At 44.5% G+C, this 115,343-nt stretch carries 84 protein-coding genes and 1 pseudogene (2 of these 85 only partly in view); 51 read left to right on the top strand and 34 right to left on the bottom strand.

Going from position 1 to position 115,343, the window contains the following annotated elements; all coding sequences use genetic code 11:
- Positions 1-322, bottom strand: partial view of a hypothetical protein gene (locus U5K35_RS01535; protein ID WP_322569711.1) — the 5' portion only. The gene continues 47 nt to the left of window position 1, outside the view; 322 of the gene's 369 nt are visible here — the first part of the coding sequence; it begins with the start codon at positions 320-322; its stop codon lies off the left edge, out of view.
- A 216-nt stretch (positions 323-538) separates the two neighbouring features.
- On the opposite strand from U5K35_RS01535, the gene U5K35_RS01530 reads away from it, so the two are divergent.
- Positions 539-1,156: a hypothetical protein gene (locus tag U5K35_RS01530; protein ID WP_322569710.1), complete on the top strand. Its 618-nt coding sequence runs from the start codon at positions 539-541 to the stop codon at positions 1,154-1,156.
- A 263-nt stretch (positions 1,157-1,419) separates the two neighbouring features.
- Here the strand turns inward: U5K35_RS01530 and tnpA (U5K35_RS01525) are convergent, their stop codons facing one another.
- Complete coding sequence (gene tnpA / locus U5K35_RS01525) at positions 1,420-1,866, bottom strand: IS200/IS605 family transposase (RefSeq protein ID WP_322569709.1); 447 nt, start codon at positions 1,864-1,866, stop codon at positions 1,420-1,422.
- A 477-nt stretch (positions 1,867-2,343) separates the two neighbouring features.
- Between tnpA (U5K35_RS01525) and U5K35_RS01520 the strand changes: the two genes are divergently transcribed.
- Complete coding sequence (locus tag U5K35_RS01520) at positions 2,344-3,099, top strand: DPP IV N-terminal domain-containing protein (protein WP_322569708.1); 756 nt, start codon at positions 2,344-2,346, stop codon at positions 3,097-3,099.
- Positions 3,053-4,702, top strand: a complete 1,650-nt coding sequence (locus tag U5K35_RS01515) for a S9 family peptidase (RefSeq protein WP_322569707.1) — start codon at positions 3,053-3,055, stop codon at positions 4,700-4,702. Before U5K35_RS01520 ends, U5K35_RS01515 begins: the two co-directional genes overlap by 47 nt.
- Positions 4,703-4,782: 80 nt before the next feature.
- Here the strand turns inward: U5K35_RS01515 and U5K35_RS01510 are convergent, their stop codons facing one another.
- Entirely contained in the window at positions 4,783-5,241 is a 459-nt protein-coding gene (locus U5K35_RS01510) for a hypothetical protein (RefSeq protein ID WP_322569706.1), read from the bottom strand.
- Between the two features lie 308 nt (positions 5,242-5,549).
- Between U5K35_RS01510 and U5K35_RS01505 the strand changes: the two genes are divergently transcribed.
- From U5K35_RS01505 to U5K35_RS01435, 15 genes are all read left to right on the top strand, one after another.
- A complete protein-coding gene (locus U5K35_RS01505; RefSeq protein WP_322569705.1) occupies positions 5,550-6,512 on the top strand; it encodes an aldo/keto reductase in 963 nt (320 codons plus the stop codon).
- A 602-nt stretch (positions 6,513-7,114) separates the two neighbouring features.
- A complete protein-coding gene (locus U5K35_RS01500; protein ID WP_322569704.1) occupies positions 7,115-11,311 on the top strand; it encodes a two-component regulator propeller domain-containing protein in 4,197 nt (1,398 codons plus the stop codon).
- A gap of 186 nt (positions 11,312-11,497) precedes the next feature.
- On the top strand, positions 11,498-12,652 hold the full coding sequence (locus U5K35_RS01495; RefSeq protein WP_322569703.1) for a hypothetical protein: 1,155 nt from the start codon (positions 11,498-11,500) through the stop codon (positions 12,650-12,652).
- A complete protein-coding gene (locus U5K35_RS01490) occupies positions 12,609-13,091 on the top strand; it encodes a hypothetical protein (protein ID WP_322569702.1) in 483 nt (160 codons plus the stop codon). The genes U5K35_RS01495 and U5K35_RS01490 overlap by 44 nt, the downstream gene beginning before the upstream one ends.
- A 295-nt stretch (positions 13,092-13,386) precedes the next feature.
- On the top strand, positions 13,387-16,554 hold the full coding sequence (locus U5K35_RS01485; RefSeq protein WP_322569701.1) for a two-component regulator propeller domain-containing protein: 3,168 nt from the start codon (positions 13,387-13,389) through the stop codon (positions 16,552-16,554).
- 148 nt (positions 16,555-16,702) lie between these two features.
- Entirely contained in the window at positions 16,703-17,188 is a 486-nt protein-coding gene (locus U5K35_RS01480; protein ID WP_322569700.1) for a hypothetical protein, read from the top strand.
- A 151-nt stretch (positions 17,189-17,339) separates the two neighbouring features.
- Entirely contained in the window at positions 17,340-21,629 is a 4,290-nt protein-coding gene (locus U5K35_RS01475) for a two-component regulator propeller domain-containing protein (RefSeq protein WP_322569699.1), read from the top strand.
- A 181-nt stretch (positions 21,630-21,810) separates the two neighbouring features.
- A complete protein-coding gene (locus U5K35_RS01470) occupies positions 21,811-25,545 on the top strand; it encodes a GAF domain-containing protein (RefSeq protein ID WP_322569698.1) in 3,735 nt (1,244 codons plus the stop codon).
- 2 nt (positions 25,546-25,547) lie between these two features.
- Positions 25,548-28,580, top strand: coding sequence for a triple tyrosine motif-containing protein (locus U5K35_RS01465; protein ID WP_322569697.1), 3,033 nt, complete (start codon positions 25,548-25,550; stop codon positions 28,578-28,580).
- 34 nt (positions 28,581-28,614) lie between these two features.
- Complete coding sequence (locus tag U5K35_RS01460; protein ID WP_322569696.1) at positions 28,615-29,256, top strand: HAMP domain-containing sensor histidine kinase; 642 nt, start codon at positions 28,615-28,617, stop codon at positions 29,254-29,256.
- 101 nt (positions 29,257-29,357) lie between these two features.
- Positions 29,358-32,738 (top strand): ATP-binding protein, encoded by a 3,381-nt coding sequence (locus U5K35_RS01455; RefSeq protein WP_322569695.1) that lies wholly within the window; start codon positions 29,358-29,360, stop codon positions 32,736-32,738.
- 4 nt (positions 32,739-32,742) lie between these two features.
- The gene (locus U5K35_RS01450) at positions 32,743-32,961 is read left to right on the top strand and encodes a hypothetical protein (RefSeq protein ID WP_322569694.1); all 219 of its coding nucleotides are present in this window, start codon (positions 32,743-32,745) and stop codon (positions 32,959-32,961) included.
- Between the two features lie 79 nt (positions 32,962-33,040).
- The gene (locus U5K35_RS01445; RefSeq protein WP_322569693.1) at positions 33,041-39,253 is read left to right on the top strand and encodes a nuclear transport factor 2 family protein; all 6,213 of its coding nucleotides are present in this window, start codon (positions 33,041-33,043) and stop codon (positions 39,251-39,253) included.
- Entirely contained in the window at positions 39,250-40,206 is a 957-nt protein-coding gene (locus tag U5K35_RS01440) for a sensor histidine kinase (RefSeq protein ID WP_322569692.1), read from the top strand. Before U5K35_RS01445 ends, U5K35_RS01440 begins: the two co-directional genes overlap by 4 nt.
- Positions 40,207-40,210: 4 nt before the next feature.
- Positions 40,211-40,996, top strand: a complete 786-nt coding sequence (locus tag U5K35_RS01435; RefSeq protein WP_322569691.1) for a DUF6090 family protein — start codon at positions 40,211-40,213, stop codon at positions 40,994-40,996.
- Between the two features lie 60 nt (positions 40,997-41,056).
- Here U5K35_RS01435 and U5K35_RS01430 read toward each other — a convergent pair whose 3' ends face one another.
- Together U5K35_RS01430 and U5K35_RS01425 are read right to left on the bottom strand one after the other, a co-directional pair.
- Complete coding sequence (locus U5K35_RS01430; protein ID WP_322569690.1) at positions 41,057-41,785, bottom strand: hypothetical protein; 729 nt, start codon at positions 41,783-41,785, stop codon at positions 41,057-41,059.
- 10 nt (positions 41,786-41,795) lie between these two features.
- On the bottom strand, positions 41,796-43,403 hold the full coding sequence (locus U5K35_RS01425) for a hypothetical protein (RefSeq protein WP_322569689.1): 1,608 nt from the start codon (positions 43,401-43,403) through the stop codon (positions 41,796-41,798).
- A 468-nt stretch (positions 43,404-43,871) separates the two neighbouring features.
- On the opposite strand from U5K35_RS01425, the gene msrB reads away from it, so the two are divergent.
- The 3 genes from msrB (at position 43,872) to U5K35_RS01410 (ending at position 49,109) form a co-directional block, all read left to right on the top strand.
- Positions 43,872-44,330 carry a peptide-methionine (R)-S-oxide reductase MsrB gene (gene msrB / locus U5K35_RS01420; RefSeq protein WP_322569688.1) on the top strand — a complete coding sequence of 153 codons (459 nt, stop codon included), beginning with the start codon at positions 43,872-43,874 and terminating at the stop codon, positions 44,328-44,330.
- Between the two features lie 347 nt (positions 44,331-44,677).
- Complete coding sequence (locus tag U5K35_RS01415; RefSeq protein ID WP_322569687.1) at positions 44,678-47,986, top strand: two-component regulator propeller domain-containing protein; 3,309 nt, start codon at positions 44,678-44,680, stop codon at positions 47,984-47,986.
- Entirely contained in the window at positions 47,907-49,109 is a 1,203-nt protein-coding gene (locus U5K35_RS01410; RefSeq protein WP_322569852.1) for a response regulator, read from the top strand. The genes U5K35_RS01415 and U5K35_RS01410 overlap by 80 nt, the downstream gene beginning before the upstream one ends.
- A gap of 300 nt (positions 49,110-49,409) precedes the next feature.
- Here U5K35_RS01410 and tnpA (U5K35_RS01405) read toward each other — a convergent pair whose 3' ends face one another.
- On the bottom strand, positions 49,410-49,871 hold the full coding sequence (tnpA, locus tag U5K35_RS01405) for an IS200/IS605 family transposase (protein WP_322569686.1): 462 nt from the start codon (positions 49,869-49,871) through the stop codon (positions 49,410-49,412).
- A gap of 533 nt (positions 49,872-50,404) precedes the next feature.
- Between tnpA (U5K35_RS01405) and U5K35_RS01400 the strand changes: the two genes are divergently transcribed.
- From U5K35_RS01400 to U5K35_RS01385, 4 genes and pseudogenes are all read left to right on the top strand, one after another.
- Complete coding sequence (locus tag U5K35_RS01400) at positions 50,405-50,644, top strand: hypothetical protein (RefSeq protein ID WP_322569685.1); 240 nt, start codon at positions 50,405-50,407, stop codon at positions 50,642-50,644.
- Positions 50,637-50,925, top strand: a pseudogene (locus tag U5K35_RS01395) (type II toxin-antitoxin system RelE/ParE family toxin). The gene U5K35_RS01400 and the pseudogene U5K35_RS01395 overlap by 8 nt, the downstream one beginning before the upstream one ends.
- Positions 50,926-51,157: 232 nt before the next feature.
- Positions 51,158-51,571, top strand: a complete 414-nt coding sequence (locus tag U5K35_RS01390; protein ID WP_322569683.1) for a RidA family protein — start codon at positions 51,158-51,160, stop codon at positions 51,569-51,571.
- 172 nt (positions 51,572-51,743) lie between these two features.
- Positions 51,744-52,232: a nuclear transport factor 2 family protein gene (locus U5K35_RS01385; protein WP_322569682.1), complete on the top strand. Its 489-nt coding sequence runs from the start codon at positions 51,744-51,746 to the stop codon at positions 52,230-52,232.
- A 189-nt stretch (positions 52,233-52,421) separates the two neighbouring features.
- Here U5K35_RS01385 and ahr read toward each other — a convergent pair whose 3' ends face one another.
- Entirely contained in the window at positions 52,422-53,426 is a 1,005-nt protein-coding gene (ahr, locus tag U5K35_RS01380; protein ID WP_322569681.1) for an NADPH-dependent aldehyde reductase Ahr, read from the bottom strand.
- A 266-nt stretch (positions 53,427-53,692) separates the two neighbouring features.
- Between ahr and U5K35_RS01375 the strand changes: the two genes are divergently transcribed.
- The 5 genes from U5K35_RS01375 to U5K35_RS01355 all read left to right on the top strand — a co-directional run bounded on the left by U5K35_RS01375 (position 53,693) and on the right by U5K35_RS01355 (position 58,443).
- Positions 53,693-54,013, top strand: coding sequence for a hypothetical protein (locus U5K35_RS01375; RefSeq protein ID WP_322569680.1), 321 nt, complete (start codon positions 53,693-53,695; stop codon positions 54,011-54,013).
- Between the two features lie 143 nt (positions 54,014-54,156).
- The gene (locus U5K35_RS01370) at positions 54,157-55,107 is read left to right on the top strand and encodes an NAD-dependent epimerase/dehydratase family protein (protein WP_322569679.1); all 951 of its coding nucleotides are present in this window, start codon (positions 54,157-54,159) and stop codon (positions 55,105-55,107) included.
- A 421-nt stretch (positions 55,108-55,528) separates the two neighbouring features.
- The gene (locus U5K35_RS01365) at positions 55,529-56,860 is read left to right on the top strand and encodes an ATP-binding protein (RefSeq protein ID WP_322569678.1); all 1,332 of its coding nucleotides are present in this window, start codon (positions 55,529-55,531) and stop codon (positions 56,858-56,860) included.
- A gap of 12 nt (positions 56,861-56,872) precedes the next feature.
- Positions 56,873-57,259, top strand: a complete 387-nt coding sequence (locus tag U5K35_RS01360) for a response regulator (protein ID WP_322569677.1) — start codon at positions 56,873-56,875, stop codon at positions 57,257-57,259.
- Between the two features lie 8 nt (positions 57,260-57,267).
- Positions 57,268-58,443 (top strand): SpoIIE family protein phosphatase, encoded by a 1,176-nt coding sequence (locus U5K35_RS01355; RefSeq protein ID WP_322569676.1) that lies wholly within the window; start codon positions 57,268-57,270, stop codon positions 58,441-58,443.
- 453 nt (positions 58,444-58,896) lie between these two features.
- Here U5K35_RS01355 and U5K35_RS01350 read toward each other — a convergent pair whose 3' ends face one another.
- The 5 genes from U5K35_RS01350 to ggt all read right to left on the bottom strand — a co-directional run bounded on the left by U5K35_RS01350 (position 58,897) and on the right by ggt (position 67,952).
- Positions 58,897-60,132: a hypothetical protein gene (locus tag U5K35_RS01350; protein ID WP_322569675.1), complete on the bottom strand. Its 1,236-nt coding sequence runs from the start codon at positions 60,130-60,132 to the stop codon at positions 58,897-58,899.
- A 341-nt stretch (positions 60,133-60,473) separates the two neighbouring features.
- Positions 60,474-63,359, bottom strand: a complete 2,886-nt coding sequence (locus tag U5K35_RS01345; protein WP_322569674.1) for an FAD-binding and (Fe-S)-binding domain-containing protein — start codon at positions 63,357-63,359, stop codon at positions 60,474-60,476.
- Positions 63,360-63,536: 177 nt separating this feature from the next.
- Positions 63,537-65,192 carry an L-lactate permease gene (locus U5K35_RS01340; protein ID WP_322569673.1) on the bottom strand — a complete coding sequence of 552 codons (1,656 nt, stop codon included), beginning with the start codon at positions 65,190-65,192 and terminating at the stop codon, positions 63,537-63,539.
- A 534-nt stretch (positions 65,193-65,726) separates the two neighbouring features.
- Positions 65,727-66,068: an STAS domain-containing protein gene (locus tag U5K35_RS01335; protein WP_322569672.1), complete on the bottom strand. Its 342-nt coding sequence runs from the start codon at positions 66,066-66,068 to the stop codon at positions 65,727-65,729.
- A 138-nt stretch (positions 66,069-66,206) separates the two neighbouring features.
- Entirely contained in the window at positions 66,207-67,952 is a 1,746-nt protein-coding gene (gene ggt, locus U5K35_RS01330) for a gamma-glutamyltransferase (RefSeq protein WP_322569671.1), read from the bottom strand.
- A 169-nt stretch (positions 67,953-68,121) separates the two neighbouring features.
- Between ggt and U5K35_RS01325 the strand changes: the two genes are divergently transcribed.
- The 7 genes from U5K35_RS01325 (at position 68,122) to U5K35_RS01295 (ending at position 73,257) form a co-directional block, all read left to right on the top strand.
- Positions 68,122-68,499, top strand: coding sequence for a co-chaperone GroES family protein (locus U5K35_RS01325; protein WP_322569670.1), 378 nt, complete (start codon positions 68,122-68,124; stop codon positions 68,497-68,499).
- Positions 68,500-68,511: 12 nt separating this feature from the next.
- Complete coding sequence (locus tag U5K35_RS01320; RefSeq protein ID WP_322569669.1) at positions 68,512-69,405, top strand: MBL fold metallo-hydrolase; 894 nt, start codon at positions 68,512-68,514, stop codon at positions 69,403-69,405.
- Positions 69,406-69,739: 334 nt separating this feature from the next.
- Positions 69,740-70,945, top strand: a complete 1,206-nt coding sequence (locus tag U5K35_RS01315; RefSeq protein WP_322569668.1) for a P1 family peptidase — start codon at positions 69,740-69,742, stop codon at positions 70,943-70,945.
- A 142-nt stretch (positions 70,946-71,087) separates the two neighbouring features.
- Positions 71,088-71,978, top strand: coding sequence for a patatin-like phospholipase family protein (locus U5K35_RS01310; protein WP_322569667.1), 891 nt, complete (start codon positions 71,088-71,090; stop codon positions 71,976-71,978).
- A gap of 21 nt (positions 71,979-71,999) precedes the next feature.
- Positions 72,000-72,458, top strand: a complete 459-nt coding sequence (locus U5K35_RS01305) for a GNAT family N-acetyltransferase (RefSeq protein WP_322569666.1) — start codon at positions 72,000-72,002, stop codon at positions 72,456-72,458.
- A 171-nt stretch (positions 72,459-72,629) separates the two neighbouring features.
- Positions 72,630-72,935, top strand: coding sequence for a nucleotidyltransferase domain-containing protein (locus tag U5K35_RS01300; protein ID WP_322569665.1), 306 nt, complete (start codon positions 72,630-72,632; stop codon positions 72,933-72,935).
- Positions 72,925-73,257: a DUF86 domain-containing protein gene (locus U5K35_RS01295; RefSeq protein WP_322569664.1), complete on the top strand. Its 333-nt coding sequence runs from the start codon at positions 72,925-72,927 to the stop codon at positions 73,255-73,257. Before U5K35_RS01300 ends, U5K35_RS01295 begins: the two co-directional genes overlap by 11 nt.
- A 202-nt stretch (positions 73,258-73,459) precedes the next feature.
- On the opposite strand, the gene U5K35_RS01290 is transcribed toward U5K35_RS01295, so the two are convergent.
- Entirely contained in the window at positions 73,460-74,614 is a 1,155-nt protein-coding gene (locus U5K35_RS01290; RefSeq protein WP_322569663.1) for an RtcB family protein, read from the bottom strand.
- Between the two features lie 481 nt (positions 74,615-75,095).
- On the opposite strand from U5K35_RS01290, the gene U5K35_RS01285 reads away from it, so the two are divergent.
- The 6 genes from U5K35_RS01285 (at position 75,096) to U5K35_RS01260 (ending at position 79,732) form a co-directional block, all read left to right on the top strand.
- The gene (locus U5K35_RS01285; RefSeq protein ID WP_322569662.1) at positions 75,096-75,353 is read left to right on the top strand and encodes an AbrB/MazE/SpoVT family DNA-binding domain-containing protein; all 258 of its coding nucleotides are present in this window, start codon (positions 75,096-75,098) and stop codon (positions 75,351-75,353) included.
- Positions 75,347-75,682 carry a type II toxin-antitoxin system PemK/MazF family toxin gene (locus U5K35_RS01280; protein WP_322569661.1) on the top strand — a complete coding sequence of 112 codons (336 nt, stop codon included), beginning with the start codon at positions 75,347-75,349 and terminating at the stop codon, positions 75,680-75,682. The genes U5K35_RS01285 and U5K35_RS01280 overlap by 7 nt, the downstream gene beginning before the upstream one ends.
- A gap of 95 nt (positions 75,683-75,777) precedes the next feature.
- Entirely contained in the window at positions 75,778-76,464 is a 687-nt protein-coding gene (locus U5K35_RS01275; protein ID WP_322569660.1) for a hypothetical protein, read from the top strand.
- A gap of 103 nt (positions 76,465-76,567) precedes the next feature.
- A complete protein-coding gene (locus tag U5K35_RS01270; protein ID WP_322569659.1) occupies positions 76,568-76,852 on the top strand; it encodes a hypothetical protein in 285 nt (94 codons plus the stop codon).
- Between the two features lie 118 nt (positions 76,853-76,970).
- Positions 76,971-77,480 (top strand): hypothetical protein, encoded by a 510-nt coding sequence (locus U5K35_RS01265; RefSeq protein ID WP_322569658.1) that lies wholly within the window; start codon positions 76,971-76,973, stop codon positions 77,478-77,480.
- A 155-nt stretch (positions 77,481-77,635) separates the two neighbouring features.
- Complete coding sequence (locus U5K35_RS01260) at positions 77,636-79,732, top strand: serine hydrolase (RefSeq protein ID WP_322569657.1); 2,097 nt, start codon at positions 77,636-77,638, stop codon at positions 79,730-79,732.
- A gap of 93 nt (positions 79,733-79,825) precedes the next feature.
- Here the strand turns inward: U5K35_RS01260 and trxA are convergent, their stop codons facing one another.
- Positions 79,826-80,194, bottom strand: coding sequence for a thioredoxin (gene trxA / locus U5K35_RS01255; RefSeq protein WP_322569656.1), 369 nt, complete (start codon positions 80,192-80,194; stop codon positions 79,826-79,828).
- Between the two features lie 420 nt (positions 80,195-80,614).
- Positions 80,615-81,622 carry an alcohol dehydrogenase gene (locus U5K35_RS01250; protein WP_322569655.1) on the bottom strand — a complete coding sequence of 336 codons (1,008 nt, stop codon included), beginning with the start codon at positions 81,620-81,622 and terminating at the stop codon, positions 80,615-80,617.
- 298 nt (positions 81,623-81,920) lie between these two features.
- Here U5K35_RS01250 and U5K35_RS01245 point away from each other — a divergent pair, with 298 nt between their 5' ends.
- The 3 genes from U5K35_RS01245 to U5K35_RS01235 all read left to right on the top strand — a co-directional run bounded on the left by U5K35_RS01245 (position 81,921) and on the right by U5K35_RS01235 (position 84,903).
- Entirely contained in the window at positions 81,921-82,601 is a 681-nt protein-coding gene (locus U5K35_RS01245; RefSeq protein ID WP_322569654.1) for a hypothetical protein, read from the top strand.
- An 87-nt stretch (positions 82,602-82,688) separates the two neighbouring features.
- Positions 82,689-83,423: an ATP-binding cassette domain-containing protein gene (locus U5K35_RS01240; RefSeq protein ID WP_322569653.1), complete on the top strand. Its 735-nt coding sequence runs from the start codon at positions 82,689-82,691 to the stop codon at positions 83,421-83,423.
- Between the two features lies 1 nt (position 83,424).
- The gene (locus tag U5K35_RS01235) at positions 83,425-84,903 is read left to right on the top strand and encodes a glycine betaine ABC transporter substrate-binding protein (RefSeq protein WP_322569652.1); all 1,479 of its coding nucleotides are present in this window, start codon (positions 83,425-83,427) and stop codon (positions 84,901-84,903) included.
- A 256-nt stretch (positions 84,904-85,159) separates the two neighbouring features.
- On the opposite strand, the gene U5K35_RS01230 is transcribed toward U5K35_RS01235, so the two are convergent.
- The 3 genes from U5K35_RS01230 to U5K35_RS01220 form a co-directional block, all read right to left on the bottom strand.
- Positions 85,160-85,906 carry a carbonic anhydrase family protein gene (locus tag U5K35_RS01230; RefSeq protein WP_322569651.1) on the bottom strand — a complete coding sequence of 249 codons (747 nt, stop codon included), beginning with the start codon at positions 85,904-85,906 and terminating at the stop codon, positions 85,160-85,162.
- A 185-nt stretch (positions 85,907-86,091) separates the two neighbouring features.
- Positions 86,092-86,391 carry a hypothetical protein gene (locus U5K35_RS01225; RefSeq protein WP_322569650.1) on the bottom strand — a complete coding sequence of 100 codons (300 nt, stop codon included), beginning with the start codon at positions 86,389-86,391 and terminating at the stop codon, positions 86,092-86,094.
- A gap of 205 nt (positions 86,392-86,596) precedes the next feature.
- Positions 86,597-86,956 carry a MotA/TolQ/ExbB proton channel family protein gene (locus U5K35_RS01220; protein WP_322569649.1) on the bottom strand — a complete coding sequence of 120 codons (360 nt, stop codon included), beginning with the start codon at positions 86,954-86,956 and terminating at the stop codon, positions 86,597-86,599.
- A 177-nt stretch (positions 86,957-87,133) separates the two neighbouring features.
- On the opposite strand from U5K35_RS01220, the gene U5K35_RS01215 reads away from it, so the two are divergent.
- A complete protein-coding gene (locus U5K35_RS01215; RefSeq protein WP_322569648.1) occupies positions 87,134-87,850 on the top strand; it encodes a LytTR family DNA-binding domain-containing protein in 717 nt (238 codons plus the stop codon).
- Positions 87,851-87,985: 135 nt separating this feature from the next.
- Here the strand turns inward: U5K35_RS01215 and katG are convergent, their stop codons facing one another.
- The 6 genes from katG to U5K35_RS01185 all read right to left on the bottom strand — a co-directional run bounded on the left by katG (position 87,986) and on the right by U5K35_RS01185 (position 102,334).
- Positions 87,986-90,220, bottom strand: coding sequence for a catalase/peroxidase HPI (katG, locus tag U5K35_RS01210; RefSeq protein WP_322569647.1), 2,235 nt, complete (start codon positions 90,218-90,220; stop codon positions 87,986-87,988).
- A 577-nt stretch (positions 90,221-90,797) separates the two neighbouring features.
- On the bottom strand, positions 90,798-93,422 hold the full coding sequence (locus tag U5K35_RS01205) for a M14 family metallopeptidase (protein ID WP_322569646.1): 2,625 nt from the start codon (positions 93,420-93,422) through the stop codon (positions 90,798-90,800).
- Between the two features lie 805 nt (positions 93,423-94,227).
- Complete coding sequence (locus U5K35_RS01200; protein ID WP_322569645.1) at positions 94,228-94,710, bottom strand: DUF4199 domain-containing protein; 483 nt, start codon at positions 94,708-94,710, stop codon at positions 94,228-94,230.
- A 94-nt stretch (positions 94,711-94,804) separates the two neighbouring features.
- Entirely contained in the window at positions 94,805-95,743 is a 939-nt protein-coding gene (locus U5K35_RS01195; protein ID WP_322569644.1) for a matrixin family metalloprotease, read from the bottom strand.
- 181 nt (positions 95,744-95,924) lie between these two features.
- Positions 95,925-100,406 carry a translocation/assembly module TamB domain-containing protein gene (locus U5K35_RS01190; RefSeq protein WP_322569643.1) on the bottom strand — a complete coding sequence of 1,494 codons (4,482 nt, stop codon included), beginning with the start codon at positions 100,404-100,406 and terminating at the stop codon, positions 95,925-95,927.
- On the bottom strand, positions 100,406-102,334 hold the full coding sequence (locus tag U5K35_RS01185) for an autotransporter assembly complex protein TamA (protein WP_322569642.1): 1,929 nt from the start codon (positions 102,332-102,334) through the stop codon (positions 100,406-100,408). Before U5K35_RS01185 ends, U5K35_RS01190 begins: the two co-directional genes overlap by 1 nt.
- A 3-nt stretch (positions 102,335-102,337) precedes the next feature.
- Between U5K35_RS01185 and U5K35_RS01180 the strand changes: the two genes are divergently transcribed.
- Positions 102,338-103,717 carry a M14 family metallopeptidase gene (locus tag U5K35_RS01180; RefSeq protein ID WP_322569641.1) on the top strand — a complete coding sequence of 460 codons (1,380 nt, stop codon included), beginning with the start codon at positions 102,338-102,340 and terminating at the stop codon, positions 103,715-103,717.
- A gap of 293 nt (positions 103,718-104,010) precedes the next feature.
- Here U5K35_RS01180 and tnpA (U5K35_RS01175) read toward each other — a convergent pair whose 3' ends face one another.
- Positions 104,011-104,457 (bottom strand): IS200/IS605 family transposase, encoded by a 447-nt coding sequence (tnpA, locus tag U5K35_RS01175; RefSeq protein ID WP_322569640.1) that lies wholly within the window; start codon positions 104,455-104,457, stop codon positions 104,011-104,013.
- A 389-nt stretch (positions 104,458-104,846) separates the two neighbouring features.
- Between tnpA (U5K35_RS01175) and U5K35_RS01170 the strand changes: the two genes are divergently transcribed.
- Genes U5K35_RS01170 through U5K35_RS01160 form a run of 3 tightly spaced genes read left to right on the top strand, consistent with a single transcriptional unit; the run spans position 104,847 to position 106,556 of the window.
- On the top strand, positions 104,847-105,434 hold the full coding sequence (locus U5K35_RS01170) for an SCO family protein (protein WP_322569639.1): 588 nt from the start codon (positions 104,847-104,849) through the stop codon (positions 105,432-105,434).
- 10 nt (positions 105,435-105,444) lie between these two features.
- Positions 105,445-105,900, top strand: coding sequence for a copper chaperone PCu(A)C (locus U5K35_RS01165; protein ID WP_322569638.1), 456 nt, complete (start codon positions 105,445-105,447; stop codon positions 105,898-105,900).
- Positions 105,867-106,556, top strand: coding sequence for a class I SAM-dependent methyltransferase (locus tag U5K35_RS01160; RefSeq protein ID WP_322569851.1), 690 nt, complete (start codon positions 105,867-105,869; stop codon positions 106,554-106,556). The genes U5K35_RS01165 and U5K35_RS01160 overlap by 34 nt, the downstream gene beginning before the upstream one ends.
- 4 nt (positions 106,557-106,560) lie before the next feature.
- Here U5K35_RS01160 and U5K35_RS01155 read toward each other — a convergent pair whose 3' ends face one another.
- The 9 genes from U5K35_RS01155 to U5K35_RS01115 all read right to left on the bottom strand — a co-directional run.
- Positions 106,561-107,394 carry an energy transducer TonB gene (locus tag U5K35_RS01155; protein ID WP_322569637.1) on the bottom strand — a complete coding sequence of 278 codons (834 nt, stop codon included), beginning with the start codon at positions 107,392-107,394 and terminating at the stop codon, positions 106,561-106,563.
- Between the two features lie 5 nt (positions 107,395-107,399).
- Entirely contained in the window at positions 107,400-107,804 is a 405-nt protein-coding gene (locus U5K35_RS01150) for an ExbD/TolR family protein (protein ID WP_322569636.1), read from the bottom strand.
- Positions 107,805-107,807: 3 nt separating this feature from the next.
- Complete coding sequence (locus U5K35_RS01145; RefSeq protein WP_322569635.1) at positions 107,808-108,527, bottom strand: MotA/TolQ/ExbB proton channel family protein; 720 nt, start codon at positions 108,525-108,527, stop codon at positions 107,808-107,810.
- An 8-nt stretch (positions 108,528-108,535) separates the two neighbouring features.
- A complete protein-coding gene (locus U5K35_RS01140) occupies positions 108,536-109,978 on the bottom strand; it encodes an SPOR domain-containing protein (protein ID WP_322569634.1) in 1,443 nt (480 codons plus the stop codon).
- Complete coding sequence (locus U5K35_RS01135) at positions 109,968-110,177, bottom strand: HU family DNA-binding protein (RefSeq protein WP_322569633.1); 210 nt, start codon at positions 110,175-110,177, stop codon at positions 109,968-109,970. The genes U5K35_RS01140 and U5K35_RS01135 overlap by 11 nt, the downstream gene beginning before the upstream one ends.
- A gap of 1 nt (position 110,178) precedes the next feature.
- Positions 110,179-111,927, bottom strand: a complete 1,749-nt coding sequence (locus U5K35_RS01130; RefSeq protein WP_322569632.1) for a hypothetical protein — start codon at positions 111,925-111,927, stop codon at positions 110,179-110,181.
- Positions 111,928-112,013: 86 nt separating this feature from the next.
- Positions 112,014-113,024, bottom strand: a complete 1,011-nt coding sequence (locus U5K35_RS01125; protein WP_322569631.1) for a lysylphosphatidylglycerol synthase transmembrane domain-containing protein — start codon at positions 113,022-113,024, stop codon at positions 112,014-112,016.
- Positions 113,021-113,647, bottom strand: a complete 627-nt coding sequence (locus tag U5K35_RS01120; protein WP_322569630.1) for an outer membrane lipoprotein carrier protein LolA — start codon at positions 113,645-113,647, stop codon at positions 113,021-113,023. Before U5K35_RS01120 ends, U5K35_RS01125 begins: the two co-directional genes overlap by 4 nt.
- Before the next feature lie 112 nt (positions 113,648-113,759).
- Positions 113,760-115,343: the 3' portion of a DNA translocase FtsK gene (locus U5K35_RS01115; RefSeq protein ID WP_322569629.1), read on the bottom strand. It continues 906 nt past the right edge of the window; only the last 1,584 of its 2,490 coding nucleotides appear in the window; its start codon lies beyond the right edge, outside the window; it ends in the stop codon at positions 113,760-113,762.

The raw sequence follows: 115,343 nt of genomic DNA, 5'->3' as shown, positions 1-115,343 counted from the left end.
GTGATTGATTAACAAACTGCAGCTGGTTGCTGAGTGAGGTCTGAAGCTCTTCCACATCATCCTCGCTGAGTACTTCAGAGATCTGTTCCACTCCTACTTTTTTCAGAAGGTTGAATATCATTCTGTTGAACAGCATCTGATGAGCTGCTGAGGAGAGCTGCATCAGTTGTTCCTGAGGCACCTGCGCTCCCTGAAGCTTGATTTTGTTAAAAATCGGCTCGAGCAGTTTCTCAATATTTTTATTGAGCTGCTTTTCAAGTTCCTTCGCGTCTTTATTCTCTTTGCTGGTTACTTCCTTTCCTGAAGGATCTACAATTTTCATAAAATGATTTTTTTCGGTTTACATTCTGTTTCTTATTACAACACAAAGGATAAGCATATCAATCCAAAATGGCGATTTTGATTCTTTATATTATAAAACCTCCAAGGTTTCCAAAACCTTGGAGGTTTAGTGGTTTTTTTTGAACTCTTGGAGGGTTTTTCAGAAATCCCTACTATCAAAAACTATCATCTTCATACATAACGCCAAAATCATCGCATGGACAGCCGTTTTCAGCACTACTTTGATCGAGCCCTCCCATATATTAGCAAATGGTGGTTTTCGGTGGTATGCATTCCATTCTGCTGGGTTCTGGCTGAACAGCACTGGATGGCTCTCAATTGGGAGATCTCTTTTGCCTGGCGATATCCCTATCCTTTTTTCCTCTTTCCCTTCTTCTTTTTCATCGATTGGTTTCTGCTGATTGTCCACGAGGCCGGACATACATTCTTTGGATTTTTTGGCAGCCGATTTTTCACCATACTCGGAGGGACACTTTTACAGATACTGCTTCCCTTTGTCATTTTCCTCTACGGATGGTGGAACCGTCAGCACTTCGTAGCTCAGCTGGGATTGCTTCTGACTGCATTCTCATGGATTGAATCCTCAGCATACGCGGCCGACGCTGTTGCCCGGCGAATGCCGCTGATCGGGAACCTGCCCTCCTCCGCTCACGATTACTATAATATGTTCAGCATGAAAGGAGTACTCGCCAATCATATGACCTACGCCTGGGGGATGTACTGGATTGGAATCATCACCATCATTCTCTTTTTGATTTATCCCCTCTACAAAAGAGAAGAGGTTGAGTATGTGGATTTGGAGATAGAGCTTTGAGCCAAAAACCTCCAAGGTTTTGGAAACCTTGGATGGTTAGATATTAGCAGTCTAATCTGTATCTTGATTGATTAGCTTATCAGGAAAACTATGCTGTCCTAAAGAGATAGCTCATAAATAACCTGGATGATGCCTGCTACCACAAGGCGGTAGCGAAAGTAAGCTGACAACCCTGAAAGGGTTGCATATGAATAGCCACGGGTGCAACCCGTGGTAAGGCGCCAGTGAAAGAGTCAAACCCTGAAAGGGTTTAATAAAAGGTGTCAGAGCAAATATCGATCGTCATATTCAATCTTATGCTCATTTAAAAGGTTGATCAACTCTTCCCGATAACTCACTTTTTTATGATGTTCCTCCTGATTCTTCACATACTCAATTAAATTATCTACTGCATCTACTTTATAAGTAAATGCCGCATAGCCGGACTGCCAACCTTCAAATCCTGCAAATAGATTTTCCCTTTGAATAAAGTTACCGCTTGAAACCTTTACGTCCTTTACCAAACCTGCTACGGACTGCGTTGGGTGAATATGTGTTATGATATGAAGATGATCTTTAACTCCATTTATTCTGTATAGATGACAGTTTTTATTCTTCAAAACGCCCCAAATATATTTGAATAAATCATCTCTTTTTTCCTTTTCAAGCACCGGCCTCCGATTCTTTGTGCTGAAGACAATCTGATATGTTAATTGTGTATACGTACTCAAAACTCCTCCCCATTTATATTTATCATGTTTTGGTGCAACCCCTTCAGGGTTGTCGAGATCTTATGGTTCTTACATTTTCCATGGGTTCGCATGCTTCACCCAGGGCTATTCACGTTGCATCCATTCAGGATGCTGGATTTACTACATAGATATTCCAAACTAATAAATTACCCGTATCTGATCTGCGAGGATTAAAACCCATTGCCTATTTATTTAGAACCTTTTTCGAGTTTGTAAACACATTCGACCTTTTTCTCCCATTCAACCACTATCACAACCCTCCAAGGGCTTGGAAACCTTGGATGGTTTGAACGCTCCTTTTTCGTCCTCATTCAACCACTATCACAACCCTCCAAGGGCTTGGAAACCTTGGATGGTTTGTTTTAAACCACTCGGTAAAAAATGTAAAAAATATGCTTCCATCACGATTCTTTTGGATATTGTGGCTCGCAATCCAAAAATCAATACGTTGACTTTATGAAATACCCGATACTATTCATCACATCATTTCTCGTCTTGTTGCTGGCCGGATTCCCGGTTCAGGATGCACAAGCACAACAAGAAGCAAATTTTGAACTTGCCGAGCGCTTCACCGGCGATAACATGCGCAACATGACCGGCTCTACATTCCTCCGGGCAAATTGGCTCGAGGACAAAGACCAATTCTGGTATGAATGGGAAGACGGCGAAGGCAAACGCTGGATGTTTGTGGACGCTTCCCGTCAAAATATCCGGCCCCTCTTCGACCGCGAAAACATGTCAGCAAAGCTTTCAGAAGAGTTTAACCGTGGCTTTGATGCCAAAAATCTAGACCTGAAAGAGTTTGAGTACGACACCGACCGGGAGCTCTTCACATTTCACGTAGACAGCATTGAGTTTAAATACCACATCGACCGGAATTTCCTTGAAAAAGGTGACTCGCTTGAATCTGAAGAACGTGAGCAGTGGGCAACTTATTCACCCGACAGCACCTACATCGCTTTTGCCCGTGAGCACGATCTCTATATCATGAAAACCGACGATCCCGACAGCACGGAAATCCGTCTCACTGAAGATGGAGAACGATGGTACAGTTATCAATCAGAACACGGCGACACCACGTCAACTGAACGCCTGAGAGCTCGTGTTAACTGGTTTGAGGATTCTGAAAAGCTCTATGTGAAACGTCAGGACTGGCGCGATGTGGATGAACTTGTGGGTAATCAACAATGTGGAATCCCGTCCCGAGCTTGAGACATACAAATACAATATGCCGGGTGATGAAAATCACTATCAGGATGAAATTATGGTGTTCGACATTGAATCACAGGATCATGTTCGTCTCGATACGGATAAATGGCCCGACCAGTCGCTCGGTGGCGCCTACTTCAGTAATGGCGGAATTTATACCACCGAAACATCTTCTGATCACATGTATATCCTACGCCGGAACCGTACCTGGGATGAAGTGGATGTTGTAAAAGCCAACACGAATACCGGAGAGACAGAAGTTCTCTGGAGTGAAAAAAGCGAGCCCTACTTCAACGTGATGAACTCCTTTCTGGGCATCATCAACGATGGTGAGGAGTTTATCTGGCTGAGTGAGCGCACCGGCTGGGGACAGCTCTACCGTTACGACAGCGAAGGTAACCTGCAAAACCGGATTACTGAAGGTCACTTTATGGTTACAGATGTAGCCGCTATCGACACAACCGGACAAACCCTGTTCTTTGAGGGATTCGGTAAAGAGGACGGACGAAATCCCTATCACGCCCACTACTACAAAGTAAAATTTGACGGTTCAGGCCAGCAGCTGATCACCCCTGAAAATGCAAACCATAGCTTTAGAATCAGCGACAGCCGCTCTTACTTCGTGCACAACGCCTCGCGTCCCGATATGCCGACCCAGTCTGTCCTTAGAGATAACCGTGGCAGGGAAGTACTTCAGCTGGAAGAGGTGGACCTTACACGTATGAATGAAGCAGGTTACAATCTGCCTGAACAGTTTTCAGTAAAAGCGAAAGACGGTTACACCGATCTTTACGGCGTAATGTGGAAACCGTCTAATTTTGATCCGGAAAAGAAGTATCCAATTATTTCGTACGTCTATCCCGGTCCCCAGGTTGAACCCTATCCAAGGAGCTTTTCGGTTTCAGGAACAGCTGCACGGGCACACTCACTTTCACAAGTCGGTTTTGTGGTTATTGCCATGGGCAACCGTGGCGGAAGTCCATTGAGAGAAAAATGGTACCACAACTACGGATATGGAAATCTTCGGGACTATGCGCTTGAAGACAACCGCTATGGAATTGAGCAGTTAGCAGCTCGCCATTCCTACATTGATTTGGATAAAGTGGGAATTTACGGTCACTCCGGAGGTGGATTTATGAGTACGGCAGCACTTCTGAGCTATCCGGATTTTTATAAAGTAGCCGTATCCTCAGCGGGTAACCACGATAACAACATCTACAACATCTGGTGGAGTGAGTTTCATCACGGTGTAGAAGCTAAAACAGATTCCGTTACTGTCGAGAATGAAAATGGTGAAGAGATCAAAGAAGAGAAAACAACGTTCTCTTCCCGAATTCCGTCCAACGCTGAACTGGCCGATAACCTACAGGGACGACTTTTACTGGTTCACGGCGCCATCGACAACAACGTGCATCCGGCAAATACTTATCGAATGGCGGACGAATTAATCAAAGCGGGTAAGCGGTTTGATATGATGATCTTTCCGGAAGCTCGTCACGGTTTTGGACGATATTCCGATTACTTTGAACGTATGCTTTGGGACTATTTTGCCGAGCACCTGCTTGGGTACTATCCGGAAGATGTAGAATATAATCTGCCGGACTAATACAAAAAACTTTATTCTCCATAAAAAACGCCCCGGCCATTTGAAAAGTCGGGGCGTTCTTTTTTGAGGTCATATTTCCTTTAGTTCATATCGCCGTAAGTATATTCTGCAACATCGCCATTCGAAAACTCCTCTGAAGTATAAATTACATCATTTACAGTAAATTCCTGCCACCCGTCATCGTTATAGGAAACTCCATTCACAAGCTCAAATCTACCTTGTCCTGAAGTAACTTCAAATCCAACAAATGCGCCGATTGCTTGCCTTTCCGGCTCTGAGAAATGAAATACCATTTGATCATTTTCTGAGACCGTAGCGAAACTACCTCCTCCTGGAGTTTCACAACCATCGTCATAACAAAAAAAGATTGATTTCTCTCCATTTGATTCAACTTCAAACTCTCCTGAACCGGTATTCACCAGTCGCACTCCCAAACTTTCCAGTTCTTCTTCCTCTTCTATAGCTGTACTGTTGTCGCTGCAGCTAATACCAGTTAAGGCAGCAACTGTTATTATCAATAATATTTTAAATATTTTCATTTTCTCTTCTATATAATTGTTAAGGTTATTATTTACTATATATATGCGTATTACCATACATATGACTGTCATTCAATTTTGGATCCTTGTAATTTTTCCTTCCGGAAAACTGCATTTAATCTGCTGAAAATGAAGACACCTCTATTTAAACATGAAATGCCTCGAAAGAGCGCTTAAAACCAAAAAAACTCCCTCTTTTTCATTAAATCGGAGATAGAAAATTAATTCACAATGGAACAGAAAAGTCCTAAAATTCAATTGTACTAGTGAACGGAAGAGAAGTGAAAAACAAATAAAAAAATAGATCAATGAAAGTGAAAAAGAAGACATTCAAAAACGGTGACAATATAGACGCAATCGGGTTGGGTACATGGAAATCTGATCCCGGCAAAGTAGGAGATGCCGTAAAAACAGCCCTGAAAGTTGGTTATCGACATATAGATGGCGCGGCGGTGTATGGAAATGAGAAGGAAGTTGGCTCAGCGCTTCAGGAGAGTATTTCCGAGTTTGACATAAATCGTGAAGATGTATGGATTACCTCGAAATTGTGGAATACGGCACACAAGTCAGAAGATGTAGTGCCGGCACTGAAACAAACACTCTCTGATCTTCAGCTGGACTATCTCGATCTCTATCTGATGCACTGGCCAATCGCGTTTAAGCCCGGACTTAAAGGATTTCCACAGAGCGACGATGATTATCTCTCACTGGATGAGGTTCCCCTGATTGAGACCTGGGAAGCCATGCTTGAAGCAAAAAACGAGGGGCTGATTAAACACGCGGGTGTTTCGAATTTCAGTATCAAGAAGCTGAAAGATCTCAGTTCAAAAACCGATCATGCTCCGGAGATGAATCAGATAGAACTGCACCCTTATCTGCAGCAGAATGACATGCTCAGTTACTGCAATGACAACAACATTTTGGTAACGGCCTATTCCCCGCTGGGAAGCAGTGACCGTCCGGATGCCCTGAAAGCGGATAATGAACCTTCACTGCTCGAAAATGAGACCATTCATGAGATTGCAGAGAAACACGATGCAACTCCCGCGCAGGTTCTCATTAAGTGGGCTGTAGAAAGAGATACGATTGTGATTCCGAAATCAACCAATGCCGGCAGAATTGAGGAAAATCTGAAAAGTGCCGAGCTGAACCTGGATGATGAGGATATGGAGAAGATAAAATCCCTGGATATGCACTATCGATATCTGGACGGCAAAGTTTTCGAAACAGAAAGCGATATGTACCGAGACGTTTTTGACGAGCAGGGTTAAAAAACGCCTCTTGTAATACGAATGAAATATAAACCCGAATCCGGTAATCATCCGGGTTCGGGTTTTTATAATAGCAAATCAAAAGATTAAGCAGCCCTAACGCGGGCGCAATCAAAGCAATGTTTTGTCAGGTTTTCGCCCTGTCAGGGCTTTCTCATATAGCAGATGCATTTACCATAGCGCTTTGCACTATGTTATTGACGTTGCCCTTTCAGGGCAAGCAAGTTCTTAGATGTAAAAATCAACCTATTTGTTTTGTGATATATTATTTACGCAAACAACCTCGGAAGAGACAATTTTGTGCCTATTTGCATATCCACACTAAAATAAATCAATCCGATTTTTAAAAAGTAGCCGGGTTAAGATCATTTAATCATTACTTCTTTTGATTTTAACCCCTACAGAACTACATTGAGTTATTAGTTAAGTATTTCCATTACTTTAGAGACTATTCCTTATTCAAGAGAGACGAAGTTGTATCCTGCGATGAGCACGATTTAATTGATTTAAACATCAACCGGATTTCGGATTCAGAAAGAAGCTGATTGATTTTAATCAGCCTGAGTCGCGAATTTCTGTGCTATATTCGAGGTTTACAACGTATGTGTAAAAAAATCTTATCACTCTTAATCACTCTTTTTTTCGTCAGTACACCTCTATTTGGTCAGATTGATCAGAATAAAACTGCTATCATCCAATCCGAAAGCGATCATTCCTCTGAGTATATTTCAGAACAGTGGACAACCAAAAACGGCCTGCCGATCAATCATGTAAACCAGATTTATCAAACACCGGATGGATTTATCTGGCTGGCCACCTTCACCGGCCTTGTACGTTTTGATGGTGTAACATTCAAGGAGTACAACTCCGGGAATACCCCTTCTCTTCCATCCAATCGTATCATAGCTATCCAACCCGATGCCGGCAACACATTCTGGATCAACACCGAACAGGGTCATCTTATTCTTTATGAAAACGGGGAGTTCATCTCATTTAACGAGAGCTTGTCACCGAACTTAATGCCCGACACGATGAACAATAGGATTTTCACAAAATTTGACGGGCAGCAAACGTGGATTGGAACCAACAGTGGGGTATTTCTTTTTCGTGACCGCGAAATGAAACCATTCATGCCTGAAATTTTTAAAAACAAAGCTATTACGGCGATTCATGTTGGCAGGGATAAACTAATTCGCTTACATGATCTGGATGGATATTTATGGACCATTAACTCAAATCTTGAGATCGTTGAATCCATAAAAACGATTGGCATTTCCGGAGCAAGTCACATTATTGAAGATCAACAGGGTACAATTTGGATTACCCGAAATGAAATAGCCAAAATTGACAGAAATGGTTACCGAACCATCACTGCCCCCTCATATTTTAAAACGGATTGGGATAAAATACACCCCTACTTCCTCAGCTTAAAGGAAAGTCAGAGTGGAGAAATGATGGTTATGAGCCTCAACGGTTTGATGAAGATCGAAAACGATGAACTTATACCCATTGACTTCATAGACTACCAAAGTTATGGCTCCTTTCCTGAATTTCTGGGCAACTCTTTCACTACTTGTCGCGATTCATCAGTATGGTCGATTGTGGAAAACCGGGTATATAAAAACGGTGAGTTTATCTTCAGCGCCGGTGCCACCGGAAAGACAATCTATTGCGACCGGGAAGATAACCTGTGGATTTCAACCATGAGAAACGGACTGTTCCGTTATCGGAAATCAATTCTCCGGAATATTACATTCGAACACTCTCTGAACAGTTTTTATGGTGTTTTTTCAGATTCCTACAACACGTTATGGGCCGGCGGTTTCTTTTCTGACCTTACACAGGTTGATTCAAACGGAGAGGCAATTGATATCATCAACCGAAAAAATGAGGGGACAACAGCTACATTTTTTGAATCATCAGACGGAACTATCTGGAATGGATATCACTACTGCAGATCTGAAAACAGAACGATTACCGGTGCCTGTCTGGATTTTGAACGAGTGGATCAGCTCTTTGGAAAAAACGTTTTTACCCTTCTTGAGGACAGTAAAAAAAGAATGTGGTTTGGCACAAACGAAGGGCTGTACAGACTGGAAAACGGAGAAATTGAAGTCATTCCTGCCTTTTATCAAAATGTATACCGGCTTGTCCGGTATCTGATAGAAACAGATGACGGTACAATTTGGATGGCTACGAACGGCAATGGTGTACTTCGTTTCAAAAACGGCAACATCGAGGCTATCACTGTTGAGAACGGCTTATCCAGTAATAATATCAGAGCTTTGCATGCAGACCCTCAGGGTTACATCTGGATAGCATCGGAAGACCGCGGTTTGAACCGGCTCAACCCGGCAACCGGGGAAATTAAGACCATTCGCAAGGCCGACGGGCTTTTTGATGATGGCCTGCACAAAATGCTGACGGACGATCACGGACGAATGTGGATCAGTACAAACCGTGGAATATTCTGGGTTCCGGTTCAGCAGCTGCACGATTTTGCGGATGGGAAAAGAGTTCATGTCCAATCCGTTTCCTACAACGAACGGGACGGTATGCGAAACCGCGAAGCAAACGGAGGCTTTCAGAACACAGGTTTCAAATCAAAAGATGGCCGGCTCTATTTTACTACGCAGGAAGGCATTGTTTTGATAGACCCCGACAACATTGATTTAAACTACCCTATACCGAATGTAGTGATTGAAGAGATTATCAGTAACGGGGAAAACCGTTTTATCTCATCGCAAGAAACCCCCTTAAAAAATGATGAGCGCAGTTTTACTGTAAAATACAGTGCTCCTTTTTTTTCAGCACCTGAACGGCTGCGGTTTCGATATATGCTGGAAGGATTCGATGAAAACTGGATAGATGCAGAAGGCCGAAGAGAGGCGATCTATACAAATATTCCGGCAGGAGAATATCAGTTTTTAGTGACGGTTGATCTGGATGAAAATCAAAACAGTTCAGTTGCAGCTTCACACGCTGTTGTGATAGCTCCCTACTTCTTCGAAACATCCTGGTTTCCTGTTCTTCTTATCCTGGCTTTTGGTTTACTGATTGCGGGAGGATATCGCCTGCGACTCCGTCATTTAATTAAACGGGAGACTAATCTCGGAAAGTTGGTTGAGCGGCGCACTGAGGATCTCAGGTCGGAAAAAATGAAGACAGAACAACAGACTGAACAACTCAAGATTCTGGCAAATGAGAAGAACCGTTTTTTCGCAAACATAAGTCACGAATTCAGAACTCCTTTAACACTAACCATTGGCCCGCTTTCCGATTTGAAGTCAGGGAAATATGGAGTTTTAGGACCTGCAGCCAAACAGCAAATTGACTTGAGTTTGCGCAATGCGCGTCGATTGCTTCGCCTGGTGGGTCAGTTGATGGACTTGGCAAGGCTTGAAAACAAAAAATTTGAACTGAATCTTCAGACCGGCAATATCTGCCGATATTTAAAAACCCTCTCCGAGCCATTTGAAGCGGCTGCCATTCAAAAACAGATCAAATTCCAGGTGATCATTCCTGAAGAGCCGGTTTTTATAAAATTTGATCCCGGCCATTTCGACAAAATTGTAGCTAATCTGCTTTCCAATGCATTCAAATTTACACCCGAGCGAGGCGTGATTACACTGGATATTATTGCTCGGGATAATCATGCTATAATAACAGTTTCAGACACCGGGTCCGGTATAGAATCGCGTCATATTCCCCGTTTATTTGACAGATTTTACCAAATTCAAAAATCGGAACTGCAGCCCGGAAGCGGCATTGGCTTGTCACTTGCCAAGGAGCTTGCAGAGCTTCACGGTGGTCAAATTCTTGTAGAAAGTTCGGTTGGCAAGGGAAGTAAATTTTCGGTGCAGGTTCCGCTGGCAACTGCCATATCAGATTTCAGCCTCATCAAAAAATCCAAAAATAATCTCATATCCGATACTGAAACTCCAAGTGAGGAGGCTCTGCTGGATAGCGCAAAACAGGTGGTAGACGACGAGCTGGACGATCCGGAAGAGAGCAGGAATCTGTTAAAAACCATTTTGATTGTGGATGATCATTCCGATATCCGCGTCTACCTTACCCGCCATCTGCAGGAATCGTATAACATCATTGAAGCTTCATCCGGCAATGAGGCTATAAATGTTTTAAGCAATCACCTGCCGGATCTTATCATTTCTGATGTGATGATGCCCGACGGTGACGGATTTTCTCTGTTAAAACAGATCCGTTCCAATCCTGAAATAGATTTTCTTCCCGTCATTCTCTTAACCGCCCGTGCCGAGGCAGAAGATAAATTGTCGGGATTGGATATTGGGGCCAACGACTATATCACCAAACCGTTTGATATCCGGGAAGTTCTTGCAAGGTTGAAAAGTATCTTTGATCAACAAAAGCGTTTGGTTCATCAGTTTAAAATGAGCAGCCCGACAAATGGATCAAAAATTCATCACGATTCAGTAATCACTGAATCATCTGACCAGCAATTTCTCAACACTGTAAAAATGGTGATTCAGGAAAAACTGTCTGATGAAAACTTTTCGGTTGGTGAGCTCGCTGAAAAAGTCAATCAAAGCCGCTCAAACCTTCACAGGCGCCTTACAAAACTTACCGGCGAAACACCGAGCGCACTCATTCGCAGAATTCGCCTGGAATTGGGCGCACAACTATTGGCACAAAAAGCCGGAACGGTCAGTGAAATTGCTTACTCCGTAGGCTTTAAGAATGTTGCTCATTTTTCACGTGTATTTCGGGATCACTACAACCAGACACCTACCGAGTATATCTCATCAACAGAAAAGGTGTAGCCGTTCATACCGGATCTACTCTATAAGACTCATATTGGACATATATCCAACACTCTGCGACCTCTCAATAACAAGTTGGACAATCTAAATGATAATATATCCATGGGTAAAAAAATTATTCGGCACAAAAAATGGGCCTCTTGAGAGTTAATCCAAAAAAATCAAACTACGCAGGGAACAACCATCATGAAATCACACAGAATTTTAACCATTCCGGCTCTTTTTGCAGCTATTCTACTTTTTATGGCTGCATGTGAAAGCACGATTAATAATAGTTTCGAGGATTCAATTGCGCCTTATGTTGAATTAGAAGCAGTAGAGGGAGCTTCCAATACAACATTCACCATTCATAAAGGTGATGCCAAGGGTATGAACAGTTATTTTGCATTTGACGTGAGCGATGTAACCAACAACACCATTGTAAAAGAGGGTTTAACAGAAGGTTGGTGCCTGGAGTGGAATAAACCTATTACATCAAACGGAGATGTTCACCGGGGTATCGATAACTATTCAACGTATGGGAGTGAAACCTGGAGGCCTCTTAACTACCTGTTATCCATCAAAAATAGATTGATAGCGGAAGATCCTTCAATTACTTACAAAGAGATCCAGGTCTCCATCTGGTCGCTGATCGAAGAGCCCAGATTTGACCTCGATGAGGTTCTTGCTTCGGGTAATATGCCCTCCGATATGCTTACCGACGGCCAGCCTAATTTCAGCATCGAAAAAGTAAAAGCTATCGTTGAAAAAGTAAGACTGGAAAATTCAGTCTATACTTACTCACCAAACTCTCCCTATCTTATTTTTGCCCACACGGGCGATGATAGCCAAAACGGCGGTTTTCTTACCTGCGACAATCCGGACACTGAGTTTTGTGAAGGATTCTATACTATTTCGGGATCTGTTTATATCGACGCCAATGAAGATGAGATTAAAAACGACTTGGAGTCCGGCGCTCAAAATGTCACGGTTACCATTACTGATCCACATGGAAATACCATAGAACAGACTACATCCTCAACCGGGGAATTCTCCTTTGATGTTTATACCGGTGACGCTGAAACAGAATACACAATTGAAGTATTGGAAATGACAGATGATCCCGACGATTTCAATGAAGGGTTGTTTACCAATTACACACCAACCAGTTCGGGTCCATTTACCATAACTATAGTAAGCGATAACGTATCAGGCGTCAATTTTGGTTTTGCTCCGCAGATCGAGAAAATGATTGAGCAGTTTGAAGAGGGAACCATCACTCTGAAAACAGAAAACTTCAAGGTTCTGGAAAAAGCAGATGCTTCTTGCCAGAAATTCAGTTCAAGTCCCGGGCAGAGGTAATAAAGATGAAGACATACCCGCTCTTGACATCTCTACCGAACTGCTGATGGGCTACCTTATTGAAATCGAAGATCTTCTGCTTTCTGAACCATTCCGGTTTGGATCAAATAAATTTCAATCAGCTTATGACATTCTCAGGTCTAATAAAAAAACTCTTGCCAATCAGTTATTGATTGAACTGTTGACAGCAGAACTCAATGTTGTAAGCGGCAGAGGGTCCGGCAATCTCGATTTTGATCTTGCACTTCTTGCATATGCAGAGTCTGTTGCAGCTGAACTATTTTCAACGCCGGAAGCTGAAGCATTCAATTCGAACAGTACTATTGAGAAGATGCCGGCACCTACTGAATCTTCATTAACTACCACTGAAGATACAATTAGCCTGCTTTCAGCTTTTAACAGAACCGGAACCGGGGGTGGAGGAGTAGGGACAAATTAAACCTACTTCAACCGAAAGTGTGTATTCAATATGAAACATCTCCTGCTCTCCATTGCAGCTTTAATACTTATTTTTCCAAATGTGGCTGGAGGACAGGTCCTCCCGTTCACACACTATACACCTGAAAATGAATTGAATCCTCTCCCATCGGCAGAGGTAACACAGGTTTATCAGGACAGTCAAGGGATACATCTGGTTTACCATCTATTCGTCCGGCATTGCCCGTTACGACGGCGTAAACCTGGATACGTATGGGTTAGATGATGGCCTCGCCGATTTGTATACATGGGATATAATGGAAGATCCATCAGGAAGGCTTTGGGTAAGTTCCAATGCGGGCATTGTGGTATCAGAAAAACCCTTGAATAATTACGGGATCGGAGAAAAAGTACGTTTCACTAGAAAAATTGGCGATACAAATCTTGTGAATGTTGCTGTTAACCATAATCGAATGACTGCCGATAATGATGGGAATATTTGGGTGGGTACAGAAAGTTTAGGATTGATACGCTATCATTTCACCTCATCCGTAAGTATAGAATCGGATACCCTTTCGACAGCCGGCGACCATTCTAATCAAAATCTTGCCGTAAGATCGCTTATTTCCAGAAATAACGGAACCGTTTGGGCAGCTCTGCTGGGCGGTGAACTCCTTGAGATCCTTGACGGGGTGGTTACCGGCATATACACTACAGGTTCTCATTTAAATATTAATACACTGTTTGAAAGTCCGGATGGCATCCTTTGGGGAGGGGAACAATCGGGAAGCGTCTGGAAATTAAATGAAGAAAATAACGAACCGGAGTTCATTTTCGTAAACTCCATTTCTACAAGTAATATTCCCGATATCACTGCAGCTTCTGACGGTACTCTCTGGGTATCTTCTGAGGGCTCGGGATTGCAAAATATTGACCCTTTAACAGGACGGTTAATTGCTTCATATACCCGGACTAACGGTCTTCTCAGTGAAGTTATCTACAATGTGATTCAAGATCGTGAAAACAACATCTGGATTGCCCAATCGGGAGGTGTCTCAAAGCTCAGATATAATTACAAAGCTTTTCAAAACCTGACTGCCATTTCTTATGCAGGTGAACAACCGGTTCTCCCCTCAGCATCCATAAATAGTGTACTCCCCTCATCAAATCAATCCAATCCGTGCCGTATCTGGGCAGGGACATCTGAAGGAGGTGTTGCCTGTATCGATGAAAATTTTGATTCCCAGTATCTACAGCTGGAAGAGGGACTATCGGGTAGCTGGGTGAACGGCCTGGCTTATGATCCCACCGGCAGGGTATGGATTGGAACAAACAGAGGCTTGAACAGCCTTTCATTCTCAGGTGCACGCCCACTTTCCGAAGCTTCTTCAAGCAGTGAAATTTCAGTTTTTGGAACCTCCGCAATCATGTCGAGCTACCCGGCAAACAGTATCCTGGCAGTTGATAAACTATTTATACGTGAACGTCCCAAGCAGGAGGCAAATATTGAGAGTATCTGGTTCCCTGCTTATCAGGCTGTGTACTGCGTGATTGATGACAATCTCTACACTTTGGGCATGGAAACCGGTTTACCGGCCGCCATCTTTCATTCTGTAGCTTTTGACAGTGAGGGATTTTTGTGGGTGGGTACAAGAGATCGTGGAATTTATCGAAGTATAGATCCGATTACCCTGGAAACGTTGATTCAAAATGAAAGTTCAGATCAGCCAATTACACTGTTTGAACCTTGGTGGTCAGCCGAGACGGGTGCTCCATCCAATCAGATTGAAAAGATGTTATGGCATTCAGGTTCCATGTGGGTTGGCACACCGGTTGGATTGGCCGTGGTTGACGCCAATACCAAAAACTTAAAGCATCTTGTAACCACAGCTAATGGGCTCAGCGCCAATAATGTAACCAGTTTTGCGGTATCCCCTGTTACGGGTAACATTTGGGCAGGCACTAATCAAGGACTTGCAGAAATTGAGAGTGAGTCCGCCAAAGTCTTAGACACCGTTACCCGCCTTGACGGGCTGGTAGATAACGAAGTTTGGTATTACGGATCCGTCCAGTTCGATGCAGAAGGAACTCTCTATTTTGGAACTGCAAAAGGGATCACACTGTACAACCCCACTGTTGACAAAAAAAATGAGTTACCCCCCAAGCTTAAGCTGACAAATTTCACATCTGAACATATTAGGGGAGAAAACAATGAGTTTCTATTTGAATATGCTGCGCTCAGTTTCAGTAATGAACGGCAAATAAGGTATCAAACCCGGCTGCTTGGCTTTAATGATGAATGGTCTCCCGTAAAATCGGATACAAGAATCAATTACACGAATCTTACCGCATATTTTTTCCCAAAAACCTATACGTTCGAAGTAATTGCCATAAATGAGAACGATATCCGTTCAACCGAACCGCTTTCCTTTTCTTTTATGGTGAACCCGCCCGTGCTATTAAGCTGGTGGGTATTTCTCTTCTATTTTATCATTATTGGCCTGGGAATATTTACCGTTGATCGAATACAACGTGCACGCCTTTTCAAAAAGGAAAGAGAGACCGCATATTTACGCGAAACAGAGCTGAAGGCCGAAGCAGCTGAGGCTCAGGCCAAAGCTTTACAGGCAGAAAATGAGCTGAAAGCCGCAGAGTTGGAAAAGGCAAAAGAGCTGGAGATAGCCTACCATGAGTTAAAGTCGACGCAGAAACGGCTGATACAGGCCGAGAAAATGGCATCGCTTGGAAGGCTCTCAACCGGCATCGCTCATGAAATTAAAAACCCTCTTAATTTCATCAATAACTTTTCTGAAGTTTCCAGGGAGCTTGTTGACGAACTAAAAACAGCTATAAAAGACGGCAACCAGACGGAGATCGATTACATCCTTAAAAACCTCTCCTTCAACACTCAAAAAATTGACGAGCACGGCAAGCGGGCCGACTCCATTGTTCGCTCCATGATGCAGCATTCCCGGGGCGGTCATGGTAAATTTGAAACGGTTCAACTGAATCAATTAATCAAAGATTACGCAGAACTGGCCCATCAGGGAAAGAAATCCCGGATCAACAACCTGGATATACTCATACATACCAGTCTCGACTCAACCATTACTGATGTAAGGATTATCCCGCAAAAAGTCGGGCAGGTTTTGCAAAACATCATAGAAAACGCGATTGACTCAGTTTGGGACTATAAGAAAAACTCTTCATCAGAGTTCAAGCCCGAAATTAAAATTTCCACTTTTCGTACAAATGGTCATGTAGCTGTAAAAATTTCTGACAACGGGCCCGGTATTCCCGAAAATATCAAAGAGAAAATTTTTGAGCCCTTTTTCACCACAAAGCCTACAGGTGAGGGAACCGGACTTGGATTGAGCCTCAGCTATGATTTTATAACCCAGATCCACAACGGTAAGCTTGAACTTGCTGAGTCTGAACTGGGTGGCGCTGCTTTTGTAATAAGCCTTCCACACTCATCTGAATAGAGATCACTGTGTATAGTTTCTGCCTATTTCAACTACCGATAAATCAACTAGATTCGGGTTGAGACCTCTCATCAACACATTGCGACACTGATATAACATATCCGGTTTGCCATGGCTTAGATTGAGCAGTAATAAAACATTGATACCTATGCCTGACCAATCCAATCCAAAGAATTTACCGGATGATAATACTTCACCTTCCGAATATGTTCGACTGGAAGCTGACCTGATTGCAGGCTCAACCGCAGAGAATCTTCAGGCTCAGAAGAAAACTATTCTGATTTACTGCTGGTCTCATGATTTACTACTTGATATTTCAAATGAGTTGAAATCCGTTCTCGAACCTGAAGTTGAAGTACTTATTACTACCGATCGAACTGTTGCTCAAAAACTCATTAAAAGCGGTGAGATTGACCTGTTGCTTCACGGACCGTTTACCTCCAATCTCTCGTATCCTTCTGCAATAGAGCAGGATGAATTCCTTCCGGCACTGGGTTCAGCTCTTATAATGCTGCAATCATCAAATGAAGATATCGTGTCGTGGATCAAAGATCCGGATCACTCGAGACACCTGACTACAGCTATGAGCCGATTAAACGGAAATCGTAATGCAAAAGGTCATCAATCTTATTAATCCAGAAAGGCTATTTAGATCCACAGACGTTCGGAAGCTCATGACTGCGAAATCTTTCCATTGCATATCACTAAAGGAAATAAAAAGGGCGTTAAATCGCCTAAAAATGAGCCTCAATTTTCCATTCACCCTTCAGCCAAAGAATCCTCTTATGAATAATAGCAGGACACATTTTCAATTCAACATACGTATATCCTTGAAGTTGCTGCGAGTCGCGGGGGGTTTCTTTAGTGCACTCCTGCTGTTCCTCTGTGTTTCAATACCGGCCTACTCTCAAACAGACGAAATTGCTCCAACCACTCTCATTGGCCCCGATGCCCCCTCACTGAGGTTTGAAAACATCGGCCTTGAAAATGGCATGGCACAGTCTTCAGCAAATACCATCATTCAGGACAGTAAAGGCTTTCTGTGGATTGCCACGCAAGGAGGGCTCCACCGCTACGATGGACACGAGTTTAAAATTTATTCCGCCACTCCGTTTGATACAACCTCTCTTTCCGATAACTGGGTGTGGGGAATGGCCGAATCAAAAAATGGTGATATCTGGGCTACCACAGAAGCCACAGGTTTGAATCGACTCGATCAGGCTACCGGTGAATTTACCAAGTACAAACATGATCCTGATGATTCCACCTCCATGTCGAGCAACCAAGCCTTTCTGCCATTTGAAGATAGCCGAGGAGATTTATGGGTAAGTACCTTTGATGAAGGCCTGAATAGAATGCGGGCAGGTGACGACGGCACGTTTATGCGCTTTACTCACGATCCTGAAAATCCGTCCACAATATCTTCCCGCACGATTTTCTGGGTAAATGAAGATCAGAATGGATTTATCTGGGCGGGTTCAACTAATGGAGTAAACCGAATAGATCCGGAAACGGATGAAATTACGCGTTTCTTACATGATCCCGACTTTGACCCTCCCTACTACGGAGCTGCTCAAAATATTCTGGATCAGTTTCATCCACCCGCTTCCCCTAATATACACTGGTTAGCTACCGGTAATGGTTTGGTACGGCTGAATAGCGAGACCGACGAAAATGAAAGGTTCATTATTGCTCCAAATACGGGGTCAGAAACAAATCCGCTAAACTTTTTGCACCAGGTCGTTCCGGATCCGGATAGCCCTGATATATTGTGGGTAGGTGGTCCGGGTACCGGAATATCCCGTTTCGATATGCTAACCGAAACGTTTACCTCCTACCGAAATAACCCCCGTGATGCGAACAGCCTGAGCGACAACCTGGTTCAATCCATGTATACCGATCGTTCAGGGACAATTTGGGTGGGTACAGCCACCGAAGGACTTGCTGCATTCAACCCCGGAGCTGTTAATTTCACTCATCTCAGACATAATCCTAATAATGACCAAAGCATTGCGCCGGGTATTGTATGGGGCGTTTATGAAGATCGCGAAGGTACACTTTGGGTTGGCAGTGACCGTGGATCGGTTGGTGATGTATTGACACAATTCGACGCAGTGTCAGGAAAAACAGTTCGCCATTCGCACTCCCCTGATGATTCGACCTCTATCATTTTCGGTACAATCCGGGTATTTGCAGAAGATGGAGATAATAATTTTTGGGTGGGAACCAGCGGGGGACTTAACTTATTTGATCGTAATACCGGAAACTTTACCCGCTATCGGCATGAAAACTCAGAAGAGACTCTTGGTCGGAACAATCTATTTTCCCTGTTACCCACGGCATCAGATAGAACAAAACTGTGGATAGGGAGTGTTGGCGGGCTTGATCTGTTCGATACCCGAACCGGATCCCATAAACACATCCCTCTGCCAAAAGAAGAAATCGGCGTTGAATTTGGCCCGGCCGTTCTGTCAATGTATCAGGATTTGAACGGCATTCTTTGGTTAGGGTCAAATAACGGTCTGCTTCGGTACAATCCGAACGATAACGAAGTTACTATTGCGTCAAGATACGACTCAAGAGATACCACAACCATCAACAATAATCAGATTTCAAGCTTACTCGAACGCCCTGAAGAACCCGGTATTCTTTGGCTGGCTACCCAAAATGGCGGATTGAACCGGTTTGATACGAACAGTCGTACAGCCAGGCACTATATCACAGATGATGGATTGCCGAATAATACGCTCTATTCCGTGTTGGAGGATGAAAATGGCACGCTTTGGATGAGCACCAACAAGGGGATTTCAAACTTTGATCCGGTCACAGAAACCTTTAGAAATTACGGGCTGGACGATGGGCTTATGGCGCTTGAATACAGCCAAAACGCATTTTTTAAAAGTGCTGATGGGATTATGTATTTCGGAAGCGGGAATGGTGTAACAGCTTTTGATCCGGAACAGCTTCATATAAACGAAATACCGCCGCAGGTTGTCCTTTCAGATTTTAAAATCTTCAATCAATCAGTGGCGGTCGGTCCGGATTCCCCTCTCAAAAAAACCCTGGATCAAACCGAGAAAATCACGCTCAGTTACAGTCAAAATGAGGTTACGTTTGATTATGTAGCTCTTCATTTTGCCAATTCCGAAAGCAACGTCTACGCGTATCAGTTAGTAAATTTTGATCCCGACTGGATAGATGCCGGCAATAAACGATCCGCAACTTACACCAATCTTCCTGAAGGAGATTATACCTTTAAAGTGAAGGCAGCCAATGCCGACGGCATTTGGAATGATGAGGGCACTTCCATCAACCTGACCATCTTACCCCCCTGGTACAGAACCTGGTGGGCCTATGTTGCCGGCATAGGAATGATAGGATTTTTGGCATTTGGAGTTGACCGTGTTCAGCGTAAGCGTATATCTAAAAAAGAACATGAGCGTCAAACCTTAAGAGATGCAGAACTACGCGCTGAAGCCGAAAACAACCGCCGGGCGGATACCGAAAAGCTTAGCCAGATAGGCCGAACCATCACATCCACGCTTTCGGTAGACAAAATCATTGAAACTGTCTACGAAAACGTAAATGGCCTTATGGATGCAGCTATCTTTGGGGTTGGCATTTATAACAAAGAGAAAAACTGTCTGGAATTTCCAGCCACGAAGGAAAAGGGAAAGATGCTGTCTCCTTTCGTAAATCATCTGGATGATGAAGACCGGCTGGCCGTTTACTGTTTCAAGAATAAAGAGGAAATCATTGTTGGTGATTATGCAAAAGAGCACAAACAATATGTAAAATCATATCAGGCTCCAATTGAAGGCGAAGAGTCACAATCTATACTCTATCTGCCGCTGATTCATCAGGACAAGGTAATCGGAGTGATTACCACTCAGAGTTTTAACAAAAATGCCTACTCCGCCTATCACGTGAACCTGTTGCGAAACCTGGCAACCTATGCCGCCATCGCAATTGATAACGCTTCGGCCTACAGGCAGCTCAATGCCACACTTAGTGAACTCCAGAACATGCAGCAGCAACTTGTGCAACAGGAAAAGCTCGCCTCCCTGGGTCAGCTCACCGCCGGCATCGCCCACGAGATCAAGAATCCGCTCAATTTTGTGAATAATTTTTCGGAGTTGAGTGTGGAATTGATTGAGGAGGCGCGGGAAGAAGTGAGACGGGTAACGGAGGACCGGGGACCGGCAAGGCAAAAGGCATTCCCCTACGCTAAAGCTTCGGAGAACAAGGAAGTGAAAAGTGAAAAGGAGAAATCTCCCCTCGAGGGGAGTGCCGAAGCGGAGCGCAGGCGAGGGGTGTCCTCCCCCTTTGAAGGGGGTGCCGGAGTCCCGAATACTTTCGGGACGGAGGTGGGGGATGTAGCGGATCTCGAAAAAGGGAAAGGTTCAGAGTCTGGTCAAAATCCTTCTAACACACCCCTCAATCCCCTCTCCAGAGGGGACTTTTTACTCGAGATCCTCAACGACATCGAAGCCAACCTTAAAACCATCCACAAACACGGATCCCGGGCCGATTCTATTGTAAAATCCATGCTGCAGCACTCGCGTGGCGGGGATGGCAAGCTGGAACCGACTCCACTCAACCCGCTCATCAAAGAGTATGTGAACCTGGCGTTCCACGGCATGCGCGCCGGAAAAGAGCCCATCAATGTGGATATTGATCTGCAGCTGGATGAGTCTGTCGGTGAGGTGCCCCTGATTGCCGAGGATTTTAGCCGTGTGATTTTGAACCTGACGAATAATGCGTTTGATGCCATGCGTACGTTTGGCGCTGAGCGCTCTGCGCAAAGCGTACGCTACCACCCCAAACTTACAGTGATAACTCAAAAAACTGGCAACACCATCACCATCGAAATCGAGGACAACGGGCCGGGTATTCCGGAGGAGATGAAGGATAAAATTTTGCAGCCGTTTTTTACCACAAAGAAAGGGACAGCGGGTACAGGGCTTGGTTTGAGTATTACCAACGATATTGTAAAGGCGCACGGTGGAGAATTAGACATTAAAACCGAGGAAGGAAATGGTAGTGTGTTTGTTATTTCGCTGCCAATGGTTTGAATCACGCCTGCATTACGAAGCCTTGGCGTGGTACTGAATTAAACAGATTATATAATTACATGGATGAATAGAGTAGTAATCAAAAACAAAACCGGTCCAGTTAGGGACAAACATCTTCCATGAAATTCTAAAAACCATGGCTATCCCTGAAATTTATTAACCGTTCATAAATAAAAACGATATGAGCAATGAAAATGCGTCCGATACTTTAGCCAAACTTGAACAACGAGAAGCTGAATTAGCGGTAATCAATAATGTTCAAAAAGCACTGCTTGAGCAAAAAGATCTTGCACATATTTATCAGCTTGTGGGCGATCATATCAGAAATTTATTCGATGCCCAGGTTACCGGAATCTACTCCTTTGACCATGACGCAGGGCTCGAGCATTTTCAATATTTGTTTGAAGACGGAGAACAGATCTTTCCGGAATCACGCCCTCTGAATAACATTCGGAAATGGATTATAGACAACAAATCCATTTTACACATTAAAGAAAATGCGGATGATGCCATTTACGAGATCACCGGCGAAAAACATGTAGCCGTTCCTGGTACCCGGCTTCCCAAAACACTGCTTTTTGTTCCTCTTATGGTCGGTGACGCCGTAATGGGTTGTGTGAGCCTTCAAAACCTGGATCGGGAAAATGCCTTTTCAGATTCGGATGTACAGTTACTCAGTACTCTTTCAAACAGTATGAGTGTTGCTCTTGAGAACGCACGGCTGTTTAATGAAACCGAACAGCGAAATGCGGAACTGGCTGTGATTAACAGTGTGCAGCAGGGTTTGGTTGCCGAGATGGACATGCAGGGTATCTATGATCTGGTGGGTGATAAAATCAGAGACCTTTTTGATTCGCAGGTTACCGCAATTGCCACATTTAATCACGAATCCAGTATCGAAGATTTTCAATATTTATTTGAAGAAGGCAAGCGAATGAATCCTTCACCCCGTCCTTACGATAAGATTCGTCAACGTCTTATCAACACTCAGCATCTTATCAGTATTGAAGAAAACGCCAAAGAGGCTTATTCCACAATTACGGGTCAACCCCCCAAAGCAATCCCCGGAACCGTCTTTCCAAAATCCATGGTATTTGTTCCTCTTATAGTCGGAGAAACAGTTCGCGGATACGTAAGTCTTCAAAATCTGGATCGGGAATACGCTTTCAGCGAATCCGATATCCGGTTATTAAGTACGCTCGCCAACAGTATGAGCGTGGCTCTTGAAAATGCGCGGCTATTTAACGAAGCAGAACAGCGAAATGCGGAACTGGCCGTTATCAACAGTGTGCAGCAAGGGCTGGTTGCCGAGATGGATATGCAGGGTATCTATAATCTGGTTGGAAATAGAATACATCAATTATTTGATGCACAGGTGACCGGTATTGTGACTTTCGACCACAAAGCCAAGACAGAAGATTGGAAATATCTGTTTGAGGATGGCACCAGAATGTATCCTAACGTGAGGCCTTATGATAAGATCAGAGAGAAGATTATCCATGAAAAATCCATCCTTAACATACAGGAAAATGCAGCTGAGATACTTTCTGAGATTAAAGGGGAAAGAATAAAGCCCGTACCCGGTACCCGATTGGCGAAATCAGCTTTATATGTTCCTATGATTGTGGGTGAGGAAGTAAGAGGGTACCTGACCCTCCAAAATAATGACCGTGAACATGCTTTCAGTAATTCTGATGTAAGGTTACTGAGTACCCTTGCCAACAGTATGACGGTAGCTCTCGAAAATGCACGGCTATTCAATGAGACCAACCGATTGTTAGTGGAAACCGAACAGCGAAATGCAGAACTGGCTGTTATCAACAGCGTTCAGGAAGGCTTGGTACGAGAGATGGATATGAACGCTATTTACAAACTTGTGGGGAACCGTATTTGTGAAGTTCTAAACACCCAAACCATGCTCATTCGTACATTTGATCATGAAAATAAAATAGAAAACTGGGAATATGCCATTGAAAACGGCGAACAGCTTCATGTAGATCCGCGTCCATTCATTTGGGCAAATAAACATCTTATCAAAACAAAAGAATCCCTCCTCATTAACGAAGATTATGTAGAAACCGCAAGAAAATATGGGGATACCGAACATGGAGTAAGCAAAGGGCTGCCCCCAAAATCTGCCATATTTGTACCGATGATTGTAGGTGATAAAGTTATTGGCTCTATCAGTCTGCAAAATGTTGAAGAAGAAAATGCTTTTACGGAATCGGATGTGCGGCTGCTTACAACCCTTACCAACAGTATGAGTGTTGCTCTCGAAAATGCCCGTCTGTTTAATGAAACCACACGCCTGCTTTCAGAAACTGAACAACGTGCCGCTGAACTTCAGACTGTAAATAACATCAGTAAGGCGATGGTTTCTCAGCTTGAATTTGACAGGCTAATTGAATTTGTAGGTGAACAAATGAGAGAAACCTTTAAAGCTGATATTGTTTATCTGGCTATTCATGATCTTAAAACCGATATGCTCCATTTCCCATATTACTTTGGGGACGTTGCAGAATCCCGGCCTTTTGGTAATGGTATCACCGAAAAGATCATTCTAAAAAAAGAGCCACTGTTGGTCAATCATGATCTGGAAGAAGCCTATGAAAAAATTGAGGCGGAAAAGAAGGGGGAAATGGTCGAATCGTATCTTGGTGTTCCCATTTTAGCCGGTAAAAAATCTATTGGGGTGATCAGTGTTCAAAGTAAGGAGCAGGAAAACCGCTTTACTGAAAGTGATCAACGGCTACTTACAACCATTGCCGCCAATGTGGGTATTGCCATGCAAAACGCCGAAGCCTACCAAAAACTACAGGCAGCACTAACCGATCTCAAATCAGTCCAAGAACAACTCATTCAACAGGAAAAACTCGCCTCCCTCGGCCAGCTTACGGCCGGCATTGCCCATGAGATTAAGAATCCTCTGAACTTTGTGAATAACTTTTCAGAGCTAAGTGTGGAATTGGTGGAGGAAGTGCGGAATGAAATTCAACGGGTGACGGAGGACCGGGGACTAGCAAGTCAAAAGGCAAAAGTGAAAAGTGAGAAGGTGAGCTCTCCCCTTGAGGGGAGTGCCGAAGCGGAGCACAGGCGAGGGGTGTCCTCCCCTTTTGAAGGGGGAAAGGACGGCGAAGCCGAAGCAAGAGATGTGTCCGGCTTATCGTCCGAAACTTCAGCGGAAGATGTTGAGGCAGAGTATGTTAATCGACCTCATAAATCTGAAGCAACTTCCAACTCTGCTAACACACCCCTCAATCCCCTCTCAAGAGGGGATGCTGGATTGAGCCCCGACACAGAACTCATCCTCGACATCCTAAACGATATCGAAGCCAACCTCAAAACCATCCATAAACACGGCACCCGCGCTGACTCCATCGTAAAATCCATGCTGCAGCACTCGCGCGGCGGGGATGGAAAAATTGAACTAACGCTTCTGAATCCGCTTATTAAGGAGTATGTAAACCTTGCTTTTCACGGAATGCGCGCCAGTAAGGAACCTATTAATGTAGACATCGACCTTCAGCTGGACGACTCAGTGGACGAAGTGCCGCTAATCGCCGAAGATTTTAGCCGGGTGATTTTGAATTTGGTTAACAATGCGTTTGATGCGATGCGTACGCTAAGCGCCGAGCGCTCTGCGCATGGCGAAAGCTACCGCCCCAAACTCACCGTTCGCACAAAATCCAACACCAATACCATTACACTCGAAATCCAAGACAACGGTCCCGGAATTCCCGACGAGATGAAGGATAAAATTCTGCAGCCGTTTTTTACCACCAAGAAAGGAACCGCCGGTACAGGGCTTGGGCTCAGTATCACCAATGATATTATTAAAGCGCATGGCGGAAAAATCGACATCGAGTCAGTCGAAGATGAGAAAACTTGTTTCATAATTAATATCCCAAGAGGCTAAATATGACGTTTGCTAAAAAAGAGTACCTGAAAGTTGTAATCTGTATGATGGCTCTGATCACTGTGTTTGCAACGGAGACGTACGCCCAAGAGCTCCCTATTGAGCATTACACAGCCCTCGACGATATCGACCCACTACCCGAATCCCCGGTGCTTACAGCCTATCAGGATAGTCTTGGTTACCTTTGGATTGCGAACTACGGGTTTGGCCTTCTGCGCTACGATAGCCAGACGATGGAAAAATATCCGGGTGTTGAGCAGCCACTTGGTTTAAATATCTTTGCTATGGCCGAGGGGCCCCATGGACGACTTTGGGTCCTTTCTTCTGATAAGGGGCTGTCTGTTTCGGAACAGCCTCTTTCGGAATACCCAATCGGAGACTCTGTTCAGTTTACAGATTCGCTGGTTAATGTACCACTCTACAAGGGTCGTGCTGATCTGTTCGGTTCTCCGCTAACAAAAGATCTGCAAGGTGCTGTGTGGCTGGGCACGTCGCAGGATGGTATTGTTCGCTACAAAGCAAATGGGCCAACATCATTTGTTGCGGATACGCTGGCCACGGTGCTTCGTAGCGATAGCACATATGCACCCGTCAGAGCGATGATCACCCGCCGGGATGGGTCAGTGTGGTCCAGTCTTATAAATGACTCGTTGCTTGTGTTTGAGGATGGAGAGCTCCCGGCGTTGAAACAGGCGTCGCCGTGCATTGATGTAATGGAACTGTTTGAAGATAGTGACGCATCGCTGTGGGCAGGATGCAAGGAGGGGAATCTCTGGCGGCTGGATGAAGAGACCCGCACGTGGAATGAAAAAATGCCGGCCGGTGCCGTGCAGGCATATATCACCGGGATTACCGAGGTGGCTCCCGGCATCATCTGGGCAACTACATTGGGCAAAGGTGTCTTTGAGCTGAATGTGGCGACAGGTGAAACGAACGAGTATACCCGTCGGAACGGGTTTCTGGACCGAAATGTCTGGGGCATTACCACCGACCGGGAAGGCAACACGTGGGTTTCACAAAATACCGGGCTCTCGAAGCTCCGGATGAACCAGGCTGCTTTCCGGACCTATACAAGCCGGTCGTATACCGGTGAGCGCCCGGCGCTGGTTGGAGCCGAAGCGCTCGCCACAGAACCTGACATTGCATGGCCTCTTTCATCAGGCGATACGCTGCAGGTGCTGGCGGTTGCTACATCGGGAGGCTTGTCGCTCATTGGGTCAGATGGCACTGTGGAGCATTTGACTGTTGAAAATGGCCTAACCAGCGATCTATTACTGGATGTTTGCCACGATGCTGTCGGGAGACTTTGGATTACGACCCGCGCCGGTATCGATATTCTTACCACCGATAAACCTGCCCCGGCCCTGCCAAATTTTGCACAGGAGCAGCGCCTAAAACTCTTCGGCGAAGAGGCTACACTAACAAGCTACCGCATTGGCATGGCCTCTGAGTGCGGATCACCGCCTCGGGATACGACCCCTGCCGAAGATTTATATGAGGATGAAGCCATTGTTTGTTTCGTAAAAGCTCAGCGTCCGGCTGTTGCCTGTTGGGCGGGTAATCGCTGGCTATTTTTTGATGCAGGTTCAGGAATTCCGGCCGAGCAGTTTATAACGCTGGCCTGGGATTCATACGGCCACCTCTATGCCGGCGCGTCTTATAGCGGGCTTTATCGGAGTACTGTGCCGCTTTCGTATGCCATTCCGGACACACTTGTGGGATCGGGTGAAACTGTAGCACCTTTTGTGACGCAGCCGGTTTTTGAGCAAGTCCTTAGTGCAGAGGGTGAGCCTTTTGCCGGCAGCCACATTACGAAAATACTAAGCGTCGGAGAATCGATCTGGGTTCAGCCGCCCGGAGCTGCGACCCAAATTCTCCGGGGTGCCGAACCTCGCGTAGCAGGAGAGGTTGATCTTAGTGACTTCAATGAAACGCCAAATACGATGATGTACTCCCCCGAGACCCAAACGGTATGGCTGTCCGCGGATGAAGGAATCACTGAGGTTGACACTACCGGTCTGCCAACAGGTCGTCACGCGGATCAGTTCGACGGGCTTCTATATCATACAGCGTCTGGTCCTGCCGCGCTTCGTTTAGGTACTAACGGGATGATTTATCATAGCAGCACGGCGGGTGTAACACAGTATCAGCCATCCCGTGATCGGCAAAACAGTATACCACCGAGGCTGGGTTTTCGAAGCATTAAATACAGTGAGGACAACGCAGGATCAAACGAACTGGAAATCACCTATGCAGCGCTCAGCTACACATCCGAACGCCAGGTGCGGTACCGCACACGCCTCCGTGGCTACGACGACACCTGGTCCGAACCAACAGACGAAACCCGTGCGCGCTACACCAACCTGTCGGCCTTTGCTATGCCAAGGACCTATACATTTGAAGTGCAGGCGGCAAATAATGATGGTGTGTGGACAGAGACTCCCCTGACGCACGAGGTGCGTGTACAACCGGCCTGGTGGGTGAAATGGTGGGCGTTAACCATGTACTCCGGAGGTTTCCTGGCCTTAGTCGCCGGAGTCGACCGCCTGCAGCGGAAGCGCCTTACTGAACAAGAACGCGAAAAGGCACGCGAGCGGGAGCTGGAGCAGGCACGCGAAACTGAACGTGCCTATGCACAACTGGCAGAATCCCATCAGGAACTCAAGCGAACACAGAATCAACTTATTCAGCAGGAAAAGCTCGCCAGCCTTGGGCAACTTACGGCCGGTATTGCTCATGAGATTAAGAATCCACTGAACTTTGTGAATAACTTTTCGGAAGTAAGTTTGGAGATGGTGGAGGAAGCAAGGGAAGAAATTCGACAGATGACGGGTGACCGAGGACCGGAGATATCTCCCCTTGAGGGGAGTGCCGAAGCGGAGCACAGGCGAGGGGTGTCCTCCCCCTTTGAAGGGGGAAAGGACGGAGAAGCCGAAGCAAGGGTGTGTCCAGCTTATCGTCGAAGCTTCAGGGAAGATGTTGAGGCGAGTATGTTAATCGACCTCATAAATCTGAAGCAACTTCAACTCTGCTAACACACCCTCAATCCCCTCAAGAGGGGATGCTGGATTGAGCCCCGACACAGAACTCATCCTCGACATCCTTAACGACATCGAAGCCAACCTCAAAACCATCCACAAACACGGCTCCCGCGCCGATTCCATCGTCAAATCGATGCTGCAACATTCACGCGGCGGAGACGGTGTGATGGAACCGACGCCACTCAACCCGCTCATCAAGGAATATGTGAACCTGGCATTTCACGGCATGCGCGCCGGAAAAGAGCCCATCAGCGTCGATATTGATCTGCAGCTGGATGAAAATGTTGGCGAAGTGCCGCTAATCGCCGAAGATTTTAGCCGGGTGATTTTGAATTTGGTTAACAATGCGTTTGATGCGATGCGTACGCTAAGCGCCGAGCGCTCTGCGCATGGCGAAAGCTACCGCCCCAAACTCACCGTTCGCACAAAATCCAACACCAATACCATCACACTCGAAATCGAAGACAACGGTCCCGGAATTCCCGACGAGATGAAAGACAAAATCCTGCAGCCGTTTTTTACGACGAAAAAAGGGACGGCAGGAACGGGGTTGGGATTATCAATCACCAATGACATTGTGAAAGCACATGGAGGAAACATTGAAGTAAACTCTGAACCTGGAAGAACAATGTTTTCGATAGAGCTTGTGCACAAGTCTTCTCTGCGTTAGGAAGATATTTCTTGGTTGTGTTACGCCTCAACCATTTTTTTACAAAATTAAGATTATGAAAAAGCAAAAACCTACTATCCCAAAATGTACATGGCCTCATAATGATGAATAAAAGGATTTTCAAAGAGACGATTTGGTCACAAGGGAAAAGTATATTTTGGGCCTACACGGTTGCCACACTTGCCTTAATTTTTTCAGGTGAAAAAAGCTTTTCACAGACGGCCGATCAGAGCGAAAAAGGGACCTATATCCACAGGCAATATATGACTTCAGAATATAATGGCCACACGCAAAGCTGGGCAGTGACTGAGGATGATAATGGGCTGATTTATATAGGAAATGGGAATGGATTACTGGAGTACGACGGTGTAGAGTGGAAAATGATCGAAGTGGCCGGCGGACAGGTAGCCCTTTCACTTGCTCTTGGCAAGAATAACAAACTTTACGTGGGGAGTGTGAATGATTTTGGGGTTATTGAAGCCGATTCGCTGGGAAGATCTGTATTTAGTTCGATGGTTCAGGAGGTTCCGGATGAATTAGCAGATTTTGAGGATGTCTGGGAAACAGTGGCATATTCAGAAGGCGTTTTATTCCGAACCCGGAGAGCTGCATTTCATTATAGCTACAACGATTCATTGACCGTGCTGTACCCGGACGAGCGCTTTGAACGCATACACGAAGTGGACGATGAAATTTACATAGTCGATCTTGGGGTGGGTTTGAACGTGCTGGAAAACATGGAATTGCAACTCGTTCCCGGGGGCTCCCGTTTTGCGGATATTTCCATTTGGTATATGGGGCGCAGGCCCGACGGATCCATTTTTATAGCTACAAGAGAGGGGACTTTTCTGTTTGATGGAATATCGATTGAACCGTATGAAACGCAAATAGCACCTATCTTAACCGATCAGAACGTCTATCAAGCCACCGAAATTGAAGGGTTGGGATATGCATTTGCCACAATCAGAGGTGGCGTATATCTAACGAATTATTCGGGAGAGATTCTCGACGTACTCGATAGCCGTGTGTTAACATCAACCCAAACTACTTTTGTATATGCAGATCGGTTTAACAATCTGTGGGTTACAACTACAAATGGCTTCAACAGAGTTGAGATTTCCAACCCGCTGTCGTATTTCGATGAGTCGAGGGGTTTATCAACCGGAATTGTTGATCTCACCAGACATGATGGCAACCTGTATGCGATCTCAGGTTCTGATATTCAATATTTAAAGAAGAGCCAGTCTCTTACTGAGCTTCCGGTATTTCAAACGATTCCATCATCTTCAGTCAGTCACCTTTCAATTTTAAGCACAGACTATGGACTTTTGGCAACCTCAAACACAGGCTTAATAGAGGTATTTGAAGATAGCACATCACAAATTCTGCCTGAATTTGAGGCATTAGTCGTTAGCCAGTCTCTGTTAAAGTCTGATCGGGTGTTGCTGGGACATATCGATGGAGTAGAAATATTTGAATACCTGAATGGAAATTGGAAGCATAGTATGTCTATTGATGGAGTGAGTGAGCAGGTCAATACAGTTATACAGGACAGAACCGGGGTGATTTGGGCCGGCACTGACTTTCAGGGTTTATTGCGAATAGATCCCGGTGATAATATGAGGGTTGATCGCATTGATAGCGAACAGTTTTTTGATTCTGGCAGTGCGGACGTCTACTCCGCAAAAGGTGAGGTAGTAATTAGCACTGAAACAGGAATCTATAAACCAAGTGATCCATGGGATTTGGATGCGCCTTTTATTCCAAAAATTTCAGATTTGAGGGATCAGAACAGGCAGCTATTTGGTACAAACCAGGTATATGGCGGGGTTGACGACGGATACTGGGTCGTGACAGATGCAACATTGGGATTTACACCGTCATTGGAGAATCCGCTTGATTCTCTGCACCAGGGAGCCCTTGCCCGAATTTCTGACGCTATTGTTAAGCAAATTTACCCTGATCGTGATGGAGTTGTATGGGTAGCTAATGAAAACGGCATTGTGCGCTATAACAGCCATTCCGACTATCTTGATGACATTTCCTTTAATGCTTTCGTAAGACGAGTTACACAGCAAGATGAACTATTTTTTGATGGAGCAATAAATGCATCTATTGATAAGGTACGGCTTCCCCACGAACAAAATGACATGCGCTTCAGGTTCGGAACAAATTTTATTGAAGACGAAGCTCGAACATGGTACCAGGTTAGAATGGCGGGTTTTGATGATGACTGGACAAATTGGACCCGTGAATCATTTAAAGACTACACCAACATACCTCATGGCGACTATGTTTTAGAAGTGAGAGCAATGAATACATACGGGAAAATCAGTTCTGTGGGAACCTATGCGTTTGCCGTACTGCCTCCTTGGTGGTTTTCGTGGTGGGCATATATAGGCTATCTGTTGATATTTGCAGGGGGCGTTTTTGCCATAGATCGATTCCAGCGCGGACGACTCATCAAGAAAGAAAGAGAACGTGCAAGAGAGAAAGAACTGGAACAAGCCAAGGAGATTGAAAAAGCTTACCAGGATCTCAAAGCCGCAAAAGATCAGCTCGTGCAGCAGGAAAAACTCGCCTCCCTCGGCCAGCTTACCGCCGGCATAGCCCATGAAATTAAGAATCCGCTTAATTTTGTGAATAATTTTTCGGAGTTGAGTTTGGAGCTGGTGGAAGAAGTCAGGGATGAAGTCAGACGGGTGACGGAGGACCGGGGACCGGGGGATCCTCCCCTCTTGAGAGGGGAAAGCGGAGGTGAAGCCGAAGCAAGGGGTGTGTCTGGTAAGACAGAAGATGGTGATCAACTTCAAAATTCTGAAGAAGCTTCCAACTCCAATAACACACCCCTCAATCCCCTCTCAAGAGGGGATTTTTTACTCGACATCCTAAACGACATCGAGTCTAACCTCAAAACTATCCACAAGCACGGCACCCGCGCCGACTCCATTGTCAAATCCATGCTACAGCATTCGCGGGGCGGAGACGGAAAAATGGAGCCCACGCCTCTAAATCCGATTATTAAGGAGTACGTGAACCTGGCATTTCACGGGATGCGCGCCGGAAAAGAGCCCATCAACGTAGATATTGATCTGCAGCTTGATGAGAAGGTTGGCGAAGTACCGCTGGTGGCAGAGGATTTTAGCCGGGTGATTTTGAATTTGGTTAATAATGCGTTTGATGCGATGCGTACGCTAAGCGCCGAGCGCTCTGCGCATGGCGAAAGCTACCACCCAAAACTTACGGTGAGAACTCAAAAAACTGAAACCACCGTAACCTTCGAAATCGAAGATAACGGTCCCGGAATTCCCGACGAGATGAAGGACAAAATTTTGCAGCCGTTTTTCACCACCAAGAAAGGGACTGCCGGTACAGGGCTTGGGCTCAGTATCACAAATGATATCATAAAAGCCCATGGCGGTAGTTTGGACGTGCATTCTCAACCCGGACTAACAACATTTTTGATCAAACTCACAGGTTGATATTATGTTAAAATTCTTCCGCACCATAAGTAACAGACTCACAAGGCAGGAAAATGATCTGATTCATCTGCATTATAAAGTTGGTGAATTTCTTCAAATCGTAATTGAGATTTCGGAATCGCGTCCCATTAGGGACGAAATATGGGTAGAAAGAACGAATCATCCCCTCTCCTACCGTGCCGTAGGCCGTATCCGCCCACCGGCTGATACAACATATAAATGAGCCAAGGCAAACAATTAATTGATAATTATGATACCCAAGCTAAAATTCATGATCAGATTACTAAATTAAAAGACAACCCATGAAAATCACAAAAGAACTTGAAGCAGAGATCAGTGCCATGATGGATGACTACTGGGGTTCCTATTTCAGAGGCGATCTGGAACATTGGCAAAGTTACCTGGTGGATGATTACCGAAATATTGGCGGCACGGAAGAAGAGATTTGGAATTCAAAACAGGAGATAGTTGAATACACCCACCGCGTTATTGATCAAATGGCGGGAATGATTGAAATCCGGAATAAGCAAGCGCAGATCATCCCTTATGATGGGTATCTAATGGTACATGAGTTCATGGATTTCTTTATCAGGATTGATGAGAAATGGACATTTTATGGCAAATTCAGATTATCGACGTTGATTCAGAAAATTGATGGAGCTTGGAAGGTGCTGCATCAACATGGTTCCTATCCGGATTCTCACACCGAACAGGGTGAGACATTTGCTTTCGATACACTTAGAAAGGAAAATACCCAACTTCGCGAAGCGGTTAAACGCCGAACGGTTGAGTTAGAGAATAAAAATTATGAGTTGAAGATTGAAGCTGCCTTGGAGCGTGTTCGTGCCCGAACCATGGCCATGCAGAAATCTGAAGAACTCGCGAACGTAGCCTTCGTTTTATTTGAACAACTCAGAGTATTGGGTGGAAACCTTTGGGGTACGGGATTCGGATTATGTGAGATGGACAGCGATAAAGATTCCTTCTGGTTCGCCAATGAAAATGGCGTTTTTCCTCCGGTAGCTATTCCGAATACTACGGATCCGGCTCATAGTAAGATGTACGAAGGATGGAAAGCCGGGAAAGACTTCCTGGCTCTTGAGGCTTCCGGAAAGAAGCTTAAAAGCCATTATGACTATATGCTCTCCCTGCAGGAGGTGAAGCCGTTTTTCCAAAAAATTCTCGATGAAGGACTTTCCTTGCCGGAGTGGCAGCAATGGAATGCCGCTTATTTCAAGCATGGTTATCTGTTGATCATAACCCTGGAGCCCTACCCTGATCCCGATATTCTTGTACGATTTGCCGGGGTATTTGATCAGACCTATACCCGATTCCTGGATCTTAAGAACGCCGAAGCCCAGGCAAAAGAAGCCAATATACAGCTGGCACTTGAAAGAGTGAGAGCAAAAACCATGGCGATGAAGACCCAGGGTGATCTTCTTGGCATCATTGAACTGTTTGGCGAACAACTGAATGCCGTTGATGTAAGGTTTGACGATGTTACTATCATTGATGGACCTATTACAAAAAACAGAGACTGGGAATTGTGGAGTTTTGTGCCAGAAGCAGAAAATCTGTCCCATAAAATTTTAATCCCCTATATAGATACACCGTATTTCACTAAAACAGCAGAAGCTGTGGAGGAATACGAAAAAACAGGGAATCCCATACAGGTTAAATCTTTTACAAAAAAAGAAAAGGATGAATTTATTGATCACTATCGGAAATATGCCCCTGAAGTGGTTGATGAGGTCTCGGATTTAGTGTATGCAAACCCAGGTTCGGTCATCGTAGATGCGTTTTTAGAAGAAGTCACCATATCGTTGGTAAGATGGGATCTGGAACTCTACACAGATGAAGAGCTTGAGATTTTTGAGCGCTTTGCCAAAGAGTTCAGGAGAACCTATATCCGTTTTCTTGACATCATAAAAGCGGAAGCACAGGCCCGGGAATCTGAAATACAGCTGGCGCTCGAAAGGGTAAGAGCCAGAAGCATGGCCATGCATAAAAGTGAAGAGCTCGCCGATCTTTCCATGGAGCTCGTCCAACAGGTACAGGCCCTGGGCATCAATACCTGGTTCTGTGCGTTCAATATTTACGATGATCATCCGGATGGATCGCTGGAATGGGGCAGCAACGGCCAGGGTACGTTTCCAAAATACAGAACCCCAAGAGAAGGAGTATTTCTGGACTACTACGAGGCGGGCCAAAGAGGAGAAACACTGCTGGTAAACGAGATTGGCGAAGAGGATTGTCCCGCTCACTACGACTATTTATGCAGCCTGCCGGGCGTGGGTGAGCAGCTTCTTCAAATGAAAGCTAAAGGAATTCCTTTCCCTGCTTCCCAAATCGATCATGCAGCCTTTTTCAAATACGGATACATTCTGTTCATCACCTTTGAGCCGGTTCCTGAAGCCCATAACGTTTTTAAACGTTTTGCCAGAGTTTTCCAACAGACGTATACCCGTTTTCTGGATCTGCAAAAATCGGAGGAGCAGGCGCGTGAAGCCAAGATCGAAGCGGCTCTGGAACGTGTAAGAGCACGATCAATGGGAATGCACAAAAGCGATGATCTGATCGATGTAGTCAGGGAAATCGGAAAGGGAATTCATGAACTGGGCATACAGCTCCACTATTCTCAAATTTATACTGACTATACATATGACCCGAAAACAGGATTAAATATCTGGGTGGATGTTGAGGGGCGAGATTACCTCGAAAAATTTCATCTTCCTTATATCGACCATTCCATCACCTTAAATTTTAACAACGCACTGAACGAAGGTCTGGATTATTTCAGTGAACGCTATTCAAAGGCCGAAAAAGACTCCTATTTCAAGCTGCTGTTCAAATATTCTGACCTCAAAAGAATACCCAAAAAAAGAAAAGAGCTGATTCTCAATGCTTCCGGATGGACACGATTTACAGTAATCTTGAATGAAGCCACCTTAAATTTTGGCCGATACAGCCTGGATGAATTCACAGATGAAGAACACGAGATTTTCAAACGATTTGCAAAGGTTTTTGGCCAGGCCTACACCCGATTTCTGGATCTTCAAAAAGCAGAGGAGCAGGCCAAAGAAGCACAGATTGAGGCTGCCCTGGAGCGCGTGCGGTCCCGCTCACTGGCGATGCATAAAACCGATGAACTGCAGGACGTGGTACGGGTTGTTGCCGAAGAGTTGAAAAACACCGGCGTTATTCTTGATACCGGCGGAGCCGTGATCTGTACCTATTTTCAGGATTCCAAAGACGTGATACACTGGACTGCAACCGAAGATCCTGCGCATCCTTCCGTTCCTTATTTTTTACCGTATTTCGAAGATGAACTGTTCGACGAAGCATGGGAATCTAAAAGCAGGGGGGACGACTATTTTGCGAAAATATTTTCCTATGATGTGAAAAACGCATTCTTCAGTCATGCCTTTGAGCATTCCGAATACCGGCAACTGCCTGACGAATACAAAAAAGTGATCTTAGAGAGCAAAAGCCATGGAATTGCATGGGCTTGGTCTGAAAACTCTGCCATAATGATCCCCTCTATCCAGGGAGATCTGCCTTCCGAAGAAGAAAAGAGAATTCTGATCCGTTTCGCAAAAGTTTTTGAGCAATCCTTTATCCGCTTTCTTGATCTCCAGAAGGCAGAGGAACAGGCGCGAGAAGCTCAGATTGAAACAGCTCTGGAACGGGTTCGTGCTCGTTCGATGGGAATGCAAAAAAGCGGGGAGTTGATAGATGTCGTTCGACAGATCGGTAAAGAAGTGAGTGAGATGGATATCGACGTTCAATACTCTCAAATATGGACAGACTTCTCGACCGACCCGGATGACGGTTTGAATATTTGGGTTGATGTTCATGGCCAATCCTATTTAGAAAAATTCCATATTCCATTTGTAGATCAACCCATCACATCGGTATTCTACGAGGCCCTTGAAAAGAATCTTGATTTTTTCAGTGAAAGATATTCTAAATCGGAAAAAGACCGGTTTTTTAGATTTTTATTTAAGAATTCTGATTTAAAAAGTATTTCACAGGAGAGAAAAGATCTGACTTTGAACGCCCCCGGCTGGATACGGTTCACGGTGATATTAAATAATTCCTGCCTGCATTTTGGGCGATACAATCTCAATGAATTTGCAGAGGAAGAAAAAGACATTTTCAAACGCTTTGGAAAGGTTTTTGACCAAGCCTACACCCGCTTCCTCGACCTGCAAAAAGCCGAAGCACAGGCCCGCGAAGCCAAAATAGAAGCCGCTCTTGAAAAAGTTCGCTCTCGCACCATGGGCATGCAGTCGAGTGACGAACTGCCGGAAGTGGCAAACCTGCTGTTCCTGGAGGTGCAGGATCTGGGCATCCCGGCCTGGAGCTGTGGATATAATATTATGGAGGAGGATAAAAAATCCGCTATAGGCTGGATGAGCAGCGAAGGTGTTCTTCAGGAACCGTTTAAACTCCGCTTATACGGTGAAGCTTCTTTTGATGAAATGAGGGAGTTCCTCCGAAGTGATGAAACCATGCTTGTGCAGGAACTCGGCGGTGAAGCGCTGGAAGGGCACTATGAGCACATGAAATCCTTCCCGGACCTTCGTCCGACGTTTGAAAATATTGAGGCACAAGGTCTTTCACTGCCAACCTTCCAGATTAACCACCTGTGCAAATTCAGCCGCGGGTTTCTCCTGTTTATCACCTATGAACCGGTTCCCGATGCCCATGGTATTTTTGAACGCTTTACCAACGTCTTCGATCAGACCTACACCCGTTTCCTGGATCTGAAAAAAGCAGAAGCGCAGGCACGGGAATCACAGATCGAAGCGGCTCTTGAGAGAGTACGAAGCCGTAGCATGGGAATGCAGAAAAGCTCCGACTTACAAAGTGTGGTTGATACCATGTACGGAGAATTAAAACGTCTGGGCCTGGTCTTTCATGCCGTGGTTATACAGCTTTTGTTAGACGATACCAAAGACATGTATATGTGGATCAATGTTGGAGACGGGTCACCGTATGACGATATCATCCATTGGCCCTACGTGGATATTCCTATGTTTAACGCGTTTTATGAGGCTCGAATAGGCAATAAAACATTTGATTATCGAACCGGTAGCGAGGCTGAGACAAGAGAGTTTTTTGAGGAATACTTCAAGCTGGACGTTGTACCCAAAGAGCGTAAAGAAGTTTTAAAGAATGTTCGTTTAATAGACAATATAGGAACCTACCAAAAGCATACCGGAGTATTCTTGATGCGGCATACGGAGGGAGAATATTCAGAGAAAGACAAAGAGATTGTCCGGCGGTTTTCAAAGGTTTTTGAGCAGACGTATACCCGCTTTCTGGATCTGGAAAAAGCGGAGAAACAGGCGCGAGAAGCTCAGATTGAAACAGCTCTGGAACGGGTTCGTGCTCGTTCGATGGGAATGCAAAAAAGTGATGAGTTAATAAAAGTCGTCAGGCAGATTGGTCAAGAGTTGAAAGAGATGGGCATCGACGTTCATAATTCCCAGATATGGACAGACTTCTCGACCGACCCAGCTGACGGTTTAAATCTTTGGATTGATGTCCAAGGCCAATCCTATTTAGAAAAATTCCATATTCCATATGTAGATCATCCCATCACATCGGAATTCTACGAGGCCCTTGATAAGAATCTTAATTTTTTCAGTGATAGATATTCTAAATCGGAAAAAGACCAGTTTTTTAGATTTTTATTTAAGAATTCTGATTTGAAAAGTATTCCACAGGAGAGAAAAGATCTGGTTTTGAACGCCCCCGGCTGGATACGGTTCACGGTGATATTAAATAATTCCTGCCTGCATTTTGCGCGTTACAATCTCAATGAATTTACAGAGGAAGAAAAAGACATTTTCAAACGAATTGGTAAGGTCTTTGGCCAGGCGTACACGCGCTTCCTCGATCTCCAAAAAGCCGAAGCCCAGGCAGCTGAGGCAATAAAACAGGCGTCATTAGACAGGGTGCGTGGAGAAATTGCCAGCATGAGATCTACCGATGATCTTCAAAACATCACTCCGCTGATATGGAATGAGCTCAAAACACTGGATGTCTCCTTTATCCGTTGTGGCGTTTTTATTATCCACGAAGATGAGCACCAAGTTGAAGTCTATCTCTCCAAACCGGACGGCACCTCCCTGGCAGTAATGCACCTTCCATTTGGTGCCAATGAGCTCGTCAACAAAACCGTGGACGCGTGGCAGCAAAGTAGCGTCTACACACAACATTGGACAAAGGAAGAATTTCTGAACTGGGGCCGTTCGATGATGGAGCAGAACCAGGTCGCGGATATGAAAACGTACCAGGGGGCCGAAGAAGCACCTAAATCCCTGAATCTGCATTTCATTCCATTTAATCAGGGCATGCTCTACGTGGGCTCAACCGAATCGCTGAATGATGAGGAAATCGGCCTGTCAGAATCCCTCGCAAAGGCCTTCTCCATCGCCTACGCGCGTTACGAGGATTTTGTAAAACTGGAAAAAGCCAAAGCAAGTATCGAAGATGCGCTTTGACTGAACTTAAAGCCACCCAGTCTCAACTCATCCAGCAGGAAAAACTCGCCTCTTTGGGACAACTCACCGCCGGCATCGCCCACGAAATTAAGAATCCGCTGAACTTTGTGAACAATTTTTCGGAGTTGAGTTTGGAGCTTGTTGAAGAAGTTAGGGATGAAATTCGACGAATGACGGAGGACCGGGGACCGGAAAGTCAAAAGGCAAAAGTGAAAAGTGAAAAGGAGAATTCTCCCCTTGAGGGGAGTGCCGAAGCGGAGCACAGGCGAGGGGTGTCCTCCCCCTTCGAAGGGGGAGAGGACGGAGAAGCCGGCCAGGGGGATGACCGTGGCGATGACCGCAGCTTCATCCTCGACATCCTTAACGACATCGAAGCAAACCTTAAAACCATCCACAAACACGGCTCCCGGGCGGACGGTATCGTCAAGTCAATGCTGCAGCATTCGCGGGGCGGCGACGGAAAGATGGAGTCCACGCCACTGAATCCGATCATTAAAGAATATGTCAACCTGGCGTTTCACGGGATGCGTGCGGGGAAAGATCCCATTTACGTAGATATGGATCTGCAGCTTGATGAGAACATTGGAGAAGTACCACTGATTGCCGAAGACTTTTCTAGGGTGATATTGAACTTGGTCAATAATGCGTTTGATGCGATGAGATCGCTAAGCGCAGAGCGCTCTGCGCTTAGCGAAAGCTATCACCCAAAACTTACGGTGAGAACTCAAAAAACTGAAACCACCATCACCATCGAAATCGAAGACAACGGTCCCGGAATTCCTGAGGAGATGAAGGATAAAATTCTGCAGCCGTTTTTCACCACCAAGAAAGGGACTGCCGGTACAGGGCTTGGGCTCAGTATCACCAATGATATCATAAAAGCCCATGGCGGTAGTTTGAATGTGCATTCCCAACCCGGACAAACGACATTTATGATCAAACTTACAGGTTGATATCATGCTAAAATTCTTCCGCACCATTCGAAAAAAACTCATCGAAGAAGATAATCTTAGAAAATATCTGCTTTATGCTATTGGCGAGATTCTGCTGGTTGTGATCGGGATATTGATTGCTTTGCAGATCAACAACTGGAATGAATACAATAAGGAGCGCGAATTTGAAAGAGAGCTATTGATTCAGCTTCAATCTGAATATCAAAATAATCTTGGGCAGTTGGATGAAAAGATCACAATACGCAATAATATGATAACGGCCTCCACCAAGCTGCTGGATTACATTGATCATCCGGATATACGGAATATTGACAGTACCTATGCCTTTATCGGTCAAACCAAGATCAACCCAACCTTTGATCCAATTCTAAACGACATCATCAGTTCAGGAAGGATACAACTTATTCAAAATGCTGAACTCAGGGAAAAATTAACCCGCTTTCCCAGTGATATTGTACAGGTTACAGAGGAAGAAGAACGATGGCAGAATTACAGCCATAACTTCTACACTCCTACTTTAATGAAATATGGCAGAACCATCGCTAACCGGCTTTGGCAGAATACGTTGTTTTCGTCTTTTCAACTTGACGGGGATATCGGTTCGGTTCCTGACATTGGAGACTCTAACAAAAACAGGGATATCAATTATCTGTTAGAAAGCACCAGATTTGAATCTAGTGTAACCACCTGTCTGTCGCTTGCCCTACTCGCAAACAGTCAGTCTATGAGTTTGAGAACACGGATTGTTGATATTTTAGAAATTATTGAATCCGAATTAGGCAACCATTAATCAACAATATGTTTTTTTCAACATAAACTATTTGAACCATGGATTAATTAAATTTTCGAATTAACGCTGCGTACGGTTAAGCCGGGGGACAAAAAACTGTGAAAAACCGATATATTCGGGAAGGCCACGGAAAGCAGAGCACTGACCGATGAAATCGGATCGCATCGTAAAAACGATATAAATGGGAAGATCCTCTTCAAGGGCAATTCTTGACGTTTCAAGCAACACGTTAAGTACCAGATTCGATTCTCTGGAAGGTGCCCCATGATTGTAGTTTTCCGGATTGGTAAAAAATTCCTCAAACTGGTCAACCAGAATCATCAGGTTAGCCGATTTCCGTTTAAGAACGGCTTTGCCGTTATCGTCGGCTTCCCTCCACTCGGCAGAATCAGTATCGAGGTGACGGGGAGAGTTTTTATAGAGGTCTATTAGAGCAGAAAAACCGTGCTTCAGCTCCGATTCAACCGTATCCGTATTTTCAATCTCAAGCTGTTCACTCAGGCTTTTACAGAGATTTTTAAAGGGGGTTCGCTCCGGGCGAAAATCAGCTACAACCCAATTCGTATATTTTGACCGCAGGAAGCCGGCCCTCGCATTGGGTATGATACCCGCATAAACCAATGAGGATTTACCATCTCCCGAAGCACCCGTGACCATTAAAAACTTGTTGCTCTGCAGCTGCTCAATAGCCTTTTCAATGTTCTCTTCACGCCCCTTGAAATAGATCGACTCCTCTTCGGTAAAAGAGCGTAATCCGGTATAAGGGCATATCTGAAAATTATCAAACATAAGGCGGAGCCTAACTCATTTCGCTAATAGTTATGTAAACTTTCTTTACCTCACCGGGCACCTCTTCACTGGGCACGATGGATGAGACCACTTTGGGAGCTTTGAAATTTCGAGCCCTGTTGCTGCTTGGATCATCCTCTCCAATCAGGAAAAGTGGTGTGGGTGAGGAAGCGCCGCCCACCGTTTTCCATACCTGCTTGGTAAATGGAAGCGCCCAGTCGGCAGCATACTTAAAGTAGACAACAGCAAGCTTACTTTTGGGTATTTGCTGGGTGCTAATCTCCCGATACTTATCCTCGCCATCAGGCAGAATGTTCATTATCTCAACCGGATATTCCATACTCAGATGGTCTGTAATAATCTTCGCTTCCGCCTCGTCCTGCTGGTTGTAGATGAAGAAAATCTCCGTGTCTTTTGAGTCATACACATCCTCTTCCTCTTTCTTCATCACCACGCGCATATCGTCGACAAGCTGCATCGGCCCCATGCTGTTGGAGAACATCATGTTTTGAGTGATGTTGTTGCGAATGTAGTTGATAAAATCGCGCTGATCGGGTTTGATATTAGCGGATGCTTCAGGCAGCATCCAGACAAAACAATTAAAGTCGTTGTCACCCGATTCAATCGTCTTCTTTGCTTCCAAAAACTGGTATTGCGGGAATGACACCTCACTTTCAAATTCAAATCGCCTCCCGAATTCACCGCCCATAATATGAAGAGAGCACGAACAGCGCATCATGTTCTCTTTTACTTTCTCTTTAAAGGATTCATCATCGGCCGGACAATCGGTGGATGGCAGAACATTAAATCCTGCTTTTTTCAGCGTAATGGCCATCTCTTCTCGTTGATCTTTCAAATCACTGGAGGTCCATGCCAGGTAAACGCTGGGGCCGGCCTCATCAATCACTTTCACTTTTGAAGCAGATGGATGAGATGATGAAAAGGCCCCCTTGGGAGGTTTTGTAGCGGAGAGTGTGGTTGGATTTACTGACGGCGAAAGATTCCGGTCAATTTCCTTGATTCCCTGCACAATCTCTTTAATGGCATAGGCAAGCTTATTGATCTGATTCCTGTATAACGTTTTAACCTGGGCTGATATCGCCGGAATTTCATCATCTACAGGTCGTAGCGGACGATTGACTCCAGCCTCCCGGTAAATAAAGTCGATGGAGCGCAACGTTCCCGCAAGTTCTGTTTCCAGAAGCCTAAGATCGTTTACGTCGATATCGTGAATTTTTATAGGAAGAATACGGGATGTAAAATTGCCGTTGGGTAATCGAATAGTGCGCGTGAAACGATCGGAATCCGCAAAGTCCTTGAATACCATAAATTCCTGGCTCCATGCAAACGATGAGGTGTCGCAGTAGGTTTGAGAAACGATCGGAATAAAAATCAGGGATTTGATCTTATTTTGGATCGATTGATCAACTACATGATTATCGCTTAACCCGCTTTCGGGATTTTTGTCAAAATAGATTGTCAGCTTGTCTTTGAGGGTTGCGTTCAATTCCTGCTGAAGTCTTTCAACAAACTCAGTAATCCATCCGTCATATTTGTTATCGTGATGCCGATAACTGACAAATATGTCATGTTTATAGCCAGGTAGTATTGAACCCATTTTAAGGAAAGATAAAAGGTTAGACGCATTGCGAGATTAATAAAAAAACTTATTAACTCAAAAAGTTTAATAAAATAAAAGGTGATTTTGTTCTTATTGAAACCTTTAATCCATTTGTTTGAAACGAGTTAAAATAATTATTATCGGTTAACCTGCTACGGCAGGTTCGCACCCTGAGAATAAAATAGAGAGAAAAGCTTAGTGAAAGGTTCCAATTCCTTGCTGAACGGTATGCTCTAAAAGCGTTTTCACCTGGTGAACATTGTGTTTGATGCCATGCGCTCGCTTGGCGCTGAGCGCTCTGTACATTGTCAGCCAGATTCATAACAAATCTGAGTTTAGGCTTACCTGCTTTAAATTTCAGCTTTTTAGGTGATTAATATCAATTATTAAAGAGATGAAAAACGAAACGTTGGTTAAAGAAACGCTTTACTTAACTCAACTGTTACATTTCAAAAACGGAGTTTTATGGATTGGAAAAAGGTTAAAGAATATGCAAGGGAAGGAAATCCTAAACCTCCCCGAAGAGTGGAAAAAACGGATAAAGAGTGGAGAGAAGAACTCACCGAGCAGGCGTACCGTATTGCCCGTCAGCACGGTACTGAACAGCCATTTTCAGGAGAATACTGCGAAGCACATGAACCGGGCCTTTACGCCTGCATTTGTTGCGGAACTAAACTTTTTGATTCAACCGGGAAATTTGAATCCAGATCCGGATGGCCCAGTTTTAACGAACCGGTGAAAGAGAATGTAGTGAAATACATAGAAGACCGATCGCACGGAATGAGTCGAGTCGAAATTCTTTGCAATGTATGTGATGCCCATCTCGGCCACGTTTTCCCGGACGGTCCCGAACCCACCGGTTTACGCTATTGTGTGAATTCGGCATCTTTAGAGTTGGTCAAGTCTGCCAATGAAGCAGAGTAAATGATTCTGATTGGTAAAACGCTCATCCTGTCCCTAACCTTAATATTATATAGAGATAATTGCATATGTTTATGTAATATGTGATTCATAGGTTCGAGTGGAAAAATGCTGTGCAGTTCTTTTACCCGGTAACTGACAATTGGCATGCCGGGATTTTATATGAAAAGGCTTCTAAAATCCATATCAAAAGTTGTATGTATACCAGTCTGTTTTCAGTCATACAACGGATATGCTCAGAACCTAAACTTCCGCCATCTTACCATCGACGATATCTTTACGCTTTGCGCTAAGCGCATAGCGCATGTCGAAAGCCCATTGTGGTACTGTCGTTATAAAAACCAAAGAACATGACGATACCACACTTACCATTGAATGGCCATTTTAGGCAATCAACTCTATCGTCATCTGCCCGTTTTTTAGGCATGCTGAAGGTATTCCTGCCATTGATTTTTTTGGCGGCCTGCACCGGCACGACCGGTGATGAGGACGCCTCGCTCCCACCGCCCCTTTACCCTCAACCTCAAACGGTTGAATTAAAAACAGGTGTGTCCATTCCTGCCACACCAAAAATCATCCACCCCGACAGCGTGGCCAAACCCCAATCATATACTGTTGACCGCGCAGCATTAACCACAATAAATGCGTATCCCAACCGACACCAAATACCCGAAGAACGAACCACCATACCCGTTGATAAAAGTAAACTCGAAATCATAAAAGTAGGCGAAGGAAACCAGGATTTTGTCTTGCTTAATTCCACAGGTGACACGATACCCACCGGTGTTCCTATCCCCGCTAAGGGTAAAGTGGTAAATGCTATTCGTTCTAAGCCCACCAAAGCCCTGCCACCTGCCAGCAAAGATGCCGCCATTGCTCACCTGCAATTCTTAAATGTGGAACAAGGTATGGCTTCATCTTACGTAAGGGCCGTCTTAGAAGATCAAAGCGGAAATATCTGGCTGGGGACCCGGGGAGGGGTGAGTGTATACAATGGAGAGAGCTTTACCCATTACAGCGTAAACGAAGGATTATCCAATAATCTCGTCAGGGCCATACTGGAGGATCAAAACGGGAATATCTGGCTGGGGACTGGTGGCGGTGGGGTGAGCGTGTTTAATGGAGAAAGCTTTACCCATTACACCGTAAACGAAGGGTTAGCCAATAATTTCGTCGCGTCCATCTTAGAGGATCAAAACGGAAATATATGGCTGGGGACTGAAGGCGGAGGGGTAAGCGTGTTTAATGGAGAAAGCTTTACCCATTACACCGTAAACGAAGGGTTAGCCAATAATATCATCTTCTCCATAGCAGAGGATCAAAACGGAAATATATGGCTTGGGACTGGTGGCGGAGGGGTGAGCGTATTTGATGGGGAAAGCTTTACCCATTACACCGTAAATGAAGGGGTATCCAATAATACCGTCTGGTCCATCTTAGAAGATAAACGCGGTAATATCTGGCTTGGGACTGATGGCGGGGTGAGTCTGTTTAATGGAGAGAGCTTTACCCATTACACCGTGAACGAAGGATTATCCAATAACATCGTCTTCTCCATCTTAGAGGATAAACGCGGAAATATCTGGCTGGGGACTGCTGGCGGAGTGAGCGTTTTTAATGGAGAGAGTTTTACCCAATACACCGAAACCGAAGGATTATCCCATAATAGCGTCTGGTCCATCACAGAGGATCAAGGCGGAAATATCTGGCTGGGGACTGAAGGCGGAGGGGTGAGCCTGTTTAATGGGGAAAGCTTTACCCATTACAGTGTAAACGAAGGATTATCTCATAATGACGTTTACTCCATCCTCGAGGATCAAAGCGGAAATATCTGGCTGGGGACTTGGGGCGGAGGGGTGAGCCTGTTTAATGGAGATAGTTTTACCCATTACACCGTAAACGAAGGCTTATCCAATAATCTTGTCATCTCCATCCTCGAGGATCAGAACGGAAATATCTGGCTGGGTACCGGTGGCGGAGGAGTGAGCGTATTTAATGGGGAAGGCTTTACCCATTACACTAAAAAGGAAGGATTATCCAATAATAGCGTCTGGTCCATTGCAGAGGATAAAAACGGAAATATCTGGCTAGGTACAGGTGGCGGTGGGGTGAGTGTGTTTAATGGAGAAAACTTTACTCATTACACCGAAAACGAAGGCTTATCAAATAATTTCGTCATCTCCATCCTGGAGGATCAAAGCGGAAATATATGGCTGGGGACTCAGGGTGGCGGGGTGAGCCTGTTTAATGGAGAGAGTTTTACCCATTATGGTGTAAATGAAGGGGTATCCAATAATACCGTCTGGTCCATCGCAGAGGACAAAAGCGGAAATATCTGGTTGGGGACTGAAGGCGGAGGTGTGAGCGTATTTAATGGAGAAAGCTTTACTCATTATACCGAAAAGGAAGGCTTAGCCAATAATAGTGTCTGGTCTATTCTGGAGGATCAAAGTGACACTTTAAATGAAATGGGTATTTATATGGGAACGGAAAATGGGCTGTCAAAGATCTCCTTAACTGAAGATGAAACGTCCGGCGACAAGGAATTTGCATTTAGTATTCAAAACTTTGGCAAACAAGATGGGTTGAAAAGCTTGAGATTTAACCCGGGTGCCATTATCGACAGTAAAAACCGCGCCTTGTGGGGCACTGGTAATGGCTTAATGATGCTGGATTTGAATACACTTACATTTTCTGATAAAATACCCCAACCCCGGTTATCCCAATTAGAAATTAACGAGCAGTATATAGACTATCGCACAATCTTGGATAGCCCAGATAGCTCTAGTGATCAAATCAAATTTAATGGCGTGCAAAAATTTGAGAACTATCCCCTCGGTTTAAAATCGCCTTACGAAAAAAACCACCTCACCTTTTATTTTGCTGCCATAGATTGGGCAGCACCGCATAAAATCCAATACAGCTACAGGATGGAGGGCTTACATACCATTTGGAGCCAACCCACCGCCGACCCGGTTGCAGATTATCGTAACCTGCCCTTTGGCGACTATACCTTCCAGGTCCGAGCCATAGGCGAGAGTGGAGTATGGAGCAAACCGTTTGATTACACATTTACCATTCTTCCGCCGTGGTGGCACACCTGGTGGGCATACGGATTGTATGGTTTTCTATTTCTTTCAGCTATCTATTCACTGCGGCGTTACGAGTTAAACCGTTTCAACCTAAAAAATCAGTTGAAGCTCGAAAGGGTTGAAATAGATTCTCTAAGGAAGCTTGACCAGCTAAAATCACATTTCTTTGCCAATATATCACATGAGTTCCGCACGCCACTTACCCTGATTATCGGTCAGATTGAAACGCTGTTGTCCACCGAAGACAGCCGGGCTAAAAAGGAGAAACTGCTGTCGGCAAATCAACAGGCTGAACGTCTCTTAACGCTCATCAATCAGCTCCTGGATCTCTCAAAACTGGAAGCCGGAAAGATGGATCTTCATCTTGAACAACAAAACATCGTTTCATTTTTAAAGAACATCTTTTATTCGTTTGAATCGCTTGCCGAGTCAAAACAAATTCAGCTCAATTTTCTTTCATCAAGAGCCAGCATACCGGTGCATTTTGATGCCGATAAAATGGAAAAAGTGTTCTTTCAACCTGATATCCAACGCGCTGAAATTCACGCCGGATGGCGGACGCGTTGATTTATCAATCAGCACACCGGAGCCGTCACGGATTGAGATACGAATCAAGGATACGGGAATTGGCATATCGGAAGACCGGCTGCCGTTTATTTTTGACCGTTTTTATCAGGCCGATCCATCCAATACCCGAAAATATGAAGGCACCGGTATTGGCCTCTCCCTGGCTCATGAACTGGTAAATCTCCATCAGGGATCTCTTAGCGTAAACAGTAAGATTGGTTCAGGTACAGAGTTTATTCTTGAATTACCGTGCGATGAAACCGCTATTCAGAATCAGAATGAAACTGTTGACATTGACAACGCCACTATTGATCGCGGCCATGAATCCCAGCCGATGCCAGATTTTGATTCTCTGCTATCCGAGCACGACGAAGTGATCCTCGTTGTGGAAGATAACAAGGATGTGCGTTCGTTTATCCGGGAACAGCTACAAGATGAATACAAAGTTCTTGAAGCCGTTAATGGCCGGGAAGGAATTACGGTATCTCAGGCGGCAATTCCCGATTTGATCATCACCGATCTGATGATGCCCGAAATGGACGGATACCGGTTTAGTGAACAGATTAGAAAAGATGAGAAAACCAGTCATATTCCCATCATCATGCTTACCGCAAAGGCGGGCCTGGATCCTAAAATAGAGGGCCTTGAAGCGGGGATTGATGCCTATCTGACCAAACCCTTCCATGTGCGGGAGCTGCATACGCGGGTTAAAACACTGATCCAGCAGCGAAAAAATCTGAAAACACAGTTTAGTTCAGCTACCTACTTTGCACCTTCGTCCATTGCGAAAAGCCCGGTGGATCAAACCTTTCTGAAAAATTCAATTGGGATCATCAACAAACATTTAACAGATGAAGAATTTAACACCGACATGTTTGCATCTTCACTCAACATGAGTATTTCCCAGCTCAACCGGAAACTGAATGCTTTGGTTGATCAACCTGCCGGTACATTTATCCGGTCTGTGCGGCTGCAGCGAGCTGTTGAACTTCTGAACCAGACCGATAAAACCATTGGTGAAATCTGCTATGAAGTAGGCTTTAATGACCAGGCTTACTTCTCCCGTGTCTTCAAAAAACAGTTCGGCAAAAGCCCATCGGCGTTTCGGAAGTTGTCGATTTGAGGTATCCGGATTGCCCCGCAGGGATCGCTAATCGAAAATCCGGGTTTACAAGATTTTTTATGACTGACGGTATTTTGCCCAATCACAAACAAATGATTTAGAATCCGAAAGATTCCGCATAGCGATTTTTGGAGCATCCCCGATGATAATAAGCTGCGCACTAAGGGAGTGCCGTTAGGCACTATCCATCTTGTAACACCGGAATTTATTCCGGTGGTTTCAGGCTTCTAAAAGCATCGAGTGCCATTAGGCACGACTCATCTGTAACGCTGTTCCAAAACATTGTGTCAGATAATCGTTCTACTTCGGCTCCTCAAAGATGAAACGTTTATCGTAATTAATCCTAAATTTTTCAAGCATGTTTATGTACTCTTCCCGGAAACTCATTCGCTTATGATGTTTTTCTTGGTTTCTAATGTAATGATATACTGCATCCACATGAGAGTGACTGTAAGAAAAACATCCATATCCCTTCTGCCACTCAAAATGATTAACCAAAAACCCACTTTCATTAATCCATTTCGAGGATTTTGCCTTTACCGATTTCATAACTTCAGAAATGTTTATTGACGGTTTTATACCAAAAAAACAGTGCATATGGTCTTCCATCCCGTTTACGATGAGTGTATTGCAGCCGGTTACGTTGATCAGTTTCCCCATGACAGCCTGAAGTTCTAATTTCCAGGATGGCTGAATGAGAGCCCTTCTGTATTTAACCGGAAAGACTGTTTGAATATATATTTGATGGTAGGTGTTTGCCATATTTTCAATCCTCAGTTGATTTTTGATTTGTATATATGAACCAAAAATCGGCCAATCCTTACAGAATTTTTTGCCCTTATTGAGATCCGGGGGAGATCGATCGTGCCTCACGGCACTTACCGTTATTAGGCCTTGCTTCCCGGGGATGAATCCCCGGGTTACAACATCAAATCGTGTCTAACGACACTTTCTGTTTTTAAAACCAATTAGATACCCCGGGATCACAAGACGGAAAGCCGGACTTAAAAAAATTGCTATGCCTTCCTTTGTTCATTAGAGCGTTTATGGTGATAAAGTGTCCGTAATTTGGCCAAGCCCTTGGTAAATAGCCACGAAGTCACAAGGGCACAAAGAATCACGAAGATCTCCTTCATTAAAACCTTCGTGCACCTTCGGGTCTTGGTGTCCTCGTGGTAAAAAAAAAGAGGCCGGAATTTTAGTCGGCATTGATAAACTGTTGCATTAACCCTCTATAAAACAAAAAAGTTGAGAGTGATGCGATTATGGTGTAATATTACATCAAAAATAGTTTTATGAATAGACAAAGTATATCGCTGACAAAACCAAATGATGAGTGGTTAAAAGCACAAGTTAAAAGCGAAGAATATTCCAGCAAAAGCGAACTTGTGAATGATTTGATAAGACAGGCCCGAAAACAACAAATTCAGGTTGATTGGATTAGAGCAAAATTAAGTAGATCAGAGGCCGGTGGATTCACTGATGAATCAAAAGAACAAATTTTAAAGCAATCAAAGTCTTTGCTTAATGGCTGAATACCGTTTAAGTAACGAAGCCAAAAATGATTTGATAAGAATTCATCAATACGGTGTAGAAAAGTTTGGGTTAGCCCAGGCTGATAAATACTTTCATGCGTTTTTTGAGTGTTTTGATACCATTGCTCAACGACCTTTCTCTTTTGAATCAGTCGATTACATAAAAAAAGGATACAGACGATCTGTTTGCGGGGTTGACAGTATCTATTTCCGAATTAGAAGCTGGTACAGTTGAGATAATGGCAATTATCGGAAGACAAGACCTCAATAATATTCTTTAGCTCTTCAGCAGGATTTTTAAAACCATTTATTTAACCAACTTCGACGTTGAAACCCTCTCTCCTTCGATTCTCTCTCAGAATAATAAACCACTCCAATACCCTCATCTGACCAAAAAATCCAAACTTTTGCGCGGATAGTCCAAGTATTGATCGTTTTTAGAAGCTAATATGAGTACAGCAAATCCGGGATCGGTCCTCATAATCCAGTAAAACTTCAATCAATACTTACACTATGGAAAATCAATCAGGTCACTCAAACAAACCAGACTATTTTCTTCTGCGCCCTGAGGTAGAAAAAGCATATGGCTACTCACACGCGGTAAAAGTTGGCAACAGTATAAAAATTTCCGGTGCTGTAAGTATGGATGACGAAGGGAATCCAACTGCTGTCAGAGATTTAGAGCAGCAAATGAAGAATTGTTATGCTGATTTGGGAAAAATATTAGCTCATTACGGTTGCACCTTCGATGATGTAATTGTGGAAAATATTTTTACTACGAATATGCCGATATTTCTCGAAAACGCTGCATACCGAAGCTCAATCTATACGAAACACTTTCCTACAGGTTCCTGGCTTGGGGTTAAAGAACTGGCTCTTCCGGAATTTATGATAGAGATAGAAATGGAAGCGCATAAATCTGAATAACAAGCACAAATTTATAGCAGTGTATAGGTGCAGGAATGATTGAACTCTTTATTCAGAAATGTAAAACCTCAACATTTAAGAAAGTTAGGTTAAAGCGCTCAGCTAAAAACCTGTCAGCTTTCAGTCCTCCGCTTTTTGATAATAATCACAAAACAACCAAACAGATAAAATCATGAATAATAAATTACAACGCACTCTCTCAGGTATAGCTGTGCTGTCACTCTCCATTTTTATGACTAATTGTAGTCAGGTTCAATCTGATAATCCGAATGTGGAAATCGTTCAGGGAATCTACGACGCCTTTGCAGTGGGCGATGGAGCTGCGGTGGTGGCAACATTTTCGCCGGATATTATATGGAATGAAGCCGAAAGCAATTCGCTCGCCGAAGGAAATCCTTATATAGGACCCCAGGCGGTTGCCGAAGGAGTATTTGGACGGATCGGGCAGGAATGGGAAACATTCACGCTTCATGATCAAACCCTGTATGCAGTTGGGGAAGACATGGTTCTTGTAACGGGAAGATATCGGGGAACACATGCAAGTACAGGAAAATCGATTGATGCACAGAAAGTCCATATTTGGTGGTTCGAGGATGGACTGGCAACGCGCTTCCAGCAGTATGTTGATACCAAACAGCTGGCTGATGCGGAAATGGAATAAATTCCGGAAAAGATCAAAAAGACCCCGGGTCCTACACACTGAAAAAGTGCAGGCCGGGATCCGGATCCGGTATAACCTTTAAATCTGCATCCGTTAAACCGTAAGTTCAAGACCTCCATCGAGTGTAACGACGGACCCCGTACAATAGCTTACCTCCTCAGAGCTAAGAAAAACGATGTTTTTTGCCCGCTAATTTTTTAACACGATTCGAAATCTGGCTTTACCCGATTCCAGGTGGGCAATGGCTTCGTTTACCTGCTTCATCGGAAATTCCTCAGTTATTGGATAGATATCGTGTCTTACACAAAATTCCAGCATGGTCCGAGTCAAAGCCGGGCTTCCCAGGGGACTTCCCGTAACCGATTTTTGTCCGGTAAGCAGTGTGAAAGCGGGAATGGCCATAGGTTCTAAAACCGCTCCTACATTGTGAAATTTACCTTTGGGTGCCAATGCCACCAGATAGGAGTTCCAGTCGAGAGTTACGTTAGTCGTATTCAGAATGAAATTCAGGCTTCCGGCGATTTTAGCCAGTTCCTCAGGATTTGTAGAATCCACAACCTTCGTTGCCCCCATTTTCAGAATGGCGTTCTTTTTATCAGGGTTGGAGCTAAAGGCAATGACTTCACAACCCCATTTGTTGAGAAACTTGAGTGCCATGTGTCCCAAGCCACCAATGCCTATAACGCCTACTTTGTCTGTTGCTTTTACACCTGCCAAAATGATTGGATTAAAGACCGTAATTCCACCGCAAAGCAGCGGTCCCGCTTTTTCCAAATTGATGCCTTCGGGTAACGGAATAGTCCATGCCCAATGACTTCGTATATAATCGGCAAAACCACCATGTCGGCCGCCAATAGTGAATTCTGCCGAAGAACAAAGGTGATGCGATCCGTCCATGCACTCATGGCAGGCCATGCAGGAACCGGAAAACCAGCCCACACCCACTTTATCTCCCACTTTTATGTTTTTAACGGCATTACCGGCAGCTACCACTTCGCCGATAACTTCATGACCGGGGACAATAGGATAGGTGGTCATGCCCCAGTCGTTGTTCATCATACTGAGGTCTGAATGACAAATGCCACAATTGAGGATTTTGACATCAACTTGTTCAGGGCCTAATTCTTCCATTTCATAAGAAAATGGCTCTAATTTTTCATGTGGGCCATTGGCCGCAAATGCTGATACTTTCATGTTTCATCCAAAGTTTAACGTGTAGGTTATTGTTTTTTCTAATGGGAATACTGAGTGCAAAACTTATTATGACTGGATTTAAGATAGCTCAGAAAGCCGGCCAACACGTGGACTATCCGCGCGAATGTTTGGACTTTTCGTGCTTTTTCATGGTTTTTGGAAAGAAATTTACCCGGTGCAGTATTTTTTGGTATTTCATCTGTGCCATGAAATCCTACGTCGCTCAATAATCGGGTTTCTTCCTGCCGCGATCGGAGGCGAGCAGTATGACAGGCGACCGAGGTGTATTGAAGCGGCCCCGATGGGTCGAGGGCAGGCTGGCAGGGAAGGACACTGCATATCCGGGTTCGCAGATTTGCACTAAGGAAGTGCCGTTAGGCACTATCCATCTTGTAACACCGGAATTTATTCCGGTGAATTCAGGCTTCCAAAAGCATCGAGTGCCATCCGGCACGACCGATCTCTTTTTTCTCTCAATTGGGTTTCACCTCTTTGGATCACTTTGGCACAAGACCACATATCAATCGTGCCTCACGGCACTTTCTGTTTTAGAAACTGTCCCCACCCTCAAAAAAACCGCCATTTGACGGAATAATCCAAACATTTGCGCGGATAGTCCAATACTGCATGATTCGATTCCTGTACATTTTAACTAACAACAGGAAGAAGTTCAGAGGTATGAACCCGTGAATGTTTAGTTCTTTCTGAAAAACCACTTATCCAAATAATCATGAAAACAGCAGGCATAATCGGCGGGTCGGGATACATCGGCAGTTACGTCACAAAAGCATTCCTTGAGAATGGGTTCAGCGTTAAAGTATCGGCGACAGACATTAAAAAGAAGAAGAAGTATCAGCATTTAAAAACGTTACCCGGTGCGGAGAATCTTAAGATTATTTCGCTGGATACCCGTGATATCGATTCTCTCAGGTCTTTTGTGGAAGGCTGCGATATTGTGATACATGGCGGTACGCCCTTTCAGCTCGATGTACAAGATCCGGCGAAAGAGCTGTTTGAACCGACCATTAAAGGTACAGAAAACTTTCTGACGGTAATTAATGAGACGCCATCCGTGAAGAAGGTGGTGATCATTGCATCCGTTGCCTCTTACAATACCGGCTACCCTATGCCGGTTGAAGGACGCTCACCTGATCATCTCTACACCGAGAGCGATGAGCCTCACCTCAATGAAGAAGGACATCCATACGCACAGGCCAAATATTATGCCGATCAGGTGGTACAGACGTTTATCAAAGATTATCCTGAATCTGATAAACAGATTGTGAGTGTCTATCCGGTTGGCGTGATGGGCCCTGCCCTCTCGGAACGCGATGATTCTACCTCAATGGGCCTGCAGTATCTATTCAAAAATAAGATTGCACCCAATCCTTTTGTACAAATGCTATATGATCATGATATGGAATTTGCCATCGTGGATGTACGCGATGTGGCCGAGGGAATTTACAGGGCCGCAACCACAGACGGCCTTCACGGAAAGCAGTACTACCTGAGCAACGAGAGCTGGAAAGTATCGGACATCTCACGAATGCTGAACAACGAGCCGGTCGTTGAAAAACCGAGGTTCGTATATAGCGGCAAAAAGGCGGAGCAGGATTTGGGGCTGTCATACAAAACCGCTCATGTTTCGTTCAGCGATTACGCTGCGGCGAGTGGGGGTTAAACCAAATCAGACATGCTAAAATTCTTCCGCACTATAGCATCGCTACTCCGTCCCGTTGGGGACGAAATATGGGTAGATAATAAAAACGCCGCCCCGTTCATCTGTGCCGTAGGTACAGCATATGAATGGATTAATTTTGAAACGCAACCTCAGTATAAATCCATATGGCGTACCTACGGCACGCGGTTCACGATGGTCGTTCATTTTTCTACCCATGTGTTGTCCCTAACGGGACAGAAACCATGTATCAGCAACTTAAATAGATTTCTAAATTTATGATATCAGCACATACCCGGACTTTGGACTTTTTATCAACACATTGCGACATAGATATAAAAAGCTCTCCATTAGATGAACTACATTGATATCTGTTAAAGCTTTCAGGTAATGTTTTTGGCGTTCCGAACTTTTAAAAACTCCTATGAATAAAAAAGAACTCATACTTACCAACCATGATATGCTGTTGGAAGCCATGCTCAAAAAGGATGAGCAGACGCTGCGTGAGCTGATACACCCGGATGCCTCAGTTTTCGGTTCTGCAATCAGTGAGTTCGAAAAAGGCATAGATCGTATCATACACTACTACACACAATCCATCGCCCTGTTGCCGGATGACAGAAGAATTGAGGTGAAGTGGCGAAATTTTTCTGATCTGGGCAATCAGGCTTTGGTAGAACAGGAATTTATCGTTCGTTTTACACTGGAGCATGAAGAAATCACACTGCTTACGCTCAGGCAATCGGCTATCTGGACTCTGGTAAAAGATGATAATAACCCGGAAGGAAAATGGCTGCTGCTCCACGACCATACATCCATGCCGGACCATTTGGGAGCCTTTGAAACCATCTCTTCCAATGAAATGCTCGAGAATAATCTGAACCTGGAACTGGAGACGGATCAACTGAAAAAACGTCTTAGAAAATCCGTTGATGAACTGAGAATTGCACAGAGTCAATTGGTCCAGAAAGAGAGGCTTGCATCGATCGGGCAGCTTACGGCGGGCATTGCACACGAAATCAAAAATCCGCTGAATTTTGTGAACAACTTTTCGGAAGTGATTTTTGAACTGATCAACGAAGCTCGTGAAGAGGTGAAGAGCAGCGGCGAAAAGGCAAAATCGGGAGCAGAAAGAATGTGTAACTCAGACCTTGTTTTAGGCATTCTGAATGATATAGAGTCAAATTTAGACAGAATTTATGAACACAGTAAACGAGCGGACAGCATTCTTAAATCCATGCTGCTGCTGAGTCGTGGAAAAAGCGGGAAATCCATTCCTACGGATGTAAATGCCATGATTGATGAATACCTGAAGCTGGCTTACCACGGCATGCGGGCTACCGATTTATCATTCAACATTGATATCAAAACCTCATATGATCCCGAAATGCCCAAACTCGATTTAATACCACAAGATATCAGCCGTGCATTTTTGAACATCATCAACAATGCAATGTATGCCGCTTATGAATATGCTAAAAATAACTCCACTCGAAGTCCGGTCATTCAGGTTTCTACCAGTGCATCAAACGGCCGGGCTGAAATAAAAATTAGAGACAACGGCGGGGGAATTCCTGATGAAATCCGTGAAAAAATATTCCAGCCATTTTTTACAACCAAACCCTCGGGCATTGGCACGGGACTTGGTCTATCTATGACGAACGATATCGTAAAAATGCATAAGGGTACATTGAACGTAGATTCGGATACAGGTCAGTTTACCGAGTTTACGATTTCACTGCCGGTTAACAATTAAACATAACAATTCATGAAATTATTAGTAGTTGACGATGAACGAGACGTGGAAATGCTTTTTCTGCAAAAGTTCAGAAAAGAGATAAGAGACGGTTCCGTAGAGCTGGTATTTGCTTTTTCGGGACAAGAAGCGCTGAATTTGCTGGACAGCACAGATCCACCTGATGTGGTCTATGTCTTTTCTGATATCAACATGCCGGGTATGTCCGGGCTGGAATTATTGTCAAAAATCAAAAAGAACTATCCCTTGATAAAGGTAAGTATGATTTCGGCTTACGGTGATAACGATAACTACCAAAAGGCAATAGAATCCGGGGCAAAGGAGTTTTTCACGAAACCAATCGATTTTAACTCCCTGAAAGAAGAGATCACAGGTATCATCAAATCATCACAAGAATAAAACAGTTTATGAGTACACTTCAGAAAATATTGGTAGTAGATGACGAACCGGACCTGCAGATGCTCATGCTTCAGAAGTTCAGGTCTAAGGTGAAAAACAAAGAGTATGAATTCCTTTTTGCCGAGAATGGTCAGGAAGCATTGGATACTATCTCCAGCCATACCGACCTGTCTCTCGTGCTCAGTGATATTAATATGCCCAAGATGGACGGACTGACGCTTCTGTCAGAAATTCAGCAACTGGAGCGGTCAGACATCCGCACCATCATGGTTTCAGCTTACGGTGATATGGAGAATATCCGAACGGCGATGAACCGGGGGGCATACGATTTTGTAACCAAGCCGATTGACTTCAAAGATCTCGAAACCACCCTCGAAAAAACGTTAAAGGAGATACGGCAATTAGTAAACGTTCGTATGATGGAACAGCAACTGGAATCTCTGAATTTCGACCTGGATATGGCGGCTCGAATTCAGCAAAGAATTCTGCATCAGGAGTTTCCGGTATTTCCTGAAGACAACCGTTTTGACATTTTTGCCAACATGATGGCCGCAAAACAGGTGGGTGGCGATTTCTATGATTTCTTTAAATATGATGATGATCACCTCGCTTTTTTTATCGGCGATGTTGCCGGAAAAGGAATGCCTGCCGCAATCTATATGGCTGTATGCAGGACCATGCTTAAGGCGATTGGGTCAGAGGTTTTTGATCCGGCTGAATGCCTGTTTAAAGTGAACAACATGCTTATCCCGGAAAGTGATATGTCAACATTTGTTACTGTTTTCTATGGTGTGCTGAATGTGAAAACCGGTGAATTGCAGTACTGCAACGGTGGCCATAACCTGCCTTATATCCAGAGAACAGACGGCACAGTTGTAGAGATTGAAGATGTGGGCGGCCTGCTGATGGGCAAGTTTGAAGACGCACCCTACGAAAAAAACAGTGTTCAACTAATGCCCGGTGACACGCTGGTAACGTTTACGGATGGCGTGACCGAAGCCGAAAATGACGAGGGCGGATTTTTTGATGAAGAAAGAGTTGTAACATATCTCAAAAAGGATCCGGCTAAAACTCTTACAAATCATGTAAAAGGCCTATTCCTGGAGGTGATGAAATTTGCCGGGGCTGCCATTCAATCGGACGATATAACCGTCTTATCGGTCAGGTATACGAATTCTCACTAAACCATGCTAATCCACTACCAATCATGGCCGGAGGGTTCTTTCTCTTTTTTAGCCTGAGTTCGATAACTCTTCTACATAGAAAAGACTTATACCGGTTTTTAAGTAGAAGACAGCCACGGCTCATCTTTTGACGCGAAGCGAAACACGGAAGGCACTGAATCTGGCTAAATGAGAAGTGAGGCTGTCTAAAAAGGTAAAATTCATTAATAACCGCTTAAATAATTTAGGTTTTCTTTTCAGACTCACCCTCCTTCCCTCTCTAACTAATAGAGAGGGATTTGTAGTCTAAATTATTTAAGCTCGATTACTTTTTCATTTATTTATTTGTACAGCCTCTGATACTTTTCCAAATTCTTATCTTGAGCTCACGTTTTTTTAAGAAAGAGTTACGAATGATCTCCGGTTATTGCCCATAACAAGAATAAACGTCTTAATCCGTTCGGCCCAAATCATTTAAAAGCTATACTTCAAATGGATATGCAACCTTATGGCTGATGCTTCTTCGGTGTCGGTTACCGTTCCATCACTCTGTATGTTTCCATAATCGGTAGCGTTATAGCTTACCTCTCCCATGATCAGAAAATCATCCACTTTAAACGTGAGTCTTGGCGCAATACGATACGTGGTATCAATATTATTGCCTCTTCCATAGCGGTTGACTGTTTCCTGCGGGGCCGGGGAGTTTTCCGTTCCGTAATTTTCTGAAAATCCCCCGAATACTGAATAGGTTAAACTGCCTTTGGTGTAGAGCAACTCAGTCCAGATCGATCCGGTTCGGTAATTGCTGTACGTAATCTCCCCGCTGTTTTGATCAATAAATTCGGCATAGCCGCCCATCATCAGGAAATTGTGCATGTTTTCGCCGTACAGACCCTGCAGTTTCGCTGTAAAGTCTCCGACATCTAATCTTGTATACACGTTACCCTGCAATGAACCCAGCGTCTCGTCCAGTTTAAAACCTTGCAAGTCCTGTGTACGCGGCATGATTTTCTTATATCCGGTAACAAAACCCAGCCTCCACCCTTTTGTGTGATACTCCATATTCAGATTCAGTTCGGGCAAAGCGGCATTTCGCAAATAGTCGGGAGTTGCACCCTGCGGACCTGTGCTGGAAAAATCGCGGTGAGTTAAGGCTGTGAGGCTTCCGCTAATGTTGTCACTGAGATTGAAACCAAAGCGAACCTGAGGATTCCTGGATAGAATTGCAAAGGGACTGCCACCGCCCCAACCCGCAACTTCCGGGTAGGCGCTAATCACAAAAAACGGGTGCCAGTACTGCCCAACCGTCAGCGAGGTCTTTTCCCAATCCAGTTTGATAAAGGCGTGGCGCATTCGCATCATGCTTATGAACTGATTGCCTGTTCCCACAAAGTCCGACTCCAGTAACGCGCTGCTTTGAGCTCCCAGCATTTCGGGACCATCCACACTGAGACGGAACCTGCTGTGTATATTAATCATGTTAAAGCTCGGGGTATCGTTGATATCATCCCCGTTGGCGTCGTTAAGTATCGGCGAAGTAAACAGAAGCACATCCCCTTCGCGGGCCGCTACGGGCTGGCGCGTGTCATAAATAATTTCTGAGCTGATAAAGCCACTGATTGATATATCGTATTTATTCTCTTCATCGTCCTGAGCTGTTAAAAGAGCAGGAACAGATAAAAATAAGAGCAGCAGTAATTTTAGTCTCATGGTTTTTTGATTTCGGGAATTGGATAAATTAAAAGAGGGAAGTGAGCTGCGATCATCACTATTTTTAAGGTTTATGCACACATATTTTTCAGAATCTGAGTTCGATTCATAATTTGTCTAATAGTATCGTTGAAAGTCCCCTCCTTTTCCAAGGAGGGAATAAAGGGGTGGTTCAATCAAGTCAAGTTCATTTCTCATATTTTTTTGAAAGAAAAACCGTTCCAACCATCCCCAGTCCCCTCCTTACACAGGAGAGGAACTCAATAATCAACATTTTACAATCGAATTCAGGTTCAGAATCTCCTTTTCATTTGCGTTCTATTTTGGGAACCAATTGCTGTCTAACTATTCGGGCTCTCCGTAACCTGAGCGGCTTCTTCTTTTTTCTTTGCCCCGTTCACCCTGGGAGTCGTTACCTCGTCCACCAGATAAAGAATGGATTTGTATGAAATTCCGCTATGGTTGGTAAGACCTATTTCGCAGGTTCGGCTGGTTGAAAAGCCACGCGTTACCTCTTCGGGATGCTGCTCCTTGAGTGTACGCAAACCGTGTGCCGTCAGCTCTGGATGAGAAAATCCACGATCGCCGGCAAATCCACAGCAGTTTGTTTCAGGTACCACCACCTCGGTGGCGCACATTTCCGCCAGTTTTATCAGATCTTCCTCCTGTCCCATCTTCTTTGCACTGCATACCGTGAAAACACTGATCGTTTCATCAGCCGGAGTAAAATCAAGATGCTGTGTCAGGAATTTGAGGGTAAACTCGATGGGATCATAGAGCTTCAACGGCTCGCCTATATTCTCTTTCATTGACTGCAGACACGGACTCATATCTGACAGTACCGGATATTTTCCCTGCGCACTGGCTTTAAGCAGGGCTTGCTCCAGCCGGTTTGATGTATCTTTAGATTGCTGCTTAAATCCCTTGCTGGAATATGGCATGCCGCAACATTGATTGGAGAGGTTTTCAGGATAGATGATTTCATATCCGGCCTTCGTAAGAAGCTGCTTCACCTTACTCGTGAGCGCCACTTTTTCGTCATAATCTTTGGATATACCCATCGCCCGGTTGATGCAGGAAGGGAAGTAGACCACTTTGCGCGGATTCCCATTTACGGGCATATTAGCGTTTATTTTGGGCGCTCCTTTTGGCAGATAGGGATTCCACTGCGGAAGGTTATTACCCGATGCTTTGCGAAAACCGGTTGCAATCGCACCCATAGCCTTAGTCCCAATAACCGTGTGGACACCGTTGACCACATTAAGCCCCACACGGGCTAAACCGGTAACTTTGTCCATATTTGAAGCTACCCGGGAAGCTGTTTTCTTCTCACCGGAAGTATTTTTTTCATGTCTGAGATACTTCACCAGGTCTCCGGTATTGATACCCACCGGGCAAGCTAAGGCACAAAGGCCATCGGTAGCGCAAGTTTGCACGCTTTCGTAGTCGTAATCCTGCTCCAGAGAAGCCAGAATCTCGGGCTGCTCGCCGGTCTCTTTTAGCCGCTGCATCTCCCGGTAAACCGTGATCCGCTGCCTGGGCGACATGGTCATGCCGTGTGATACGCAGGCCGATTCACAGAAACCGCATTCGGTACACTTGTCTATCGATTCGTGGGCGGCCGGCATGGGCTTCAGATTCTTCAGATGTACCTTGGGATCATTATTCAGAATTACACCCGGATTGAGCAGATCCTTGGGATCAAAGACCGCCTTTATCCGCTTCATGATCTCATAGGCTTCCTCGCCCCACTCTTTCTCAACATAGGGCGCCATATTTCTGCCCGTACCGTGCTCAGCTTTCAAGGCCCCGTCAAAGCGCTCTGTTACCAGCACGGCAAGTTCGTCCATAAACCGCTCATAGCGATCTATCTCGGCCTGATCATCGAAATTCTGGTTAAAAACAAAATGCAGGTTGCCCTCCAGAGCATGGCCAAAAATGACGGTCTCGTTATATCCATATTTGACAAACAGCTCCTGCAAAGCGCCTATGGCTTCTGCAATATCCTTCACGGCAAAAACAACATCCTCGATAATCACCGTAGTGCCTGTCTTGCGCATTGCACCGACGGATGGATAGAGGCCTTTCCGAATTTTCCAGTAATTATTGTACTCCTCCGGTTTATCAGTAAAGCTAACGGGAAATTCTGTCGGAACATCTTCCAGGGCTTTTTTGATAATGGCTATCTGCTCCTGCAGTTGTTCATGAGTATCTGCCCCTGTCTGCACCAAAAGCGAGCATGCCTCGGGCGAAAGATCTTTGAGATAACCCGGCACGCCATCAGCATTTTCCATTGACTTCAGACTGGCACGATCCATCAGCTCTACGGCGGAAACGGGTTCACTTTTCAGCCGATAGACAGCACGGCCGGCCGTTTCATTATCAGAGAAGATCATTAAAGAGCTGGCCTTAAACGGATCTTCATTGACGGTTTTATAGGTAATCTCACCAATAAAACCGAGCGTGCCTTCAGAACCAATCATAAGATGTTGCAGGATCTCAAACGGATCTTCAAAATCCACAAGGGCATTCAGACTGTATCCTGTGGTGTTTTTCATTTTAAACTTGTCGCGGATACGTTCTGCAAGCGGTTTATTGGATCTGATGTTATCTGCCAGCGTTGAGAGTTCATCCAGAAGGTGGCCGTGAGTGTTTCGAAAAGAGGCGCGGCTTCCCTCATCGGCCGTATCCAGCAGCGTACCATCGTTCATCAAAACCTTCATACTGTCTAAAGTCTGATAGGAATTTTCCTTGGTTCCACAGCACATGCCGCTGGCGTTATTTGCAGCTATACCGCCAATCATCGCCGAGTTGATGGATGCCGGATCGGGCCCTATTTTCCGTTTATAAGGTTTCAACAGGTTATTGGCATGGGCACCGATAATTCCCGGCTGCAGGCGTATTTTCTTCCCGTCTTCTAAAATGTGATGCTTTTTCCAGTTGTCTCCGGCAATAACCAATACCGAGTCTGTAACTGCCTGTCCGGACAGGCTTGTGCCGGCAGCCCGGAACGTTACAGGAATCTCCATCTGATTACAGATGGCAAGAATACGCGATACCTCTGCAATGTCATTGGCTTTAATCACCATTTTGGGAATAAGCCGGTAGAAACTCGCATCCGTACCGTGAGCCAACAGTTCAAGCGGACTCGTGAGCATCCGGCTTTCATCGATATAGTCAGAGAGCTGCCGGTATAGCTTTTTATATTGTTTTGGTAGATTATTCATCGGATTGTCCACTTGTTGATAGTATTGTTCTAAACGGCTTTGCTAACTGATTACTGCCTTTTTACAGTAAAAACTTACTCAGGCAGATCAAGATACACGGTACAAACTCCTTCAGTCCCTATGTGCTGTAAGGACAATAAAATTGCTGTGTAAAGCCTTTTTTAAGTGTGTTCAATATCATATCGGGAAAGGATTAAAACCCACAATGATCATACCGCCTACTATGAGCGTAATTAGCAGGTAGTAAAAGAATGCCGGGACAGCATTGGCACGTATTATATATCCTTCGGCGCCCAGGCAACCTACTGTGGCCGCAACGGCTACGATGTTATTTACACACACCATATTACCAATTCCTGCTCCAATTCCCTGCATCGAAAGTATCAGAATTTGCGGCAAGCCCAGGATCGTGGCTGTTTCGAACTGAAACGACATAAACAGAATATTTGATACGGTTGCCGATCCCGACATAAAAGAACCCAGCATACCAATAAGGGTGGCGAATAAAGGATAAGCCGCACCCGAAAGCCCCGCAGCCGACTCAGCCATTGTAGTAAGCATGCTAACCATTTCATGGGGATTGTTATTCGAGTTAAGCATGAGCTGTACCAAACCTACACCGGCAAAAAGTGCAATGGCGGCTCCTTTAATCTGGCTTAATGTGAGAGTCCATGACTGTTTAATTTCTTTCACAGGCATTTTATGGTACCACTGCGTTATGAGCGCCACCAAAATAAAGGGAATTGTTCCTGGGAGATATGCCCACAGTAAAACATAATCCAGACCTTCGATTCCTCCGACGTTAGTCAGAGTCAGCTGCTGGGCAGTCAGTAACTCTTTAAGCCCGAAAGCAGGGATTCGCGTAACAACAAGTATGATTGCAATGAGTACATAGGGCGACCAGGCTTTGAGAAGCGACATCTCCGCTTTTCCAACATTCCCCGTATCGCTGGTAGATTTCCAAATCGCCGGCCATTTACTTTCTTCGGGAAAATCCCATGGCGTTTTAGGTACGAGAAATCCCTTTTTGGCGGCAACGACCACAACACCCAGCCCAATCAAAGCTCCTACTAAAGAGGGAAGCTCCGGTCCAAATATGATGCCTATAATCACATATGGAATCATAAATGATACGCCGGCAAAAATAGCGAAGGGAAGTACTGCCAGGGCCGGCTTAAAAGATTTTTCTTTTCCAAAAATGCGTGTAAGTATGATAATACCCAGCAGAGGAATAAATATACCGGCTATGGCGTTGGGAATTGCAATCCATTGGGTTAGCGCCTGCATTAAAGCATCACCTTCAATGCCTGTATTCGCAATGTTAGATTCAAGCGTGCTCATCGCTCCAAATATTGGAGTTCCAACAGCACCAAAGGGAACCGGCACGCTATTGAATATCAGTGCCACCAAAGCTGCTGCCAGGGGAGGAAATCCCAGCCCTACCAGCAGTGGGCCGGCCAGGGCGGCAGGCGTTCCAAAACCGGCTGCTCCCTCAATAAAACCGCCAAACATAAAACCGATAATTATAGCCTGAACGCGCCGGTCGGAGCTAATCCCATTAAATCCATTATTTATGGTTGTCATTGCACCCGATAGCTTTAGCGTATTAAGAATGAGGATGGCCCCAAAAATAATAATCAGAATGTCGAAAGCTTTTAGAAAACCAAAAAGCGTATAACCAAACACATTCTGTGTACTCATATCCCATGCGAAAAAAGCAACCAGAATAGCATTTAGTAGTGCCAGGGGAAGCGCTTTCGTAGCCGGCCAATTAAAAACAACCATGAGCACGATTGTCAAAAGAATAGGTGAGAACGCCAATAATGCCATCATATGGTAGGAAGTTAGTTTTACTTATCAGGTAAAATTCTACAATAATCTATTAGTTGAGTTTGAGCCCCGCAAATGGATTTTATATTCTTTGAAATACGGATAAAAGACTACTAATATCACATATGTAGTTAAACAGTTGACATAAAACTATTTAACGTTATCCATTCAAATCTTTTTTTGTATGAAAAAATTTTGAAAATAAATAGTGACATGAGATTTGCACCTTTTGTCTACAAAAAATTAAGTTTTTTGAAAATAGAAAAGCTGGAAAATTTTGATACAAAACGAATAACTAAGGATGGGGAAGGCTTTTGAGAATTTGCTTAGCTGAATGTCATTTCTTTAGACGATTCAGCCGAAGCAAAAAATGTAAATAAGTGATTCAATAATCATGCACGGAAACTTCAATTCCCGAAAACATTCCAATAAGATATTCGATTCTTATATGAAAGGTCTACTCCTGAAGAGATGGAATTTGCTAAAACTGTCTCAATTAGAAGATGTAACTATATCATCGGTCAGATATACGAATTATCATTCCTGATATGCCGCAACGGCTTCGTCCAGAGTTCTGAAATGTTTGAATACGGTGATCAGTTTTGTAACCATAAGCAGACTTTCAATTCTATCTGAGGCTCCGCAAATCTTCAGGTCTCCACCGGCATTTCTGAGACTTGTCAAGGAAGTAATCAATATTCCCAGGCCGGAAGAGTTCATAAAATTCACTTTACTCAAATCCGCAACTACATTTGTTTTTCCCTGGTCAATCAGAGATTTGATCTCTTCCAGATATTCAGTTGCTGTGGGACCACCCATCACTTTCCCCTTAAGCGTTACAACTACGGTATTGTATTTTTCTGATATTGAATAATTCATGCTGTTCTACCTTTTCATTTCTTACATCCAACCTGTTCTGATCAGATCATCTTTAACATCAGTTAAATACAGATAATGATGTCAAAATCATTATAGATATGTCGCATAGTCTTACCTTTTAGTCGCAGGTTGAGTTACTCAATACCCCACAGCCTGACCATCAACCCGGGACTCCGACGCACCGAACCAGACTCCCTTCTCGTGATCTCTCATAATTCCCTGGTAGCGCCCAAAGAAACTGTTCCCCATCTGCACCCGATGGCCCCGATTTCTAAGTGCTTCAATGACTTCAAACCCTAGTGCTGACTCCAAACTCAGCTGACCGGGACTCGTTAATTTCTCATCTGCGCTATCGGTTGGCTGTGATGAGCCGGTATGAGACCATCTTGGTGCATCGCCTGCCTCCTGGATATTCATACCAAAGTCGATGATGTTGGTCAGAATGGAAACGTGCCCGATCGGCTGATATCCGCCGCCCATATTACCAAAACTGAATAGTGGCTTTCCGTCTTTCATTACAAAACCCGGAATGATGGTATGAAACGGCCGCTTGCCGGGCTCATACACGTTGGGGTGATTCGGATCGAGTGAGAAAAGCTCTCCCCGGTTCTGAAAACTGAATCCAGTTCCGGGAACAACAAAACCAGTTCCCATCCCGCGAAAATTACTTTGAATCAGCGATACCATATTTCCATCTTTGTCGGCCGTGGTGAGGTAGATGGTATCCCCGTCTTCCATCACGTCCACTCCGGAGCTAAGGTCCCGCGAGGCGCGGTCACCGATCAGCTCACGACGCTCCGCCGCATACTCCTTGGATAACAGTACGTCGTATGGCACGTCATGAAAATCCGGATCTGCATACTGCTTGGCGCGATCTTCGAATGCCAGTTTTTTAGCTTCAACCAAAAGATGCAGCGTCTCCGCAGTTCCAAATCCGCTAGACTCCAGATCAAATCCCTCCAGAATATTCAGCATCTGCAGCACAGCCGTGCCCTGGTTGTTCCCGCCGATCTGATAAACATCATATCCCCTGTAATTTGTGGAAACCGGATCAACCCACTGTGATGTGTGATTCGCAAAATCTTCGTAGCGCAGATAACCACCGTTCTCTTTCATCCAGGCGTCTACCTTCTCGGCAATTTCACCTTCGTAATACGCGTCTCGCCCCTGCTCTGCCAAAAGACGAAACGTGTTGCCCAGATCCGGATTTTTGAACACCTCTCCTTTCTCCGGTCCGCGGCCATCTATGGTGAATGTCTCCTCAAATGCGCCCGGCTGGCTTTTCAAAAAATTAGCACTGCGTCGCCAGGCAGAAGAGATCGCTTCACTGACAGGGAATCCCTCTTCGGCGTAGTAGATCGGATCAGATAAAATCTCACTCATCGGAACCGAGCCAAACCGCTCATGCAGAGTGAACCAGCCGTCCACGGCGCCCGGAACAGAAACAGACAGCAGATCATAAGACGGGATACTATCTTCACCCTTTTCATCCAGAATATCCATCAGCCGGTCATAAGACAATCCGCGTGGTGAACGTCCGCTGGCATTGAGCGCATAGAGCTGCCCGCTCTCCTCGTGCCAGATAATCGCAAAAAGATCACCACCAATTCCGTTGCCCGTAGGCTCCATGAGCCCCATGGCTGCATTGGTTGCGATCGCCGCATCAATAGCATTGCCACCATTTCTAAGAATGTTCAAGCCGACCTGTGCCGCGAGCGGCTGACTTGCCGCAACCATTCCATTTTTGGCAATTACCTCAGACCGGGTCGCAAACCGATCACCGGCTTCCCGGTCACCCTGTGCATAAGCCATATCGTTCACTCCAATTCCTATTGTTAACATTAAAATGATGAGTACAGAGAAACTTTTACCGATCGTTGTCATATCAATTTTATATTAATTTTCATTACGTTCCATTATAGCACCGGGCAGTCGTATTCACAAACAGGCATAATTGAACGCTAACATATTATATTTGATTCTTTCCCCGAATGGACTGAATTTTACCCTTATTTTAATTACTGCATAACGAAGTACTTTAGGTTAGAGATATATGATTCAGGACTATCTGAATACAGTAGACAAATTTATCATTATTGGTGACCGCGTTCTGGTAAAGCCCCGCGAAATGGAGACGCACACTAAAAGCGGACTCGTTCTTCCCGTAACCGTAAAGGAGAAAGAGGAGATTCAGAGTGGATATATCATCAAAACCGGTCCGGGTTATCCCATCCCATCTTCTGAAGCTGATGAGCCGTGGAAAGCAGAGAGCAATCCTACAAAATATATGGGGATGCAGGCAAAAGAGGGCGACCTCGCCATCTTTCTGAAAAGCCGGGCTCACGAAATTGAATTTGAAAACGAAAAGTACCTGATCATTCCACATGCAGCCATTCTGCTGTTGATTCGGGACGATCATGAACTGGAATAAATACCCCGAGTTATGAACAGAAAATCCTTCCTGAAACAAGCCGGACTTTTGACCGCCGGATCCATTTTGACACCTGCATTTTTAAAACTTCTGAAACAGAACGGACCGTTCTATCCACTCAGAAATGGAGTCGGTTACTTTACAGGACGAGGCGGAACCATCGGCTGGCATATCACATCCGAATCGATCGTCGTTATTGATTCACAGTTTGAAAATTCTGCTCAGAATTTCTTATCCGGAATTTTCGATTTCGGGAAAGGCGGCACAACACGCTATCTGTTCAACACGCATCACCATGGCGATCATGTATCGGGTAACCGGGTTTTTCAGTCGGATAACTTTGAAATCATCGCTCATGAAAATGTGCCGGAACTTCAACGTGCCGGTTCAAACGGCCAGAATGTTGTTGCCGCTACCCGCACATTCAGTGATGAGCTGACTGTAACTTCCGGTGACGAGACCGTGACTGCCAAACATTACGGACCCGGCCATACCGGCGGCGATTCCGTTATCTGGTTTGAAAATGCAAATATAGCCCACATGGGCGATCTGATTTTCAACCGTTGGTATCCCTTTATTGATATTGAAGGCGGCGCGTCGATTCAGAACTGGATCACTACACTGGAAACCGTTGCAGATGAATCCGCTTCAGACACGCGATTTATTTTTGGTCATGCCAACCGGGAGTACGGAGTTTCCGGTAACCGGGCGGATATTCTCTACATGCGCGACTATTTATCCAAGCTGTATGAATATACCGAGCAGGGCCTTCAGGACGGACACTCTCTCGAAGAGCTGACACAAATTGATCAGTTTGATGAATTCCCAAATCATCAAAGCGCCGGAGCACGACTTTCTCTTCAATCCAATATTGAAGCCGCATATGCAGAACTCACTTCAGAATAAATCAACGGATTCAAACCTGGCGCGGTGCCTCTACTGCGGACAGCCGGCTCAGATCGTGTGGGTGCACGGCCACGGACAATGCGCAAACTGCGGTATCAACGTCGATGAGTGCTGCCGCGGAGAAAGCTGTGATACTGACTTTAAAAACTAAGTTGCGGTAGTTGTCATTTCTGCCACGCTCATTTTCTGAACGCGAAGCGAAAACACGGAAGGCACAGAATTTCAGTATGGTTCCGTGCTTCCGTGGCTAATCAAGAGTTCACTATGCTTGTTAAAGTCGATTGATTATTTTAAATCATTCTTCCATTTCAACCCTCACAACCACCGCTGATTCATGAAACAGTTCAACCTTCTCCTCTCAGCCCTCACTATTCTATTTCTCCTATCAACCCCGGCCCACTCACAGGAGCGCGAACGTGTGCGTGATCTAGGTATCCATCCCGGAATTCTCCCTACCGGCCAATGGAACGCCATCACCGATGTAGAGGGTGTGAAGGTGGGTCATCAAACATTGATCGAAGGCGACAACATCCGAACCGGAGTGACGGCCATTCTTCCCCATGATGGAAACCTTTATCGCGACCGTGTACCCGCCGCTGTTTATGTAGGCAACGGATTCGGAAAAGCACTCGGGTTCACGCAGGTACGGGAGCTGGGAGAGCTGGAAACCCCTATCGCCCTTACCAATACTCTCAGCATTTTCAACGCGGCACACGGAGTGGCCGACTATATGCTGAATCAGCCCGGGAATGAAAATGTACGGTCGATTAATCCTGTGGTCGGGGAAACCAACGACGGCTGGCTGAACGACATCAGGGCGCGGGTTGTGGATACGGAAGATGTGTATGCGGCGATTGAATCTGCAGAATCGGGCCCGGTTGAAGAAGGAAATGTGGGCGCCGGTACCGGAACGCGCGCGCTCGGTTTCAAGGGAGGAATCGGCACCTCCTCACGTCAGCTTCCTGAGAATCGCGGCGGATATACGGTTGGTGTTCTGGTGCAGTCCAACTTCGGCGGAATTTTGACGGTGAACGGAGCTCCGGTCGGTGAAGAGCTGGAGAATCACTATCTCTCTACACGTCAGACCGCTCCAAGCGGTCAGACAGGTTTATTGGCAAAAGGTCTAACGGAAAATGATGGCTACGATTTTGATGTGGACGGATCGGTTATGATTATTGTCGCGACTGATGCGCCCATCACCTCAAGAAACCTGGAGCGATTGGCCAAACGTGCGATAATGGGCATCGCGCGGGTAGGCGGATTTGCATCCAACGGAAGCGGTGACTACGTGATCGCCTTCTCCACTCATCCTGATGTTCGAAACAATCTGGACGAACAGGGATCAACGAGGCAAATCACCGAACTGGATAATAACGCGATGAGTCCGCTTTTTCTGGCTGCCGTTGAAGCGACCGAAGAGGCGATCCTGAACTCCCTCTTCATGGCCGAAACGATGCAGGGAAATGAGGGAAGAACCCAGAAGGCCCTGCCGATTGATGAAGTGATGGAGATTCTGGAGAAGTATGGTGCAAATCAGTAATCAAATGAGCACATTATGTATTGTAACTACTTCAATCCCTGTTTTTTAGGGATATAGCCATTTTCCTTTTCTATTTTGGTTGAACGGTAATTCTTTAATATGATATTGAGATAATTGAAATTGAAAATAATCTTGCCAAGAAATGCCTGAAAAGAAAGTCCATTTGGTTTTGGGAAGCGGCGGTGCCCGGGGAATTGCTCACATAGCAGTCATTGAAGAGCTGCAAAAAGCCGGATACGAGATTATTGAAGTGATCGGATGCTCGATGGGTGCTGTGGTAGGTGGCATTTACGCAGCAGGGCATCTCCCGGAATATAAAAAATGGATCCTGGGTCTTTCTAAAAGAGATGTATTTGATCTGCTGGATTTTACCTTTGCAAAGCAGGGATTTGTAAAAGGTGAAAAACTTTTTGCCAAACATGTGGAGGTAACGGGCGAAGAAAAAATTGAGGACTTTCCTATTCCATTTACTGCTGTAGCCACCGATATGCGAAAACACAGTGAAGTGCATTTTAAAAAGGGGGATCTTTATAAAGCTTTAAGGGCTTCGGTTTCTATGCCCGGTTTTTTCATCCCCGTGGTTGAAAATGGACAGGTACTGGTAGACGGAGGTGTACTGAATCCCCTTCCCATTAACTTGGTAAAGAAAAAAGATGATGCTGAGATCGTTGCTGTTAATTTAAACGGAAAGGCTGATCCTAAATATGATAAACCTCCCTCTCCCGATAAGCTGGAAGAGATACAAAATTGGTTCGATAAAATTCTCCCCGACGCGATGAAATCGAACCGTAAAACCAAAGCTAAATCTGAGTTGCCCGCCGAGGAAGAATCCTTTTCTCTGATCGAACTTATGGACAGTTCCTTTAGCTTTACGCAAGACCGTCTTACAGAGCTCATTATAGAGTTGTATAAACCTGATCACCTTATTGAAATCCCCCGAAATGCCTGTGGTGTATTTGATTTTAATCAGGGAAAACGGATATATGAAATTGGCAAGGAAGCCTGCAAAAGCGTTATAAAACAGAAACAGTAAATCTACGAAAAGCTGTCTACCATGAACACGACATTTCAAGTACGCAAAGCCACCCCTAAAGATGCGGAATCCATTATTCAGTTCAACATCGCAATGGCGATGGAGACGGAGAACAAAACACTCAAGAGAGAAGAGATTGAGCCGGGCGTAAACGGACTTTTCCAAAAGCCTGAGTATGGTTTTTACATAGTGGCTGAATCGGAGGGCAAGGTAGTGGGCTCGCTGATGATCACTTACGAATGGAGCGATTGGCGCAACGGGCTCTTCTGGTGGATCCAGAGCGTGTATGTGATTCCGGAATACCGAAGGCAGGGTGTTTACAAAACGATGTATCTGACCATCAAGGCGATGGCAAAAGATAAGCCGGACGTCTGCGGATTTCGTCTCTATGTGGAGAAAGAGAATACAAACGCACAAAAGACCTACGCTTCCCTCGGCATGGATGAAACCCACTATAAGATGTATGAGGAAGAGAAGTAAACGGCTTATCTACAGTGTCGCTTTTCAACTTTTATCAGACATTGATCGGAACAACCGCGTCGCATAAACTCGCTGTTTATCTTGCCTTAACTTCCATTCATTTTTAAGTCAATAGAAAAATGAGTCAGTTTTAGTTAAATTTGTAGCAGCAAATAATTAATTGATGGTCTTATGGCACCTAAATTGGATCTTAAAACTGAACAGCTTCAGAAGCTTTGCAAAAAGTATAATGTAAAAGAGCTATACCTATTTGGGTCTGCCACAACCGATGATTTTTCTGAAGACAGTGATCTTGATTTCATTGTTAAGTTTAATCGTCGAGGCTTCGAAGGAGCATTTGATCAATTCATTGATTTCAAGCAGGGGCTCGAGCAAATCTATGGTCGGTCAGTTGATCTATATCATCTTAAAAAGTTCAGAAATGCTATTTTTCAGGAAGAAGTAGAGCGCTCCAAAGAATTGCTTTATGCCGCATAAAACCAAAAAGCTACTTCTCGACATCAGCCTTTCATGTCAAGAGATAATGGTTTTTATCGACGGTAAAAGCTTTGGAGATTTTCAGGAAGATCGCATGCTCCAACTTGCCATTGAACGAGAATTTGAAATCATCGGAGAAGCACTGTACAGATTATCCCGGATTGAAGAAGCAGCACTTTCCGAGAAGATTCCGGAATATCGCAAAATTATCGACTTCAGAAATATTATTGCTCACGGTTATGATATTATTGATGAAGCTGCTATGTGGGATTTTGCCGTAAATCGAGTTCCGGAATTGTTAGATAAGGTCGAAAATTATTGATCTATTTAAAGGTTTTGATAGCTCTACTTTTGTATGGCTGTATAACACGCACATTAAACGGGGCGTGCCTCGCCATTGACTGCCGGTTTCGATTTATTCAGTTTCCATAGTACATTTAAAACAATTTCAATACGACTTTGCACGCCCCCTTATGCGCAATGCCGTTAAGCTCGAAATCAAGTAAATCACGCTTTTTGACATTTCAGCCTTTTATCACTGCCAGGGGCTTCAGTTCTATCTCAATATCAACCAGGTCGGTTTGATAGTTCATCACTTCTTCAATGTTCTTGTAGGAACCCGGTGCTTCGTCCAGGTCACTTTTTGATCTGACTGCATGTAATATTCCTCGTTCTTCCATGCTTTTGGTTTGCTCTTCAACATTCAGAGTCTTTTTCGCCTGGGTTCGGCTCATCACCCTGCCGGCACCATGTGAACAGGATTCAAACGACTCTGAATTTCCCTTCCCTCTTACTATATAAGAGTTCGAACCCTGAGAGCCCGGAATCATCCCCAGCTCTCCTTTTCTTGCTCTCGTTGCTCCTTTCCGGTGAATAATCAGATCTTCCCCGAAATGGTTTTCCCAAGAGGCAAAGTTGTGAGGTTTGTTTATAAAACCGGAAAACTCCACGTCGTGTAACACCTCTGCAAAAGCAATTTTAACCCTCTCCATCATTAGTTTTCTGTTGTTCAGCGCAAACTCAATGCAGTAATTCATCTCATTCATGTAGTCCGTAAACTCATCTGTTCCACGCGCAAAGAACGATAAATTTTTGGGCACCTCACCGGATGCTCGTTCATTCATTTCTTTTGCTTTCTCATTGTAGTGTTGGGCAACCGTGTATCCAATATTTCTGGATCCCGAATGAATCATAATCCATATATGGCCGTCAGATCCTTTTTGAATTTCTATGAAATGGTTACCGCCGCCTAACGTGCCCACCTGGCTCCTGGCACTTTCGTACTCCTGCTTAACGATTGGCAGATTCTTGTCTGATTCAGGCATCCATTTTTCATCCTGTTTTTCAGAATGGTGTTTAAAGCCGACCGGAACCGTATCACGGATGATCCCCATTATTTTCTTGAGATCACTTTTTTCTATCTCTTCAAAGTTCGTTCGCAAAGAGCACATTCCACATCCGATATCAACACCCACAGCATTTGGAATGATCTCATCCTTTGTAGCCAGCACCCCGCCAATTGGCATTCCGTACCCTTGATGAGAATCGGGCATGATGGAGATCCATTTATAGGCAAAGGGTAAATTTGCCAGATTTTTCGCCTGCTCCAGGGCACCCTCCTCTATGTCATCAAGCCACAGTTTAATCGGTATACGTTCGGTGGTAATTACTTTTTCCATAATAGAATCGTCAGTTTATCAGGCAGATTATCTACCCTAGAGGCCTCATTGTATAAACACGAAAGTGGGTAAAATGATTTACTCACAATCAGGGTGATGGCCATAGATAGAGCGGGCGGACACCTGAAACTTCCGGCTTCATGGGGAGAAATAGAATGCTAACACTAAAAAAACCTAAGCTGCCTTCGGTATGGATGAAACCCACTATAAGATGTACGAGGAAGAGAAGGTAACGGCTTAATTACAGTATCGTTTTCTACGGTTATCAGATATTGACCGGAACAACCGTGTCGCATAAACTTCCTGATAACAGTCATAAATTGCTACTAACATCAAAAACAAATATTCTGCGACAGGCAGGACAGGTTGGGTTCTGTCGTGTAATTATATGTTAAGTGGCTCAATAAAACCTCTCTCCTATCGTTGAAATGTAAGTACATTGTAATTATATTAAAGTATTAATTCTCACAACGTCGAAGCCATGAAAACAAAAATAATTCGTATTGGGAATTCCCAGGGTGTGCGAATTCCTAAGCCTCTGATTGAAGAAAGTGGAATTACCGAAGAAATCGAGATGATTCTCAGAGACAATGAAATTGTTCTTCGCTCTGCAGAAACAACCCGAAAGGGTTGGGAAGCGTCCTTCGAAAAAATGGCTGAACACAGTGATGATGCCCTATTGGATCAAAAAGAAATTGAAGAACCATCCGAATGGGATGAAGCTGAGTGGACATGGTAGAAAGGAAACCGGTTCAAAGATTTGAAGTTCATCTGATTTCACTGGATCCTACAAAAGGATCTGAAATCCGAAAAACTCGTCCCTGTTTAATTATTTCGCCCAATGAAATGAATAAACATATCAGAACCGTTATTATCGCCCCCATGACTTCTACAATTAAAAACTATCCAACGCGTGTTACTACCACGTTTCAAGGCAAAAAAGGGCAGATTGTTCTCGATCAAATTCGTACCGTTGATAAAAGTCGTTTGATCAAAAATATTGGTTCAATCAGTAAGACAGCAGAGGAGAAAACACTTAGTGTGTTGCAGGAAATTTTTGCACCGTAGATTCACCCGCTTAACAATGCAAATCAAACAGTCACGTTTGCGTTTAGTAACTTACATTCAATGACTTATCCGTGCCGCTTATTTGCCAAACCGTTATGCAGAATCTGAAATCAATTTCTTTGACTAAATATATCATATTTACTGTTTGCGTATTCATTCTTTCTGTTTGTGATGTCTATTCTCAGAGTGTAGAAGAATTTTTAGAAGCTCTTCCCAAAGAGTACTTTAACAATCTTACTTCGAAGGACAGAGATAAACTCTTGTCAGAAAATAAATTCTATCCTGAGGATAACGACGAGAATTATATTCAAGTTTACCGAGTGGTAGAATCAACAAATGATTATATGAAAGCTACTATGTCATTTGAAACCGGGCAAAGAGGATTTAATACGTTTGAGTTAAAAAGGTGGAATCTAAATGCTGGAGACTATTTATTTGGAATTTCAAGAGTAGCAGGTACACCTGTTGAATTTGTTCAGGCAGATATAAACTTTTTCATTTTTGATAATGACTCTCTGAAAAAAGTTTTGACCAAAATTCCGACCGATTTAGGCTTAGATGATTTTACAAAACAGAATACACCTGACAAACTTATTCAAGAATATTCTCAGTATATCAGCTTATCAATAACATTTGAGAAAGAAGGAAACGATATTTATTGGAGGGTACATGAAAATATGGGAGTAAATGATTTAGATAACAGTTGGTTAAAAGGCAATGCAATACGGTATAGTTGGGATGGGGAGGATTTTAAAAAAACCGAGATTTTTCAATACCCTTAGACTATTTTTCATTACCAACGGCTCAAACGGACGAGTTTATGGTTCGGATCTTTAGTAAAATTGTTCGCCTCGCCGTTTAGCCGCCAAACCGTTCACCAAAAGAATGAAAAAAACATACTTTATCCTATCATCTATCGCATCCGCGTTGATTATGATTTGGCTTGGAGCCATGCTTATTGTACTTGGTCCTGATGGATTCGCCGAAGCACTCGGGTATATTTTAATACTCGATATTCCGATTCCATTTTGGTGCCTAGCAGCCATACTCTCTTTTGCGACCGCTCTAAAGCTTCCGAAGGGGAAAGAGAATTTAAAGAACGTATTACTGGGATTTCCTATTTTGTTCATTATTTTAGTGTTTGCGATTGGTGAGTATCATGGCCCGTAATTTGACACCATTGAATTTTAACCTATAAAAAGGTTTGGCGTGAACCCGTCGGTAGTGTCAATGCCGCTAACGCGCCGCGCCACATATCCACGTACTATCACAATAGATGAAAACCATATTGAAATCCTGGTATTTGCATGTGCTTCTCTTGACCGCACTCCTCGTCAACGAAAACCTAGTGCAGTGGGCTCTTGCCGTTCAAGTTGGTGGATATACGGTTGCCGAAGGGTTTAGGGATGCATTCGAGTATTTCACGCTTTTCGGGTATCTGTTCTTCACAGCATTCAGATTAGTGCCCTATGTGGTAATCGGAGTCATCCTTGTCATCCTCTCGAAGAGCAAGTTCAATGATTACGTGCTCCCTGTATTTGCTGGGGGTCTGATTGGTATTCTTGCTATGATTCTCTGGGGCTCGTGGATGGCTCAGCGCCCCTACTACACAGATGAACACGTGTCATCAACCACCGCAATCGCATTTTTGATCATTCCTTTTTATGCAATACCAACTGGAGCCATAGGTGCAGCTTTGCTTGCTATCATGTACACGCCGTTTCGATCCATGTTCAGAAGAAAAGAGACAGAACAAGCTCCTGCAGGCGACGCCCTAAAGGCCGCGCCTGAGGAGTAACATTATGTGGCTTTTTAATTTTAAATTCATCCTCTCAAGTTGTTAAAAAGTAGAAGATTAATAAAAGACAGAAAGGTGACACCTTGCTGTCGTAACAATGTCCGGCTTTTCATGGTAGATTTCTTTTGATATGTTTACTGAAATTAAATCGACCTATGGAAAATCCATCATTGTCAAAAAATCTGGTGTATCAACGCAAGTTAAAAGGATATACACAGGAAGAACTTGCCGGGAAAACATCTGTTACCGTACGCACTATTCAACGAATTGAAAAAGGAGATGTGAATCCACATTTGCAGACCGTGAAACTCCTGGCTGCAGCACTTGAAATTGAGGTGGATGACCTGCTGAATCTGGAAAATCCCAAGGAGGAAGCCATTCAAAATAAATGGCTCTTACTTTTGCACGGTACTCCGCTTTTGGGATTTGGAATCCCCCTGTTCAATATTCTGATCCCGCTTTTTATTTGGATTCATAAACGTGAGGATAATCCTCTATACGAACGCCATGGACGAACTGTCGTTAACTTTCAGATTACCATGACCCTTCTTTTTGCGCTTTCATTCATTGGCCTGGTTACAATTCAGGGCTACGGCTTCTTTTTATTTATCTCTATAATTCCGTTTGTGGTTATAGTAATACTGGGGAATATCATATCTGTGTTGAATACCCAAAAATGCTATTACCCTCTTGCGATTCCTTTTTTGAGATCCCAAAAAACAGCGGTTTCAAAAGTGATTTCAATTTTACTATTATTTCTTGCCATTAATTTTTCAGCATCAGGTCAAGAGACGTCATTATTTTATTGCCCTCCATGTGATTGTCAAGCCCATGAAACAAATGAGACGTTCCATGAAGGTGAAGCGTGTCCATATTGTGAAATGGAGTTGATACCGATGCAAAACAAAACTCAAGCATCTAAATCATACCAGCAGCTTTTAAAATATGAAGGCAAATATGACTATCTCTCCGGATCAACATTAAAAATAATGGCTTCACCCATGGACACTACGCTTTATGCCGTTATTGAGAACGCTAAGTATCCATTATTTCATGTTGCGGCGGATACCTTTTCCAATGTTCAGGATACCCCCGTGATCTTTCAAAGAAATGATCAGGGTGACATCACAAGCTATACGGTTGATGGGCAACCCTTTGAGCTGATCACAACTGATATTACAAAATTGGTGATGTATCCACGTGTAGAGTTGTTTGATCATCCTGAGGGTTATGTTTACCAGACTCCCGAGGAAACGAATGATGGCCTTGAAACCGGACATATCAACAGTGTTTTCAAAAAGGATGAACGTATTAAAGAAATGGTTGTAGCTACCATTAAAGGTGAGCATCCCGATGTTCACAGCATTTTGATTTACAAGGACAGGAAGCTGGTGCTTGAAGAATACTTTTATGGATATGACAGAAATACCGAGCATCAACTGCGTTCAGCTACTAAAGCGCTCATCGGTTCACTTGTGGGGTTAGCCATAGAAGCTGGCGCCATCGACAGCGAGCAGGATCGACTCTTGCCTTACTTCAAGGATGAATATGAGAGTTTTGATCATATGAGTGACCAGAAAAAAAGTATTACTATTCAGAACTTTTTAACCTATCGCCACGGGTTGGATTGTGAAAACAACGATCCGGAAAGTACCGGTAATGAGCAACAGATGATGAAAAGCAGCGATTGGGTGAAGTACACCCTTGATCTACCGGTGGTTACTCAGCCGGGCAAAACCCCATCCTATTGCACAGGCGCAGCATTAACTTTAGGTCGTCTTGTTGAGATTGCAACCAACAAAACTCTCGAAGAATTTGCAGATGAACATCTCTTTAAGCCTATGGGGATCACCCATTACGATTGGCGATTTGATCCTGATTCCTCAAGCCGACAAACGTTTAGTCAAATGTATCTTCAACCGCGAGATCTGGTTAAACTTGCAACAATGTACATGAATGAAGGCAAATGGCATGGAAAGCAAATTCTTCCTGAAGCCTGGGTGCAAAATACATTTAAAGAACATTCTTCCGAGTTTGGCTACCTTTGGGAACACAAATACTTTGCTATAGATGGGAAGCAATATAACTCATATATGACCTCTGGTAATGGAGGTCAAAAAATAAATATTTGGCCTGAATTCAATATGGTCACAGTTTTTACCGGAGGAAATTATAATTCATATGAACTATACGGTAAAAGTACTCCCCCGAATCAAATGATACCAAAATATATATTGCCATCACTCAATTAAACTGAAGGGCGAAACTTCAAATGTTTCGCCTGTTGCGCCAAGCACAATCAGATTACCTTCCAGGCCGAGTCCTCCAACAATATCGCGTGTTGATCAGGCGGGTGCCTTAACGTCGAGTTTCTCTTCGATCAGTTTAATAAACTGAGCTTTTGGCAGGGCACCTGCGGCCATTTGTGGCTGACCGTCAACCGGGATAAACAAAATAGATGGGATACTTCGGATCCCGAAAACTTGCGCCAATTCCTGTTCTGCTTCGGTATCAATTTTGTAGATATCCACTAACCCCTCATATTTTTCGGATAACTCTTCAATAATAGGAGCTACCATTTTGCAGGGGCCGCACCAGTCGGCGTAAAAGTCGATAATCGCAGGTTTATCTCCGTTAAAATTCCATTCTTGATTGTTTTCGTAATCAAAAACCTTTTTTAGGAAACTCTCTTTGGTTAAATGTTCAGCAGCCATGTCTTTCTCTTTTTATTGATGATTTCCACGTGACTATAAATGAATCAAATGGATATGAATTCGTATGATTTTCTAATAGATAAAATACAAATATTGATCGACAACTAATGGCTATAATCAATAGATATTGATTATGAATGACATAGATGGGTTTGCTTAACTTCTCTATCCGAACCTACGATACAATACCGAAAAGAGATCTTTCTTTAGTCTTACTCGTTTTTCTGAAAAGGTCTTTGATGGCTCTGACCACCCTGTTCATTTTGGCTTGACCCAAAACGAATCATTCCAATGCCCGGGACAAGGCGGGCAAAAAAAAGCTAAACCAAATTGAAGGTTGTTGGTACTTTTTCTTCGCCGCCTAAATGACGGTACGTTACGTGTGCATAATTGAAAATTATACAGAACTTAGTTAGACTCTCATCCCATTTTCAGCACCGTTCTGAAACGAGCCTTGTTATTGATCATATGATCATAGGCCTTATTTACTTCGTCCAGGGAGAATGTTTCGATCATAGGTTTTGTGCCTGTCATAGCGCTAAAGTTGAGGGTGTCTTCCGAATCTTTTGCCGTACCGCTTGGCCAGCCGGACACTTTTTTGCGTCCCATAATCAAACTGAAGGGTGAAACCTCAAATGTTTCGCCTGTTGCCGCGAGCACAATCAGATTACCTTCCAGGCCGAGTCCTCCAACAATTTCACCGATAATATCCGTGTTGGGAGCTGTGGCCACTACAACCTTCGCACCGCCCATCTCTTGCAGAATCTCTACCGGATTCTCCTTTTTAGCGTTGATAAACCGGTGAGCACCGAGATCTTCAGCAAGTTTTTTCTTATCGTCGCTGGTAGATATCGCTACGGTTTTGAAGCCCATTTTTGCGGCATATTGAACGGCCAGATGTCCCAGACCGCCAATACCCTGCACGGCTACCAGATCACCGGGTCGGGCGCCGGAATTTCTCAAAGCATTGAACGTGGTAATTCCTGCGCAAAGCAACGGCGCAGCCTCTTCGGATGATAGATCCTTGGGCACTCTGGCAAGAGCTTCCTGAGGGGCCGTCATGTACTCTGCATATCCGCCATCATAGCTGATGCCGGCCACCTGTCCATTTTCGCAATTGATAAAGTCTCCACGACGGCAGGGATCACATTGAAAGCAGTGTCCGCCATGCCAGCCGACACCCACGCGATCACCTTTCTTCCAGTTACTGATTTCCGAACCGGTCTCCTCAATAATTCCTACAACTTCATGACCCGGCACCCGTGGATATTCAATACCCGGAAATAGGCCGTCTTTCACCATGGCATCGCTGTGGCAAATACCGCACGCCTCCACCTTGATAAGTACTTCATTTCTTGACGGTTCTGGCACCGGTAAATCCACAATTTCAAAATTACTTCCCGGCTCTTTAATTTGAGCTGCTTTCATGTTCTGCTCCTGTTAATTTCAGTTGATTATCTGTACTGTTAAATTAACTTCAATCGCATTGTCAACATTCCAAATAGGTTGAGAACTGTCACCTTTAAATGCCTCTGACTCACAGTTTCTCACTTATGGTAAAGACATTACTCTTGCAGGTAGTTTGAGTTATTGCCACTTTTGACATGTAAACCGGCACGTTTAATTATACCCCATGATTCGCTTTGTATTCATTTTTCTCCTATTAACCCCTGTCCAAGTGGCGTTGGCCTGTTCTTGCATTGAACCATCTACAAATGATCTATATATGACTTCTGATTTTATAGGTGTGGTTGAAATCGGTCGAACCTATGAATTGGAATCATCTGATGAACGGATCTATATTGCTGAAACCAAATCTATTACGAATTATAAAGGAGTGACACCCTCAAGAATTTTTGTCTCTGGCACGCCTGAGATGGCTTATGATGGACAATGTGAAGTTTTAGTCCGGCAAGGAGAGCAGTGGTTAATCTACCTGAATCAGGATAAGAAAGGAGAGCATGTTCTGAATTACTGTTCCCATCCGGTTCCTATCACAGAAAAGAGTGGAAATCCAATACCTCTTTCAGATAAAGAAAAAAGAGATATTGAGCAGCTCGAGTTCTTAAAAAGTCAGGTACCCGGACTTCATTCGGAAGAACTCATATTTACAGATACATTTGCATTGAGGGAAATTCTGCAAGCGTTAGGTGAGGTCTCGACAGATCAGCAAATTGCGTACTATCTGATCGATTTTAATACAGATCTTAACGTCGAACAGATTGAAATTATACGGGGATTTTCAAACGATTTGGATATAAAAATTACGGATTACTTGAAAAATAGGGCAGAGTGGTACAGTGGTCATTTTTTTGAAAAATCATCCCGGATAAATGAACCGGCACAATATGTCTTCAGTATCTATTATGACGAAGATACCGGCAAGCTTATACCTGCAGACATGTAAAATAGAATTGTTTGAAAAAACAAATGGCCAGCCCGGCAGGTCTCTATTCTTTAGGCGTTCACTGCTGAATCCATTACATTTACTCTCATGATCTCAGCCCAAAATATTACTAAAACGTACGATCAGCGTGTGCTCGACAATGTTTCAATGGCCATACCTGCCGGGCAAACGGTTTCCCTTATCGGTCCAAGCGGGTGCGGCAAATCTACTCTTCTTCGAATTATCATGGGCTTGATCCCGGCCGACTCAGGTACCGTTGAGATTGCAGGTGAAAAAATGCATTCCGACAATATGCTGAAGCTGAGAAGAAAAATGGGTTATGTGATTCAAACCGGCGGACTCTTCCCTCATCTCACCGCAAGGGAGAACCTTACGCTGGTAACCAACTTTTTAAAACTGGACCCCGATGCAGTAGAACAGCGTATCGAAAAACTGACAAGCCTTACCAATATCGACCCGGCCCTGCTGGAGAGGAAACCTGAAAAACTTTCCGGCGGACAGGCGCAGCGGGTCAGCCTGATGCGAGCGCTCATGCTCGATCCTCCCATTCTTCTGATGGATGAACCGCTCGGTTCGATTGATCCGCTGGTGCGTCACGAACTGCAGAACGATCTTCGATCAATTTTCAGAGAGCTCAAAAAAACGGTTCTGATTGTAACGCACGACCTGGGAGAAGCAGCGTTTCTGGGCGATTCCATTTCTCTAATGCAGTCGGGCCGCATTGTCCAGGAAGGAACCATCCGGGAGATCATTGACAATCCCGCAAGTGAGTTTGTAGAACAGTTTGTGAACGCCCAACGCAGTCCGCTGGAGGATCTGTAGAATGAAGATATTGAATCGTCTTACGGCCACTACCCTGCTTCTCATCGTCTGTAGCAGTTTTGCATCTGTTCAATCAGTCATTGCGCAGGAGAGTGTCAGAATTGGCACAAAAGCATTTACTGAGTCGGTGATTCTGGGTGAATTGCTTGAACAGTCGATAGAATCCGAGGGAGCTGATGCCGTGTTGTTCAAACAGCTGGGAGGGACACGTATTCTTTGGAGTGCTCTCTTGAACGGCGAAATTGATCTCTACCCCGACTACACCGGCACCATCATCGAAGAGATCCTCGCCGGTCAGGACATCAACAATGTGGAAGAGCTCAGACAGGCGCTCCAGGATCTGGGCATCAGAATGAGCCGGCCTCTTGGCTTCGACAACACCTACGCCCTGGGAATGAAACGGGAAAAGGCCGAGAGACTGGGAATACAGACCATGTCTGATTTGAGAGATCATCCGGAACTCACCTTCGGATTCAGCAACGAGTTCATGGACCGCCGCGACGGCTGGCCGGGTATCCAATCGGAGTACGGACTCAATCCGCAGCGGGTAAACGGGCTCGAACACGCCCTTGCCTACCGCGGTCTGGAAGCCGGCAGTATTGATGTGATCGATCTCTACTCAACCGATCCGGAAATTGAGTATTACGATCTGGCCATACTTGACGACGACCGTAACTTTTTCCCCGATTACGAAGCGGTTGTTCTCTACCGTGAAGGGCTGGATGAGTCGGTTGTTAGTGCCATGACGCGATTTGAAGGTGCTATTTCACAGCAGGACATGATTGCCATGAACAAGCAGGTTAAGATAGACCGGCTGGCTGATGAAGCTGTTGCATCCGCTTTTCTCAATGACACATTCCAAATTGAAACCGAATCCGAGTCGTCGGGGTTTACCGAGCGGCTCTTGCGCCATACGGTTGACCATCTCTACCTGGTGGTCGTATCCCTGGGCCTTGCCATCCTTTTCGCCATACCTCTGGGTGTTCTGGCGGTAAAAGTGTCGTGGCTTGAAACAGCGGTTCTTGGATCTGTGGGTATCATGCAGACCATTCCTTCCCTGGCACTGCTCGTATTTATGATTCCAATTTTCGGAATTGGCGCTGTTCCGGCCATGGCTGCCCTATTTCTCTACAGCCTGCTGCCGATTGTCAGGAACACACACGCCGGCATTAAAGCGATACCTGTGCCGGTGATGGAATCAGCCCGTGCCTTGGGACTTCCCAACTCACTCATTCTCAGAAAAATTGAACTGCCGATCGCCATTCCATCTATTTTAGCCGGAATAAAAACATCGGCTGTAATTAATGTAGGGGTGGCAACTCTGGGCGCCTTGATCGGCGCCGGCGGCTATGGTCAACCGATCCTAACCGGGATCCGGCTCGACAGTATTCCGCTTATCCTGGAGGGAGCCGTGCCGGCAGCTCTGCTTGCTTTATTGGTACAGGGACTATTTGACCTTATTGAGCGTAGAATTACCTGATTTATATTCTGGATTACCGAACGCCATTTCAATATAAATTCCCTTATCGTTTGGCGATTTAATATCCGGGGTGGCCGGAGACTTTTTCAGCTGTTCATTCAACCTTTACCGTTTAATCAGCTTTCACTCCTCGAGCATGCTCCCTACTGCAGATATAGATATAAAAACTTGAAGTATTTTGTTTTTAAAATGCGTGTGCTTTTCCCGCAGTTGGAAGTCTCCTTCCTACAAAAGCACACGCTGAACGGTTTATGATTTAGTCGAGGAATGTAACTTCACCGGTGTCCAGGTCATAAAATGCTCCTGCAATAACTACTTCTCCATTACGCTCGAGCTCAGAAATGATCTGGCTTCGCTCCCGCATCTGCTCAATCGTGTAACGCACATTGGTGTTCACTACATGTGTTACATACGCATCATTTGAGGAAGTCATCTCACCTTCTCCTTCGTAATCTTCCTCAGACAGCTCAACAGCAGGTCTGATTTTGGAAAGCATGGCTGTAATATTGCCCATTTCAACATCATCGATAGCAGATTTTACAGCTCCACAGTGTTCATGGCCCATCACTACTACAACTTTTGAGCCTGCAACTGCAGTACCGAATTCCGCGCTGCCCAGAATATCTTCGTTTACGAAGTTACCGGCCACCCTTGCAACAAAAATATCTCCAATGCTCTTATCGAAAATAGATTCAACGGGAACACGGCTGTCGATACATGCAATCACGACCGCCTCAGGATATTGGCCTGAAGATGTTTTCTCAACCTGGGCTTGATAATCCTGCGGTGTCAAATTGTTTGATACAAAGCGCTGGTTACCCTCTTTCAGGCCTTCAAGAATTTCCTCAGGTGTCAGTGCCTGCTGAGCTTCTTGTGTTAACACATCTTCATTCAGCTGCTCAGTTGAAGAACCGGCCTGAGATGAATCAGACTGAGAAGTGCATGCGGTAAAAGAGAACAAAAGAACAATGGCAGTAGTAAAAACAGATAATTTAGTAAACATGATTTTTTAATTTAAAATGGTTTATAGAGAATGATATATGGCCTGTCAATCCTTCATCCTAAGATTGGGTAAAATACACTTCACCCTATTCATTCAGTTTTTGACATCAATCATAGATCTCAGTCCAATAACACAAACAGTACGAACATTAGACAACAGGCCATTAGTAAGTAGGCCGCACAAATTTAGGATATGTCGGGAGGGGGAGTGGGTACAGTGCGTTCAAAATTATTGAAGGTAGATTCCCGAAGAGATGGATTGGCTATTAATGAACCGCTAATTAAACCGGCATACAGCATAGATTGAATATCATCTTCGAGACTATGATCTTCGAGAATTTCCATAAACGAATTTCCTGCATTTGCAGCTTCCTCAACAGAAAACCAGGTTTCCATATCAATAGTATGCTGTACAACAGTACCCATAAAGAAAAATGGAAGTACTGCTAAAATTAGCCTGCTGTATGTTCTAAGAGCTTGTATCAAAATTTTCTAAACCGATTACTAAATATGGCGTGAAATATCGTTGAAACTGATCTAGAAACAAAAAATTCAATTGAGAAAATAATTTTTAATGCTATGAACTATCCTCAATATTTATTGACTAAATTCGGGCTAAATAAAAAAAGGCAGTCTCGGTTTTCACCAAAACTGCCTCTAGATATTCAGTATTAAACTTATAGGTTGTTTCTTATTGGGCTTTATTTGTCAGATTAAGTCCAAACTGTAGAAGAACAGCAAGGATAAAAATCACAAGCCCATAAATCGATGTTATTGACGAAACCTTGAGTCCACCGGCAAGCATTGTCTGTGAAACAGAACCCATCTGTTCAATTGCAGAAAAAGCCTGATATAAACCAAGGAACTGACCAAGTATTCCAATCACTAAACCAAGTATTCCGATCTCTTTTAACCAATTAACTGGTAGAGAACCTGAGCGTTCAGTTTTTCTTTGAACAGCGATATATACAGCTGTTGCAACCAACGCAATTAGAATGATGGTCAATATTCCCATGAAAAGCGGTCCGCCAATAAAAAATAGATCAATCATAGTTTATTATTATGTGAATGAATGTTCACAAGAAATGTATCTTACTCAGGCTGTTTTGAGCAATGTTAAATCCCTCTCAAAACGTGTAATCCACCGATAAAAGATGTTGTTTTGATACATAATCGCGATTTTTGAATTAAAAAAATGCAGCCTGGTAAACATATCTTATTTTGGACAGTGGCCGCTTCAATTCTGGTAGCAGTTTTTGGCAGCACTTACGGCGACTATAGTAAGAGTTTCTATTTTGTGACTTTCTTGCTGCCTGTTGCCATGGCAACCTCCTACTTTTTTAATTATTACATCGTCCCACAATTCCTTCTAAAGAAAAAGTACACACGGTTTACGCTTTACACGATCTATACCCTGATCATATCTTTTTATCTGGAAATGGTAGTCATTACAATTTCCTTTATTGTGCTGGCAAATTATAACTACGGTGAGCTTGACCCAATGATGACAAATATCTTTGTTCTGGGCTTTACCATTTACCTGGTTGTATTATTGAAAGCGTTCTACCTTTTGTACAGGCGGTTCAGGGAAAACGAATTCAGGTTAGAACAGTTAAAAGATGAGAAAGAAGCACTGAAAACAACCTTTATAACTGTTCGAGCAGACCGCTCAAACCATCAAATAAAACTTAATGAATTAATGTACCTTGAAAGTTTAAGCGACTACGTGAAGATATATTTTAACGACCAGTCACTGATCACTCGTGATACTATCTCCTCGTTTGAAGAAAGCTTACCCGAGACATTTGTAAGAATTCACAGATCTTACATCGTGAACCTGGATTTCATTACCGAATTTAGCAGTAAATCAGTTACCCTTGGAAATACTGAGTTACCGATAAGCCGAACCTACAAAGACACAGCACTAAGATACATTTCAGGATAAAATGAGGTGGTAGTGGCGATATATTCCAGTAAATATAGTTTGACTGACTATTCATTTTAAAATAAAAAAGGCAGTCCCGGTTTAAACCGAAACTGCCTTTAATCTTAATTCCACTATTGTGAGTGGATGATGAGATTATTTCAGATCAAAGCGATCCAGATTCATCACTTTGTCCCACGCTTTCACGAAGTCGTTAAGGAATTTCTCCTCAGAGTCGGAGCTTCCGTAGACTTCGGCTACAGCTCTCAATTCAGAGTTTGAACCGAAGATCAGATCAGCACGTGTGGCTGTCCACTTCACGTTTCCGGTGTCGCGGTGACGACCTTCAAAAAGATCTCCTTCTTCGGAAGTTGCCTTCCATTCGTTGCTAAGATCCAGCAGAGTTGTGAAGAAGTCGTTTGAAAGTGTACCCGGTTTTTCGGTAAACACACCGTGACGTGTTCCGTCCCAGTTGGTATCCAGTACGCGCATTCCGCCGAGAAGTACGGTCATTTCAGGAATAGTGAGCGTCATTAGCTGAGCTCTGTCCACCAGCATCTCTTCGGCTGTTTCAGTTCTGCGAGCGTGTGGTTTAAAGTAGTTACGGAAGCCGTCAGCTTCAGGCTTCATCCACTCGAAAGACTCCACATCGGTTTCATCTGCAGATGCATCTGCACGCCCCGGTGTGAACGGAACGCTGATATCGTGACCGGCTTTCTCTGCTGCTTTTTCAATAGCGGCACATCCACCGAGAACGATCACATCTGCCAGTGATACTTTCTTGTCTCCGGACTGCGAGTCGTTAAACTCTTTCTGTACTTCTTCCAGCTTACCGAGTACCTTCTCGAGTTGTCTTGGGTTATTTACTTCCCAGTTCTTCTGCGGCTCAAGACGAACCCGAGCACCATTGGCTCCGCCACGTTTGTCTGAGTCGCGATAGGTTGATGCAGAAGCCCATGCAGTCGATACCAGTTCTGAGACAGAAAGTCCGGTATCGAGAATTTTTCCTTTCAGATCTTCAATATCCTTGTCGTTGATCAGTTCGTGATCCACTTCGGGGATCGGATCCTGCCAAAGCAGGTCTTCTTCCGGAACTTCAGGTCCGAGGTATCGGGTTTTGGGCCCCATATCCCGGTGTACCAGCTTGAACCAAGCTTTTGCAAATACATCGGCAAAGTATTCCGGGTCATTGTAAAACTTCTCTGATATCTTTTTGTACTCAGGATCTGCGATCATTGCAATATCCGTGGTAAGCATCATCGGAGCATTTTTCTTATTTGGATCGTGGGCATCAGGTACAGTTTCGTCTCCTGCTCCATCTTTGGGTGTCCACTGCCATTTTCCGGCCGGACTTTTGGTCAGTTCCCACTCATACTCAAACAGGTTTTTGAAGTATCCGTTATCCCACTGAAGCGGATTGTTTGTCCAGGCTCCTTCCAATCCACTCGTGATAGTATCGGGTCCTTTTCCGGTACCATAACTGTTTTTCCAGCCAAGTCCCATTTCTTCCATTGGAGCTTTTTCCGGATCGGGTCCGTTGTGCTCTTCCGGAGCCGCGCCATGCACTTTACCGAAGGTGTGTCCACCGGCGTTAAGAGCCACGGTCTCTTCATCATTCATCGCCATTCTGCGAAACGATTGGCGGATATATTCCGCAGATTTTTTGGGATCAGGCTCTCCGTTTGGTCCTTCAGGATTCACATAGATCAGACCCATGTGGTCGGCAGCGAGCCGTCCTTTCAAATTACCGTCTTCATCATGACGCTCGTCGCCCAGCCATTCATGCTCAGGTCCCCAGTTAATATCTCTTTCCGGCTCCCACACGTCGGCACGACCACCGCCAAAACCAAACGTTTCAAAGCCCATTGACTCAAGGGCAACGTTTCCGGCTAAAATAATAAGGTCAGCCCATGACAGCTTTTTGCCATATTTTTCTTTGATGGGCCATAACAATCTGCGTGCCTTATCAAGACTCACGTTATCAGGCCAGCTGTTCACAGGTGCAAAACGCTGATTACCGGTACTTCCGCCGCCGCGTCCATCGGCCACACGATACGTTCCGGCACTGTGCCAAGCCATGCGGATCATCAGTGGTCCGTAGTGACCCCAATCTGCCGGCCACCAATCTTTAGAATCGGTCATCAGATCATTGAGATCTTTTTTAACCTCATTCAGGTCAATTTTTTTAAACTCTTCTGCGTAGTCAAAATCCTCACCCATCGGGTCAGAAAATGGTGAGTGTTGACGCAGAATATCCAGATCCAATTTATTGGGCCACCAGTCACGGATTCTGGTTCCTGATCCGGCGGTGTCTTTAATAACTCCGTTACCATTATGAAACGGGCATTTACTTTCGTTGCTCGCAGCGTTTTGATTCTCTTTCTTTTCCATCCAAACTCTTATTAGTGGTTTACGTTAATCATATATAAAATAGTAAATCCTTTACACCCAATTCATATAGATAATGACAATCGTATCAATTTTGCCGGGTGATTAGAATGGAATCAGATATGGTATTTTTTGGGATATGAAATCGTCCATCGCAGTTCGGTCGTTCGGTGAATCACAGTTCATCTTTTTCTGATTGACGAATAACGATGGACGGCCGATTCACCGATTTGTAGGTACTTAAAACTCTACTTACCCAACTTCTTTTTTGAAATTTGAATGCTTTTGACAAAAATTGAAATCAATTCGTCCCTTTCCAAATACAAACGGCGTATCGAGGCAATGAGAACCTTTCTTCTCGTATTTATGCTGAGGTTTTGCAATAAAGAACGGGTCTTGGAATGTGTTTCATATAGCTGTACCGGCCAACAAATTCCCCTCCCTCCTTGTGGCTCCGGCGCTTTTTCGGAGGCATAGGGAGGGAGACGGAGGGTGGGTTACTGTTCGGTGAATCGCAGTTCATCTTTATCTGATTGACGAATAACGATGGACGAACGACCGATTTACCGATTCATTTTTCCTACATCGACGGCACCAACATCACCGCATTGATCATTAGTCGTTCCGGACCTCTCCAGAACATCCTGTATTGGGTGTTGTCAGTCAGCAGAACAACTTTGCCGCTACCCATGGATGTAACCCCGGCAAATACATTCCCGGCCGCTTTCTGAATATTTTCCTGAGACGCATATCCGGAAGCCAACAGCTGCGATGCATCTTTCTCATAATAACCTACTACCTGGTAGTCGCTCGACGGTTTCAGCTGATCTGTGTTGCCGGTGAGACTGTATAGTCTCTCCTTCACACCGAATGCCAGCGGATTCGACACATCTACATGAGATTTGAAAGCAGTGCCGGGAATTCTGCGAAGCCCGAATGTATCCACTCTTGCTTCGTATGGGGTGTACGCTACCGGTTCTATATCAGCCTCTTCATCCTGATCCTCTTCCTCATCTTTCACAAGCTCTACGCCGGTCCACTCCATGCGATCTTTCGTCATACTGAACGCCGAAGCCTCAGTTGTAACAAGAGTACCACCTCGTTCTACCCACTCTTTTAAAGCTTGCTGTTGCTGTTCACCGTAGTGAGGTGCATCACCCCGCTGACCCGGAAGAATTACAACATCATACTCATCCAGATCTACAGATGCGAGTCGGTATGAGCGGATTCGGGAAATTCCATACTCTACATTGCGATCAAACTGAAACAGGATCTGTCCGGCCGTGTAGGAGTTGAACGGCTGATCGATCACCATGGCCACTTTCGGCTGGTGCAGAACGTTGCTGCTTCGAGACGCCAAGTCGATTCCCGAATCCATTCGTCCGGTATCCAGTCCATAAATGCGAACACTCGCATACTCTGCCACTTCTTGCATATCGCTGCTTACATCATCTCTTTTATCATAGTTTCGTCCCATCAAGACGATCAATGTTCCCCTGGAAAATTCCACTCCATCCTTGCTGAACACCTTCTCCGCAGAACGCACGTTGTAACCTTTCCTCCAAAGTTCACCCAATGCCTTCGGTGCTGTAGGTTGATCCCAATCGATCACAAAAGCATATTTAGCAGCCGGATTGACTACGCCATTATCGCGTGCCGGAACATCTTCAACCATCGATGTTGATACCGACGGGTCGTTGTTCACACGGGCAGCGTCCAGATTGTACGCCATCGGGATGGACCAGACCGACATATCGTACATCACCGAGTCCTCAATAACCATCTGCGGCTCAAACAATGTGGTAATAAACAAATGTCTGGCCTGATTGGTACGGATGATAAAATCACCCTGATTGAATGACCGCCGCTGAGCTTCATTGTCCCAGTAGTCAAAAGCATTTCGAAGAGTAAAATTCTCGTTGGCTCGTTCCACTTTCACACCCTGCTTCAGCATGATGTCAATTACATCGTAGGTGTGATCATTTGGATTATCCGGCAGTACGTACGCTTTCGTTTCCACTTTCGAATTGGCCGGATTCAGCGCTTCCCGGAAATAGTTTAGCAGTTCCTGACGATTTTCAACGGCCGTGCGCACCGTAGCCACACTGTTTTTATAGTGATCAAATATTCTCTGTTGCAGAGTCAGAACATATCCATCCTCTGTCTCAACGGCACGCCCGCCGCGGCTATGTCCGCCCTGCTCGGCAAGCATTCCGATTCCGCCCATCAGACTCGGGTAGGAAGATCCGTAGCCGGGATAGAAGAAATCAAACGCTTCGGTTGTGGCGTAGTTGACATTGTGTTTGTCAAACTCTTCAATCGTGCCCCGTCCAAACCGATCACTCCACTCTTCGTAATCATCAGGGAGCTGAAGGTTGCGGGGTGTGGTTCCCGGCATGGTGAAGTAGTTGTTGTTAAAACCCTGTTCGTGAATATCGAGATGAACCTGCGGCATCCATTTCTGATACTCCGCAATTCTTCCTCTCGATTCGGGATGCACCAGCCATACCCAGTCACGGTTCAGATCAAACCAGTAGTGGTTGGTTCGTCCGCCCGGCCAGATCTCATCATGTTCCAGGTCAACCGGATCTGTGTTGAGCATATGTGCCTGAGATGATTTGTACCAGGTTACATAGCGATCGCGGCCATCGGGGTTCAATATCGGATCAATAATCACTACAGATTCATTTCTGAATCGCACCGACTCCTCGTCCTCAGCTGCCGCCAGACGATAGGCCGTTTGCAGTGCCGCTTCCGCACTGGATGCTTCATTCCCATGTACGCCATAGCTGAGCCATACAATGGCGGGATGATCTTCCGCCAGCTCAGCAACTTCACTTCGGCTCAGATCTTCAAAATCGGCAAGCCTCAAATTGTTTTCCCGGATCTGTTCAAGATTGTCATGATTCTCCTCACCGGTGATAATAACCAGCCAGAGATCGCGACCCTCATAGGTCTGCCCGTAAGTTATAACAGATACCCGGTCGCTTTCAGAAGCCAGGTTTTTCAGATAGGCTCCCAGCTGATAGTGATGAGAATACTCTTCTCCGGGTTGATACCCTAAAAATTCGGCAGGCGATGTAATTCCGGACTGATAAGGCAGCTCCGGATCGAACTGAAAACGGTCGTTCAGCAATTGAGAAGCTGCAGGTGATGTTATCAGAAAAATTAGAAGAGAGGTAAATAGTAGCTTTATAGTGTTCATATGAAAATGGTTTTTTAAATGTATTCAGGAAGAGAATACTAAATTAAAAAACCACTTTCATAAACTTGTAAAAATTGATTCAAAGTAGATTTGTTAAGATGACCACATAGATTTGTAAACCTAAATTTGAACCTAAATTTTCAAAGATTAGACTCCATTCCTGAGGATATACATAATACCATGCTCATTTTCTGCACATGAAGCGAAAACAAGAAGGGATACAACGTTCTTATCTAAAAAAAGGCTGAAAGCCTGAAACAACCCAGCCCGGGGCACCGTCCCGGGTCAATAGATTCACCAAATCAGATAGCAGGCTGTAGGCCTGCAACAGGCAGAATAGAATCGCAGCTCAAAATCTTTGAAGCGCGTAAACTATTTAACCACATCGTATTCTTTTATGAACTTAACCAGACCCACCCTATAACTCAGCTGTTTATGATCATTTTGATGTCGGGCGTTCTGTTACAGGCTTTCAGCCTTTAGGGTATTTGTCGATGTTGGTAACCTGTGGCGATGCCACAGGCTGGGATGAACAAGGCTTTCAGCCTTACTATACTATTGGATAAATGCCGCGCTCATTTTTTTTGAAGATTTGAAAATTGCCACGGAAACACGGAAAATTCCGTGCCCTTCCGTGTTTCCGTGGCAATAGTAAAGCACAATGTAATGATCCATAATTTTGTTGGTTCAACATAAAAAACAGCCTCTCTTACATGTACAAGGGATCATTCATACCTCTAAACCGACATACCGTTAATTGAACTTGGATGAGAATCAATAAAAATCAGTTCGTCGATACAATATTTTACTTCGGTTTCTTCATTGTAAAGGCGGCTACAATTGCCGATGTGACAACCCCCATCATCAAGGCTCCGAGCGAACCCTGTATCATGTAACTCTTCATATTAAAATATCCGCGGGCTTCACTGCGCGACATCTGTCCGGATTGTACAGAGTAATCAATAATGTTTTCAAAATACTCAGGAGAGATAAGTCCGTGAATAATCCATTGGGCAAGAGGGCTTAAAACGGCAACCACCACGGTAATATAAAAACCGGTCATAAATCCCTGAGTCCAGGTCATATATCCGCCATAGTCGTTCTTCCGCTTATCCAGAAAAGCAATCACATAAACGACTACAGCAATCAAGGCGAAAAAATTGGTCATGGTGGCATGGCTCTCAATATTTTCTCCGTGCCAGCCCATCAACTTCTCAAAAATCATCCACAAGAATAATACAGCGATGAAAATCAATCCCCACTTCAGTTCTGTTTTAAACTTTACCATCCTCCCCTCCATTTTATAATGAAAAAATTAAGCTAATTAACCTGCTCTCAAAGAATTATAGTAAATTTTTAAACACTATCTAACCGATTATTTACTATTTGCAAACTTCAGCAATGGCACGCTTGTCTTCGGTGGTAAGCTGAATGATCGGATAAATCTCCTGCCCGCCCATCTGGCTGTACATAATTGATTTGGGATCATCTCCATGTTTAAGTCCTAGCGCATGACCCAACTCGTGAGCAAGTACAAGATAGAGGTCTCGCTTATTCAAAAACTGGTTCACTGTTATCACACCGCCTACATTTAAATTACGGTAGGTAGCTTTTGTAAACCGACTTTCTCCGGCATAATCTTCATTGTATTGATCAATCAGCGTGTTACTCTCTTCGATTCGATTGTTTAGTCGATCTACATAATTATTGATCTCATGTGCAAGCTGATCGAGTACACTTTTCTCATACAACAATCTTTCCTGCATCCTCTCCACATCTTTTTTCTTCTGCTCAAAATATCGCCGTTCCTGTTCCGTCAAGTCCAGGGTTCCGTTCTTCCCCTGAGCCCATTTATTTAATTCGTCAATCTCCCGTTTGGTTTGATTTGCCAGCTGTTCATACTCAGATGATTTTTGCTCGAACCGGGCTCGGCGAACTTCGTACTCTCTTTGAAGCTGATCTGTTCTTATCTGCTCAGACTCTATTTGTTCTCGAAAACGCATTTCGCCCACTGCCAGCTCCTGACGATCGTCATAAATAAAATCTATCGCTATTTCGCCATCTTCAGCATAATAGGCCAGGGGGCGGTTAATAGCTTCAGACCAAAGCGTGCTGGCTACCTGCATAGCATCCTTAACTTCCTCCTCTGATATATCGAAGCGAGGATCGATAGTCCCGATTCTGTAGGAGAGAGGTTCATCACACGCACCCAAATCACTGTGCATTACACGTTCCGGTTTCTCGTAACTGAAGAAAAACCATCCCGCAACTACAACAACCAGTACAATAATTGCGTATTTGAGAAGGTCGACTAGCGTCATGATAATTTTAAATTGAGCTCATGATTTGAGTTCTTTGAATAATATGTCGATTTATCTATTTGAAAGTAAGGCTGATCAAGGGATATATGATTCGAGCACCGCTTAAATATTCGCACTGAGGTTCATAATTTAAAACCGATTCAATCCCTTAATATTTCACTTATTACCCTATTATTGCGAATTAATATTCGTATTTCCACCTCAGATCAATACCTTCTCTTGAGTCATCTCCCTGCGTGATAAGAAGCTCCAGATGTTCAGTTAGCATATACTCCAGCATAAACAGGGTTTTCGGACGGCTGCTGCTAATCTCATTGATCACAGCGAAAAACGTTCTTCGATTCAGATACCAGCCGGTTTTAATAGAGGTTGAGCTGTCTGAACCGGTTCGGCTGTTATCAATTTGAACCACGTCAATTCCCAGGCTTTGAGACGCCAGCATTTCAACCCGATCGAGAAGTACATCGAGTGCCAGGTTTGCAGCACTCGGACTGCTTCCGCTTCCTGCAACCACCTGCTCCCACGATTGCAGCTCATAAAATGGTTTGCCAAAAAGAGTGTAACTGATGATATCCTGCAGTTCCAAAGGCGGCTCACTGTCAAATCGGAACTTCGGTTCTTGTGCCGTCCCTTCTATGATATAGAAAATCTGCACCTCCGACTGGGCCTGTGCCGGTTCAAACTCTGTACGAATATTCAATTCCGGATCATCTACCGGTCCATAAAAGGTCACCAATGCCTCATCCAGCATAAAGTTTTTGCCAAGCGGCCGGGCATAGCCCCTAACGCCTTCCAGCGACCCAAACATCTGAAGATCCTCATTTCTTCTCTTGACCAGGTCCACATCACCGATCAGCTCAATTTCCATATCCAGAAACTGCCGGTTTCGGATAAAAAACTGCCTTTCAATACCGACATTCATCTCCATTTCAAGCATTTCATAAAACTCAACCGGCTCGGACTCCTCTTCATCTTCGAGCTGAACATCCTCAACAGACTCCTCTCCGAAATTTTGAAGATTTACAAATCCATTCAAAAATGTGAGTTTACCCGTTAACCTTGGCTCTTCAACTGTTCCGGTCAGATTGGCGTCCAGGTCAATAATCGCTTTATACTCAGATGTATTGGCTGCCTGGAATTGTCGGCCACGGATGGTCATCTGTAAATTACCCGGAGTAAGATCCTCCATTTCAAGCGAACCGCTGGCTTCTATCTGTCCGGGGCCACTTTTCATCCTGAACCGTTCAAGTTCTACACTTTCACCTGAAAAATTAACTTTGGAACTGATATCACTGAGCGTGATACCGGCAGGCACCACTCTAAGGTTTCCGCTTAAAAGCTCCAGGTTGCCTGACGTCTGAAGATCATCCAGCCTGCCCGACAATGAAAGATCACCGTTCAGCCGACCGCGCAGCTCTCTAAACATTTCATTATCCAGAAAGTCATTAAAAATGGCCAGATTGAATTCATCCGTTTTGAAATTCAGAGACACTTCATCATCCTGCTCCGGCAGCAGAACTTCAGCCGACCGAAGATCAACAATAAACGGGAAGCGGGCATCCATATCCAAAACCGGTTCACCCCGGGCTATCACCTGTCCTTCAAATTCTACGTACTCGTCATCGTGCACGTAATTCAGATCCAGTTCAGCGCTGTCAATCTCAATTCCTGAAAATTTGGCCTGCTGAAGCTGGAGATTTCCGATCAGTTCCGGATTCCCTGCAGTACCTGACAAATCGGCCCTCATGTTTATACTTCCGCTTGTTTCCTCCGATTCAAAATCGGGCAGAAATGTAAACCAGTAAGACAGATCTGTATCAAACAGCTCAAAGTATCCGGCGACCTCCCGATCAAAAAATTGATCGTCAAATGTTGCGGGATTGCCGGGTACATAGGGAACCTGAAGTAGGCCTTCAAATAGCCGATTCTCATTTTCAATCCCACCAAATGCAAACTGAAGCCACTCCTCCTCAATATTCAGATAAAAGTTAAACCGGTCCATTGAACCGTCTTCATACACAATATCACGAACATCACCGTTAACCGATACGTAGAGGCTGTCGTCTTCATTTTCAAAATTAAGCTCACCTGATAAATACCCTTCAGCAACAGGATCTTCCATCATCAGGGTTTGAATGGCTCCCAAGTTAAGCCTTTCAGCTACCAATCCGGCGTCCTGCACTTCAGATGAAATTTCTTTTGCCCATATGGAAAGAAAAGCCTCTTCAGATGAATCCCGGATCGTAGCTGTATCAAGCCGGGCCGTTTGATTTTCCATGTCATATTCAAAATCAAAGGGACGGTCCAAAGTCAACTTACGAAGCTCTGTAGAAAAATCGAGCATCGTAGTCTGAACCAATGCAGCCGTATCTTCAACCCGGAAATTTCCTTCGTGGTGCAGGGTACAAACATCTTCATTAAAAATTTCGAAAGTAAAATCCCCGCTTGTTGCAGACTCCCCCTGCTTTACACTACTTTGAAATCTCACATCCTGAACCGTAAAACCACTCACGGTCGATTTCCTCAACTGAAGTTCAATGTCCGCTTCAGGATCATCCATCAGGCGGGCTTGTATATTTCCATTCAACTCATCGGATAGAAACAGGGAATCTAGCTGGATGTTCTGCAAACTGGCCTCTCCGTTAAATGCCAGATATCCTTCTCCGCTCCGGTTTAAAACTCCGCTAAGTTCACCTTCCGACTTCAACACCTCCGCGTTTGCCAGCGGTGCCAGTGGCTGTAAATCCTTGAGGGTAGCCCGGAAATCAACACGATTTTCCAGATTGGCCAGATCCGTTAAATGATGACGAGCCGAAATTTCAGCATCCACAATCGGGCTTTCGAGGAGTGTGTTTTCCAACGTAAGAAATTGATTCTCTATCCTAATATCCGACTTCAGTGTCTCAATCGGAGCTTTGTTTACAAAACTTGAATCCATTGCGACCGCTGCCTGCATCTGAATCGTGTCAAGGCTGATACCGCTCCCCGAGCCTTCAAATGTACCGTTTAGCAGTGTTGGGAAATCTTCAAAACCGGCAATCTCAGCCAGATTAAATTCAAGGATAGAGACATTAAAATTGTAGCTCGGCTCCTGCTGCCAGCTCTCTGCATCCATTCGCGCTTCCAATCTGCTTTGGTCGAGCCGTGCCGACAAATTTCCGGCAAGAGTTTGAGTATTCAAATTACCCCTGAAGAGAATTTCGGAAAACGGCTGTTCACCAAAGCTTCCACCTTCAACAGCTATTTCGGTATTCGCCTGTATTTGATCCGGAGAGATTCCACTGCCCGAAAATGTGGTCCTGATATTCATCTCACTCTCCAGACCGGGCTCAGCCAGCCATGTTGCCAGATTAATACTGCCAGTCTCAATCCTTCCATTCCATACGGGAACCTCGCTCCAGATCTGTTCTGCTGCGAATTCCAGATCAATCTGTTCTCCGGCTTTGATTGCTTTCGCTGTAAAATTAGCTCTGTCGTCATCCAGTTCGTAATCCGATTCAAACCGGTCAATTTGATATTGATCGTATGATAAATCCGCGAAATTCATGCTGCCTGACCAATCCGACTCCTGAAAATTTTCCAGTGGAATAAATCCCTCTCCAGAAAACTGAAATTCAGCAACCGAAGGTGACAGTTCAATGCCTGTTAGCTCCGGAGTGTCGAGATTCTGAATGTTGACATCAATCCGGCTCAGGGAAGGAGATCCTTCCGCATTGAGAATTGCTTCGATACTCAGCATTTCCATTCCCGTACCGGAAATATTTGCTGAAAGGCTTAGATTCGATAACTGCCCCTCCGCACCAATTTCAATATTCAGATCGTGCTGAAGCGGCAAGTTCTCAACATAAGCTGCAATATCATCCCGGCTCAGCGGTGTAAACCCTGCAGAAGCGGTTAAGGCCTCATTTATATCGTATTGAGACTCTGCCCGCAGCATTGTTCGCCCGGTCTGAACAGCCAGTGATTCTAGCGTGATCCGTTCGTCATCACCGCGCGCTTCCATCATGAAGTCAACCTGCTCCGGCAGCCGCGCCTCCTCAAGCTGAAACTCAAGCGATCGAATATTTGCGGAATATCCGCTCTTTTCCATACCGCCCGAAGCCGATAAATTTAGATTTCGCACATTCACAAATCCATCAGGCAGCAGATAGTCTGATTCTATATCTGCATTCAAATCACTGATTTCCAAATCTCCGATCGCCCAGTAAACAGATCCTGCCTGTTCGTCTTCCGCTGTTGCTTCGGGAAACAGTGCCGTCACATTCCAAACAGAATCGGCGTCCTGTTTTATAAATGATTGCATGCCATGAATAGATAACTGCTCCACTGTGTAAGGTGACCTGATCACATCAAAAAACCGGTAACGAACATAAGCGGAATCAAGAGTGGCAATGGTTTCATTTTGATTGTCTGCTACCCTCGCTCCATAGACTGTAAATCCATTGAGCAGATCGCCCCTAATGGATTCAATTTCCAGCGAGCCGTTTAGAATCTCTCCGACCTGTTTCTCAGCTAAATTCCGGGCATAGTTGAATAGCATGTCACTCTTTAAAAAGAGACGCAGTGAAACAATCAGCCCGATCAGAATGGCTGCAAAAACTGCCCACTTCACCCATCGGCGATTATTTTTGGTTTCGGTATGTGTTTCAGGTTCCTGTGTCATTAAAATGCTTGCCCAATGCTAAAATGAATTCCAATACGGCTCCACGCACTGCCAAAATCTTCACCTTCATAAATATTCAGATCCTCATCCGTCGGATTCAGCTTGTAACCAATATCCACTCGAACCGGCCCGATTGGCGATTGATACCGAATCCCTCCGCCGGCTCCATACTGGATTGGTCGCTCGTCCATATTATTTAAATCACTCCAGATCTGTCCGCCATCCAAAAATGCGGCAAGGCCAACCTTGGGAATCAGTTCATTCAAGTCCTGTCGCAGCTCCAGGTTAAAGGTAAACATCGAGCGGCCTCCAACCGGAATATAAGTCTCAAAATCTCCGGAGTCATCAAACCGCACTCTGCTCGGGCCGAGTTCCTGGCGGTTCCAGCCACGCACCGAGTTTGTCCCTCCGGTAAAAAAACGAATATTAGCGGGTAATCGCTGCTCTCCCCCGTAAAATATCACACCGGTATTAATCCGAGTGGCAAAGACCAGGTGGTTTGTAAGATGTGTATATCTGCGAACATCGAGCAGCGCTTTCTGAAAGGTAAATGTAGACTCGCTGAATGTACCGGATATCTCAATAAACGGTTGAATTACCCAACCGCGAGGTTCACGGCTCAAACCCTCACTGTAATAGCCTGAAAAGGAGAGAGATGACACATTGTAGTTCAAAACTGAGTCGGGCAGTGCTGAATCACTATTTCTTGAAAGCTCCTCGTTGATCGAAAATTCATAAGAGGCCGTCGCCGTTTTCGTTCGGTCGAACTGATAGATTAAGCTGTTATTGAAACCGGCACGCAACAGTTCAAACGACGGCTCCAGTTTATGCTGACCAAAAATACTGCTTACATTGCTGCTTCGGGTATTAAACACATAGGGAACCAAAAAGTCGGTACTTAGCCTCTGCTCAATAAACGAAGCCCTGCCGCTCACCCCAAAACGATGACCTGTACCGGTAATATTCCTGTTTTGCCAGCTCACCTGGGTCCGTAACAGCTCTTCTCTTCCAAAACCGATCGTTGCCTGAACCGATCGCTTTGGATGCTCCCGCACCCGCAATATCACATTCAATGTTGAATCTTGAGGTTGATCGGGGATGGTTATTGTTGCAAACCGGAACAAGTGATGATTAAAAACCTGCCGTTGTGCATCCTGTAATTTACTTTGTCTGTAGAGCTCCCCCTCCTTGATATCTGTTTCACGAATTAAAATTCTTTCCGGTACAGATATTTCACCCTCAATTTCAATATCAGAAAAATAGGTTTTTGCATTGGGATTAGCTTTTATGGTGATATCAGCCCGGCTCGCAACCGAGTCTACCTCTGCTTCTATTTCAACTTCCGGCCAGGCAAAACCCAGCTCTTCAAGAAGGTTTAAAAAGCGCCCCTCAACATCCACTCGTCTCAACGTTTGATAACGATTACCCACCTGAAACGCGTGCTGTTCTTCAGCTCTTTTATACTCGCGTGATGATCTTATCTCATCTGCTATTTCGGATGTAGCATCGATTTCAATTTCTGTTGATCGAATTTGCAGAGGATTTCCTTCGCTGATCAGAAAAACTACATCTTTCTTCCACGCTTTCTTCCGATCTTTTATCTCATAACTAACATCTACATTTGGATAACCCCTGCGCTCGTAATATCTCATAATCCGGATCCGGTCGCGCCGAACCTCCATTTCGTTGAGTGCAAAATCTCCTGTGCGGCCAAATATTTTCTGGAAAAAACCCGGGCTCGATGTAGCAATGATCTCATTCAATACCATATCCCTATAGTTTTCATTACCCTCAAATGATACATCCCAAACGATTGGCTCTTGTTCGTCTTCTTGAGCTTCCGCCTTGTTTGGCAGTAATAGAGCAATACAGGAAATAGATAAAAAAAGAAAAAGCTTGTAAGTAGCGTTATCTTGAATAGTATTCAACAAATGAGTTTTTATATCTTTTATAAAATCGGGACTAACAGTATATGTAGTTTCCTGAACATAGAAAATTTTTCTGCAGAGAATATCATCTCAAAACGTACCACTTTAATGCTCAACACCCGTAAATCATTCCTCTTCATACTTTTAACTGCAATTTTAGTTATAAACGGCTGCAAAACTTCTGAAGAGTTTACCGGCTATTCTTACGATCCTGAGGGAGTAACCGAAACTACCGACCGGGAAATTAACCACCAGAATAAACGAACCATTGGGTTTCTTGAAGATGGGGTTTGGATTACAAATGAATTTCGCGGTTCAAGAGTGAATGACGTTATCCGTATCAGTCCGTATCACTACCGGCTGCAGATCAATCCGGAAATAAGCCCCATCAACAACAGTCCGTGGTACGGATTTCAGATTTGGGCTGATGATTCCACCCATGTAACCCTGGAACTCACCTATGCGGATGGACGCCATCGATACAGGCCTGAAATAAGTTACGATAACGGACAATCCTGGCAAACGGCCGATTCCACAAAATACAATCGAGAACCTGAAACTGGTAACGGAATTATCTCTTTAGATATTGGCCCGGAACCGGTCTGGATTTCCGCGCAGGTTCCACAAACCACCACAGAGTTTCGTAAATGGTCAGACCGGCTTGCAAAAAAAGCATTTATTCAGCGTTCTGTCGTTGGCAGTTCACACCAGGGGCGACCCATTTATCAGCTTAAAATTTCTGAATACTCTGATGAGCCGGTTAAAGGTGTCGTATTAATTTATGGACGCCAACATCCCCCGGAAATCCCGGGATATTTAACCGGTCTTCATTTCATTGAAGAGCTTACCTCAGACAACGATCTGGCCAAAAAATTCAGGGAATACTTCGACATATGGACATACCCGCTGATGAATCCGGACGGAGCCGATAACGGCCACTGGAGAACCAACGCTGCCGGTGTGGATCTGAACAGAGACTGGCAATATTTCAACCAGCCGGAAACAAATGCGGTGCGGCGATCACTTCTACCCCTGCTTAGAAGGGACGACCGAAAGGTATTTTACGCAATCGATTTCCACTCAACCGGCGAGACTGTTTTCTATCCCATACTGGAAGAGATTGAGACTTTTCCACACTTGTTCACCTACCAGTGGCTGGATCAAATCAAGCAGGAGCTTCCCGATATTGAATTGAATGTTGAACCGTTTCCAACCAATTCGCCCATCGCTAAAAACTGGTCGCACAAAACCTTCGGAATTGATGCAGTTACCTACGAAGTATGGGACGGGCTGCCGAAAGATCAGCTGGAAAAACTGGGTGTAGAATCGGCCCGAATTTTTATGGAGATGATGATTGATGAATTTGAAAACGAAATGAAATAAACCGCTTTCTGGAAAGTTTCAATTTTGAGGTAGTGACTTCAAGGCTAACCAAAATAAAGGGCTTTTTTTGATTTTCTATTTGTTTACTAACACTCCAACGTACAGTCACGAATAGAAAACAACTTTCAAAGTTTCGTGAAAACTACCCCGGGAACCGGGGTTAAATGTGATTAGCCCCGACACGCATGTCGGGGAATATGAAATCAAACCAAAGTGAACAACCCCAATCGGGGTTGAACAATTGTCGTGTATGCGGCTCCCAACCTATGCATATGGAACAATACCCGAAAAGATCATGACAAGTATTTATCGTTGAAGGCGATTCCATGTTCTTGTAGTAGAGCCTTCAGCTCCTCCGGCCAGCTTACCCGCTTGTGATGCTCTTTTTGTTGTTTTATATACCGGATCAAACGTTCTTTGTCGTTGATGTGATGGGTAAAAGCTCCATAGCCTTCTTGCCACCCCTTAAATGCAGGGAATAATTGTTTCTTTTTGATCCATCCATGGCTTGCCAACTTAACATCTTTAATCAACGACGACAGAGCCGTAGATGGATGAATATGGGTGAGAATATGAATGTGATCGTCTACACCGTTGATGCGATACAAATGGCACCTTTTATTATTCAAAACTCCCCAGATATATTTGAAAAGAAGGTCTCGTTGATTTTCTTCCAAACAAGGAATTCTATATTTAGTGCCAAATACTATGTGATAGTGAATTTGAATATAAGTACTCATGTTCGGTTTGATTAAGTATAGTAATAAAGAGTCTTTATTAACGCATTGGAGGTTGTTATTGCAATGGTTTATGAGTATGAACCTTAAAACAGCAATTCCTTACAGAAGAATGTGAAAAATATTCTTCCGATGTGTCGATTTGGCGACAGGCTCACCTTGGAATTCAACCCCGATTGGAGTTGCTTTCTGTGTTGGTATTTTTTTAACCCCGACATGCGTGTCGGGGCTAATCGTATTCGATCCACCACAGGTGGATCGTCTGTTTGAAGGTTTTACTGTGCTATTTATTACCTCCAATTAAAATTGTGTCTTACTTTCTGTTTCATCAAAGATTCATAAGACCGAGGTAATTTTTACCTTCTGTTTAACAAGCAAAACCGAATAATTTCATGATTAAAGTCTCCTGTTATACGCTTATCGGTATTACCGCTATGACCCTCTTTCTATCATCTTGCAGCAGCCCTGCACTTGATGACTACAGCGATGTCCGTTATGAGCTGACGGATCAAAACGGAGAGACCGTGATTTTTCCCGACGACTACCAGGGTTCACCGCTGGTAATTGGTTTTATTTACACTAACTGTCCGGATATTTGCTCTTTCATCACGGCCAATGTCGGTAAAGTTTACGAAGAGATGGACAATCCGGGTGATACAAAATTTGTGTTAGTCACTTTTGATCCGGAGCGCGATACACCTGAAGTTCTCAAATCTTACGCACAGGCATTCGACATGGATCGTGAACCATTTCAATTTTTAACGGGAGATCCCGATACTATTGACGATTTTATGAAAAGAGTGAGCGTTCGGTCGCAGGAATCCTATTCACGCGAACTGGATAATGGAGACCGAATGTACTTTTTAAATCACACCGATAAAATTCTGTTAATCAACGAAAATTCTGAACTGATTTTTGACTACGGCGGCAGCATGACCCCGGTCAATATCATCATCGAAGATCTTCAAAAACTACTTTAACCATTCTATTATGAAATATTTTTACTTATTAGCATTCGCTTTCGTTTTACTATTTGCAATCAGCTGCAGCGGAGAAGCCGAACAACAGGAACAGGTGATTGACGGTGAGGGTGTTCAAATTGAAGGCGCATGGGCCCGGCCTGCCAGTGAGGGACGTATGAGCGCAGCCTATTTTTTAATTACCAATTTCGAAGAGTCTGATGATGCTTTAATCGGTGTTGAATCAGATGTGGCAGAGCTGGTCGAGGTTCACGAATCCTATGAGCGCGAAGAAGGAATGATGGGGATGCGGGGAGTGCCGGAGGTTGAGCTTCCGTCCGAATCTACCGTACGATTTCAGCAGGGCGGACTGCACATAATGCTCATACAGGTAACCAGAACACTAGCTGATGGGGATACTTTTGAGCTTACACTCAACTTCTCAAATTCAGAATCGCAAACGATCGAGGTTCCGGTAAGGTTGTAGAGGCAAATTACTTAAACCCTGCCGTTATCAATACGAAAGCAAAAAAAACAGCGGAGTACTACAATAAGTTATCACCTAAGTACGATAAACTGTACTCCTCCTATCTGAATAATACTCACGAGCATTTCCTCAGTCACTTCAAGCCGGAGCCGGGAGATCGGATTCTGGACGCCAGCGCCGGAACCGGAATTCTTGCTAAAAAGATTCTGGACAACTTTGAGTCGATAGAAGAACTGGTTCTGAATGATCCGGCTTCAAAAATGCTGGAGAAAGCAAAGAGTAAACTGGCGTGCTACTCAAATGTGCGGTTTACTGACTGCTACTGCGAAGAGCTCAACTTCGAGCATCAGACATTCGATAAAATTATCTGCCTGAACTCGTTTCACTACTATGTGGATCAGAAAGCCGTACTGAATCACTTTCAAAACTTTCTGAAGCCGGGCGGCGAACTCTACATGCTCGACTGGAACAAGAAAGGATACTTCGTGATCTCCAGTTTTCTGATTGATTTGCTCTCTCCTGAAAACATCAACAGCCGTTCTTTGGAAAAGATGAAGTCTCTATTGAATGAGTTCGGCTTTACTATTCAAGATAAAGAGGAGTGGAATTTCAGATGGTGGAAGTTCTTTTACTTGAAGTGTAAGAAGTCAGACTGACTCATCATTCCACAACAAAATTAAATGTAATTCTTCCCCACTGCGATTCCTGAGGCACACCGGACGGTAGCCGTGAAAACCTCCAGCTTCTAAGCGTTCTCATAACTTCCCGTTCCAACTCGGGATTCATCTTCCTTAGCGGCACTACTCTTCCCAAAGATCCATCGGGGTGTACTTCAAACCTGACTGTAATAGTGGCCTCTTCATTCGTTTGATTATCGGGCATCGGCTGCACCATTGGAGAACGTTCCAAGTCTCCTTCCCATTGAAGCTCGTAAGGTGCCGAGCGGTCCTCGTCATTACCGGTACCCTCTTCTACATTCGTCTCACCGGTCGTTCCTTCCACAACTCCGCTGGTCTCCACACCTTCCTGAACCTCTTCGGCTTCCTGTGCTACAGGAGGAACCACCTCTTCATCAACCTCTTCTTCAACCTCTACATTTTGAGGATCAATCACTTCTGTTTCGGGAGTTTCTACAACCTCTTCACTTTGAATCTCTTCCTGCTGCTCGGGCAGTTCTACAGGCTTGGCAACTTCTTCTTCCGGTTGCTGTGGGGTTTCAACCGGATCAATTATTTCGGGATCAGGATCTTCGGGTTCCTCCTCAGCAGGATTGGGCCGAGTGGCAACCTCCTCTTCCTGCACTTCCGCCTGTTCGGCAATGGTCCCGCTTTGAAATTCACCCAGCGTCACTTCTATATAGGCCGGACGATTATCGTAGTCCATGTTGATGGTGTAGAGAATAGCGATAATAAACAGAACAAGATGGATCGCACCGGTTACGGCAAGACCAAAACGGTCTTCTTTATCAAAATGAGATTTGAACCAGTCTAACATAAACGTTAGTCACGCTCCGTCGCCATTACAATATTCATATTCAGTGCCTGACCAATATTCATCACGCGAACAGCATCATCTACTCTCGCGTCGCGATCGGCACGTAGTACTAACGAAGCACTCGGCTTATTCTGATATGCCTGTCGAATAGCGGTGGATAAATTCCCGCTCGAGGCCTGTTCACCGTCCACAAAAAACTCGCCCTGTGCCGTAATGGCCACAGAAATCTGCTGTGCATTATTTGTAACACTCGATTCAGCCTGCGGTACATTTACACGGATTCCGAAATTTGTAACAAACGATGAAGTAAGCAGGAAAAAGATCAGCAGCAGCAAAATGATATCCGTCAGTCCAGACTGCGAGAACATGGACAACGGCTCCATTTTTTTACTGTCTTTACGAAAATCCATTAATTACTCCTCCTGACGTTTCTTCGGTGATGGTGTCTGCAGCAGATCAACAAAATCGGCTGAGGCATTTTCGAGCTCAAAAACCATTCTATCCACTTTTCCTACAAGATAGTTGTAGAAACCAAGGGCAATAATACCGACAATCAAACCTGCAGCTGTGGTAATCAACGCCTCCCAGATACCACCGGCCAAAACACTTGGATTCACATTCCCCTGCAGGGATTGAATATCCATAAATGCACGAATCATACCGGTTACCGTTCCTGTAAAACCAATCAGCGGAGCAACACTGGCGATGGTAGCCAGCCAATTCATTCGTTTTTCAAGCTGATAGATCTCTTTTTTTCCTGCATTGTGTATGGCCTGCTCGATATCGCGAATCGGACGGCCGAGTCGTCGAATACCGGATTTCAAAATCCGTGCAAGCGGCTTGTCAAACTCTTCGCAGTACTGAATAGCTCTCTGCTGACTTCCTGACTTCAGCAGGGACTCGATATTATTCAGCATGCTGTTTACATCCATCTTGGAGTTATCCAGCTTTCTCCAGCGCTCGGCAATCACATAGATTGCCAAAATGGAGAGTAAAAACAGAGGAATCATTAAGATTCCACCTTGAGAAAGAATTTCAAAGAAAGACATTGAAGCTTCTTCTTGCAGCATTTGGGCAAGTGAGTCAGCCTCTGCTTCGTTAGCCTGAAGCATTAGTAATGAGATGATATTCATGTAATTATTTAATTAGTCTGTATTCGTTGAATAAAGTTATTTGTGCTGTATGGGCTGGGAAGTTCTGCAGCCGCCTGCTGAGCTTCTGGAATTGTGGGGAATTGACCAACACTGACTCGCCAAACTGTTGATCCATCAACCAAACGTGGACTTACAAGCACCCGATAACCTTCCGATGCTAAATCTGCCGCCTCTGAACGTGCTCTCACTTCACTTTGCATGGAGTGCAGTACCACAGAGTATCCGTCATTCGCTTCATCTACAAGGTCTCCCATCAAGCCGTACACGGGCTGTTCAGGTTCCGGTTGAACAGACTCTTCTTCTGTTACTTCAGTTTCTTCCTCGGGTTCCGAAGGCGTAACAACCGACTGCGTCTCTTCCGGAGTTGTATCAACTTGTTCTTCCGGTGGGTCGGTAACTACTTCTGTTCCGGAGTCATCCGATTCGAAAAGTGACGGGATAACTAAAAATCCGATCACAATTAAAATAATAATGAGTCCAATACTGATGACCAAGGTAATTGGATCGCGCTGTTCCGACTTCTCTTTTGTGATTTTAGATTTGGTATCCTTTTTGATGTCCTTTGTCTTGGCAACTACAAAATCCGGTTCCGGAGCCACCTCTTCACTAGAGTCTGAGGATTCAGGCTCAGATTTAGGTTCCGGCTCATCGAAAATTTTACTTAAGTCATCAGAATCATCATCTTCAAACTCATCATCAATCTCTTCTTCATCATCCAGGGCGAAAACAGGCTCACTCTCCAAATCATCGTCTTCCTCTACGTCTGATTCCGGAATCGGTTCAAATTCCTCTTCCTTCTCGGTATCATCTTCAGCTTCTTCGTACTCTTCTGAAATGAAGGAGAATGGATCGTCTTTATCTTCGTCTTCGTCCTTATCCTTATCATCAGAGTCTTTCATTTTCGATGAGGCATCGCCCAGCAATCCCGAGAACGGATCGATATCACGGTCTACTTTATCGGGCGGAGAGATCAGTGCGCCCCCGTCAGGTCCTTCTTCTTCGTCCTCGATGGGACCTTCATCTTCTTCTTCCAAATTTTGATCGTCAACATTGAAACCGAAAATTTCATCCATATCGGATCCTGTAGAAGAAGCAGGCTCGTCTTCGGTCTCGTCGGCTTCCTCTTCGTAAGAGAGATCGTTCGCCTGAGCATCGCTATCCTGATCCCGGGCAGGTTTTAGCTCAACCGGCTCCATACCGGCATACTTAAAGTTGATTTCCGTACTGAGCTCGTCCGAGGGATCAAATTTCAAATCACCGTTTTCATCGAAATAGAACATGCCGAACTCTTTAACTTCAAGTGCTTTTCCACGTTCGGCGGCGTCTAAAATACGGTCTATTAACTGTTTAAGCTGACTTTCAATTTCATCAGCTTCCATCCCCGTTTTATCAACTAACAGTTCAATGAGTTTCGCTCTGTTAATTTTCATTCGATCTCCTCACCTTAGATTTGAATTCTACAATGTCTGCCGGGGGAACCATTACTACCCTGCCATTCTCGTACGTTTTTTGATGTTGTTTGCGATGCACAACTTCAAATGTCCCGAAACCGTCAATTTCGACCCTGTTTTTTTTCAAGATCTGTTCCCGAAGAACTTCTTTAAAAGCCTTTATAAAAGTAGATTTCATCTTAAAATAGGTATGTGATTCCAATATATCCCTGAAATCCTCTCTCAGGGTATCCTTGCCACAATTCGTACTCCTCGTCCAATAAATTAACAAGTTTACCGTAGACTCCCAGCCGATCGTTTAAAGAAATCTCAAAACGACCTCCAAGATTGATGAACGAAGACATTTCGTCTCCTTCCGAATCATTACGGCTTCCAACATATTCTCCCCACCCCTCAACAACCAACTGGCTGAACGGGCGGAAAGCTATCGTTCCTTTAATACTTAACGACTCAATAAAAGGAATTTTTTCGTCATTTGAGAGTCTTGGTCTTTGCCACGATCCATCTGCCTGAATCCAAATCACATCAGCTTTCAAATCCTGTGAAAAAGCGCCGTATAATTTAAAAATATTTGCGTTCTCAAAATTCAACCCGTAATAGCGTTCTGTAAGTATCGGCGGAATCTGCGCGCCAACATTCAGAACATTGTTGTTGCGTGAGTAATAAAGGTAATTCTTTATGTTTTGATAAGATACACCGCCACTTAAAGTTGTACCGGAAACCGGCTCTATTTGTACTTCTGCCAAACCAAGCCACTCGTACTGATGCTCCAGCTGACCTTTAAAATCTATAAACCGGTTTTCTGAATAAATGCTGCCCATATTTTTAAGCTTGGGTGCTGCGGATAAGTGTGCCATCAAGTTTAACCCGGAAAACAAGTTATGAGTAACCGAGACATCCGCAACCGGATATAATGAAAAATCATTTATGGCATCGGTTACGCCCGAGAAACCCGCGGCGGCTTTAACTTCGGTGTTATAGTTAAAAAGACGTTCATAATGTGCAGTTACTTTCGTGAGAGACCAGCTGCCGGACTCCGAGTCCAAAGGATCAAAACCACCGGCTGATGTAGCTAATTTAAGACGGTGTACTTCTTCCACATGACTTCCCAGCCTTGAATATTCTGCCTGACCTTTAATACCCCACTCTATGGCATCCCCTTCAAGTTGTGGACGGTCTGATGTTAGATCAAACTGATTAGAAAATCCATCCAGTGCAACACGCACGCCGCTGAGTGATGTTTGCGCAACATTCAGATCAAAACCTCCATAGGCACCAAAAGCTTCCGTGCGGGTGTTGTCATTTCCCGGCTCTCCATCCTGCAGTACCATTCCCGGGTAGTGATTGAACATCGATTTAACACCCAGATTTGTCTGAACCGTTGTTTTTCCCGACACACGATGAACCGATCTCATCTCAATCTTACTGTTTCGATAAGAATCTTTGAATTCATCCAGGTGGCCATCCGTAGACAGATGATTTATGTTGGCTGATACCCGGTTTTTTTCATTCAATCTGCCAACCGCGTATATATCTGCCTCCGGTGTGAAATAGCTTCCTATTCCAACTCTTGCAAATCCATTTTGGGGATCTGAATAACCGAGCGGCATGTATTGAGGCGGTTCAGGTCGGTCCAGAACACCAATCGGCAAGTTGGCTACAACTGTCTCCTCATCTTCAAAAAATGGCGTGCGGTTCGGGTCGATCTGAAATACACGCGGCCGCGGATTAAATCCCAGAATGGGCTGCCGTCTCAGCCCGGGGAACCGAGCCTGAAACTGGCTTCTGATTTCAATATCCTGCGGATCAATTTCAGGCAACAGAGTCTGCTGTGTACCGGATTGCTGCTGTGCATCTTGAGCAACTGCTTTCACTCCCGCAAACAGGGTTAAGGAGGTGAGCAATAATGCAAATAAAAGTCGATTCATAAATTCAGAACTATTCATCATTTATCAGAGAGAAACTAACTGCTTTTTTTGTAAAAATTCATTGATCTTTTTTTAAAACTAATCAATTAATTTGGATTTCCAGCTCTTAGTGTAGCGTATTTATCCCACCAGAGTGAAATCGGTCCGATTATAAACACCAAAATTACTGTAACGCCGTGAGCAATCGTGGCGTATGTTAAAGCTGTAACTAACGGAATATTATACAATAGCCACATACTCTGTTGAATTAAAAGATGGTATGAGCCAATTCCTGCAGGAGTTGGAATACTAACTCCAATCGACGATACCATCGTTAATACTACCGCGTCACTCATTGTTAAACCGTATGCCGTCTGGAGCCCCATCATATAAAATGGCAAGTAGGTCATGAATATATAGCCAATCCAGATACCTGCAGTGAGCAGTAAAAACATGGGCCAGTTTTTCACATGGCGTATTGAGATCACTCCTTCAGTAAAAGAACGACCTTTATCTAAAATCTTATTCAGAATAGAACTGTTGAACGGCTCTTTTTTATCACTGTAATTCAAAATTTTGTAAATAAGCCAGATTCCTACAATAACCAGGAGAAAAAAGAGGGGTATAGCAAGATAGGCGTACCATGGCCAGCTTTCTGTTCCAAAGAGCTGTTCCAACAGCCCTATGTCGCTTATCAAATAGAAAGAGACAAACACGATTAAAAGCATCATCGTGGCGAGATCAAACAGGCGCTCTACCACAATTGTCCCGATTAAATTACTTGAACTCATCCCCTGTTTTCTGGCAACGTAAACGGGCCGTGATATTTCTCCAAGTCGCGGAACAACGTTGTTAAGTACATATCCGAGCATAACACCTGCAAAAAGTGTTGAACGCGGTATGCGCTCTCCGTTATTAGCCAAAAGCAGTCTCCATCTTTCAGCCCTCATCGAGTGGCTTACCAATAGAACCAGAACAAAAAAAGGCAACCAGTAAAAGGTTGCCATTTTCATCTGCTGCCAAAGCTCGCCGAGATCTACATTTTTCACCGCCAGCTGTACAAACAGTACGGCTACTGCTACAGATATGAGTATGTTTAGGATTCTTTTTTTCTTCATTCGCTATCGTAGCGCAAGTCTATAAGTTCCGCATCAGAAGGTACTTCAACTCTGAACAGGTCGGTAGATTCCTCCGTGAATGAGCCGTTTCTAAATGTTGTAACCAACTCATTTTCTGCCTGATCAACGGCTACAATTTCTTCCGGATTCCCTTCGCTGTTCAGAAAAATGGTAACTGTTTGAAAAACCGTAAAGGGATCATCTGAGGTAAGGGTTATTTCTGCATTCCCGTTCTGCAGTGTTCGTTCGCTAACTTCGAACGATTCATCTACGCCCTGAAGCATTCGGGACGGAGCAAAATCATCCTCCTCTTCAATATAATCACTGATAATCACCCGGTTTCTGGACTGATCATAAACCGTTGACGTTTCTCCGTCTACAACCATGGTTTGAAGATCACCCTCAATGCGATACCTCTCCTTGCCAATCCATATTTTTCCCTCCGAGTATTGCTCTTCCCCGGTGAAAGCGTCTTTGTATAAGTGGGAAAAATCGGCTTCAAATATTCGGTTTTGCTCGAAATTCTCTTTTAACTCGTCAAACTGAGGAGTTTGCGCAAACAGGTTCCCAATCAGAAACAAGTTCAGTACCAATGTCGAAATTATTATTCGGTGTCGCTTCATAATAGCCTCCTCAAACGGTTCATATCATATGATCTCTACCCTGTTAACTGCCTAATCGATATGCAGTTCCCGATCAACGCAAAAGATCGTTTCACAGTATCTGAAAAGGGAATTAAACATCCAGCTCTTCAAAAATCTCTTCGAGATCTTCCTCATCATCAATCCTTACATCCCGCGCCGTGCTTCCCTGGTAGGGCCCAACAACTCCGGCATTGTAGAGCTGATCGATGATACGTCCCGCCCTGTTGTACCCGATTTTCAGTTTACGCTGAAGAAGTGATACGGATCCCTGCTGATGAAGCACCACAATCTTTGCAGCCTCCTTAAAGTAGTCGTCAATATCATCCAGCGGATCGGGAATTCCTTCATTTTCATCTTCAATAACCGGAAGCTGAAACGGTTTTTTATATCCTTTTTGCGATCCAATAAACGATGTAATTCGTTCCACTTCTTCCGTATCCACATAGGCGTTCTGGATTCGGGTCATTCCCCCGCCATTCGAAAAGAGCATATCTCCGCGCCCGATAAGCTGATCGGCACCGCCGGTATCAAGAATCGTCCGGGAGTCAACTTTCGATGCTACTTGGTAGGCAATTCGCGCCGGGAAGTTAGCTTTGATAGTACCGGTAATGACGTTCACGGATGGACGCTGTGTAGCCACTACCAAGTGAATTCCAATGGCACGTGCAAGCTGAGCCAGACGGGCAATCGGCTCTTCAATCTGTTTTCCTGCCGTCATCATCAGGTCGGCAAGCTCATCAATCACCACTACAATATATGGCAGATGGCGATGCCCAAGTTCTTCGTCCAGTTCGCCCGTATCAAATTTTTCATTGTATGATTTAATATCGCGAACCATCGCCATTTTCAGCAGATCGTAACGCTCATCCATCTCTTTGGTTACGCTCTCCAGAGTTTCCATTGCCCGGGTCGTGTCCGTCACAATCGGCTCATCAGAACCGGGCAGAACCGCCAGATAGTGATTCTGAATATTCCGATAAAGAGAAAGCTCAATCTTCTTTGGATCGATCATCACAAACTTCAGATCGTCGGGATGACATTTATAAAGCAGGCAGGTAATGATCGTGTTAATACCAACCGATTTACCCGACCCCGTAGCACCCGCCATGAGCAGGTGGGGCATTCGGGTCAGATCAACCATAAACACTTCATTCTCGATCGTTTTCCCGAAGGCTACCGGCAGATCGTAATCCGTTTCTACAAACTTTTTCGTGTTAATGACCGATTTGATAAATACCGTTTCGCGCGAGCTGTTCGGCACTTCAATACCTACCGCCGATCGTCCCGGAATAGGAGCAATAATACGCAAACCGTGAGCAGCTGTGGCCATTTTCAGATCGTTGGCATAGCTCTCAATCTTACTGATTTTAACGTCAGGCGCCGGCTCCAGTTCATACAGCGTTACCGTTGGGCCCACAATCGCGTTGATTCCTAAAATCTCAATTTTGTGGCGTTTCAGCTTATCAAGAATGATCCTCTTATTCTCTTTGATCTCCTCCAGATCCACCTCATTTCCTTCATTCGGTGGTGAAGAGAGCAGATCAATACCTGGAAATTTGTATTTGATAACCGGTACTTCCTTTGCCTTGCTCTTGTTGAGGCGATCCAGCTCCTTATCACTGGCTTCTTCGTCACCTTCGCCCACGTACACAGAAATTTCTACGTCATCATCTTC

Source organism: Rhodohalobacter sp., assembly GCF_034521535.1.
GTDB lineage: Bacteria > Bacteroidota > Rhodothermia > Balneolales > Balneolaceae > Rhodohalobacter.
The sequence above is the reverse complement of the archived record's forward strand: the minus strand, read 5'-3'. Positions and strand labels throughout refer to the sequence as shown.

Bases quoted from the DNA above. Each gene is read 5' to 3' on its own strand.
- U5K35_RS01530 (WP_322569710.1), top strand. From the start codon at position 539: ATGGACAGCCGTTTTCAGCACTACTTTGATCGAGCCCTCCCATATATT.
- U5K35_RS01520 (WP_322569708.1), top strand. From the start codon at position 2,344: ATGAAATACCCGATACTATTCATCACATCATTTCTCGTCTTGTTGCTG.
- U5K35_RS01515 (WP_322569707.1), top strand. From the start codon at position 3,053: ATGAACTTGTGGGTAATCAACAATGTGGAATCCCGTCCCGAGCTTGAG.
- U5K35_RS01510 (WP_322569706.1), bottom strand. From the start codon at position 5,241: ATGAAAATATTTAAAATATTATTGATAATAACAGTTGCTGCCTTAACT.
- U5K35_RS01505 (WP_322569705.1), top strand. From the start codon at position 5,550: ATGAAAGTGAAAAAGAAGACATTCAAAAACGGTGACAATATAGACGCA.
- U5K35_RS01500 (WP_322569704.1), top strand. From the start codon at position 7,115: ATGTGTAAAAAAATCTTATCACTCTTAATCACTCTTTTTTTCGTCAGT.
- U5K35_RS01495 (WP_322569703.1), top strand. From the start codon at position 11,498: ATGAAATCACACAGAATTTTAACCATTCCGGCTCTTTTTGCAGCTATT.
- U5K35_RS01490 (WP_322569702.1), top strand. From the start codon at position 12,609: ATGCTTCTTGCCAGAAATTCAGTTCAAGTCCCGGGCAGAGGTAATAAA.
- U5K35_RS01485 (WP_322569701.1), top strand. From the start codon at position 13,387: ATGGAAGATCCATCAGGAAGGCTTTGGGTAAGTTCCAATGCGGGCATT.
- U5K35_RS01480 (WP_322569700.1), top strand. From the start codon at position 16,703: ATGCCTGACCAATCCAATCCAAAGAATTTACCGGATGATAATACTTCA.
- U5K35_RS01475 (WP_322569699.1), top strand. From the start codon at position 17,340: ATGAATAATAGCAGGACACATTTTCAATTCAACATACGTATATCCTTG.
- U5K35_RS01470 (WP_322569698.1), top strand. From the start codon at position 21,811: ATGAGCAATGAAAATGCGTCCGATACTTTAGCCAAACTTGAACAACGA.
- U5K35_RS01465 (WP_322569697.1), top strand. From the start codon at position 25,548: ATGACGTTTGCTAAAAAAGAGTACCTGAAAGTTGTAATCTGTATGATG.
- U5K35_RS01455 (WP_322569695.1), top strand. From the start codon at position 29,358: ATGATGAATAAAAGGATTTTCAAAGAGACGATTTGGTCACAAGGGAAA.
- U5K35_RS01450 (WP_322569694.1), top strand. From the start codon at position 32,743: ATGTTAAAATTCTTCCGCACCATAAGTAACAGACTCACAAGGCAGGAA.
- U5K35_RS01445 (WP_322569693.1), top strand. From the start codon at position 33,041: ATGAAAATCACAAAAGAACTTGAAGCAGAGATCAGTGCCATGATGGAT.
- U5K35_RS01435 (WP_322569691.1), top strand. From the start codon at position 40,211: ATGCTAAAATTCTTCCGCACCATTCGAAAAAAACTCATCGAAGAAGAT.
- U5K35_RS01430 (WP_322569690.1), bottom strand. From the start codon at position 41,785: ATGTTTGATAATTTTCAGATATGCCCTTATACCGGATTACGCTCTTTT.
- U5K35_RS01425 (WP_322569689.1), bottom strand. From the start codon at position 43,403: ATGGGTTCAATACTACCTGGCTATAAACATGACATATTTGTCAGTTAT.
- msrB (WP_322569688.1), top strand. From the start codon at position 43,872: ATGGATTGGAAAAAGGTTAAAGAATATGCAAGGGAAGGAAATCCTAAA.
- U5K35_RS01415 (WP_322569687.1), top strand. From the start codon at position 44,678: ATGACGATACCACACTTACCATTGAATGGCCATTTTAGGCAATCAACT.
- U5K35_RS01410 (WP_322569852.1), top strand. From the start codon at position 47,907: ATGCCGATAAAATGGAAAAAGTGTTCTTTCAACCTGATATCCAACGCG.
- tnpA (WP_322569686.1), bottom strand. From the start codon at position 49,871: ATGGCAAACACCTACCATCAAATATATATTCAAACAGTCTTTCCGGTT.
- U5K35_RS01400 (WP_322569685.1), top strand. From the start codon at position 50,405: ATGAATAGACAAAGTATATCGCTGACAAAACCAAATGATGAGTGGTTA.
- U5K35_RS01390 (WP_322569683.1), top strand. From the start codon at position 51,158: ATGGAAAATCAATCAGGTCACTCAAACAAACCAGACTATTTTCTTCTG.
- U5K35_RS01385 (WP_322569682.1), top strand. From the start codon at position 51,744: ATGAATAATAAATTACAACGCACTCTCTCAGGTATAGCTGTGCTGTCA.
- ahr (WP_322569681.1), bottom strand. From the start codon at position 53,426: ATGAAAGTATCAGCATTTGCGGCCAATGGCCCACATGAAAAATTAGAG.
- U5K35_RS01375 (WP_322569680.1), top strand. From the start codon at position 53,693: ATGACAGGCGACCGAGGTGTATTGAAGCGGCCCCGATGGGTCGAGGGC.
- U5K35_RS01370 (WP_322569679.1), top strand. From the start codon at position 54,157: ATGAAAACAGCAGGCATAATCGGCGGGTCGGGATACATCGGCAGTTAC.
- U5K35_RS01365 (WP_322569678.1), top strand. From the start codon at position 55,529: ATGAATAAAAAAGAACTCATACTTACCAACCATGATATGCTGTTGGAA.
- U5K35_RS01360 (WP_322569677.1), top strand. From the start codon at position 56,873: ATGAAATTATTAGTAGTTGACGATGAACGAGACGTGGAAATGCTTTTT.
- U5K35_RS01355 (WP_322569676.1), top strand. From the start codon at position 57,268: ATGAGTACACTTCAGAAAATATTGGTAGTAGATGACGAACCGGACCTG.
- U5K35_RS01350 (WP_322569675.1), bottom strand. From the start codon at position 60,132: ATGAGACTAAAATTACTGCTGCTCTTATTTTTATCTGTTCCTGCTCTT.
- U5K35_RS01345 (WP_322569674.1), bottom strand. From the start codon at position 63,359: ATGAATAATCTACCAAAACAATATAAAAAGCTATACCGGCAGCTCTCT.
- U5K35_RS01340 (WP_322569673.1), bottom strand. From the start codon at position 65,192: ATGATGGCATTATTGGCGTTCTCACCTATTCTTTTGACAATCGTGCTC.
- U5K35_RS01335 (WP_322569672.1), bottom strand. From the start codon at position 66,068: ATGAATTATTCAATATCAGAAAAATACAATACCGTAGTTGTAACGCTT.
- ggt (WP_322569671.1), bottom strand. From the start codon at position 67,952: ATGACAACGATCGGTAAAAGTTTCTCTGTACTCATCATTTTAATGTTA.
- U5K35_RS01325 (WP_322569670.1), top strand. From the start codon at position 68,122: ATGATTCAGGACTATCTGAATACAGTAGACAAATTTATCATTATTGGT.
- U5K35_RS01320 (WP_322569669.1), top strand. From the start codon at position 68,512: ATGAACAGAAAATCCTTCCTGAAACAAGCCGGACTTTTGACCGCCGGA.
- U5K35_RS01315 (WP_322569668.1), top strand. From the start codon at position 69,740: ATGAAACAGTTCAACCTTCTCCTCTCAGCCCTCACTATTCTATTTCTC.
- U5K35_RS01310 (WP_322569667.1), top strand. From the start codon at position 71,088: ATGCCTGAAAAGAAAGTCCATTTGGTTTTGGGAAGCGGCGGTGCCCGG.
- U5K35_RS01305 (WP_322569666.1), top strand. From the start codon at position 72,000: ATGAACACGACATTTCAAGTACGCAAAGCCACCCCTAAAGATGCGGAA.
- U5K35_RS01300 (WP_322569665.1), top strand. From the start codon at position 72,630: ATGGCACCTAAATTGGATCTTAAAACTGAACAGCTTCAGAAGCTTTGC.
- U5K35_RS01295 (WP_322569664.1), top strand. From the start codon at position 72,925: ATGCCGCATAAAACCAAAAAGCTACTTCTCGACATCAGCCTTTCATGT.
- U5K35_RS01290 (WP_322569663.1), bottom strand. From the start codon at position 74,614: ATGGAAAAAGTAATTACCACCGAACGTATACCGATTAAACTGTGGCTT.
- U5K35_RS01285 (WP_322569662.1), top strand. From the start codon at position 75,096: ATGAAAACAAAAATAATTCGTATTGGGAATTCCCAGGGTGTGCGAATT.
- U5K35_RS01280 (WP_322569661.1), top strand. From the start codon at position 75,347: ATGGTAGAAAGGAAACCGGTTCAAAGATTTGAAGTTCATCTGATTTCA.
- U5K35_RS01275 (WP_322569660.1), top strand. From the start codon at position 75,778: ATGCAGAATCTGAAATCAATTTCTTTGACTAAATATATCATATTTACT.
- U5K35_RS01270 (WP_322569659.1), top strand. From the start codon at position 76,568: ATGAAAAAAACATACTTTATCCTATCATCTATCGCATCCGCGTTGATT.
- U5K35_RS01260 (WP_322569657.1), top strand. From the start codon at position 77,636: ATGGAAAATCCATCATTGTCAAAAAATCTGGTGTATCAACGCAAGTTA.
- trxA (WP_322569656.1), bottom strand. From the start codon at position 80,194: ATGGCTGCTGAACATTTAACCAAAGAGAGTTTCCTAAAAAAGGTTTTT.
- U5K35_RS01250 (WP_322569655.1), bottom strand. From the start codon at position 81,622: ATGAAAGCAGCTCAAATTAAAGAGCCGGGAAGTAATTTTGAAATTGTG.
- U5K35_RS01245 (WP_322569654.1), top strand. From the start codon at position 81,921: ATGACTTCTGATTTTATAGGTGTGGTTGAAATCGGTCGAACCTATGAA.
- U5K35_RS01240 (WP_322569653.1), top strand. From the start codon at position 82,689: ATGATCTCAGCCCAAAATATTACTAAAACGTACGATCAGCGTGTGCTC.
- U5K35_RS01235 (WP_322569652.1), top strand. From the start codon at position 83,425: ATGAAGATATTGAATCGTCTTACGGCCACTACCCTGCTTCTCATCGTC.
- U5K35_RS01230 (WP_322569651.1), bottom strand. From the start codon at position 85,906: ATGTTTACTAAATTATCTGTTTTTACTACTGCCATTGTTCTTTTGTTC.
- U5K35_RS01220 (WP_322569649.1), bottom strand. From the start codon at position 86,956: ATGATTGATCTATTTTTTATTGGCGGACCGCTTTTCATGGGAATATTG.
- katG (WP_322569647.1), bottom strand. From the start codon at position 90,220: ATGGAAAAGAAAGAGAATCAAAACGCTGCGAGCAACGAAAGTAAATGC.
- U5K35_RS01205 (WP_322569646.1), bottom strand. From the start codon at position 93,422: ATGAACACTATAAAGCTACTATTTACCTCTCTTCTAATTTTTCTGATA.
- U5K35_RS01200 (WP_322569645.1), bottom strand. From the start codon at position 94,710: ATGGTAAAGTTTAAAACAGAACTGAAGTGGGGATTGATTTTCATCGCT.
- U5K35_RS01195 (WP_322569644.1), bottom strand. From the start codon at position 95,743: ATGACGCTAGTCGACCTTCTCAAATACGCAATTATTGTACTGGTTGTT.
- U5K35_RS01190 (WP_322569643.1), bottom strand. From the start codon at position 100,406: ATGACACAGGAACCTGAAACACATACCGAAACCAAAAATAATCGCCGA.
- U5K35_RS01180 (WP_322569641.1), top strand. From the start codon at position 102,338: ATGAGTTTTTATATCTTTTATAAAATCGGGACTAACAGTATATGTAGT.
- tnpA (WP_322569640.1), bottom strand. From the start codon at position 104,457: ATGAGTACTTATATTCAAATTCACTATCACATAGTATTTGGCACTAAA.
- U5K35_RS01170 (WP_322569639.1), top strand. From the start codon at position 104,847: ATGATTAAAGTCTCCTGTTATACGCTTATCGGTATTACCGCTATGACC.
- U5K35_RS01165 (WP_322569638.1), top strand. From the start codon at position 105,445: ATGAAATATTTTTACTTATTAGCATTCGCTTTCGTTTTACTATTTGCA.
- U5K35_RS01155 (WP_322569637.1), bottom strand. From the start codon at position 107,394: ATGTTAGACTGGTTCAAATCTCATTTTGATAAAGAAGACCGTTTTGGT.
- U5K35_RS01150 (WP_322569636.1), bottom strand. From the start codon at position 107,804: ATGGATTTTCGTAAAGACAGTAAAAAAATGGAGCCGTTGTCCATGTTC.
- U5K35_RS01145 (WP_322569635.1), bottom strand. From the start codon at position 108,527: ATGAATATCATCTCATTACTAATGCTTCAGGCTAACGAAGCAGAGGCT.
- U5K35_RS01140 (WP_322569634.1), bottom strand. From the start codon at position 109,978: ATGAAAATTAACAGAGCGAAACTCATTGAACTGTTAGTTGATAAAACG.
- U5K35_RS01135 (WP_322569633.1), bottom strand. From the start codon at position 110,177: ATGAAATCTACTTTTATAAAGGCTTTTAAAGAAGTTCTTCGGGAACAG.
- U5K35_RS01130 (WP_322569632.1), bottom strand. From the start codon at position 111,927: ATGAATCGACTTTTATTTGCATTATTGCTCACCTCCTTAACCCTGTTT.
- U5K35_RS01125 (WP_322569631.1), bottom strand. From the start codon at position 113,024: ATGAAGAAAAAAAGAATCCTAAACATACTCATATCTGTAGCAGTAGCC.
- U5K35_RS01120 (WP_322569630.1), bottom strand. From the start codon at position 113,647: ATGAAGCGACACCGAATAATAATTTCGACATTGGTACTGAACTTGTTT.